This window comes from Massilia sp. BHUDP2 (assembly GCF_046236355.1).
GTDB classification, from domain to species: domain Bacteria; phylum Pseudomonadota; class Gammaproteobacteria; order Burkholderiales; family Burkholderiaceae_D; genus Telluria; species Telluria varians.
In genome coordinates, this window is sequence record NZ_JBJUVW010000003.1 from 679693 (window position 1) to 791233 (window position 111541).

A 111541-nucleotide genomic window follows, 5' to 3' on the forward strand; every position below is an offset into this window, starting at 1 on the left:
ATGATGATCAGGCTGCGCGTTGAATCCACATCGGTTTCGGTTTCGTTCACAGCCAGGAAGCCGCCCGCACGCGGGATGGCTTCCGGCCTGCCATCGAAACGGAAGATACCCGCGACATCATTACCGCTTTCCGTCCCGCCGACGTAAATGGAATACGTCGTGTCACTTGCAACGATCGGCGCCGCACTGGCCGGTGCCGCCAGGCCTGCCAAAAACATGAGCATAAAAGCAAGAATCTGCCGATAGTTTTTCATTGCCCTCTCCCGTTGTTAGCTTTGCAGTATGCAGAGCAAAAAACATGCCTGCCGAGAAAAGCGCGATGAATCAATAGGCTTCCTGCTCTTCCATCCATACGTTACCTGTTTTGTAAAAAACTCCGACATTTATTGCAAATTAAACATAATTATAAATGTATAAACATAACTTCAAATTTGTGTCAACCTGCTGAGCCCAAACTAATGTTTCCCAATGTATCGAAACTGTTTGTCAGCTTTACAGCAAGGCCAGAAGGCATGCGTTCCAACTATAGCAATCAAATTTGCCAAAAAACACGCAAGATGCCAGCAAATTGCAGCATGATCGCAACACATTTGTAGGCAATGGAAATTCCTGTGAGAACAAATTTTCCTAGGAAAATATTGTTTTCGGAGGATTTTTCTTACAATTGGTTACGTATTTTCCCGCTCGCATCATATACTCTGGAACAAATGTGTCGCTGAGAAATTTCCTACAGACACAAATGTTAGACAAAAGACTAGAGGATTTTATGCGTCAACTCCGCCTTACCTTCACCCGAACCGCACTCGCGCTGGCATGCGCTGCCGCCGTGGCGCCGGTGTCGGCTGCCACCCTTTCCGTCGGCGCAGGGAAAACATATGCTCGCCCTTGCCAGGCGTTTGCTGCCGCTAAAAGCGGCGATATCGTCGAAATCACAGGCAATGCAACCTATAGCGGCGACGTGTGCGGTATCAGCGTCAGCAACTTGACCATCCGCGGCGTCAACGGCCGTCCAAAAATCGATGCTGCGGGCAAGAATGCCATGGGCAAAGGCATCTGGGTCGTCAGCGGCAGCAACGTCGTGATCGAGAACGTCGAAATGTACGGCGCCAAGGTGCCCGACCACAATGGCGCTGCATTGCGTCTCGAAGGCACTAACTTCACGCTGCGCAATTCCTATCTGCACGACAACGAGAACGGCATCCTGACCGGCGCGAATACCAGCAGCAACATCCTTGTCGAGTATTCGGAATTTGCGCGCAATGGCTATGGCACCGGCTATACCCACAACCTGTACATCGGCAACGTCGGCAGTCTGACCTTCCGCTACAACTACTCGCATGATGCGCATGGCGGCCATAACCTGAAATCGCGCGCCCGCGTCAACACGATCACCTATAACCGTTTCTCGAGCACGCCCGCTGGCCAGGAAGGCGCGCGCAAGCCGAGCTATGAGATCGACATTCCGAACGCCGGCACCGCCTATGTCATCGGCAACGTCATCCAGCAACCGGCGAGCCACAACAATCCGAACCTGCTGGCCTTCGGCATGGAAGGTGCTTCCAATCCGACTCAGGACCTGTACGTCGTCAACAATACCTTCCTGAATGAAGACAGCTCGCGCGGCACCTTCGTCCTGGTCGGCAGCGCCGTGACCAAACCAGTCCTGATCCAGAACAATATCTTCGGTGGGGTTGGCACGATGTCGTCCCAGGCCAGCGCCATCAAGAAGTCCAACTACGCTGCCCTCGCACCGGCATTCGTCAACCGCGCAGCCTACGACTTGCGTCCGACATTGGCCGGGCTGGTCATCGATGCAGGCTCGGATCCGGGCAACAGTGCTGCCGGCGTGTCCCTGAAGCCAGCCGCGCAGTACCACCATGTGGCAGCTTCCGAAACCCGTCCGGCAGGTAGCCTGGATATCGGCGCCTACGAAGCCGGGACGGCGGTGACGACGGCTCCGGCTCCGGCACCGGCACCGGCCCCGGCGCCGGAACCAGAACCGGCACCGACGCCGTCGGCCGATGGCTGGACCCACTGTGCCAACGAAGGCGGCACCTGCTCCTTCACCGGCACGCGCCAGGTCCGCTACGGGGCTCCGGGCTATTACAACTACAAGACGGTCACCGCTTCGACCCCATGCACCAATGCGGTGTTCGGCGATCCGAAGAAGTCGACTGCCAAGACCTGCAGCTATTCGAACACGACCAGCGGAACGACGCCGACCACGACCACCCCGACCACGACCACCGTAACCTGGACGTTCTGTGCGAATGAAGGCGGCGTATGCTCGTTCAGCGGCACCCGTGAAGTACGCTATGGCGCCCCTGGCTACTACTTCACCAAGGTCATCACTGGCTCGACCCCGTGCACCAATGCGGTGTTCGGCGACCCGAAAAAGTCGACCGCCAAGACCTGCAGCTACTCCAGCGTGACGAAGTAATCCCGGCGGCGCCCGCAGGCGCCGCGCCAACGAAAAATGCCGCCCGGTTCACACCGGACGGCATTTTTTTATGGCGCCGCGACGCGGCGCCCATGTGCCAGCCTGCGCTTACCAGATGATCACGCGGTCCTTCGGCGCCAGGTACATCTTGTCGCCTTCCTTCACGCCGAAGGCTTCGTAGAAGCCCGGCTGGTTCTTCAGCGTGCCGTTGGCGCGGAACTGCGCCGGCGAGTGCGGGTCGGTCTTGACCTGGTTGATCTGGGCCGGCTCGCGCATCTTCGCGCGCCACACCTGGCCCCAGCCCATGTAGAAGCGCTGGTCGCCCGACAGGCCGTTGATGACCGGGGCCTTCTTGCCCTTCAGGGACAGCTTGTAGGCCTTGTGGGCGATCGCCAGGCCCGAGTTGTCGCCGATGTTCTCGCCCAGGGTCAGTTCGCCGTTCACGTGGTAGCCCGGCAGCGGGCTGTAGGAGGCGTACTGCTGCACCAGCACCTTGGTCTTCTCGGCGAAGCGCTTGCCGTCTTCCTCGGTCCACCAGTTGCGCATGTTGCCGTCGCCGTCGTACTGCGAACCCTGGTCGTCGAAGCCGTGGCTGATCTCGTGGCCGATCACGGCGCCGATGGCGCCGTAGTTCACCGCGTCGTCGGCGGCCATGTCGAAGAACGGCGGCTGCAGGATCGCGGCCGGGAACACGATCTCGTTCAGTTCCGGGTTGTAGTAGGCGTTGACGGTCTGCGGCGTCATCATCCATTCGTCGCGATCGATCGGCTTGCCCAGCTTGTTCAGCTCGCGGTTGTACTCCACTTCGCGCGAACGCATCACGTTGCCGACCAGGTCGTCGCGCTTGACGCTGAGCGCCGCGTACTCCTTCCACTTGTTCGGATAGCCGATCTTCGGGTTGAACTTGGCCAGCTTGGCCTGGGCTTCCTTCTTGGTGGCGGGGCTCATCCAGTCAAGGGTGTCGATCGACTGACGGTAGGCTTCCAGCAGGTTCTTCACCAGGGCTTCCATGCGCACCTTGCGCTCGGCCGGGAAGTGCTCCTTCACGTACAGCTTTCCCACCGCGTCGCCCAGCGCGCCTTCGACGGTCGACACGCCGCGCTTCCAGCGCGGCTCCAGCTTCGGCGCGCCCGACAGGACCGTGCCGTGGAAGGCGAAGCGCTGGTCCACGAAGGCCTTCGACAGGTAGCTGGCGTAGCCGTTGACCAGGTGCTGCTGCAGGTAGACCTTCCAGGTCTCGAGCGGCACGCGGTTCACGATCTCGGCCATGCCCTTCAGGTAGCTCGGCTGGCTGACGATGACGTAGTCGGTCTTGCCCGCGATGCCGGCGGCGCCCAGCCAGGCGTTCCAGTCGTAGCCCGGCGCGATGTCGGCCAGCTTGGCCAGCTCGACCTTGTTGTAGGTCTTGATCGGATCGCGGTTCTCGACCTTGGTCCACTGTACGCGCGCCAGCTCGGTTTCCAGGTCGACGATGGCCTTGGCGTTCGCGGCGGCGTTCTTGTCGCCCGACAGCGCCAGCATCTTCTCGACGTGCTGCTGGTACTTGGCGCGGGTGTCGGCCAGCTTGGCATCGTCCGCCTTCAGGTAGTAGTCGCGGTCCGGCATGCCCAGGCCGCCCTGGTACAGGTCGGCCACGTATTTGGTCGAATCCTTGGCATCCTGGTGGATGTAGAAGCTGAAGGGCACATTGACGCCGAGGCGGCCCAGGCGCGCGAAGATGGCCGGCAATTCGGCCTTGTCCTTGATCGCGGCGATGTTGGCCAGCTCGCCCTTGAGCGGGGCGATGCCCAGCTGCTCCAGGCGCGCTTCGTCCATGTAGCTGGCGAAGAAGTCGCCGATCAGCTGCACTTCCGAGCCCGCTGGCGCGCCCTTGCTTGCGGCCGACTTCTCGATGATGGCGCGCAGCTGCGGCTGGGTGTCGTCGTGCAGCTTGTAGAAGGCGCCCCAGCTCGACTTGTCGGCCGGGATCTCGACGGTTTTCAGCCACTTGCCGTTCAGGTGCTGGAAGAAGTCGTCCTGCGCGCGCACGGTCGGCTCGACGTATTCGAGCGCGATGCCGGCCGACAGGGTCTTGGCCTTGGTATTGCCGGCAGCGCTCTTGGCTGATTCTGCCTGCGCCATCGAAGCCACTAAAACGAGCGCCGCGGCGCTCAGGATGTGTCGTTTCATTCTTTCTCTCCGTGTCTGTTTTGTTGTCGTTGTCGTGGATGGACAAACGGGCCGGCTTGCGCCGACCCGTCCTGTGTTACTCCCTGCCGCTTACCAGATGATCACGCGGTCCTGCGGCGCCAGGTACATCTTGTCGCCCGGTTTGACGTTGAAGGCCTCGTAGAACTCAGGCATGTTCATCACGGTGCCGTTGGCGCGGAACTGGCCCGGCGAGTGCGGGTCGGTCTTGACCTGGTTGATCTGCTGCGCTTCGCGCATCTTCGAACGCCACACCTGGCCGAAGCCCATGAAGAAGCGCTGGTCGCCGGTCAGGCCATCGATGACCGGGGCCGGCTTGCCGTTCAGCGACAGCTTGTAGGCCTTGTAGGCGATCGACAGGCCGGCGTTGTCGCCGATGTTCTCGCCCAGGGTCAGTTCGCCGTTGACGTTATAGCCCGGCAGCGGCGAGAAACCGTTGAACTGCTTGACCAGCTTGTCGGTGCGGGCCTTGAAGGCGGCGCGGTCCGACTCGGTCCACCAGTTGCGCAGGTTGCCGTCGCCGTCCGACTGGCTGCCCTTGTCGTCGAAGCCGTGGCCGATCTCGTGGCCGATCACGGCGCCGATCGCGCCGTAGTTGACCGCGTCGTCTGCGCGCATGTCGAAGAACGGCGGCTGCAGGATCGCGGCCGGGAACACGATCTCGTTGGTCGTGCTGCGGTAGTAGGCGTTCACGGTCTGCGGCGTCATGCCCCACTCGGTGCGGTCAACCGGCTTGCCCAGCTTGTTCAGCTGGTAGTTGTAGCGGAAGGTCGCGGTGCGCATCGCGTTGCCGACCAGGTCGTCACGCTTGATGCTCAGCTTCGAGTAGTCGCGCCACTTGTCCGGATAGCCGATCTTCGGGGTGAACTTGGCCAGCTTGGCACGGGCTTCCTTCTTGGTGTCCGGGCTCATCCACTCGAGGTTGTCGATCGACTGGCCGTAGGCGACGATCAGGTTCTTCACCAGTTCTTCCATGCGCGCCTTGCGCTCGGCCGGGAAGTGCTCCTTCACGTACAGCTTGCCGACCGCTTCGCCCAGCGCGCTTTCCACCGCGCCCACGCCGCGCTTCCACAGCGGCGCCTGTTCCGACACGCCGCTCAGCGCGGTGCCGTAGAAGGAGAAGCTCTGCTCCACGAAGGCTTTCGACAGCAGCGGCGAGAATTCACGCAGCAGCTGCCATTCGAAGTAGGACTTCAGGGTCGACAGCTCGGTCTTGGCCAGCACCTCGTTCAGGCCCTGGAAGTAGCTCGGCTGGTTGACGATGATGGTGTCGACCTTGTTGCCGATGCCCGCCGCGCCCAGCGCCGCCTTCCAGTCGTAGCCCGGGGCAAGCTTGCCCAGCTCGGCCACGCTCATCTTGTTGTAGCGCTTGACCGGGTCGCGGTTCTCGACGCGGGTCCACTGCACCTTGGCCAGCTCGGTCTCGAAGTCGACGATCGCCTTGGCCTGGGCCGCGGCATCCTTTTCACCGGCCAGCGCCAGGGTCTTCTCGACATGCGCCAGGTACTTGGTACGCACTTCCGCCAGCTTGGCGTCGTCCTGCTTCAGGTAGTAGTCGCGGTCCGGCATACCCAGGCCGCTCTGCGAGATGTACACGACGTGTTCGGTCGAGTTGCGCATGTCCTGGCTGACGTAGATGCCGTACGGGGTCGACACGCCGATCTTCGACAGGTGGGCGACCAGGTTCGGCAGGCCCTTCTTGTCCTTGAGGGTGCGGATTTTCTGCAGCTCGCTGCCCAGGGGCTTGACGCCCAGGGCTTCGCGGCGCGCTTCATCCATGTAGCTAGCGTACAGGTCGCCGATCTTCTGGGTTTCGGAGCCGGCCTTGGCCGACTTGTCGGCCTGTGCGGCCTCGATGATGGCCCGGATCTGCGGATTGGTGTCGTCACGCAGCTTCATGAAGGTGCCCCAGCTTGCCTTGTCGCTCGGGATCTCGGTTTCTTTCAGCCACTTGCCGTTCAGGTAGGTGAAGAAGTCGTCCTGCGGGCGCACGCTGGTGTCGATGTATTGGGTGTCGACGCCCGAGATCGGCGCGGCGGCGGCCTTGGCGTTTGCTGCGGTAGCGGCGGCTGGGGCGCCGGCCGGCTTGTCCGCCGCGTTGGCAAAGGCTGCCGCCAGGGACAGCGTCAGGGTGCTCAGAAGGATACGCTTCACGGAATGGTCCTCGATTGCTGGGATTGCTGGGTTGGGAAAAAGCGGCCGGCTTGTGGCCGGTCTGTCGTTGTATGCCGTCAGTGTTCGACTGTCGGCCGTCTCAGCCGCCGTCCTCGACGGTACAGGCTTCAGGCATTCTAGCGGCTGCGCAAGGGGCAATAGGGGCCTGCAAGGCTTTTTTACTTTTCGATACATGCAGACCGGGGCATATCGTATATGCATGTGTTGGTACGTCACAACAACATGCGCTGCCTGCGGGGAGGCTTACTCTCGGGAATGTACAATTCCGGCAGCGAGGTGGGCAAGGGGGCATAAAAAAGCCCGCGGAGGGGGCCGCGGGCAAAGACCACTTCAAAAAGTGGAGAGAGAGAAAAACTGAGATTGACTATAGGTCCGCTCCCTCGCGTCCGCTTCGACTCTTACAATTACTTACCAAGCTGGACATTCCGTAACAGGGCTTAATATTGCCCTAAGTTTTCAGCTTGCTTGCTCAGGGTTTGGCCTGCTTCGCAGCGCCCCCTGGCGTTCAGGTTTATACTGGACTTGCGCTAACTCATGTGCAATCCCGGCCGCAGCGCTCACATTGGGTGAACCATGGGCTCCACTTTCAAGAATTCCTGTCTCGTCGGCCTGGGCGCCATTGCCGGGGTCGCGGTGACGATGCAGTTTTCCGCGCTGGCCCAGAAGCCGGTCGACGCCGGCATGCCCCTGGCCGAGCTGCGCCAGCTGGCCGACGTCTACGGCGTCATCAAATCCACCTATGTCGAACCGGTCGAGGACAAGGCCCTGCTGTCGCAAGCGATTTCCGGCATGGTGGCCTCGCTCGACCCGCACTCGGCCTACCTCGACCCGCGCGCCTACCGCGAGCTGCGCGAAGGCACCGAGGGCCGCTTCGTCGGCCTGGGGATCGAGATTTCCGAGAGCGAGGACGGTTTCGTGGAAATCGTCGCTCCGATCGAGGACTCCCCCGCCTGGCACGCCGGCATCAAGGAGGGCGACCTGATCACCCAGATCGACGGCCACCCGGTGCAGGGCCTGCCGATCGACGAGGCGATCAAGCGCATGCGCGGCGAGCCCGGCACCCGGGTCACGCTGACCATCGCGCGCAAGGATAGCCCGGCGCCGCTGCGCTTTACCATCGCGCGCGGCGAAATCGTCCAGAAGAGCGTCAAGGCGAAAATGGTCGAGCCGGGCTACGCCTGGCTGCGCATCGCCCAGTTCCAGGAGCCCACCGTGGACGACATGGCGGCCAGGCTGCAGGCCCTGTACCGCGACAACCCCGACATGAAGGGCCTGGTGCTCGACCTGCGCAACGACCCGGGTGGCCTGCTGCAGGGCGCAATTGGCGTCGCCGCGGCCTTCCTGCCCAAGGATGCAGAAATCGTCTCGACCAACGGCCAGCTGGCGGACTCGCGCCAGCGCTTCTACGGCCGCCCCGAGTTCTACATGCTGCGCAGCGGTGCCGATCCGCTGTCCAGCCTGCCGCCGGCCTTCAAGAAGCTGCCGATGGTGGTGCTGGTCAATACCGGCTCGGCCTCGGCCTCCGAGATCGTGGCCGGCGCCCTGCAGGACTACAAGCGCGCCACCATCCTGGGCAGCCAGACCTTCGGCAAGGGCTCGGTGCAGACCATCCGCCCGATCGGCCGCGACGCCGCCGTCAAGCTGACCACGGCGCGCTACTACACCCCGGCCGGACGCTCGATCCAGGCGCGCGGCATCGTGCCCGACTTCCCGGTCGACGAAACGCCCGACGGCGACGGCCTGAATGCGCTGCGCATGCGCGAGGCCGACCTCGAACGGCACCTGTCCAACGACCGCGACAAGGAAGCCGCCACCCGCCAGGAAGACATCGAGGAACAGATGCGCCTGTGGGCCGAGGCGCGCGAGCGCAAGCCGCTCGACTACGGCAGCGCCGACGACTTCCAGCTGGCCCAGGCCCTGCGCCATCTCAAGGGCGAGAAGGTGCAACTGTCCAAACGTGCGGGGTCAAGCGGCACGACGCTGGCGCAGCATGCGCGCTGAGCTAGGTTTTCCCTTCTAAACTGCCGGTTTCGACAATTCCCAGCCCCGGTATGAGGGTGTAGAATCGGCGCATCTCCCGGGAAACTCCGGTTATTTCCTTTGAAAGTCCCCCACATGAAACCTGTCGTGATCAGCGGCACCGGCCTGTTTACGCCGCCCTACTCCATCTCCAACGATGAGCTGGTGACGGCCTACAACGCCTACGTCGAGCTGTACAACCAGGAACACGCCGCCGCCATCGCCGCCGGCGAAACCACCGCGCTCGAGCCCTCGAGCAGCGCCTTCATCGAAAAAGCCTCGGGCATCAAGTCGCGCTACGTGATGGAGAAGGAAGGCATCCTCGACCCGGCCCACATGACCGCCCGCATCCCGGAACGCGCCGACGAACAGGTATCGCTGCAGGCCGAGATGTGCGTGGCCGCCGCGCGCGAGGCGCTGGAGCGCGCCGGCAAACAGGCATCCGATATCGACATGGTGCTGGTGGCCTGCTCGAACATGCAGCGTCCCTACCCGGCCATGGCGGTCGAAGTGCAGGACGCGCTGGGCATCGAGGGCTTCGGCTTCGACATGAACGTGGCCTGCTCCTCGGCCACCTTCGGCATCCAGACCGCGGTGGACGCCGTGCGCAGCGGCCGCGCGCGCGCCGTCCTGATGCTGAACCCGGAAATCACCAGCGGCCACCTGAACTTCCGCGACCGCGACAGCCACTTCATCTTCGGCGACGCCTGCACCGCGGTGATCGTCGAAGCCGCGGACACCGCGACCGGCGCCCACCAGTGGGAAATCCTGGACAGCAAGCTCAAGACCAAGTTCTCGAACAACATCCGCAACAACTTCGGCTTCATGAACCGCTTCGACGAAGCCGGCATCGGCGCGCCGGACAAGCTGTTCCGCCAGCAGGGCCGCAAGGTGTTCAAGGAAGTGTGCCCGATGGCGGCCGAGATGATCGCCGACACCGTCACGAATGCGGGCCTGAAGATCGAGGACGTGTCGCGCTACTGGCTGCACCAGGCCAACCTGAACATGAACCTCCTGATCACCCGTACCCTGCTGGGCCGCGATGCCGAGCCGAACGAAGCGCCGGTGATCCTCGACACCTATGCGAATACCTCGTCGGCGGGGTCGATCATTGCGTTCCACAAGTACCAGGATGACCTGCCGAGCGGCGCGAATGGGGTGATCTGCTCGTTCGGGGCGGGTTACTCGATCGGTTGCGTGGTGGTCCGCAAGAAGTAAGCGGAGAAGAAAAACGCCGGGCACATGCCCGGCGTGGTTTAACCGAAGGCCCGGTGTATCCGGGCCTTCGTCCATGCGTTTCCTACGCTGCGACGGGCATTGCCGGCAACGCATCCCCCAGTTGGGGTGCCAGACTGGTGCCGCGGCGCCCCACGGCCGCAGCCTGGCTGGCGCCGAGCATGTCGAGAACGGTCGGGTAGACATCGAGGATCGAGACTTCGGTGGCGTGGCGGCGGCCGTTGCCGCCGGCGACCCAGAGCGCTCCCTGCGGATGATGGCAGCCGCTCTTGAGCGCATCGATCACGTACAGCATCTCGCCCAGTTTCACCTGCTTGCCGCCGGCATGCTTGACAAGCGTGTCGCGCGCCAGCGTTCCGTGCAGGCCGCATCCGAAGTACAGGCCGCCGTCGGCCGCATCCCAGTGGTCGATCACGCGCTGGCCGCTTTCGAGATGGAAACCGGCCAGCTGCTCGCGTGCGAACTCCCGCTGGGCTTCATTTTCGAACAGCACCATGTACTGGTTCGTCATGGTCGGACTGACGTCGGTGTACGCAATGTTCCACTGCTGCAGGAAGCGCTCGACGTCGTGCAGGCGGTAAAACTTCTGGCCGCCCTTGGCTTCATGTTTCAGGAAAGGCTGCTGGCTCAGCGCCGTCATGAAGATCAGGCGCGCGCCGGTCTCTTGCGCCAGGTCGAGGAAATCGCCGACCAGCTTGTCCATCGCCTCGTAGCCGAAGCGCACCGCGTCGCCGTACACGGCCATTTCGTCGGCGTTCGGCTTGACCTCGAACGCGTCCGGATCATGGTGGCGCCAGTAGGCGTGCTGCAGGTGGGCCGTACTATTGATGAAGAAGGTCGCCAGGGCCGGACGATTACGGCGGTAGTACCAGCGGAACACGTCGAACTGCATCAGGTCGAGCAGGGCGGCGCGGCGATACGACAGGCGGCGGTCGGTGGTGCGCTCCTTGATCAGCTGGCCACCCAGACGTTTGACGGTCGACAGGCGCAGGCCGCGCGCGAACATGAAACGCAGGAACTTTGCGTAGTCGGCGGCGCCCAGGCGCGCGTTCGTGTTCGAGTACTCGCGCACGTTGCGGCTGATGAAGCCATTGTAGGTTTCCAGCTCGGCCGGATAAGCGTCGCCGTTTTCCGACCACGGATCTCCCACGAACAGCGAACCCTGCTCGGCGAAGCCACGCACGTTCATGCCGGCAAAGCACATGACCTTGCGGCCGGTCTTCAGCAAGCTGCGGTAAATGTCCTCATGCTCCGCACGCGCACCCTCGGTCAGGTGAAACACGCGATGCTGGTCATAGGCAAGGCCGGTGTGCGTCGAATACCACTGGATCCAGGGCTCCAGCTGAGCCGGATCCTTGACGTCCGCATTGGTGATGAAGACATCGCTCTGGCGCTGCAGGCGCACGAAGTTCGGCAGGCGTCCCTCGCCCATCCAGCGCTCGAGGAGCGATGGACAGAGTTCATTGAACTCCATCATGATGACAGGACGGGCTGGCGAATTGGAGGATTGTTGGGTGGCTTGAGCGGGGCTGATGATCGCCTCCATCTGGTTGGTATGAACAAACCACGAGCCGAGCTCTGCTGTGGACCAACCAAGAGTAACACAGCCCAAGTGCAAAATCTACAATAAAAGTTGCAAATAATACAGCAAAATGACGCGTACTGACAACACCATCACAGCCGCGCCGCCAGCTCCGCTCCTTCCCTGATCGCCCGCTTCGCATCCAGCTCCGCCGCCAGCGCCGCCCCACCGATCTTGTGGAAGCGCGGCCCGCCTTGAACAGGCTCTGCCGGCATCAGCTCCGCCAGGCTCTCCTGCCCGGCGCACACCACCACGTTGTCCACTTCCAGCAGGCGCCGTTCGCCGCCGACCGTGATGTGCAGACCCGCGTCGTCGATCCGTTCGTACTGCACCCCCGCCAGCATCTGCACGCCGTTGCGCACCAGGGTCGCGCGGTGCACCCAGCCCGAGGTCTTGCCCAGCCCTGCACCCGGACGCGTGCTCTTGCGCTGCAGGAGCCAGACTTCGCGCGGCGGATGCGGCTTCGCGGGCGCCTTCAGGCCACCCGGCGTGGAAGACGACGGATCGACGCCCCATTCCCCCATCCAGTGCACCTTCGGCACCGGCAGCGGCACTTCGGGATCGTGCACCAGGAACTCGCCCATGTCGAAGCCGATCCCGCCCGCGCCGATGATGGCCACGCGCCGTCCCACCGGCCGGCCCTCGCGCAGCACGTCGAGGTAGCTCAGCACCTTCGGGTGGTCGATCCCGTCGATGGCCGGCTTGCGCGTGGTGATGCCGGTGGCGACGACGACGTCGTCGTAGCCTTGCGCCAGCAGCTCCTCGCGGCTGACGCGCCGGCCCAGGCGCAGGTCGACGCCAAGGAGTTCGATCCTGCGCCCGAAATAGCGGATGGTCTCCGCGAATTCTTCCTTGCCCGGCACGCGCATGGCGACGTTGAACTGGCCGCCGATGCGGTCCAGCGCATCGAACAGCGTCACCCGGTGCCCACGTTCGGCCGCCACGGTGGCCGCGGACAGTCCGGCCGGCCCGGCGCCGACCACGGCGACATGGCGCGGCCTGGCGGTCTTGCGGAACACCAGTTCGGTCTCGTGGCAGGCGCGCGGGTTGACCAGGCAGCTGGCGCGCCGGTTCGAGAAGGTGTGGTCGAGGCAGGCCTGGTTGCAGGCGATGCAGGTGTTGATCTCGTCGGCGCGGCCGCCGGCCGCCTTCGCCACCCAGTCCGGGTCGGCCAGGAAAGGCCGCGCCATCGACACCAGGTCGGCCTCGCCCTGCGCCAGCAGCGCCTCGGCGTCACCCGGCATGTTGATGCGGTTCGATGCCACCACGGGGATGCTGACTTCCCGGCGGAGGCGCCCTGCCACCTCGGCAAAGGCCGCGCGCGGCACCGAGGTGACGATGGTCGGCACGCGCGCCTCGTGCCAGCCGTAGCCGGTGTTCAGGATCGTGACGCCCGCCTCTTCCAGGGCCTTGGCCACCGCCACCACCTCGTCCCAGGTATTGCCGCCTTCGACCAGGTCGAGCACCGAGTGGCGATACATCAGGATGAAGTCCGGGCCGCTTGCTGCGCGGATGCGGCGCACCACCTCGACGGCCAGGCGCATGCGGTTCTCGATCGGGCCGCCCCACTCGTCCGTGCGCTTGTTGGTGCGCGCGCACAGGAACTGGTTGAGCAGATAGCCTTCGCTGCCCATCACCTCGACGCCGTCGTAGCCGGCCAGCTTCGCCAGCTTCGCGCAGCGCGCATAGGCGGCGATGGTGGACTCGATGCCGGCGGCGTCGAGCGCTTTTGGTTTGAACTTCGAAATCGGCGACTTCAGGCTGGAAGCGGACACCACGAAGGGCTGGTAGCCGTAGCGGCCCGCGTGCAGGATCTGCAGCACGATCTTGCCGCCCTCTTCGTGCACGGCACGCGTCACGCGCCGGTGGTTGGGCACGTCGCCGAGGAAATTGAGGGTGCCGCCGAAGGGCAGCAGCCAGCCCTGGCGGTTCGGCGAGATGCCGCCGGTGACGATCAGGCCGACGCCGCCGCGCGCGCGTTCGCGGTAGAACGCGGCCAGCTTGCCGTAGTTGTAGAAGCGGTCTTCGAGCCCGGTGTGCATGGAACCCATGATCACGCGGTTCTTGAGGCTGGTGAAACCGAGGTCGAGCGGAGCGAGGAGCTGCGGATAAAGTGAATGCGTCATCACGGCATTACACCGTGATTTCGTGGAGACGTGGCTCTAAACGGGTCCTGGTCAGTTCAGGCCAGGTGGCTTTCGCGGTCGCGCAGCTCGGCGAAGCCTTCGATGCTGCCGATGTTCACCGTAACCGGCCGCAGGACCGCGCTTGGGGACATCGAGCGCCAGGCGAACTGCCATTCCTGTTCCAGCGCCTGGCCGGCGCTCTTGGTGAAGGCCGCGCCCAGGCGCGAGCGCGCGCCGTACTCGACCGGCCCGTCGATGCCGGCCCAGTCGGGCAAGGTACGCTGCACCGCGCGGTGCAGGCGTTCGCCGAACAGCTCGGTGTTGTGGATCACCAGGCAGCTGTCGGCCGGGCCAAGCACGTCGAACAGGCGCTTGTCCCACACGGTCGAGAACGACACGGTCAGGAAGAAACCGCTGGGAACCAGGCGGAACTGGCCGCGCAGCGCGGCTTCGAGTTCGGTGCGCGTCGCGTAGCGGTGCAGGGTTGGGGGGCGTTCGTAGTCGTGCATGTTCGGTTCAATCTGTGAAAGTGGCGCGCTGGCGCGGCTGCCGGAGCGAGTGCAGGTGCTGCATGCGCATGAAGCGCGAAGCGATCAGGACTTCGCGCAGGAAATAGACGAAGCTGCTGATCAGGCCGATCATGGCGAACACGAACAGGCCGGCGATGTACTGGTCCAGCGGGATGTTCATGGTATCGCCGAGGAACAGCGTCGCAATGACCAGGCAGATCAAGAGGCCGCAGGCGGTGCTGGAGCCGATCGCCGTGTTGACCAGGTGCGAGCGGACGTAGAGGATCTCGAGTTCGGCCGAGTATTCGGCGTCCGGGCCATCGCGCAGGCGGTCTTCGAGCACGCGGGTGCGGTCGATGATGCGCGCCAGCCGGTTGGTCAGCACGGTCAGCTTGGTCGCCACGCCAGTCAGCAGGAATACCGGGGCGATCGCCAACTGGATGACGTGGCCGATGTCGCTAAGCTGGAGATTCATGAGAGTGCTTCGTCTTCGTTATTCTAGGTTTTCTTCACAGTGTAACAGCCCTCAATCAAAGCGGCCGTGGCGCTTGAACTGTTCGGTGGCGTTCACCAGCGCCCGCGCGATGCCGGTCTCGAGGGCGCCGTGGCCGCCGTCGGGAATCATGTGCAGCTTCGCGCCCGGCCAGGCCTGGTGCAGGCGCCAGGCCGACAGCGGCGGGCAGATCACGTCGTAGCGGCCCTGTACGATGGTGGCCGGCAGGTGGGCGATGCGGCCGATGTCGCGCACCAGCTGATCTTCGTCCAGGAAGGCGCCGTGCAGCATGTAATGCGACTCCAGGCGGCCGACGCCGAGGTCGAGCGCGTCCGACGAAGGTTCGTCCGGCTGCGGCAGCAGGAACACGCGCCGGCCTTCGAAGCGGCTCCAGGCGCGCGCGGCCGGCCAGTACACGTCGGGATCGTTGCACAGCAGGCGCTCGCAATAGGCCTTGAGCAGGTCACCGCGCTCGGCCTGCGGGATCGGCGCCACGAATTCCTCGTACAGCTCGGGATAGAACCACTTGACGCCGTTGATGAACCAGTCGACTTCGGCCTTCGTGCACAGGAAAATCCCGCGCAGCACGAAGCCGAGGCAGCGCTCGGGGTGGGCCTGGCCGTAGGCCAGCGCCAGGGTCGAGCCCCAGGAGCCGCCGAACACCAGCCACTGCCTGATACCGAACATCTGCCGCAGGCGCTCGATGTCGTCGATCAGCAGCTGGGTCGTGTTGTTGCGCCATTCGCCCAGCGGCGTCGACTTACCGGCCCCGCGCTGGTCGAACAGGATCACGCGGTAGGCGCTCGGGTCGAAGAAGCGCCGGTGCTGCGGCGACAGTCCGGCACCCGGCCCGCCGTGCAGGAACAGTACCGGGATGCCGTTGGGGTTGCCGACTTCTTCCCAGTAGATCGTGTGCAGCTCGTCGACGGCGAGCATGCCGTGGCGGATGGGCTGGATCGGCGGGAAAAGGGACGGCGGTGTGGCAGGCATGGGACTCTACTCTCTCGGCGGGCTGGAAGCCGATTGTAGCTTAGAGCCTATCCTTTCAGAAGAAGGTATTCAGCGCCTGCGTCACGTTGTAAGCGTCGTCCACGGCCAGCAGCAGCTGCCACTTGTCGAAGGTGGTGCACGGATGCGAAATGCCGCAGCCGACCAGGTCGCCCACGCGCAGGCTGTCCCGGATGTCGCCTTGCGGCAGCGATAGGTAGGCGTGCTGGTCGTTCATCTTGAAAATCTCGCAGCCGGCCGGCAGCGCCGTGGGCTGGCCTGCCTCGCTGCCAGGGCAGTGCATGAACAGCGGCGTCGGCAGCGCTTCGTCGTAACCCGCGTCGCGCTTGCCCATCGTGAGGATGGCCAGGCCCGGCTCGGGGCGCGACTGCACCATACTCCACACTTCCAGCGCCGGACGCAGACCTTCGCCATAAGCTTCGCGCGCGTCGAGCTGGGCCAGCAGGCGTCGATAGGAACCATGGTCGCTGGTCAGGTAGCAGCCGCTGCGCAGTACAGGGCGCACCGGCCGCGACAAGCCTTCCATGCCCGCGAAACCGCGCGCCACCAAGTCGAAATACGAGGAGCCGCCGGCGGAAATCAGGATCTCGGCAGCGCCGAACAGGGCTTCGCCGTCGGCCGTTTCCACCAGGTCCACCAGCTCGGCCAGGAAGGCCTTGACGGCGCGGATGTCGGCCTCGCGGTCCTGGGTCACCAGCAGGCCCTCGTAGCCTTCGAAACCGGCCAGCACCAGGCCTTCTGCGCCTGCGACCACGCGTGCCACCGCCAGCGCCTCTTCCGGCGTGCGGCAGCCCGCACGCTTGCCGGCCAGGCCGAGTTCGACCAGCACCGGCAGCGGGCGGAGCAGACTGCGCGTGGTGACAGCTTGCGACAAGCGTGCTACGCCATCCAGCGAGTCGGCCAGCACGAAGCATTCGAAATCCGGATCGTCATGCAGCAGCGCCAGCACGGCCTCGATATCGGCGCGTGCCACCAGCTGGTTGGCCAGCAGCACGCGGCGCACGTTGAAGCGGTGCGCCACCTGCACCTGCGTCGCGCTGGCCAGCGTGATGCCCCAGGCGCCGTTGGCCAGCTGGGCCGCGAACAGCTGCGGGCTCATCGTGGTCTTGCCGTGTGGGGCCAGGGTGGCGCCGTGGCGCGCGCAGAAGTCGCGCATCCAGGACAGGTTGTGCTGGAGCGCCGAGGCCTTCAGCACAGCGACCGGGAAGGAGGTGTCGCCGCGCAGGACGTTCCAGCCCTGCACGCCGACCGCGCCCTGGCGCAGCGGCTCGGTCAGCGGCAGGCCCTTGGTGCCGGGCAGCAGGAGTTGTTCGTCGAGGCTGGACAGGGCGAGGCCGTCGCGGGGCAAGGTGTGCATGGCGTAAGGAATCAGTTCGTCGATATCGACACTATTGTAGCGGCGCTCGGACGCCAGCACGCGGCCAAAAAAAAGCACCGCCGCAGCGGTGCTCTTCGCGTGCCATGGGGCAGCAATTACTGCATGTGCTGCCCGCCGTTGATGGCGATGTTGGCGCCAGTGACAAAGGCTGCCTCTTCCGACGACAGGTAAGCCACCAGGCCGGCGACTTCTTCCGGCTTGCCCAGGCGGCCCATCGGAATCTGCGGAATGATCTTGCTTTCCAGCACTTCGCTCGGGATATCCATCACCATCTTGGTGCCGATGTAGCCCGGCGAGATGGTGTTGACGGTGACGCCCTTGCGCGCCACTTCCAGAGCCAGGGCCTTGGTGAAGCCGTGCATGCCGGCCTTGGCCGCCGAATAGTTGGTCTGGCCGAAGGCGCCCTTCTGGCCGTTCACCGACGAGATGTTGATGATCCGGCCCCAGCCGCGTTCGACCATGCCGTCGCAGACCGGCTTGGTCATGTTGAACACGGAATCCAGGTTGGTCTTCATGACCGCGTCCCAGTTCGGCTTGTCCATCTTCTTGAAGGTCATGTCGCGCGTGATGCCGGCGTTGTTCACCAGTACATCGACCGGGCCGACTTCCTGCTCGACCTGGCGCACGCAGGCCTGGGCCGAATCGTAATCGGCCACGTCGCAGGGATAGGCCCGGAAGTCGTAGCCCTGCTCTTTCATCTGGCTCAGCCAGCTTTCTGCCTTCTTGTTACCCGGCGAATACGTAGTGACGACCTTGTAACCCAAAGCGGCCAGCTTGATGCACACCGCTTCGCCCAGACCGCCCATGCCGCCCGTCACCAATGCTACTCGTGCCATTGTCTTCTCCAGTTTTGTTGTCAGTCACTGCTGTTCGAGGGACGGCCCCGGGCCGTCCCGGGTATCGCTTCAGTCGCGCTCGACCGCCAGCGCCACGCCCATGCCGCCGCCGATGCACAGGCTGGCCAGTCCGCGCTTGGCGTCGCGGCGCACCATCTCGTGCAGCAGGGTCACCAGCACGCGGCAGCCGGAGGCGCCGATCGGGTGGCCCAGCGCGATCGCGCCGCCGTTCACGTTGATCTTCGACGTATCCCAGCCCATTTCCTTGTTGACTGCGATGGCCTGGGCGGCAAACGCCTCGTTGATTTCCATCAGGTCGATGTCTTCATGGGTCCAGCCGGCCTTCTTGAGGCACAGCTGGGTGGCCGAGACCGGGCCCATGCCCATGATCGACGGGTCCAGGCCGGCCGATGCGTAGGCCTTGATGCGCGCCAGCGGGGTCAGGCCCAGCTCTTTCGCCTTCGAGGCGCTCATCATGATGACGGCTGCGGCGCCGTCGTTGATGCCGGAGGCGTTGCCGGCGGTGACGCTGCCTTCCTTGTTGAAGGCCGGACGCAGGCCGCTCAGCGCTTCCAGGGTCGAGCCGTGCTTCGGGTATTCGTCGGTGTCGAAGATGGTCGTGCCCTTCTTGGACGGGATCTCGACGGGGATGATCTCGTCCTTGAACTTGCCGGCCTTCTGGGCGGCTTCGGCCTTGAGCTGCGACTGCAGCGCGAACTCATCCTGCTCGGCGCGCGACACGTCATACTTGCGCGCCACGTTCTCGGCGGTCACGCCCATGTGGTACTGGTTGTACACGTCCCACAGGCCGTCGACGATCATGGTGTCGACCAGCTTGGCGTCGCCCATGCGGAAACCGTCGCGCGAGCCGTTCAGCACGTGCGGCGAGGCGCTCATGTTTTCCTGGCCGCCGGCGATGACGATCTGGGCGTCGCCGCACTTGATGGCCTGGGCCGCCAGGTGGGTGGCCTTCAGGCCGCTGCCGCAGACCATGTTGATGGTCTGGGCCGGCACCATGTCGGGCAGCCCGCCCTTGATGACGGCCTGGCGGGCCGGGTTCTGGCCGGCGCCGGCGGTGAGGACCTGGCCCATGATCACCTCGCTGACCGAGGCGGGATCGATGCCGGTCTTGGCCAGCAGTTGGCGAATCACGTGCGCGCCGAGCTCGGCGGCAGGTATCTTGGCCAGCGTGCCGCCGAATTTACCGACAGGCGTGCGGCCGGCGGCCACGATGACGACATCTTCCATATTGCTCTCCCTAGGTCCCGGTCTGGCCGGGGAATGTTAAAAACTGAAGACGGCTGGGCCGAAAAGCATGCATCTTACGGTTTGCGCAAAGCCCATGTTTAATCGAAATCAATCTTATCAGCTTATTCACCGATTACAACCGCGCCATAACAGGCTGTCACCATCTTGCGCGCATATTTTTGAACGTGCATCACTCAGTCGTGGCAACACTCATTTCTACTAGGAATCATGCGTACGTAAATGTCCTTTCGGTCAAATTTCACAGTAGAATGCACGAGCGCAACGCCAACCAGACTGTTTTATGCTGAAGACCCCATCCTCACTGCCCATCGAAATCAAGATTTCCACGGTCGTCGCCATTTCGACGATCCTGCATTCGGCCGACCCGGCCACGATCGACGCGGCACTGAACCAGATGACCGGCGGGGTCTCGGACTTCTTCGAGGACGAGTTCGCGGTGATCGACATCGCCGCCATCGCCCACGAGGCACCAAGCATCGACTGGCCGGCCCTGGTGGCGCTGCTGAAGAAATACCGGCTCAATGCGGTGGCCGTGCGCGGCGCCGGTCCGGAAATGGCGGACGCGATCCGCGCCCATGGCCTGTCGCTGGACGACGGCTCGAGCGGCGTGCGCGCCCCTGAAACGAAAGAAGTGCCGGCCGCGGCGGCGCCGACCCCGGCACCCATGCCTGAGCCCACCCCGGCGCCCACGCCGGCGCCTGAACCTGCCCCGGCGCCTGCGCCGGTGGCGGCCATGATCATCGACACCCCGGTGCGTGCCGGCCAGCGCGTCTACGCGCGCGGCACCGACCTGATCATCACCGCGGTCGTCAACAATGGCGCGGAAATCATCGCCGACGGCAGCATCCACGTGTACGCGCCCCTGAACGGCCGGGCACTGGCGGGCGCATCCGGGAATCCGGAAGCGCGCATCTTCGCCCTGTCGATGCAGCCGGAACTGGTGTCGATCGCGGGCGTGTACCGCACCTTCGACGACGGCTTCCCGAATGACCTGACGCGCCAGCCGGCGCAGATCAAGCTGGTCGGCGACCGGCTGGCGATCTCGTCGCTGGCGCCGGCATCCCGCGCATAAACCTTCGACCGCAGATACTGCTAGAACTGTAAAGGACCTTTTTGTGGCAAGAATTATTGTTGTGACGTCCGGCAAGGGCGGTGTGGGCAAAACCACTTCGAGCGCAAGCTTTTCCAGCGGCCTGGCCCTGCGCGGCCACAAGACCGCGGTCATCGACTTCGACGTCGGCCTGCGCAACCTCGACCTGATCATGGGTTGCGAACGCCGCGTGGTCTATGACCTGATCAACGTGATCAACGGCGAGGCGACCCTGAACCAGGCGCTGATCAAGGACAAGCACACCGACAACCTGTTCATCCTGCCGGCCTCGCAGACGCGCGACAAGGAAGCGCTGAGCGAAGACGGCGTCGAGCGCGTGCTGAACGAGCTGGTCAAGATGGGCTTCGAGTTCATCATCTGCGACTCGCCGGCCGGCATCGAGCACGGCGCGCTGATGGCGCTGACCTTCGCGGACGAGGCGATCATCGTCACCAACCCGGAAGTGTCCTCGGTGCGCGACTCGGACCGCATCCTCGGCATCCTGCAAGCCAAGTCGCGCCGCGCCCAGAGCGGTTCGGAGCCGGTCAAGGAACACCTCCTGATCACCCGCTACTCGCCGAAGCGCGTGGAAGCCGACGAAATGCTGTCCTACCAGGACGTGCAGGAAATCCTGCGCATCCCGCTGATCGGCATCATCCCGGAATCGGAATCGGTGCTGCATGCCTCGAACCAGGGCAACCCGGCGATCCATTTCAAGGGCACCGACGTGGCCGAGGCCTACGAGGACGTGATCGCCCGCTTCCTGGGCGAAGAGCGTCCGCTGCGTTTCACCAACTACGAAAAGCCGGGCCTGTTCCAGCGTATCTTTGGAGCCAAGTGATATGGCACTTCTCAACTTTCTGTTTCCGGAGAAAAAGAAGAGCGCTTCAGCCGCCAAGGAGCGCCTGCAGATCATCATCGCCCGCGAGCGCAGCAGTGTGACCGGTCCGGATTTCCTGCCGGCCCTGCACCGCGAGCTGATCGAGGTCATCTCGAAATACACCAAGGTCAGCGCGGACGACATCAAGATCTCGCTCGACCGCCAGGGCAACCTGGAAGTGCTGGACGTGAACGTGGTGCTGCCGGACGCCTGAGCGATCCTTCTCTGATAAACAAATGTCCGCTTAAGCGGACATTTGTTTATCCGCCTGCGCCGTCCCCGCATCGATCACTTGCAGCTTCTGCAGCTCGCGCGCCACCTTGGCGCAGGCCTCCACGTGCTGGTAGCCCATCTTGCGGAACAAGGCGAAGCCGATCGCCGCCGAGGCCACCTGCCCCGCGACCGGCACCACCTTGGCCACCGTCTTGGCCGCGATCTTCACGCCGGCGCGCTTGAACAGCACCAGCACCAGCCGCTTGGTCACCAGTTTCCCCACCAGCATGCCGCCGACCGAGGCTGCCGCCTGGTAGGCCAGTACCCGCAGGCGCGGATGCAGGCGCTCGATCTGTTTCTGGCTCAGGCCGAACTCCTTGTTCACCTCTTCCACCAGCAGCGTGAAGGTGCTCAGGTCCGACAGCACGTCCAGGCCCGGCAGCGGTACCGCCGCCACCCCGGCCGACACCAGCGCCCGCTTTCGCACCATCTCGCGACAGCGCTCGCGCACCGCCTCGATCTCGGCCCCGCTCACCGGCGTCGCCGGCGGTTCGGCCGCGACGACGTCTTTATTTTTGCGTCGAAACAACATATCGCCTCCCGGTTACTTCGTACCGACAAGTGTAGCGCGCGGCCCGGGTTCGCCTGAACACAACAGAACCGCATTTCCTGACGAAAATTCGTCAATTTGCTGTAGCGCCATTTTGTGAAAGTCTGCTATATTCGGTTTAACCCTTGTAGGAGCCTTCCTACAAGGCTAACCTGACCAGTAGATGTCCCATGAAGATTGCCGTTCTCGAACAAGACCGCAGCCAGGCTGAACTCATTTGCCAGGTGCTGAGTGCCGCGGGCCACAGCTGCCAGCCGTATGACAGCGCCAAGGAATGCCTTGCGCAACTGCGCAAGGAAAATGCCGACATGCTGGTCATGGACTGGAACGTCCCCGACATGGAAGGCGTCGAAGTGCTGCGCCGCGCCAAGGAAAAGATGGCGGCCAACGCGCCTGTCATTTTCCTGGTCGGTAACAATGCCGAAGACGACATCATCGCCGGCGTCACCGCGGGCGCCGACGATTACCTGGTCAAGCCGCTGCGCCGCGGCGAGCTGGTAGCCCGTGTCTCGGCCCTGCTGCGCCGCGCCTATCCGTCGCAGAACAGCGCCGAGCAGCTGCAGTTCGGTCCGTTCACCTTCGAGACCCGCCCGGGCCGCCTGCTCAAGGACGGTTCGATCATCGACGTCACCCAGAAGGAATTCTCGCTGGCGCTGCTGTTCTTCCGCAACATCGGCCGTCCGCTGTCGCGCGCCTACATCCATGAATCCGTGTGGGTACGCGATACCGACGTGCCTTCGCGCACCATGGACACCCACGTCTCGCGCGTGCGCAACAAGCTCAGCCTGCGTCCGGAAAACGGCTTCCGCCTGGTGCCGGTCTACAGCTACGGCTACCGCCTGGAAAAGCTGGGCGCCTGATCATTGCGTCAACACGGGCGGCCGGCCCCGGCCGTCCGCTGAAACCCTTCTCGCACAAGGGTATAATGGGTGCATACCTGTCGACCCCGTCCCACCATGCAACTGCTTGCCGTTGGCCTGAACCACACGACCGCACCGGTCTCGCTGCGCGAGCAGCTGGCGCTCGCGCCTGACCAGCTCGGCAAGGCGGTACAGGCGGCGCGCAGCTGGTTCGCACGCCAGGGCGCGCATGGCGCTTCCGGCAACGAGGCGGCCATCCTCTCGACCTGCAACCGCACCGAGATGTATGCGGCCAGCGACATCGCCAATCCGCTCGACGCCTCGGCCCAGTTCCTGGCCCACTACCACGCGCTCAATTTCGCCGAACTGCGCCCGCACCTCTACATGCTGCCGCAGGACAGTGCGGTGCGCCACGCCTTCCGCGTCGCCTCCGGGCTCGACTCCATGGTGCTGGGCGAGCCGCAGATCCTGGGCCAGATGAAGGACGCGGTGCGCACCGCCGAGGAAGCCGGCGGCCTGGGCACCTACCTGCACCAGCTGTTCCAGCGCAGCTTTGCCGTGGCCAAGGAAGTGCGCAGCACCACCGAGATCGGCGCCCACAGCGTCTCGATGGCGGCCGCCGCCGTGCGTCTGTCGCAGCGCATCTTCGACCGCATCGCCGACCAGCACGTGCTGTTCATCGGCGCCGGCGAAATGATCGAACTGTGCGCCGCCCACTTCGCGGCCCAGAACCCGAAATCCGTCACCATCGCCAACCGCACCATGGAGCGCGGCCAGCAGCTCGCCACGCGCTACAACGGCGAGGCGATCCGCCTGGCCGACCTGCCCGAACGCCTGCAGCATTTCGACATCGTGATCTCCTGCACCGCCTCGTCGCTGCCCCTGATCGGCCTCGGCATGGTCGAGCGCGCGATCAAGGCGCGCCGCCACCGACCGGTGTTCATGGTCGACCTGGCCGTGCCGCGCGACATCGAACCCGAAGTCGCGCGCCTGGACGACGTGTTCCTGTATACCGTGGACGACCTGGCCCAGGTGGTCCAGACCGGCATCGAAAGCCGCCAGGCCGCCGTGGCCCAGGCCGAAGCCATCATCGAGACGCGTGTGCAGTCCTTCATGCACTGGGTCGGCGACCGCGCCATGGTGCCGGTCATCCGCGACCTGCACGAGTCGAGCGAAGCGCTGCGCCTGGCCGAACTCGAACGCGCACGCAAGCTGCTGGCGCGCGGCGACGACCCGGAGGCCGTGTTAGAGGCGCTGTCGAAGGGCCTGGCCGCCAAGTTCCTGCACGGCCCCCAGCAGGCGCTGCACCACGCCCAGGGCGACGAGCGCGCTCGCCTCGCCAGCCTGCTGCCCCAGCTGTTCCGCGGCCGCCGTTAGCGGCCCTCTTCCTTTCGTCGTGCGCTTCCCGCGAGGCGCGTTCCGGCCGCCCCGCGGCTATCTAGACTCTACCGAGCACCCATGAAACCATCCATGCTGGCCAAGCTGGACCAACTGGCCAACCGACTCGTCGAACTGGACGAACTCCTGATGTCCGAAGGCGCCACCGCCAACATGGACAGCTACCGCAAGATGACCCGCGAGCACGCCGAGCTCTCGCCCCTGGTCGCCCTGTACCGCCAGTACGGCGCGGCGCAGGAAGACATCGTGGCTGCCCAGGAGATGGCGCAGGACCCGGAGATGAAGGACTTCGCCCAGGAAGAAATCGAAGCCGCGAAAGCGCGCCTGGCCGAGCTCGACCTCGAGCTGCAGAAGATGCTGCTGCCGAAGGACGCCAACGACGAGCGCAACATCTTCCTCGAGATCCGCGCCGGCACCGGCGGCGACGAGTCGGCCCTGTTCGCCGGCGACCTGCTGCGCATGTACACCCGCTTCGCGGAGCGCAACCGCTGGCAGGTCGAACTGGTGTCGGAGTCGCCCTCGGACCTGGGCGGCTACCGCGAAGTCATCGTGCGCATCATCGGCAACGACGTGTACTCGAAACTGAAATTCGAATCGGGCGGCCACCGCGTGCAGCGTGTTCCCGCCACCGAGACTCAGGGCCGCATCCACACCTCGGCCTGTACCGTGGCCGTGATGCCGGAAGCCGACGAGGTCGAGGACGTGAACATCAACCCGGCCGACCTGCGCATCGACACCTACCGGGCCTCGGGCGCCGGCGGCCAGCACATCAACAAGACCGATTCGGCGGTGCGCATCACCCACCTGCCGACCGGCATCGTGGTCGAGTGCCAGGACGACCGCAGCCAGCACAAGAACAAGGCGCAGGCGCTCAAGGTGCTGGCGGCGCGCATCAAGGACGTGCAGCTGCGCGAGCAGCAATCGAAGGAGGCGGCCACCCGCAAGAGCCTGATCGGCTCGGGCGACCGCAGCGAACGGATCCGCACCTACAACTTCCCGCAGGGCCGCCTGACCGACCACCGCATCAACCTGACCTTGTACAAGCTGGACTTCATCATGGATGGCGACCTGAGTGAACTGACCAATGCGCTGGCGGCGGAGCACCAGGCGGAACTGCTGGCCGCGCTGGGCGATTGATGGGTTAAGCAAAGATTAAGTAGCCATCGGGGCTTCATGCGAGAATGCCTCGTCTCGAACGAACTACACTACAAGAACCATGATGCTGCCTTCCAACCGCCAGATCCTGTTCGCCATCTCCTCGATCTGCTTTGCCCTGATCGGCGTCGCCCTCTACCTGCAGCATGCCCACGACATGCTGCCCTGCCCGCTGTGCGTGATCCAGCGCTACATGTTCCTGGCGATCGGCGTGGCCAGCCTGGTGGCGGCCATCAGCGGCAAGGTGCGCGAAGGCACGGTGCTGGCCCTGCTGGCGGCGCTGGGCGGCCTGTATACGGTCGGCAAGCACCTGTACGTGATCGCCAACCCGGGCTTCAGCTGCGGCATCGACCCGATGGAGACCTTCCTCAACAAGATCCCCACCGCCGAATACCTGCCCTGGCTGTTCCGCGCCGACGGCCTGTGCGAAGGCGCCACCGACGGCATCATGGGCCTGGCGATCCCGCAGTGGTCGGCGATCTGGTTCGTGGTATTGACCGTGCTGCTGGCCTTCGTCCTGCTGCGCAAGAAACGCACATGACGCAAGCGATCCAGGCCGGGGCGACGATCCGGCAGCTGCTGGCCGCCTTGCCGCTCGAGCCGCTGGAAAACCGCATCCTGCTGTGCCACGCGCTGGGAGTGTCGCGCGTGGGCCTGATCACCCAGTCCGAACGTGCCCTGAACAGCGCGGAAGCCGCGCACCTGGACGCGCTGGTGCAGCGCCGCCTCGCGGGCGAACCGATCGCCTACATCGTCGGCGAACGCGAATTCTTCGGCCTGCCCTTCCGGGTCGGCCCGGGCGTCCTGATTCCGCGCCCCGACACCGAACTGATCGTCGAACTGAGCCTGGAGCGCCTGCCGCCGCGCGGCCGCCTGCTCGACATGGGCACCGGCAGCGGCGCCATCGCCGTGGCCTGCGCCCACTCGCGCCGCGATGCCAGCGTGACGGCGCTCGACCTCAGCGAAGAAGCGCTGGCCATCGCGCGCGCCAACGCCGCGGCCAACGGCGCGCAAGTGCGCTTCCTGCGCAGCGACTGGTTCGCCGCCATTGGCGAAGAACGCTTCGAACTGATCGCGTCCAACCCACCCTATATCGCCGCCGGCGACGCGCACCTGTCGCAGGGCGACCTGCGCTTCGAGCCGGTCGGCGCCCTCACCGACCATGCCGACGGCCTGACTGCGCTCCGTAGCATCGTCGGCGGGGCCCCCGATCACCTGGTGCCGGGCGGCTGGCTGCTGCTCGAGCATGGCTACGACCAGGCCGAGGCCGTGCGCGCCCTGCTGGCGGCGCGTGGTTTCCTTGAGGTACAAAGCTGGCGCGACCTGGCCGGCATCGAGCGTGTCAGCGGCGGCCGCCTATCCTGACGGGCGCGCCGCCGGGATCAGTCTTGCTAAAATGACCAGACCATTCCTTGGGTCCGGCATGCGCAAACTGTTCGCCTCGATCGTCCTGCTTGTTCCCTTCGTCTGCGGCGCCGCCGATACGACGACGGATGCCGCACGCCGGCTGTTCGAGCGCGAATGGCAGTGGCAGCTGCGCCAGCAGCCCGAGTATGCGACCACCATCGGCGAACACCGCTTCGACGCCAGCCTGAGCGACACCAGCCTGGCCGCCCGCGCCGCCGCCGCCGAGCACGCGCGCCAGGTCCTCGCCGAAATACGCCAGCTCGAGCGCGCGGAACTCGAGGGCCAGGACCGGATTTCCTACGACCTGTTCATCGCCCAGCGCGAACGCCTGCTGGCGGCCGACGCCTTCACGCCCTTCGATCCTCAGCCGCTGAGCAGCGTCGACGGCCTGCAGGTGCGCCTGCCGCGGCTGGTCGCCGCGATGCCCTTCACCAGCGAGCTGGATTACCGCAATTACCTGGGACGCCTGGCCGCCCTGCCCGCGCACGTGGACGGCCTGGTCGAGCAGCTGCGCGCCGGCATGGCCGCAGGCTGGACCCAGCCGAAAACCGTAATGGCGCCGGTCCCGGCGGCCCTGCACGCGCTGCACGAGGAGATCGCCACGGGCCCGCTGTTCGCGCCCTTCCTGCGCATCCCCGCCACGATCGAGCCGGAGACAAGGGAAAAGCTGCTGGTGGACGGCATCTCGGCGCTGGCGAATGGCGCCCAGGCCCTGCACCGGCTGGAGGAATTCGTGCGCACCGAATACCTGCCGGCGGCGCGCGAGACCATCGGCGCTTCCAGCCTGCCCGGCGGCGCGGACTGGTATGCCTTCCTGGTGCGCCATGCCACCACCACGCGCCTGACTCCGGGCCAAGTGCACGAGATCGGCGTGCGCGAAGTCACCCGCCTGCGCGCCGAGATGGGCGCGCTGGTGCCGCGCACCGGTTTTCGCGGCAACCTGGCGCAGTTCCTGAGCTTCGCGCGCACCGACCGGCGCCTGTTCTTCCCGGACCAGGAGGCCCTGCTGGCCCGCTACCGCAAGGCCGTGGCGCGCGCCAGCGCGAAGCTGCCCCGGGTCGTGGCGACAGTGCCGGAAGCCGGCATCGCGGTCAAGCCGATGTCCGCGGAGGGCGCCGGCCAGCCGCTCGCCTATTACGAAGGCGGCAGCGAAGGCCGCAGCGCGGCGCTGGTGGTGAACGTGTCGCACCCGGGCCTGCGGCCGGCCTGGCAGGTCGACAGCGTGGCCCTGCACGAAGCCCTGCCGGGCCACCACCTGCAGGTGGCGCGCGCCCAGGAGCTCGCGCTGCCGGCCTTCCGCCGCCACGCCTGGTACCAGGCCTTCGGCGAAGGCTGGGCCACCTATGCCGAAGGCCTCGGCCCGGAACTGGGCTTCTTCGGCGACCCGTTCTCGCGTTTCGGCCACCTGAACGAAGAGATGCTGCGCGCGGCGCGGCTGGTGGTGGACACCGGCATCCACACCCTGGGCTGGTCGCGCAAGGCGGCGATCGACTACCTGAACACCCACACCGCCAATCCGCCGCCCGATAACGAAGCGGAAGTCGACCGCATCATCGCCCAGCCGGCGCAGGCGCTCGGCTACAAGATCGGCCAGCTGCGCATCGCCGCGCTGCGCGAGCGCGCCGCCACCGTGCTGGGCCGGCGTTTCGACCTGCGCCGCTTCCACGACGTGGTGCTGGGGAACGGCGCCCTGCCGCTGGACGAGCTCCAGCGCCAGGTCGAGCGCTGGATCACGGCCGAACAGGCGCCCCCCACCCCTGCCGCAAGCTCCTCGAAAGAATGAGGCGGTCGCCGACGCACTCCGCATTTTTCGGTTACTCTCTGCTCCAATCGAATTGGCAGTAAAAGAAAGGAAACACCCGTGGGTATGCAACCAGAGTCGAACCAACTACAGCGCCGCCTGGCCCTGCTCGACGACGATGAGCACCGCGCCCTGCTCGGCCAGGGCCTGCGCGGCATCGAACGCGAAACCCTGCGCGTCAACCACAGCGGCCACCTGGCGCGCACCCCGCATCCGGTCGAGCTCGGTTCTGCACTGACCCATCCGCAGATCACCACCGACTATGCCGAAGCCCTGCTGGAATTCATCACGCCGGCCGAGCACGACATCTCCGTGGTGCTGAACCACCTGGACGCCATCCACCGTTTCGCGCATGCGCGCCTGAAGGACGAGATGCTGTGGAGCGTCTCGATGCCGGGCGAACTGCCGCTTGAAGAAGACATCGAGATCGCCTGGTACGGCAAGTCGAACATCGGCATGCTCAAGCACGTCTACCGCCGCGGCCTGGCGCTGCGCTACGGGAAGGCGATGCAGTGCATCGCGGGCATCCACTACAACTACTCGCTGCCGGAAAAACTGTGGCAGCTGGTGGCCGCCAGCGAAGGCATCACGGAAGAACGCCGCCATGCGCTGCGCGACTTCCAGTCCGAAAGCTACATCGCGATGATCCGCAACTTCCGTCGCTACAGCTGGCTCCTGATGTACCTGTTCGGCGCCACCCCGGCCCTGACCACCAGCTTCCTGCGCGGCCGCCCGCACAAGCTGGAAACGCTGTCCGACGACACGCTCTACCTGCCCTACGCGACCAGCCTGCGCATGAGCGACCTCGGCTACCAGAACGACGCCCAGTCCGGCCTGCGCCCGCACGAGAACAGCCTGGAGAGCTACGTCACCAGCCTGATGGCCGCCGTGAACACGCCCTACGAACCGTATGCGGCGCTCGGCACCAAGCGCGACGGCGAGTGGATCCAGCTCTCGACCAACGTGCTGCAGATCGAGAACGAGTACTACTCGACGATCCGTCCGAAGCGCGTGATCCGCACCGGCGAGCGTCCGGTGCAGGCGCTGTGCAACCGCGGGGTGCAGTACATCGAGGTGCGCTGCCTCGACGTCGATCCGTTCGAGCCGGTCGGCATCAGCCTGGAAACCGGCCGCTTCCTCGATGCCTTCCTGCTGTTCTGCGCCTTCGAGGAAAGCCCCCTGATCAGCGCCCACGAAGGCCAGGTCCATGCGCGCAACTTTGCCCGCACCGTCAAGGAAGGCCGCGACCCGGCCCTGCTGCTTACCCGCGACGGCACCGACGTGCCGCTCAAGGACTGGGCGCTGGAACTGATCGAACGCATCCGCCCGGTGGCGCAGCTGCTCGACGACCAGCACAACGAGGGCAATGTGCACGAGTCCTCGCTCAACCTGCAGAAGGCCAAGATCATCAATCCGGCGCTGACCCCGTCGGCGCGGGTGCTGGAAGAGATCCGCAGCCTCGGCTCGGCCACCGCCTTCGGCCTGCGCCAGAGCGAGCTGCATGCGGCGAGCTTCCGCGACAGCCCCTTGATGCCGGCCGAGGAAGCCCTGTTCGACGAACTGGCCCGCAAGTCGCTGGACGAGCAGGCCGCGATCGAAGGCCAGGACAGCGGCAGCTTCGACGATTTCGTCGCCGCCTACAACTGCAGCAAACTGTGTAGCAACCAATAAGCATCCTCTTGCCCGCGCATGCTCACGTTCTACAACGAACACCACGCCCAGCAAGCCGCCAGCGGCGAGACGGCACCGTGGGACGAGCAGCCTGACGCGGTCGCGCTGACGCTGGCGGAATTCGAGCGGCGCGGCCTGGGGCGCATCGTCACCCCGCACGGCGTGCCGCTGGTCTCGCTCGAGCGCGTGCACACGCCGCGCTACCTGCACTTCCTGCGCACGGCCTGGGGCATGTGGAACGCGCTGGATGCATCGAACGCCGACAAGCCGCTGCTGCCGGTCCTGTGGCCGCCGCGCGGCGCAGCGGGCGAGCCCGAACCGGAGGACTTCTTCGCCCGTCTCGGCCTGTTCGCGTCCGACAGCCGCACGCCCATCGCGGGCGGCACCTGGACCGCGGCCAGGCTGGGGGCCGACTGCGCCATCAATGCGGCGCACGCGCTGCGCGTGGGCGAGCGCGCCAGCTTCGCGCTGACCCGGCCCGCGGGCCAGCATGCGCGCGCCGAGGGCTACGGCGGCGGCTGCTTCCTGAACAATGCCGCACTGGCGGCCCAGCACCTGCTGGACGACGGTTTGGCGCGAGTGGCGATCCTCGACATCGCGCGCCACCACGGCCACGGCACCCAGGACATCTTCTACGCGCGCAGCGAAGTGCTGTTCGTGTCGATCCACCTCGACCCGCGCCAGGCCTACCCTTTCTATGCCGGCCATGCCGGCGAACAGGGCGTGGGTGCGGGGCTGGGCGCCAACATGAACCTGCCCTTGTTGCCGGATTGCGGCCGCGGCCCCTGGTTCGCGGCGCTGGAAACGGCCTGCGTCAAGCTGGCCATGTTCCGGCCCGAGGCCCTGGTGGTCTCGCTGGGCGGCCTCGCCCCGGGCTTCGGCCTGCAGGGCGGCGACTTCCTGCGCATCGGCGAGCGCATTGCCCATCTCGGCCTGCCCACCACTTTCGTGTTCGAGGGTGGCGGCACGGGCGCCATCAGCATCCTCGAAGGTTTCGAAACCGCCGCGTGAGCATCCCGCCGCGCGGCCCCACCATCCCGACTTATCCCATGATCGACTGGCAGTTCTCCCATTTCAACGACCTCACTCCCGCCGAGCTGTACGCCGTGCTGGCCCAGCGCCAGGACGTGTTCATCCTCGAGCAGACCTGCCTCTACCCCGACATCGACGGACTCGACCCGGTGGCGCACCACCTGCTGGGCTGGCGCACGGTCGACGGCGAGCGCCGGCTGGCCGCCTACCTGCGCGTGCTGGGCCCGGGCGTGAAATACCAGGAGATGTCGCTCGGCCGCGTCATCACGACCAGGGCCGCGCGCGGCAGCGGCGCCGGGCGCGCCCTGCTGGTAGAAGGCATCGCGCGCGCCGAAGCGCTCTATCCGGGCCACCGCATCCGCATCGGCGCCCAGCAATACCTGGAAAAGTTTTACCAGGGCTTCGGCTTCGAGACCGTCTCCGCGCCGTATGACGAAGACGGCATCATGCACATCGATATGCTGCGCTAGTTGGTGCCCGGCTCGAGCAGCACCGCGCGGCATTCGCCGTATAAGGTGCAGGCATAGGCGGCGATCTGCTGGGCGTCGTTGATGCCGACCGCATCGAGCACCGTCCAGATGCCGTGCTTGGCGACCAGGTCGTTCAGGTCATGCATCACGCCGTCGCGGTACAGGAAGGCGTGCGAAAAACTCGCCCCGGGCACGTGGTTCGCCTGGGTCGAATAACCGACCACCATCCCGGCATTGTTCAGGGCCCGCGCGTCGGTGTAGGGGCCGCCTAGCGAGCCGATGTCGGCCATCGCGCCGCCGCGGTACAGGAAGGCGTGCTGGACGTCGTCGTTCACGAAGCTCATGCCGGCCACCTCGCCGCGCTCGTTGATGGCCGCGGCCGTGCTGGTGGGGCCACCGAGCGTGCCGAGGTCCTTCATCACGCCGTTCGCGTACGTAAAAGCGTGCTGGGCCGTGAAGCCGCGCAGGAAGGACATGCCGGCCACGTTGCCGGCGCCATTGATCCCGGTGGCGCGCGCGACGCCGCTGCCGAGGCTGCCAATCGCGCTCATCTTGCCGCCGGAAACCACGAAGGCGCGGTCGTTGCCGTTGCGGTCCAGTGCGTACCCGGCCACCTGGCCGCGCGCGTTGATGGCCGTGCCGAAGCTCGGCCGGCCGTTCAGCATGCCGAGGTCGCGCAGCACGCCGCCCTGGTACATGAAGGCGTGGGACACCCCGTTCTTCGCCTCCGACGCACCGGCAACCTGGGCGTTCGCGCCGATGGCCGCGGCCGCGCTCCCGTTGCCGCCGAGCGTGCCCAGGCGCGTGATCACGCCGCGCGCCCACAGGAAGCCGCGGCCGTTGGCGCCGACGCCCACGATGCGCCCGCTGGCGTCGATGGCGTGGGGCGTGGTGTCAGGCGGGAGAAAAGTCATTTTGTAGAGAGTCTGGCTGTGCGCGGTCAGCGGAGCGGCAAACGAGGAGGACAGGACGAGGGCGAGCAGGGAATGACGCATGACTTTCCTTTGATGCTTGAGTGAAGAGGACTTTCAGCATCTCGAATAGCCGAGCCAGCAGGTTTGAGATAAATCAATGTCTAAAATCTCATTTCTTCAACGCGTAATCGGGTTCTGGCTGAGTAGCGGAATAGCGACTCATCAGTTCCGCCGCGCCGCCAGCCGCCCGGCCATGCACACGACCAGCCCCGCCAGCAGCAACCAGCCGTCCGGCTCGCCCTGCACGGCAGGCGGTGGCATGCATGCCGGGGGCGCCGTGGGCGGCGCCGCGCCGGCGGACGATGAACACAAGAAGAAGATAGGGAGGAAAAGAAGGGTTCACATGGCGCACGGGAGCTTTGTCGGGATCAGCAGATTCAGGCATGAAGCGGACCCGGCCTGTGCGCCAGCGCAGGCGTGCGCGCAAAAAAAAACCGGGGCAGCGCCCCGGTCCTGGCCAGCAAGACGTTTACTCGATCTTGGTCAGGGTGATTTCGAAGATCAGGCCGTTGCCGCCCGGAATACCGTTCGAGCCTTTGTCGCCATAGCCCAGGCTTGCCGGCACTTCGATGGTGCGCTTGCCGCCTACCTTCATGCCGAGCACGCCCTGCTGGAAGCCGGGGATGACGCTCGTCGAGCCGAGCAGGAAGGAGAAGCTGTTCGACTCGAGCTGGGTGCCCTTGTGGTCGGCGAGCGCAGCGTTGTACAGCCACAGGGTATAGGTGACGGTGGCGGTCTTGCCGTTGACGGCTTCGGCGCCAGTGCCCAGGACGTTGTCGGTCTTGACCAGTGCGGTCGGGTTGTTCGGGTTGACGACAGGCGCATTGGAATCGCCGCCGCCGCCGCCGCAGGCGGTCAGGCTCAGGAGGGCAACAAAGGCGGCAATCAGGGGGAACTTCAGTTTCATGGGCGGGTCCTTGGGTACGCAGGTGCGGAAAGTTTATGCAGCGAAACTTCAAACCTTACCCGAGCCCTCGACGGGCGTCTATCCCTGGACTGTCCGCCTTTTGTATTTTTCTGTAATTAATATTAGATTTCCACTTGCGTGCCGAGCTCGATGACCCGGTTGGGCGGGATCTGGTAATAATCGGCCGCGGCGCGTGCATTGCGCGACAACATCACGAACAGGTGCTCGCGCCATGGCGCCATGCCGCCGCCCGGGGCCGAGATCACGGTCTGGCGCGCGATGAAGAAGGAAGTCTCCATCATCTCGAAGGTCAAGCCCAGTCCGCCGCACTGGCGCAGGATGCCGGGAATGTCCGGCTCGTCCTTGAAGCCGTACTGGACGTCGAGCTGGAAGCAGTTGTGGCCGAGCTCCGCCACCGCGACCTGCTCTTCCGCCGGCACCCAGGGCACTTCGCGCATGTGCACGGTGAGGAAGACGACGCGCTCGTGCAGGACCTTGTTGTGCGACAGGTTGTGCAGCAGCGCATGCGGCACGCCGTCGCTCTCGCCGCGCAGGAACAGCGCGGTGCCCGGCACGCGCGCCGGCGGCGCCACGAACAGCGACTCCATGAAGGCGTCCAGCGGGATCGCATGCTTTTCCAGGTTCTCGAACACCAGCTCGCGGCCGCGCTTCCAGGTCAGCATCAGGGTCAGCAGGATGGTGCCGAGCAGCAGCGGGAACCAGCCGCCGTGCAAGAGCTTGAGCGTGGTCGACGAGAACAGCAGCACGTCGATCACCAGGAAGAAACCGGTGGCGCCCACGCACACCACCAGCGGCAGGTGCCAGCGGTAGCGGGTGACGAAGAAGGTCAGGATGGTGGTCGCCATCATGGTCGCGGTCACGGCGATGCCGTAGGCGCCGGCCAGCCCGTCCGAGGAACCGAAGCCGATCACGGCGATCAGCACGATGGCCAGCTGCAGCCAGTTGACTGCCGGGATGTAGATCTGGCCGATCTCGCTTTCCGAGGTGTGCAGGATGCGCATGCGCGGCAGCAGGCCCAGCGCGATCGCCTGCTTGGTCATCGAATAGGTGCCGGAGATGGTCGCCTGCGAGGCGATCACGGCCGCCATGGTCGACAGGATCACCAGCGGGATCACGCTCCAGGTGCCGAGCTGGTGGAAGAAGGGATTCTCGACCGCGCTCGGGTCATTGATCAGGAGGCCGCCCTGGCCGAGGTAGTTCAGCACCAGGGCCGGGTAGGCGATCGCGAACCAGGCCAGGCGGATCGGCTTGCGCCCGAAATGGCCCATGTCGGCGTACAGGGCCTCGGCCCCGGTGATCGCCAGCACCACCGCGCCCAGCGCCACGAACGCGAGCAGCTTGTTCTCGAGCATGAAGTGCAGCGCATGGTAGGGATTGAGCGCGTTCAGGATCACCGGCGTGGCGATGATGTTGATGACGCCCATGGTCGCCAGCGTGATGAACCAGACCAGCATGACCGGCCCGAAGAAGCGGCCGATGCCGGCGGTGCCGTGGCGCTGCACGCTGTAGAGAAGCACCAGCACCACCACCGCCAGCGGCACCACGTAGTGCGACATGCCGGGCGCCGCCACTTCCAGGCCCTCGATCGCGCCCAGCACCGAGATCGCCGGCGTGATCACGCTGTCGCCGTAGAACATGGTGGCGCCCAGCACGCCGATGACCAGCAGCGGGAAATGCCAGCGCGAGGCCTTGGTGACCGAATTGGTGGCCAGGGCCATCAAGGCCATGATGCCGCCTTCGCCGCGGTTGTCGGCGCGCAGCACCAGCGTGACGTACTTGAGCGAGACGATGATCGTCAGGCTCCAGAAGATCAGGGAAATGATGCCGAGGATGTTGGGGGTGTTGAGGGGGAGGCCGTGCTCGTGGTGGAAGATCGCGCGCAGGGTGTAGAGCGGGCTGGTGCCGATATCGCCGTAGACGATGCCGATGGCGGCCAGCGTCAGCGCCGCGACGCTGCTCTTCTTGTTTTCGGTACTCAAGTTTGCACCATTGTTCTGTTCTTGGTGCAGCGCACCATAAAATAACAGCAAGAAAATTGCAAGAAGATTTCGTATTGATAGTACACCCTCTCAACACCGCTTGCGCCAGCAGAGAAATTGCGCATCAGGGATAATGTCACCTCAGCAATCGCCCTCCCTTTTTCCCCATGCGCTCCGGTATCCTGTCCGCCGCCCTCGCCTTCCTGTGCTGGGGCCTGTTCCCTATTTATTTCCATGCGCTGGGCGACGTGCCGCCAGTGCAGATCCTGGCGCATCGGGTGCTGTGGTCGCTCGGTTTCCTGCTGGTCGTGCTGGCCTTGCGGCGCCAGTGGAAATGGCTGTCTCAGGTACGCCAGCCGCGCGTGTTCTGGAGCTTCGCCGCCTCGGCCCTGCTGTTGTCGGCCAACTGGCTGGTGTATATCTGGGCGGTCAAGAACGGCCACGTGATCGAAGCCAGCCTCGGCTACTTCATCAATCCGCTGGTGAACATCATGTTCGGCTATCTGCTGCTGAAGGAACGCATGCGTCCGGCGCAATGGGGGGCGATCGCGATCGCCGCGCTGGGCGTGGGCTGGCTGACCTGGCAGTCGGGCTCGGTGCCCTGGATCGCGCTGGTGCTGGCCGCCACCTTCGGCGCCTACGGCCTGCTGCGCAAGACCGCGGCGCTCGGCGCCCTCGAAGGCCTGTCCTTCGAGACCATGGTGCTGTTTCCGTTCGCGGCCGCCTACGTCGGCTGGCTGAGCGTGACCGGCGAGAATGCCTTCGTCAATGCGCCGCTGGACGCGACCCGCATCCTCCTGGTCCTGGCCGGCCCGATCACGGCGATCCCGCTGCTGCTGTTCGCCACCGGCGCGCGCAAGATCCCCCTGTCGATCCTGGGCCTGCTGCAGTACCTGTCGCCGACCATCCAGTTCCTGCTGGGCGTCTGGCTGTTCCACGAAGCCTTCAGCAGCGACCGCCTGGTCGGCTTCCTGATGATCTGGGCTGCGCTGGCGCTGTTCGCGGGCGAAGGCTTGCTGCGTAGCCGCAGCAAACCGACCTGATCCCCTGCCGGACGCAAGAAACACTGTGTCCGGCGCGGGTTCTGTCGTATCCTGTGCACCTTAAACAACACCAGAGTTAAAGCATGGCCAATTACGTCTATACCATGAATCGCGTGGGCAAAATCGTCCCGCCAAAACGTCAAATCCTGAAAGATATTTCCCTGTCCTTCTTCCCGGGTGCGAAGATCGGCGTGCTGGGCCTGAATGGCTCGGGCAAGTCGACCCTGCTGAAGATCATGGCCGGCATCGACACCGACATCCAGGGCGAAGCGCGCCCGATGCCGGGCCTGAACATCGGCTACCTGCCGCAGGAACCGCAGCTCGATCCGGAAAAGACCGTGCGCCAGGAAGTGGAAAGCGGCCTGGGCGAAGCCTTCGAAGCGCAAGCCAAGCTGGAAGCCGTGTACGCCGCCTATGCGGAAGAAGACGCGGACTTCGACGCCCTCGCCAAGGAGCAGGAGCGTCTGGAAGCCATCATTTCCGCCGCCGACGGCGGCAACCTGAACCTGCAGATGGAAATGGCCGCCGATGCGCTGCGCCTGCCGCCGTGGGACCAGAAGATCGGCGTGCTGTCGGGTGGCGAGAAGCGCCGGGTGGCGCTGTGCAAGCTGCTGCTGAGTAAACCGGACATGCTGCTGCTGGACGAACCGACCAACCACCTGGACGCCGAGTCGGTCGAGTGGCTGGAGCAGTTCCTGCTGCGCTTCCCGGGCACCGTGGTCGGCATCACCCACGACCGCTACTTCCTCGACAACGCCGCCGAATGGATCCTGGAACTGGACCGCGGCTCGGGCATCCCCTGGAAGGGCAATTACTCGTCCTGGCTGGACCAGAAACAGGCACGCCTGAAGCAGGAAGAAGCGACCGAATCGGCACGCCAGAAGGCGCTGGCCAAGGAACTGGAATGGGCGCGCCAGAATCCGAAGGCACGCCAGGCCAAGTCCAAGGCCCGCCTGGCCCGCTTCAACGAGCTGAGCGAATTCGAATACCAGAAGCGCAACGAGACCCAGGAGATCTTCATCCCCGTGGCCGAGCGCCTGGGCAACGAAGTCATCGAGTTCAAGAACGTCTCGAAGGCTTTCGGCGACCGCCTGCTGATCGACAACCTGTCCTTCACCGTGCCGCCGGGCGCGATCGTCGGCATCATCGGCCCGAACGGCGCCGGTAAGTCGACCCTGTTCAAGATGATCGCGGGCAAAGAGCAGCCGGACAGCGGCGAAGTCGTGATCGGCAAGACCGCCAAGGTCTCGCTGGTCGACCAGAGCCGCGACGAGCTGGCCAACAACAAGACCGTGTTCGAAGACGTCACCGGCGGCGCCGACTTGCTGAGCGTGGGCCGCTTCGAGATGCCGTCGCGCGCCTATCTCGGCCGCTTCAACTTCAAGGGTTCCGACCAGCAGAAGGTGGTCGGCAACCTGTCGGGCGGCGAACGCGGCCGCCTGCACCTGGCCAAGACCCTGCTGCAAGGCGGCAACGTGCTGCTGCTGGACGAACCGTCGAACGACCTCGACGTGGAAACCCTGCGCGCGCTGGAAGACGCCCTGCTCGAGTTCGCCGGCAGCGTGATGGTGATCTCGCACGACCGCTGGTTCCTGGACCGGATCGCGACCCACATCCTGGCCTTCGAAGGCAACTCGCAAGTCACCTTCTTCGACGGTAACTATCAGGAATACGAAGCCGACAAGAAAAAGCGCCTGGGCGAAGAAGGCGCCAAGCCGAAGCGTATCCGCTACAAGCCGCTGACGACCTGAGCTCATCTTAAGTGCTTGTTTCGTAAAGGAAAGCCCCGCTTCTGCGGGGCTTTTTACTAGCGGAAACGAACGCGGCGAACAAACCGCCGTGTGTAAAATCCTTGGCGATTAGGCCCTATGGCCTGCGATGTCCGCTGCCTTTGCAAGGCGTGGACTGACGACGCCTATGATTGATTACCGCAACAACCGCGTCCCGGGCGGGACCTTCTTTTTCACGGTGCGCTTGCTCGAACGCGGCAGCACCTTGTTGACAGACCATATCTCCGCCTTTGGCGAAGCGATGCGCCTGGCGCGCGTGCGCAAGCCCTTCCATGTCGATGCCTGGGTGGTCCTGCCGGACCATGCGCATGCGATGTGGACGCTGCCGCCGGGCGACCACGACTGCTCGAGCCGCTGGCGCGCGGTCAAGATCGCCTTTTCCAAAGCCTTGCGCAAGTCCACCATGCCGGAGGCGGCCGACGGCACGATCTGGGAACGCCACTACCAGCACTACCGGGTCGGCGACGACGACGAGTACGCGGCGCTGGTCGACTACACCCACCTCGATGCGGTACGCCACGGCTTCTGCAGCCATCCGCGCGAGTGGCCGTGGTCCTCGCTGCACCGCTTCCTGAGTAGCGGCCACGCGATGCCGGCGCCGGAACTGGTCGTGCCGCCCTGGGTACACCGCCCGCAGCCGCACGGTTACGCGCGCTTGTAGGAAAAACAAAAGGCCCCGCAGGGCCTTTTGTCCTTAAAGCGATGGGCGTTTAGAAAGCGTACTTGGCGCCGATGGTCCAGACGTCGGCCTTCGCACCGAAGTCCTTGCTCTTGCCATAGCGCTCGTATTCGCCGATCAGCGACACGTTCTGGTTCAGCTTGTACTCCGCGCCGAGCGCGCCATAAGCCTCGGTCTTGCTGCGGCTCATGTTTTGCGAGGCATTGATCAGTTCCAGCTCGCTCTTGGTACGCGCCGCGCCGAGCTTGCCGTAGACCGAGAACTGTTCGTTGACCGGCAGGGTGGCCTTGGCCGCCAGGTAGAAGGCGTGGCCATCGGTCTCGCCGCGGTTGTTCACGCCGCCGATCGAATAATTGACGTCCGACTTGCGGAAGTCGGTATAGCCCGCTTCGACACCCCAGTTCTGGTCGAACTCATAGCCGCCGAAGATCTTGCCGGAGGCCTTGTAGCCTTCGGTATCGACATTGGTCGCGCCGGACATCTTGAAGTCATGATCGGCGCTTGCCACACCGGCGCCGACATAGGCGCGTGGCGCGGTGGTCTGGGCCTGGGCCGCCGACATGGCGGCCGCGGATGCGATCAGTGCAACGATGAGCTTTTTCATGCGAATCCTTTTACTTTGGCTGGTTCGCGATTCCCATTGAATCGCGATACTGCCAAGGTAGCATCGGTTCCGCTTTATTAAAGTCCCAGGGCCGTAAAAACTGTAAGCAGTTGTAAATTACTGACTCAAGCGTTAGATAATTCTCCGAAAAGATACGGAAAGTAGCATGCTGATTAGGCGATGTTGCGGAAAGTTAGGTTCAGGCGCGCGCCGACGGGCTTGGCCGTTTTGTTGATCCCGTGCATCCAGTTGGCCTGCATCGGGCCGGCCATGAACAGCAGGCTGCCATCCGTCAGCGGCAGTTTCAGGGTCTCTTTCGTGCGTTTGTGGCGCAGGACGAAGGGCCTGGTCGCGCCGAAACTGACCGAGGCGATGGCCGGCTGCGGGCCCAGCTCCGGTTCATCGTCGCTGTGCATGCCCATGCTGTCCCGGCCGTCGCGGTAATAGTTCAGGAGTACGCTGTTGTAGCGCCGGCCGGTGGCGGCCTCGGCTGCGCGGCGGATGGTGTCGAGCAGCGGCGTGAACGGCAGCGGCGCCAGGCTCAGGCCCGAATAGCGGTAGCCCTTCTCGCCATGCCAGGCGCTCAGGCGCGGCTGCAGGTGGCGTTTGCCGTAGACGACGACGGTTTCCTCGCGCCAGGCGGTTTCTTCGATCAGGCGCGCCAGCACCACCTGGTTCGGCCAGGGCAGCGGCAACTGGGGCAGGAAGGCCAGTTCCCCATCGCGGATGGGAATCGGGGCAAGCGTGCTGGCTGAGGTAAACAAGTCCATTGTGCAATATCTGTGGCTATGATGACGGTTTTCCGCCATCACCTTATTTTCGCATGGACAAACGTCACTTCCTGGGCGCGGCACTTGCCTCCGGCGCCCTGCCCGCCATTGCCGCGCCGGCCACGGCGCCGGCCGGCGGACCTGCCCTGCTCACCATCACGGGGGATATCAAGCGCAGCAACCGCGCTGCCCTCGACCCGGTCCGCGACCAGATGATGTTCAAGCAGAAGCTGGCATTCACGCGCGCCTTCGCGCTGGATTTCGCGGCGATCGCGGCCTTGCCTGTCCAGACGATCCGGCCGACGCTGGAATACGACGGCAAGCCGCATACCCTGCGCGGACCGCTGCTGCTTGAGGTACTGGCCCTGGCCGGTGTGCGTGCCGGCGACACCGGCAAGGTCCTCCTGCGTGCGGTGGACGGCTATGCCGCCGCCGTCCCGATGGGCCAGCTGCGTGCCTGGAAATTCATCCTCGCGACCCATCTCGACGGGCAGCCGATGGCACTGGGCGGATTGGGGCCCTTGTGGGCGGTGTACGACGCGGACCGCGTGCCGGAGATGGCGGCGCGGCCGGTCAGGGAGCGCTTCGGGGCTTGCCCCTGGGCGCTGTATCACATCGAGGTATCAGCGGATCAGGCGTAGGCTTCCGCCAAACTCATGACGCGCGGCGTGACGGTCACGCCGACATTGCCGAACAGGGCTTCGATCGCCGCCAGGTTGACCTTGCATTCCTCGGCTTTCCAGCCGTTGAACAGGTCGGTGCCGTCCTTCTGGAAGTGCAGGTCTAGCACCTTGCCCTTGTCCTTGTGAACATAGCTCTGCTGGTGGGTGTTCTTGAAGCCGAGTTCGGCCAGGCCCGCCAGCACGGTTTGCGGCGGATTGTCCGGATCGGTCGCCAGGAAGACACCGAAGGTCTTGCCCGGCGGTTTGGCGGCAACGTCGACTTCATAAATGCCAGGGGCCTTGGTGACGCTGGTGCTCTTCAGGAACAGCATAGGTTCTCCTTCTCCTCTTGCCCGCGCGGCCATGCTGGCGGGCGGACCGGTTATTGGTATCAGCGTCCTAGCTTATTGCTCTACGGGAACTTTGTCGATGACTGTATGCACTTTTTTGGCGTTAGCGCAGTAACAGGCCCGATACGGTGCCGCCAATTAACAACGCGCAAGCCAGCATCCCCGTAATAAAGCCCAGTTCGCGCTTCGCCGGATCGCGGTAGTAGCCGAGCGCGTAGGCGATGCGGCCCAGGCACCACAGCAGGCCGCCGGCCGCCGCCCACAGGTCGCCCAGGTAGAAGGCGCACAGCCACAGCGGCACCAGCACCAGGGGCAACTGTTCGAGGGTATTGGCCTGTACGCGCTGGCAGCGCAGGAACTCTTCCGGCCCTTCCATCATCGGCGCCGGCACATCGTGGCGGATGCGGGCACGGCCGGCATTCACGCCGGTCCAGAAATAGACGCCGAGCGCGGCCAGGGTGGCCCAGGCGGTGAAGAACATCGGAACTCCTGTGGATAAAGCTTTGGATAAGAACATGGAAAGGCCTTGGAAAAACCGGGGAAAAGCGCGTGGATAAACCTTGGATAAGGGCCTGGACAAGCGCTGGATAAGGGGTGGGATATCCCGTGGAAAAGCGCTGGACAAGCCCTGGATAAGTTCAGGATTCGCCGTGCTTGCGGCGCGCCAGCTCGGCGGTCGGCGGCACCAGCGCTTCGTACAGGCGGCCGGTGGCGGCATCCCAGCGCGTGACTGCCTCCTGCTGGCGCGCCACGGTGGCGAAGTCGCCGCGCGCCACCGGTCCGCTGAGCGCCGCTTCCGGGCCCAGGCGGAACACGTTGGCCAGGGCTTCGGTGGCGAGCGGCCGCGCCAGTTCGCGCGCCACCTCCGCCGGCACGCCGGACGCCTCATAGGCGCGCAGGGCGGCGTCGACCACCGTCACCAGGTAATTCGACGCGAACACCGCGGCCGCGTGGTAGACCGTCTTGGCGGCCGGGTCGATGCGCACCAGGCGCGCACCGATCGCCGCAAAGGCCGGCTCCAGCAGCGCCAGCGCTTCCTGGTCGCCCTCGATGCCGCAGAAGGTACCGGCGAAATCCGCGGCCACGGCTTGCGGGTCGGCGAAGCTGCGCACCGGATGCACGCTGGCGACGTGGGCGCCGGCCGCGCGCGCCGCCTGCAATTCGCCGGAGGCCTTGGCGCCGCTGCAGTGGAACACGACCGCTCCCGCCAGCTGCCCGCGCGCCGCCAGCGCCTCGCAGGCGGGCACGATGGCGTCGTCGCCCACGGCCAGCATCCACACCCGGGCCGGGCGCATCTGCGCCAGCGTGGTGCAGGCCTGGCCGGCGCCGATGAAATCGACCGCCTCGCGGGCGCTGGCGGCGTTGCGGGTCAGGACGTCCTGCACGGTGAAGGCGCCGCCGGCCGCGAACAGGCGCCCAAGCGCGCGGCCGACGTGGCCGGCGCCCACCAGGTTCAGCGTCGCCACCTCAGAAGCCGGAGCCGGGAAGCGCGAGGTAGGCCAGCTCTTCCGGCGAGGAGGCGCGGCCGAGGATGGTGTTACGGTGCGGGAAGCGGCCGAAGCGGGCGATCACGCCGCGGTGGCGGTGCGCGTAATCCAGCGCCTCGGCGAAACCTTCGTGCTGGCCGGCCAGCTCGGTGAACAGGGTCACGGCCTGCTCCTGCATGCGCGCGTCCTCCGCATGCTCGAAGGGCATGTAGACGAACTGGCGCTCGACCGGAGAGAGCATCAAGTGCTCGCCCGAATCCACCAGCTGCTGCGCGCTGGCCAGCGCCAGCGTGTCACCGGCGAAGGATTCCGGCTTGCCGCGGAAGGCGTTGCGGGTGAACTGGTCGAGCACGAGGATGCGCGCCAGCGCGCCGCGCGGCCCGAGCTCGTCCCATTCGCGCAGCCCGCCCGCCAGCGCCTGGTGGATGAGGGCGCCGAAGCGCTCGCGCAGCGCCGCGTCGAAGGCCTCGTCCTTCCGGAACCATTCGATGCGCTGTTTGCCATGGCCTTCGCTGCCTTCCGGCAGGAACCAGAAATCGAGAACGTCTTGTGCTTGCATTGATGACCCCAGTTCTGAATAAACTGACTTATTGTTGTTGGATTTTTCTTAATTACGGGCGTGCGACAGCTGGAAGGCTTCCAGTCCCTCGAAGGCGGCCAGCTCCTGTGCCAGTTCCGACAAGGGCGCGCCGCTGCGGTTCGACAGCGCCAGCGCCACGAAGCGCCATTCCTGGCGGCCTTCGTCGCTGCTGATGGTGAGGGAGCTGCCCGCGATCTCGTAGCCGCGCTCCAGCGCGGCCTGGCGCAGGATCTCTTCGCGCGGCATCACCTGCGGCTTGAAGCGCATGCGCACCGCCACCGCATGGCGCGAAGGCAGGATGGTTTCCAGGCGGTTCAGGTAGATCATGATCATGCCCGAGAAGAAGGCCAGGCCCATGGCCGCCAGGTAGAAGCCGACGCCGACCAGGATGCCGATCGCGGACGAGGCCCAGATCGAGGCGGCCGTGGTCAGGCCGCTGATGTTGAAGCCCTCGCGCATGATGACGCCGGCGCCGAGGAAGCCGATGCCGGTCACTACGCCCTGGATGATGCGGGTCGGGTCGACCGGCGCCAGCACGCCGCCATGGCCGCCGTACCAGAAGTCCGGGTAGCCGGCCAGGATGGTCAGCGCGGCCGAGGCCATGCACACCAGGCCATAGGTGCGCATGCCGGCGGCGCGGCCGTGGTAGGCGCGTTCATAGCCGACCAGCAGGCCGAGCGCCAGCGCGCCGGCCAGGTGCAGCAGGATCAGGCCATTGGTGATGATGCTGGATTCGGACCAGTAGGCAGCTAGCAGGGCATTCGAGGGCATGGCGGGTCGTCACGCTCCCGGCTTCTTGCGCACCAGCTGCTTCTCGAATGCCTCGTCGTGCTTGCTGATCCGCTTGACCTCCTGCGGGCCGAGGCCGTTCACGAAGGCGACGAAGTCGTCCAGCTCGAGCGGCGCATTGAGCGCGGGCGCGCCCGGGGCTTCGGACAGGTAGAACAGCCCGTCGCCGGTGCGCGCCATCGAATACGCGGCATTCCCGGTGCGCTTCTTGAGGCGCTCGACCGCCGCGCTGGCGCGGGTGGAACGGGAGCTCGCCATCAGATCGCCTCCGTGCGTGTCAAGAGCCAGTCGCGCGCCGTGCCGGTCACGTGCTGCTCGAGGCGTGCACGCACCGTGGCGTGGTAGGCGTTCAGCCACGCGATTTCGTCTTCGCGCAGAAGCGAGCGATCCAGCGGACGGGTGTCGATCGGGCACAGGGTGAGCGTCTCGAAGCCCAGGTATTCGCCGAACTCGGTATTGTCCACCACCCGGTTCAGCACCAGGTTCTCGATGCGGATGCCCCAGCGGCCCGGGCGGTAGATGCCCGGCTCGATCGAGGTGATCATGCCCGGCTCCATCGCGGTGTGCGGGTCCGGCGGCACTGCTGGCGAAATGGTCTGCGGACCTTCGTGCACATTCAGGAAGTAGCCGACGCCGTGGCCGGTGCCGTGGCCGTAGTCGATGCCGGCGGCCCAGATCGGCGCGCGCGCGATCGCGTCCAGCATCGGCGAACGGGTGCCGCGCGGGAAGCGCGTCGCGGACAGGTTGATCAGGCCCTTCAGCACCAGCGTGTAGTCGCGCTTCTGCGCTTCGCTCGGGGTGCCGACCGGGATCACGCGCGTGATGTCGGTGGTACCGCCCAGGTACTGGCCGCCCGAATCGATCAGCAGCAGGCCGTCGCCCTCGATCGTCGCGCAAGTCTCTTGCGCGGCGCGGTAGTGCATGATCGCGCCGTTGCTGTTGAAGCCGGCGATGGTCGAGAAGCTCGGGCTGATGAAGTTGGGACGGCGCGCACGGCTTGCCGTGATGTGGGTGTCGATCGCGACTTCGTCCAGCGGCGCACGGCCCGGGTTGGCCAGTTCGGCTTCCAGCCAGGAGAAGAACTCGCACAGCGCCGCGCCGTCCTGCTCCATGGCGGCGCGCACGTTGACGGCTTCGCTATCGAGCTTGCGCGACTTGGCGAAGGTGGTCGGGTTGATCGCTTCCACCACGTTCACGCCCTGCGCAACCGCGGCGCGCATGCCGGCGGTCACCCGGCGCGGGTCGAGCAGCAGGGTGGCGCCGTCCGGCAGCGCCGCCAGCGCGGTGGCGGCATTCGCATACGGCGCCAGGTGTACGCCGTCGGACTCGAGACGCGCACGCACCTCAGCCGGCACCTTGCCTTCGCCCACGAACAGGGTCGCATCGGCGCGGCCGATCAGCGCATGCGCCAGGAACACCGGATTGAAGCTGACGTCGGCGCCGCGCAGGTTGAACAGGTAGGCGATGTCGTCCAGCGTCGAGATGACATGGAAGCCGGCGCCGTGCTGCTCCATCGCGGCGCGGGTCGCGGCCAGCTTGTCGGCACGGCTCATCGTCGCGTAGGGCGGCAGGTGCTCGAACACCGGGTCGGCCGGCAATGCCGGGCGGTCCTGCCACACCTCGTCGAGCAGGTCGATATCGGTACGCAGCGCGATGCCCTTGGCCGACAGTGCGTCCGACAAGAGGCGCGCGCCGGCCAGGCCGAGCACGCGCGCATCCACCGCGACGGTCTGGCCGGTGCTCAGGTTGGCCGCCAGCCAGTCCACGTGCATCTGGCTTGCCGCACCCGGAATCTTCATCAGGGCGATCTCGCTGCCGGCCAGCTCGGTCTCGGCCTGGGTCCAGTAGCGGCCATCGGTCCAGACGCCGGCAAAGTTGGCGGTGGCGATGAAGGTGCCGACCGAGCCGGTGAAGCCCGACAGCCACTCCCTGCCCTTCCAGTGCCCGGGCAGGTATTCCGACAGGTGCGGGTCGCTCGAAGGCACGACATAGGCGTCGATGCCGGCACGCGCCATTGCGCTGCGCAGCTGGGCCAGGCGCTTGCTGCGGACTTGTTCAAATTCAGTGGACATGGCTTGGGTCTTGGGTTGTTATCCTAGCCACGTATGATACGCCGAACGGCGCGTTACAATGTTGTCCGAGACGAACAAACGACCGGCGCACACGCCGGCACAGGAGACAGAATGGATTTTGAAGCGGCAAAGGCACTCTGCCGCAGCTTCCCCGGCTGCACTGAAGACACCAAGTGGGACCACGACACCGTCTTTTCGGTCGGCGCCAAGATGTTTGCCGTCACCAACAAGGACGGCCCCTCGACCGGCTTCAGCCTGAAGGCCGACGACGAGCGCTTTCTCGAACTGACCGACCGCCCCGGCATCCTCCCTGCTCCCTACCTGGCGCGCGCCAAGTGGGTGTTCGTGACGCCGGAGGCCCGGCTCGACGACGAGGAGTTCGCCGCCCTGCTGCGCCGCTCGTACGAGCTCGTTTTCGCCAAGCTCACCCGCAAGCTGCAGCGTGAGATCCAGGGCGCCTGATTCCAACAGGAACGCGCCCGCCTACCTGATTGGCGCATAATCGCAGCGCCATCCCGACACCAGAGACAGAACGACCATGCAAGACTACCACCATGACCGCGCCCGCGCGCTGCTCGCCAACGCCACCCAGATCGTCACGCCCGAGGAAGTCCAGGCCGCGGTGGCGCGTGTCGCCACTGAGCTGAACAAGCGCTTCGGCAATCCCGACGAGAAGTCCTTCCCGCTGGTGCTGGGCGTGATGGGCGGCGCCGTCGTGTTCACCGGCCACCTGCTGCCGCAACTCGACTTCCCGCTCGAATTCGACTACATCCACGTGAGCCGCTACGGCGACGCCGACCGCGGCGGTCAGATCGTGTGGAAGGTCATCCCGCGCCAGGACGTGGCGGGCCGCACCATCGTCGTGGTCGACGACATCCTCGACGAAGGCGAGACCCTCGCCCACGTGAAGCAGCGCCTGCTCGACATGGGCGCGGCCGAAGTGGTCGTCGCGGTGTTCGCCGACAAGGATTTGAAACGCGCCAAGCCGATCAAGGCCGACCTGGTCGGCCTGACGCTGCCGAACGAGTTCGTGGTCGGCTTCGGCATGGACGTGTACAACTACTGGCGCAACCTGCCGGGGCTGTGGTCGATCAACCAGGACGACCTGAGCGCGGCGAACGAACCGGCCCCGCCGTTCCCTACCCCCGACGCGAAGCGCCTCGACTGATTTCGTAGGGTGGTCGGCTTCGCCGACCGCGCGTTCAACCAGCTAAAGAATAGCCGCAGTATCTGCTCAAGCCGGATTTGAACGCGCGGACGGCAGAGCCGTCCACCCTACGACAAACCGAGGCGCGCACGCGCCGCCGCGTATTCGGCCTTCAGGCGCTCGACCATCTCGGCCACGCTCGGCACGTCATCCATCAGGCCCACGCCCTGGCCGGCGCCCCAGATGTCGCGCCAGGCCTTGGCGCTGCCGGCGCCAAAGCTCATCTTGCTCTTGTCCGATTCCGGCAGGTTGTCCGGATCGAGCCCGGCGGCCACGATCGATTTCTTCAGGTAGTTGCCGTGCACGCCAGTGAACAGGTTGGTGTACACCACGTCGGCCGCCGCCGATTCCACGATCGCGTCGCGGTAGGCGTCGCTGACGTTCGATTCCTTCGTCGCCAGCCAGCGCGAGCCGATGTAGGCGAAGTCGGCGCCCATGGCCTGGGCCGCGAGGATCGCGTCGCCGGTAGCGATCGAGCCGGACAGCGCGATCGGACCCTTGAAGAACTTGCGCACCTCGCCCACCAGCGCGAAGGGCGACAGCGCGCCCGCATGGCCACCGGCGCCGGCCGCCACCAGGATCAGGCCGTCCACGCCGGCTTCCAGCGCCTTTTCCGCGTGGCGGATCGAGACCACGTCGTGCATCACGATGCCGCCGTAGGCGTGCACCGCATCGAGCATCTCCTTCGGCGGCGCGCGCAGCGAGGAGATGATGATCGGCACCTGGTGCTTCACGCAGACCTCGACGTCGTGCGCCAGGCGGTCGTTCGAGGCATGCACGATCTGGTTCACCGCGATCGGGCCGACCTTCACGCCCGGATTCGCATCCTGGTAGGCGGCCAGTTCGCGCTGCAGGTCCGTCAGCCAGGTGTCCAGCAGCTCGGCCGGGCGCGCGTTCAGGGCGGGGAAGGAGCCGACGATGCCGGCCTTGCACTGGGCCGCCACCAGCGCGGGACCGCTGGCGATGAACATCGGCGAAGCGATGACAGGGAGGGACAGGTCTTGCAGCACGGGTGGCAGCGTCATGGATGGCTCTCGATGGTCGGTTAACTGATCGGTTGATCAAACGTAGTCAAGGCATTATGCCGTGAAAAAAGAACGATCGTGCTAGATTTTTGTCTCTAAACGTCAGTCAAGGCGCCGCCATCGGTGCGGGCGGCGCCGGCGCGCACCAGTGCCGCGCAGGCCCAGTGCGCCAGTTCGTCCTTGGCCATCGCCAGCACCCCGGTGCGCACCCGCTCCACCAGCGGGATCGATGCCAGCAGGCCAGGGAGCGCGTCTAGCGCCAGCGTGCGCCGCTCCAGCAGCAGGAATTTCAGCAGCACCTTGACCGCGTTCTGCGCATTGCGCACCGGGTCGGCGCTCAGGTAGTCCAGGCGCGTTCTGGCCCGCGCCAGCGCCCCCGGCACGTCGCCGAACACCGCGCCATGGCCGGGAATGACCACGCGCGCATCCAGGGTGGCGATCAGGTCGAGGGTCGCGCCGACCTCGTCGAAGCCCGGCTCGCCCGCCAGTTCCGGGAACACCACGCCGAAGCCGTTTTCCCACAGCGCGTCGCCGGAAATGAGGATGCCTTCGCTTTCGCAGAAGAACACCAGCGCATGCGGGTCGTGCCCGGGGGCCGCCGCTACCACCCAGTGCAGGTCGCCCAGCACCAGCGTGTCGCCCGGCGCCAGGGTGGCGTCGAAACCGAAGCGCGCGCACTGCTGGCCGGTGGCGCGGTAGCTGAGCGCCTCTTCGTCCCATGCCGCTACCTTGGGGGCGTCCAGCGCCGGGATCGCGACCCGGCAGCCATAGGTATGCGCCAGCAGGGCGTTGCCGCCGCAGTGGTCCGAGTGCAGGTGGGTGTTGAGCAGGCGGTCGAGCGGGCGCGAACCGAGCACCTGGCGCACCAGCGCCAGGGTCTGCGCCGCATGCGTCAGGTAGCCGCTGTCGACCAGCGCCGTGTCATCGGCGCCGGTGAACAGGATGTTGTTGGACGAGAGCCAGCCGCGCTCGAAGACGTGGATCGACGGGGGCAGGCGCAGTTCCACCTCAGCCCCAGTCGATCTCGGCTTCGCGGCGCCGGATCTCGGCCCACACGGCGCGCTTGTCCTCGTCGCTGGCGCTGCCCCAGGCGACGATTTCATCGATCGTGCGCAGGCAGCCCCGGCACAGGCCGGTGGCGGGCTCCATCTGGCACACGTTGATGCAGGGAGAGGGGACGGGGCTTTGCAGTTCCGGCTTCATTGCAGCAGCGCCGAGACGTCGATGAAGTGGGCGCAGATGGCGACCAGCACCATCAGGCCCACGACCAGCCGGCTGCCCCGGTCCTTCAGCGCATACAGCACCGGGTCGTCGTCCATCTCGCCGCGCGCGGTCTTGATCCACAGGCGGCCCAGCCAGTAGATCATCAGTCCCGCCAGGCCCCACAGCAGCATCGGGCTGGCGTAGCGCTGTTCGGTCTCGGGCGCATTGATGAACAGGCCCAGCACCACCACCGCCGCCAGCGCCGAGGCCAGTCCCATCGGCCACAGCACGGCCAGGTCGACCACGCGGTAGTCGCGTCCGTGCGCGCTGGCGTGGCCGCGCTGCTGCAGCGACTGCAGCTCGGAGCAGCGCTTGACCAGCGCCAGGCTGAGGAACACGAACAGCGAAAAGGCCAGCAGCCAGGACGTCGTGTGGATACCGACCGCCACCGAGCCGGTGACGATGCGCATCGTGTACAGCAGCGACAGCATCAGGACGTCGAGCAGCACGCGCTCCTTGAGCCACCAGCTGTAGGCCGTGGTCAGGATGACGTAGGCCAGCAGCATGGCCACGAAACCGGTATTGATCGTGAACGCGAGCCCGAAGGCGCCGCACAGCAGCAGCAGGGATGCGGCCACGCCCGAGGTGATCGGCAGGGCGCCGCTGGCGAAGGGGCGCAGCCGCTTGCGCGGATGGACGCGGTCGCTGCCGAGGTCCCACAGGTCGTTCGCGATGTAGGTGGCCGATGCCGCCGTGGAGAAGCACAGGAAGGCGAGCAGCATGGTGGCGAGGTCGCCCGGCAGGAAAGAGAAGGCGGTCAGCAGCGGGACGAACAGCAGCAGGTTCTTGGCCCACTGGTGCATGCGCAAGGCCTTGCGCCAGGTACCCAGGCCGGCCGCGGGCTGCTCGAATTCCTTTTCGATCGGATGCCTGCTGCGCACGGTGCGCGCCAGGCTGTCCGATGCGCCCACCAGCACGGCGGCCTGCGCGCCTTCCCACACCGCCAGGTCGGCCGTGCTGTCGCCGGCATAGGCGAAGGCCGGTCCCACTTGCTCGCGGATGGCGGCCAGCTTGTTGGCCCCTTTCAGGTTGCGGCTGCCGTCGGTGGCCAGCACGCGGTCGAACAGACCGAGGTGCTGCGCCACCCGGTCGGCGATCGAATGGTGCGCGGCCGTGGCCAGCACCAGTTCGCGCCCCGCGGCCTTCTCGGCGCGCAGGTAGTCGAGCAGTTCTTCGCGGTAGGGCAGTTGTTCCGGCGCCACAGTCACGCGGCGGGCGATTTCGGACTTCATGGTCTCCCGGCCGCGCGCCAGCCACAGGGGAAGCCTGAACAGGTCGAGCGGGGACTGCTTGGCCAGCAGGAGCAGGGACTCGACCAGGGTATCGGTCCGGGTCAGGGTGCCGTCGAGGTCGACCACCAGGGGGATGGGCGCCTGCCGGGAATCCAGCATGGAAGTTTCAGCCGAGGTCATGGAGAGCCAAAAATATCAATCATTGCAATGTGACCGCGCATTATCGCTCATCACGTGAACGCAGGCATCGCGCCACGTCAGGCCTGCTGCTTGCCGCGCCACTGCGCGTGCTTGCGTGCCAGCTTGTCCCTGAAGCGCGCCGGGTCGATCAGGTGACGCTCGTGGATGCCTTCACAGACTTTTTCCACCTCGTCCCAGGCATCGACCCGGAAACGCACCCGGCGCCCCTCCACTTCCAGCACTTCGCCCTCGATCCGCAGGCGCATACCGGGCGGCGTCGGCGCCAGGTGGCGGAAGTTCACCATGGTCCCCAGGCTCTGCTCGTGCGGCCAGTCGACGTAGGGCATCATTCCGTGCAAACAGGCAAGTTCCATCATGCCAACGAGATAACCGGTGGCCAGCACATCCGGCATATCGCGGCAAAACAAGGTATCGTGGTAAAGCTGGGGCACGCAGGCGCGCTCCGGGACGGTGTAGTGCCATTCGAAGCGAAGGCCGGGCTGGAAAGTAGGATGCATGGGTGCAGCTTAGCGCATGCGGCGCTGCCTGGCTTGCTGCACGGACATGGGGGCAAGGCTGCCGTAAGCCTGGGCAGGGAGATTGCAAGCAATGGCACGAACAGGAGGGCCAATGAAGCTGAACAAGAAACTGATGGCACAGATGCGTGCCGCCACCCGCTCGACGGTGCGCTCTTTCCTGCACACGGGACCGGCGGCGGCAGACACCATGATCCAGGAAACGCTGAAGAACGCCACTGCCCTGCAGCGCGAAGCCCAGCGCCGGATGCGCAGCGTCGGCGTGGGAGCCGCCGCGGCGGCAAGCGATCCTTTCGAAGCGGAACTCGGCGCCAGCCTGCCCGGCAAGTTCATCGACGGCAGCCACACCAACCCGGCCGGCACCCGCGACTACAAGCTGTACGTCCCCGGCAGCCATGGCGGCAAGCCGCTGCCGCTGCTGGTGATGCTGCATGGCTGCACCCAGGATCCGGAGGATTTCGCCAACGGCACCGGCATGAACGAACTGGCCGAGGAAGCGCCCTGCCTGGTGCTGTATCCCGCGCAGAGCAAGGCGGCCAACCCCTCGCGCTGCTGGAACTGGTTCAACGCGGTCGACCAGCAGCGCGACCAGGGCGAACCCGCGATCATCGCCGGCATGACGCGTGCGATCATGGAACAGTACCCGGTCGATCCGGAACAGGTGTACGTGGCGGGCCTGTCGGCCGGCGGCGCGATGGCGACCATCATGGGCACGCTCTACCCGGACCTGTACGCGGCCGTGGGCGTGCATTCGGGCCTGCCGTTCGCATCGGCGCACGACCTGCCCTCGGCGCTGGCGGCCATGAAGGGCGAGTTCCGGCGCGCGCAAGCGCAAGCGCAGCTGCCCGGACGACAGCTCCCGATCATCGTCTTCCATGGCGACCAGGACACCACCGTGCATCCGGTGAATGCCGACGAACTGATCGCCCAGGGCGCGCGTCAGGCGGCACGCCGCGCCGCGGAGCCGGGACGGGTGCCCGACGGCCATGCCTACACGCGCACCCTGCACCACCGCGAAGACGGGGCGGTGCATGCCGAACACTGGCTGATCCACGGGGCAGGCCATGCCTGGTCGGGCGGACGCGCACGCGGCAGCTATACCGACGGGCGTGGGCCGGATGCAAGCCGCGAAATGCTGCGCTTTTTCCGCACCCGCCGTTGAACCTCAGCCGGCGCGGCGCTTCGCCTCCTCGGCCTCGATGTGGGCACGCAGGCAGGCCGGGCACCAGCAGCCGACGGCTTCCTGCGGCACCGGCACGGCGGGCGGCAGAGCCGTGCACCAGCACGGTTCAGGACTGCCGCTTACCATGGCACAGCCGAATTCGGCGCCACAGCGGCTGCATGTACTCGGGGTGGAAACGCTACTCATGGTTCTTTACGGTGGGGATCGAGCCCATAAAATACAACAAGACGCCATATAATCAGCACAAGTACTACCCTGTTGCCTTAAAATCTTGCGACATTTATTTTGGACCCTCCATGAACGCTACTCTGACCAGCCTGAACACCGACGACCAGCCCAATGATCTGACGAAAGTATCGCCGCAGATCAAGGCGCAGATCCTGGCGGAGGCGCTTCCCTACATCCGTAATTTCCACGGCAAGACCATCGTCATCAAATACGGCGGCAACGCCATGACCGACGAACGCCTGAAGCACGGCTTCGCACGCGACGTCATCCTGCTCAAGCTGGTGGGCATGAATCCGGTCGTGGTGCACGGCGGCGGTCCGCAGATCGACAACGCGCTGAAAAAGATCGGCAAGCAGGGCACCTTCGTGCAGGGCATGCGCATCACCGACGAAGAAACCATGGAAGTGGTCGAGTGGGTGCTGGGCGGTGAAGTCCAGCAGGACATCGTCATGCTGATCAACCACTACGGCGGCCAGGCCGTGGGCCTGACCGGCAAGGACGGTGGCCTGATCCGCGCACGCCGCATGAGCATGCCGGACAAGGAAAAGCCGGGCGAATTCCTGGACATCGGTTTCGTCGGCGAGATCGAGGCGATCAACCCCGCCGTCGTCAAGGCGCTGCAGGACGACGCCTTCATCCCGATCATCTCGCCGATCGGCTTCGGCCAGGACGGCCAGGCCTACAACATCAATGCCGACGTCGTCGCCGGCAAGATCGCCGAGATCCTGAAGGCCGAAAAGCTCATCATGATGACCAATATCGCCGGCGTGCAGGACAAGGCAGGCAACCTGGTCACCGACCTGTCGGCGCGCGAGATCGACGAGATGTTCGAAGACGGCACGATTTCGGGCGGCATGCTGCCGAAGATTTCGTCGGCACTGGACGCCGCCAAGTCGGGCGTCAATACCGTGCACATCATCGACGGACGCATCGAGCACAGTTTGTTGCTGGAAGTCTTGACCGAGCAGGCATTTGGCACTATGATCCGGTCTCACTGATTTTTTGTGGCGGGAAATTCCACCACATTAAATGACAAGATGCCCTTGTAGCTCAGTGGTAGAGCACTCCCTTGGTAAGGGAGAGGCCACGTGTTCAATCCACGTCAAGGGCACCACCTCCCCCCTGCAATACCTCCCCCTTAGTAGATCCGCTCCACCTTGATGCCGCGCTTGCGCAGCAGTTCGGGCAGTCCGCCTTGTCCCAGCAGGTGCAGCAGGCCCACCGCCACCACCGCATTGTTTTCGCGCGCCAGCAGCGCCGCCACCTTGTCCGCCATCGGTCCGTTGCGCTCGTCGAGCAGGATGTCGCGCATGAACTTCCCGGTCAGGCTGTCGTCGCTTTCCACCCGCCGCATCAGGTCTTCCTGGGCGCGGCGGTCGGCGCGCTCGTAGGCATCGAGCATCTCGCGCGTTTCGCGCAGCTGGCGGCCCGAGGCCATGTCTTCCAGCGTTTCTTCCAGCAGGCGCCACTGGTCTTCGTCCGACAGGCGGTTCAGCAGCCCGGCCTGGTAGTGCATGGTCTCGAGCTCGGCGATGCGGGTCTTGCCCTGGCGCGCCAGCGTGGCGAGGTGGTCGTCGACGCCGAGGGCCGGGTCGTAGCCCAGCTTGGCGGTCTCGAACACGGCAAGCATGGTCACCAGCATCCAGGGTTTCAGCTGCGCCACGGCGGCCGGCTCCAGGCCGTGCTTGCGCAGCGCGGCTTCGATGCGCGCGCGGCGCTCGGGCGCCAGGCCCGCGTAGCCGGGGCTACCGGGCGGGAACATGCCGTGCTGCCGGACGGCGGCCGCGATCGCGGCCGGATCGCCCTTCATGTCGATTTCCAGCGCCAGCGTGGGAGCAGCCGCGATCGCCGCCCGGATGCGCGGTTCGAGGGGATAGAAGTCGGCGCGGCCGACGTGCATGGTGCCGTACAGGTACAAGGTATTGCCCTTGTCCGTGGCCTTGAACAGCGCACCCCGCGCTATGCCCACGTCGGCTGCCAGCGCCTGGAAGGCCAGCAAGAACAAGCTGAGGAACACCACTATAATCGGACGTCGTCGCATTCATTTCTCCTTGTTGTATTCGCGCTGTTAATCTGAAATTGTGGCAAATCATACCCTCCCCTCCCCCGTCTGGCTCTTCGACCTCGACAATACCCTGCACGATGCCTCGCATGCCATCTTCCCGGCCATCAGCGCCAACATGAACACCTACATCGGACGCGTGCTGGGCGACGGCCTCACTCCCGCCACCCAGGCGCAGGTCGATGCGGCGCGCCTGGGCTACTGGAAGCGCTACGGCGCCACCCTGCTCGGCATGATCCGCCACCACGGGGTGTCGGCGGCCGACTTCCTGCACGTCACGCACGATCTCGGCGCCCTCGACAAGCTGGTGCGCGCCGAAAAGGGCCTGGGTACGCTGCTGCGCCGCCTGCCGGGCCGCAAGATCCTGCTCACCAATGCGCCGACGCGCTACTCGACCGACGTGATGCGCCACCTGGGCCTGAGCCGCCACTTCGCCCACCACGTGGCGATCGAACACATGCATGTGCACCGCCAGCTGCGCCCCAAGCCTTCGAGCCTGATGCTGCGCCGCCTGCTGCGCAAGCACGGCGTGGCGGCGCGCCGCTGCATCCTGGTCGAGGACACGCTGGCCAACCTGAAAAGCGCCAGCCGCCTCGGCCTGCGCACCGTCTGGGTGACGCAGTACCTGCGCATGAGCGATCCGATCGGAAAAGCGCCACTGCCAAGGACCCTGAAACGCCCCGGTTACGTCGATGTCAAAGTAAAATCCGTGCGGCAGCTTCCGGCGCGTTTGCACCGGCTGCGCTAATACCAACAACAACACGAAACTAGGGATCACATGGCAACCAAGCCAGGTCAGCGCAAGCTGCAAATCCTCCAGGCCCTGGCCTCGATGCTCGAGCAGCCGAAGGGCGAAAAGATCACCACGGCGGCGCTGGCGGCGCGCCTGTCGGTATCGGAGGCGGCGCTGTACCGCCACTTCGCCAGCAAGGCGCAGATGTACGAAGGCCTGATCGAGTTCATCGAGTCGAGCGTCTTCGGCCTGATCAACCAGATCGCCGAACGCGAGGAAGACGGCGTGCACCAGGCGCACGCGATCCTGCAGATGCTGCTGTCCTTTGCCGCCAACAACCCGGGCATGACCCGGGTGCTGATCGGCGACGCGCTGGTGGGCGAGGACGAGCGCCTGCAGCTGCGCATGAACGGGTTCTACGATCGCGTCGAAATGGCCTTCAAGGGCGCACTGCGGATCGCCGTCACCCAGGGCCACGGCCTCGAGACCGACGTCGCGGCGCGCGCCAGCCTCCTGGTGAGCTACGTGACCGGACGCTGGCACCGCTTCGCCAAGAGCGGCTTCAGGCAGAACCCGGCCGAAGGCACGGCCCTGCAGCTGTCGCTGCTGCTGGCGGCATAAGGACAAGCGCCAGGCGATCATGGACACCCAGGAAGTATTCGCGCTGCTGGACGACGCCGGGGCAGCCGGCGAGGCCCGTTCGCGCCTCTACAGCCGCCACGCCGGCACGCTGCATTGCCTTGATGCCGCCGGCTGGCCGCAGCTGCTGCGCGAACTGCAGGAGGCGCTGGGACGCGGCCTGTACGCGGTGCCGCTGTTCAGCTACGAACTGGGCGCGCACCTCCAGGGAGTGCCGGCGCAGCCGGTGCAAGGCGCGCTGGCGCAGGTGCTGCTGTTCGAACAGTGCGAGCACCTGGACGCAAGCCAGGTCGAGGCCTGGATCGCCACCCGCGCACCCGCCGACGAACTGGCGGGCGTGGCCGGCATCACGCCCAATGTGGACGAAGCGGCCTTCACCGATGCGATCCGGCGCATCCGCGACTACATCGCCGCCGGCGACACCTACCAGGTGAACTACACCTACCGCCTGCGTTTCGACACCTACGGTTCTCTGGTCAAGCTGTATGCGCGGCTGCGGGCGCGCCAGCGCGTGCCCTACGGCGCCCTGGTGGCCCTGCCGGACGGCGGCGCCGTCTTGTCCTTCTCGCCCGAGCTGTTCGTGCGCCACGAGGCCGGCAGGCTGCTGGCGCGGCCGATGAAGGGCACCGCGCCGGCCAGCGGCGACGATGCGGTGGATGAGGAGCGCTCCCGGGCGCTCTCTTCGGACACCAAGAACCGCGCCGAGAACCTGATGATCGTCGACCTGCTGCGCAACGACCTGGGACGGGTCGCCGTCACCGGCAGCGTCGAGGTGCCGGCGCTGTTCGAGGTGCGCCGCTATGGCGCCGTGCTGCAGATGACCTCGACCGTGCAGGCGCGCCTGCGCGAGGATGCGAGTCTGGAGGAGGTATTCGCCGCGCTCTACCCCTGCGGCTCGATCACGGGCGCGCCGAAGCGCCGCAGCATGGAGATCATCCACGAACTCGAACCGAGCGCGCGCGGCATCTATACCGGCGCGATCGGCTGGTTCGATCCACCCGCGCCAGGCAGCGCCAAGGGCTTCGGTGACTTCTGCCTGTCGGTCCCGATCCGCACCCTGGCGCTGGGTGCGCCGGAGGGCGGCACCCGCAAGGGAGAGCTGGGGGTCGGCGCCGGCATCGTGTACGACAGCGATGCCGCCTCCGAATACGCCGAATGCCAGCTCAAGGCGCGCTTCCTGACCGGCCTGCCCAACGAGTTCGAGATCTTCGAAACCCTGCGCGCTTCCTGGGACGACGGCTGCCGCCACGTCGAGCAGCACCTCGACCGCCTGGCCGCGTCCTGCCGCTACTTCGGCTATCCGTTCGACTATGGCGCCGCCCGCGCGGCATTGAACGAGGCCTGCCTGGCCCTGCCCCATGGCCAGCTGCACCGGCTGCGCCTGGCGGTGGCTCCCGGCGGCGCGCTGACCGTGCAGGCGGCGCCGATCACGCCCTTGAGCGAACCGGTGGCGCTGTTGCTGGCGCAGGAAAGCACCCATTCGGGCGACGTCTTCCTGCGCCACAAGACGAGCGTGCGCAGCCGCTACGACGCGGCCTGGCGCGCCGCCGAGGCGCAAGGGGCGTTTGACGCCTTGTTCTTCAACGAGCGCGGGGAACTGACCGAGGGAGGACGCAGCAACGTGTTCCTGCGTTTCGGCAGCGAGTGGATCACGCCGCCCTTGTCGAGCGGCCTGCTGCCGGGCGTGATGCGCGGCGTGCTGCTGCAGGCGCCGGCCTGGCGCGCCAGCGAACAGCTCATCACGCGCGAGATGCTGGCGGAGGCGGACGACATCGTCGTCTGCAATGCGCTGCGCGGGCCGCTGCGGGCGGTCCTGCTGGACGACCCGCAGGGCTAAGCTCTTCAGAAGCGGTAACCGAACCCCAGGCCGAACAGCACCGGATCCACCTTGACGGCGCTTGCCTTGGCGCCGCCGACCATCACGTCGCTGCGGATGTTCACTTTTTTCACATCGAGGTTCAGCGACCAGCGCGCATCGAGCCGGATGTCCACGCCGGCCTGCAGTGCCAGGCCCCAGCTGTCGTTCTCGAGATCGGCCGCGCCGTCCAGCAGCTTCACGCGCGAGATGCGCGTGTAGTTCAGGCCTGCGCCCACGTAAGGATTCACTGTCGACTGCGGTGCGAAGTGGTATTGGGCCGTCAGGGTCGGCGGCAGGTGGCGGAAGCTGCCGATGCGGGCGCCGTCCAGGGTGACGTCGTGCTTCTGTGGATAAGTCAGGATCAGCTCGGCCGCCAGGTGCGGCGTGAAGAAGTAGGAGATGTCGACTTCGGGGATAGTCTTGCCGGCCACGTGGATGCGGTCCGCGGCGCCGCTGCCGGCCACGGGCGCCGATTCATTCGCCGGGTCGATATGGACGGCGCGCGCACGCACCATCCAGTTGCTGTCCTGTGCCAGGGCCTGGCTGCCGGCAAGTGCGAGAGACATGGCCAGCACAGGCTTCAACAAGGTTTTCATTTCTTTTTCCTTTCGTCATAGTAACGAGAGGAAGAATATTGATGCAGCGCAAAAAAATCGTTGATGTGGATCAAATAACCATAACGCTAGAAAGGTTATTCGATCCCTGCCTTACATGGCGAGCGCCTGCTCGATCTTGCCGACCAGGGCCGGGTCTTCCGGCGTCACCTTGCTCGGGAAGTGTTCAAGCACCTTGCCATCGCGGCCGATCAGGTACTTGGTGAAGTTCCACTTCGGCGCCTGGCCGGTCGCCCTGGTGAGGCTGGCGTGCAGCGGGTTGGCTTCCGGCCCCGTCACCGAGCTCTTGGCGAACATCGGGAACTTGACCCCATAGGTGTTGAAGCAGAAGTCCGCGATTTCTTTCGCATTGCCCGGCTCCTGCTTGCCGAAGTCGTTCGAGGGGAAGCCCAGCACCACCAGACCGCGCCCGCCGTACTTCGCGTACAGCTTCTCGAGTCCTTCGTACTGCTTGGTGAAGCCGCAGTAGCTGGCCGTGTTCACGACCAGCACCACCTTGCCGGCGTACTGGCACAGGTCCTGCGGCGCGTCGTCCTGCAGGCGCTTGAAATTCTGCTTGAGGATGGCGGGGCAGCTCATCGGCATGCGGGCGGCAGCCGGAGCGCCCGGCGCGGACGTGGCCTGTGCGGCGGCAGGAAGAGCAGCGCTGGCCGCGGCAAGGGCAGCGAACAGCAGGGCGGTGGTCTTGATCATGGCGGGAAGTTCCCTGGTTGGTGATGCCACGATTGTAACGCAGCCGCCGCCTGTAAAGATGGCCGGATGGCCGCGGCGCCCGGACGATTTCCGTTCAGCCGGCGTTCAGGCTGCGGTGCTCGATCTTGATGCAGTGGTTCATGACGACGTCGAGGCCGGCGGCGCGCGCCAGGTCGGCGGCGGCCTGGTTCTCGATGTCCAGCTGCATCCACAGGCAGCCGGCGCGCACGGCGATCGCGTCGCGTGCGATCGGCGGGATGTCTTCGGACTTGCGGAAGCAGTCGACGATGTCGATCCGCTGGCCGTTGCTTGCCAGGGCGTCGGCTGCTTCCTGCAGCGTGGCGTACACCTGTTCGCCCAGGACGGTCTCGCCGGCGTAGCTCGGGTTCACCGGCACGATGCGGTAGCCGTTTTGCTGCAAGTAAGCGGCCACTTCATTGCTGGCGCGGTCGGGCTTGTTCGACAGGCCGACAATGGCGATGGTCTTGCTGTCGTTGAGGATCTGGGCAATGCTTCTCATGGTGGTTTGGCTCGATGTGGATTCGGTATCTAGCTTATCAGATGTGCATCATCGCTGGCGTCGCGGGCGCAAACGTGAAAAGATGCGGGCAGATCCGATTTCCATTCCAAGCATGCGCCCTACCGCCCTCTCCTTTCTCACCGCCCTGGCCCTCTCGCTGCCTCTTCACGCGGCCGAACCGCTGGCCGCGGTCGAACGCGCCATCGTGCCCGTCGCCAGCTGGGGCGGCACCCCGGCCGACGCTTCGAAAGCGCGCCGCCACACCATCAGCCAGATCACCCTGCACCACCAGGGCGAGCCCTTCAAGCCCGGCACCGATCCGCAGGGCTACCTGCGGCGCCTGCAGTCGTGGTCGCGCGCCAGCAAGGGCTGGCTCGACATCCCCTACCACTACGTCATCGACCTCGACGGCCGCATCTACGAGGCGCGCAACATCGACTTCGCGGGCGACACCAATACCGAATACGATCCGAGCGGCCACGCCCTGATCGAAGTGGTCGGCAATTTCGAGGAAGTGGAGCCGAACCAGCAGCAGCTGGAGGCCGTGGTCGACCTGATGGCGCTGCTGGCGGCCAAGTACAAGGTCTCGCTGGACGACATCAAGAGCCATCGGGATCACTCCGACAAGACCGTATGCCCGGGTGCGAACCTGTACCGCTACGTGAAGGAAGACTGGTTCCGCCACAAGGTGGCGCTGCGCCTGGCGGGTGAACAGGCCAGGCGCTGAACCCTTACAACTTGCGCGCCGGGATGCTGCGCCCGCCCTGCTTCAGCACGAAGCCCTGGCCGGCCGCCGGCTCGAAGCTGATCTCGGCATCGACGTCGTTCGAGAAGAACACGGTTTCGCTCATCGCGAAGATCTCCAGCTTGGGCTGCCCGGTGGGCTGGGCAAAATAGCGCTCGCCCTCGCGGCTCAGCTCGATCGCGAAGCCGGGATGCAATTCGTAGCGGCCGACGCGGGTATCGAAGGCCGCGTTCGCGATCTTCACCGCCTGGCGGCCGGCCGGCGCGTCGCCGATACGCGGATTGACCAGCGCATTGCCATCCTGGTGCAGCGTCACCGCCGTCACCTTGCCCCCCGCGTCACGCTGGAATTCGAACCAGTCCAGGCCTCCCGGCACGAAGAAGGTATTGTTCGACGCGGCCTTCAGTGCTACCTGCGGCCGGCCGCTGCGCTGCATCACCAGGCCATCGGCGCTGCGGCGGAATACGCGCTGCACGTCCTTCTCGACCTCGTAGGTGCCGGTGACCGCGTCGAGCGCCGCGCCATCCAGCGCCACCTCCTTGAACTCGCGATAGGGCTTGCCGATGGCGATGCCGGCCGCCTTGCGCGCCACCAGGCCCGGATTGACCGGCCCGCTGTCGCTGTTGGTCAGCACCGCGACATACACCTTCTGCTCCGGGAAGCGCAGCGCGTGCGTCGAGAAGCCGTTGATGCCGCCGCCGTGGCCCATGCTGGTCGCGCCCTGCACCTTGCTGACGTCCCAGCCATAGCCGTAGCCGGTGGCCTTGCCGTCGCTCAGGCGATATGAAGTGAACGCTCGCTCCCAGCTGGAAGGCTTGAGCAGGCGGCCCGCGGCGATCGCCGCATCCCAGCGCGCCAGGTCGTCCACCGTCGACACCAGCGAGCCGGCGGCATAGGGCTGGGTCATGCTGAGCGGAGCGGCGGCGGCATAGCCCTTCTCGGCGCGGCGATGACCGGCCGCCACCGGCGCCTTGCTGTGCCCAAAGCCTTCGTAATAGGTGTCGTGCATGCCGAGCGGCTTGAAGATGCGCTGCTCAAGGAATGCCGCATAGGTCTGGCCCGAGATTTTCTCGATGATGGCGCCGAGCAGGAAGTAACCCGAGTTGTTGTAGCGGTACTGGCTACCGGGTTCGAACTCGAGCGGATCGTTCTTGAAGGTGTCGATCATCTGCGCCACGCTCATGTCCTGGGCCATGTTGACGATGTAGCCCGGCTTGCCCGTATAGCTGGGGATGCCCGAGGTATGCGTCAGCAGGTGCTCGATCGTGATCTTCTTTCCCTTGGCCGGGTAGTCCGGCAGGTGCTTCGTGATGTCGTCGTCCAGCGACAGCTTGCCTTCGTCCGCCAGCATCAGGATGGCGGTCGACGTGAACTGCTTGGTGATGGAACCGAGGCGCAGCGCCATCTCCGGGCTCATTTTCACGCCCTTCGCGGTATCGGCCATGCCGTAGGCACGACGCAATACGGGCTTGCCGTCCTTGACCACGATGACCGTGGCGCCGGGCGCGTCGGCCTTGAAATACGGCGCAATGGAGGCGTCGATGCGGCTGGCCAGGTCCTGCTCCGCCGTCGCGGATTTGACGGCATCCTGGGCGAACGCAGCCTGTGGATGGCACAGCAGCAGCACGGCGGCACAAATGGCGGTACGAAGCAGCATGGTCGGTCCTTTTCCTTGTTGTAGGGGCCCGAAAAGAATAGGCCCGGCTTGCCTGGACGGCAAACGCCGGGCGACGAACGGCCGTTTAACCGGCCCAGGAGGTCAAATCCGGCGACCGGTGAAGTTGCGGCTGCCCTGCTTGAAGCTCAAGGCCTGGCCTTCGAAACTGAGCTCGGCATCGACGTCGCGCGAAAAGAAGCGGGTTTCGCTCAGCGGGAAGATCTCGACCCGGCGCTGGCCGGTCGGCTGTACGAAATAGCGGCTGCCCTCGCGCGTCACCTCGAACACCATGCCCGGCTGGATCTCGTAGCGGCCGGCATGCGCGTCAAAAGCGGCGTCCGCGATCTTCGCCACGATCCGCGGCGCCGGCGCCTCGCCGCTGCGCACGTGGTTCAGCGCCCTGCCGTCCTGGTAGTAGGTCACGCCCGTGACCTTGCCGACAGTGCCACCACCCTCGCGCTGGAACACGAACCAGTCCGCCGTATCCGGCACGAAGAACTCGTTGGCCGACATGGGCTTCAAGACCAGGGGCCCGCGGCCGGCGCGCAGCAAGGACAGGAACTCGCCGTCGCGGCGGAAGACCCGTTGCGTATCCTTGTCGAGGCTGTACACGCCCGCCACCGCGTCCAGGGCCGCGGCATCGAGCGCCACCTCGCGGAATTCCGGCAATGGCTTGCCGATGGCGACGGCGGCCGCCCTGCGCGCCACCACGTCCGGCACCACGGTGCCGGCGTCGCCGTTGGTCAGCACCGCCACGTACACGCCCTTAGCTGGCAGGCGCAGGCCATACGAGCGGAAGCCCCGGGTCGACCCGCTATGGCCGATGGTCGGCTCGCCCTGGATCAGGGTCAGCTCCCAGCCATAGCCGTAGTGGCTGTCCTTGCCGTCGCTCAGGCGGTAAGAGGTGAAGGCGCGCTGCCAGGTGGCCGGCTTGAGCAGCTTCCTGCCCACGGCCGCATCCCATTTCGCCAGGTCGTCCACGGTCGACACCAGTTCGCCGGCGGCATAGGACTGGTTCTTGCCGAGCGGCCGGGCCGGACCAAACCCTTTCTCGAGCGGAGAATGGCCGGCGGCGCTCGGCCACGCGCTGCGCTCGTGGCCTTCGTAGGCGGTGTGGTCCATCCCGAGGGGTACGAAGATGCGCTGCGCCAGGAACTGGTGATAGGGCAGGCCGGAGACCTTCTCGATAATGGCCCCAAGCAGGTAGTAGCCCGAATTGTTGTAGCGCCAGGTGCTGCCCGGCTCGAATTGCAGCGGGTCGTTCTTGAAGGAGGCGATCTGGGCCGCCACCGTGATGTCCTGCGGCGCTCGCTGGGGGAAGCCCGGCTTGCCGGTATAGCTGACGATGCCCGAGGTATGGGTCAGCAGGTGTTCGATGGTAATCTTCTTGCCCTGGGTCGGATAGTCCGGCAGGTATTTGGTGATCTCGTCGTCCAGCGACAGCTTGCCCTCATCCGCCAGCAGCAGGATGCCGGTGGCGGTGAACTGCTTGGTCATCGAACCGATGCGCATGGCCATCTCGGGCGCCATTTTCACGCCCTTGGTCGTGTCGGCCATGCCGTAGGCGCGGCGCAGGACGGTCTGGCCATTCTTGACCACGAGGACGATGCCGCCCGGCGCCTCGGCGGGGAAATAGGGAGCGACGGTCGCGTGCATGCGGAAGGACAGGTCGTCGAGTGCGCGCTTGCTGAGCGGCTTGTCGGGGGTGGAGTCGGCGGCGAAAGCGGCGTGCGGCACGCACAGGAGCAGCGCGGCGGCGCAGATGGCGGTACGGATAAACATGGTCGACATTCCTTTCTTGTTATGGACTGCCGTGACTGTACGTACGGGGCCCACCCTGCCGCAATCAGGAGCCGATCAGTGGTCGTTCGGATGGGTCAAGTGGTGGCTATGCGGGGGCGAACGGGGCCGCCCCGGCAGGCGTCAAGGCAGGCGGGCGGCGAGGAACAGCCAGATCACGGTCATCACAAGGATGCCGGTGATGGTCACGCAGGTACCGGTGAAGAACAGGGCCGACAGCATGGTGGCGGACAGGACGCGCTCGAACAGGAAGCCGAGCGCGAAGTCGAAGGTGGCCAGCACCGACCAGCGCCGCATGTAAACTGGAAGGTACCGGCTCATGCGGCGGTTGTGCTCGCGTGCGGCGTGACGCTCATACAAATTGCGCGCCCTGCTGACGTCGCGGAACAGCCAGTCGAAGAAGAGGAAGCGGTACAGGGTCTGGCCGAAGCGGTCGTCCGCCGGCAAGGTTTGCTGCTGTTCGCGATGGTCTGGAGGGCTTGCCATGGTCGGCTCGAGCTGTCTCAACACACAGGAGGCCATACTAAGCCCAAAACACCCATGCACTCGTGCGCCAGCTAACCGTGCCCCGCAATCTTCATCCCTAGCTCTTGCGCAAACCGGGGTCAGGTCTGACATTTGGACACGACCTCGACCGTGCACGCAGTCCAGAGTAGCGACAATGCAATAAACAAGTAGGCGCCAAGGCAGAGCCTGTGTCCAAATGTCAGACCTGACCCCCATAAGAAAAAAGGCAGCCCGAAGGCTGCCTCTTTGTGCCGCAAACGCGGATGCTGCTTAGCGTCCTTTCGAACGCAGCTTCTGGATCGCCGCCAGCTGCGCGATTGCCGCGGCCATTTCGGCCTGGGCTTTCGCGTAGTCGATCTTCGATTCCTTGTTCAGCATCAGCTCTTCGGCCTGCTTCTTTGCTTCCAGTGCCTTCGCTTCGTCCAGGTCGCCACCGCGGATTGCGGTGTCGGCCAGCACGGTCACGCCGTTCGGCTGCACTTCGAGGATACCGCCTGCGACGAAGACGAACTCTTCGCCGCCGGCAGCCGTCTGGATCCGGACGGCACCTGGCCTGATGCGCGTGATCAGCGGGGTGTGGCGTGGGTAGATACCCAGCTCACCCGCTTCACCCGGCAGCGCGACGAAGGTAGCCAGGCCGGAGAAGATCTGCTCTTCGGCCGAGACCACGTCCACTTGAATGGTGTTTGCCATGTCTGTCCTTCGGGTTAAGAATCTGGCTTAGGCAGCCAGCTTCTTGGCCTTTTCGATTGCTTCCTCGATGGTGCCGACCATGTAGAAGGCCTGCTCCGGCAGGTGGTCCAGTTCGCCCGATGCGATCATCTTGAAGCCCTTGATCGTGTCCTTCAGCGAAACGTACTTGCCCGGCGAGCCGGTGAACACTTCAGCGACGTGGAACGGCTGCGACAGGAAACGCTGCATCTTGCGAGCGCGTGCGACGACCAGCTTGTCTTCCGGCGCCAGTTCGTCCATGCCCAGAATCGCGATGATGTCGCGCAGTTCCTTGTAGCGCTGCAGGGTGCCCTGCACTGCGCGCGCGGTGGCGTAGTGCTCTTCACCGACGACCAGCGGGTCCAGCTGGCGCGAGGTCGAGTCCAGCGGGTCCACTGCCGGGTAGATACCCAGCGAAGCGATGTCACGCGACAGAACGACGGTCGAGTCCAGGTGGGCGAAGGTGGTTGCCGGCGACGGGTCGGTCAAGTCATCCGCAGGGACGTACACGGCCTGGATCGAGGTGATCGAACCGGTCTTGGTCGAGGTAATACGCTCTTGCAGGCGGCCCATTTCTTCGGCCAGGGTCGGCTGGTAGCCCACCGCGGACGGCATACGGCCCAGCAGTGCCGACACTTCGGTACCGGCCAGGGTGTAACGGTAGATGTTGTCGACGAAGAACAGAACGTCCTTGCCTTCGTCACGGAAGGCTTCCGCCATGGTCAGGCCGGTCAGCGCGACGCGCAGACGGTTGCCCGGCGGTTCGTTCATCTGGCCGTAGACCATCGCCACTTTCGAGTTGGTCGGGTTTTCCAGGTCGACGACCTTGGCGTCCGCCATCTCGTGGTAGAAGTCGTTACCTTCACGGGTACGCTCACCCACGCCGGCGAACACGGACAGACCCGAGTGCGCTTTTGCGATGTTGTTGATCAGTTCCATCATGTTGACGGTCTTGCCGACGCCGGCGCCGCCGAACAGGCCGACCTTACCGCCCTTGGCGAACGGGCAGACCAGGTCGATCACCTTGATGCCGGTTTCCAGCAGGTCGGTCGACGGCGACAGCTCGTCGTAGGCCGGCGCATCGCGGTGGATCGATGCCATGCGCTCGTGGCTGACCGGACCGCATTCGTCGATCGGGTTGCCCAGCACGTCCATGATGCGGCCCAGGGTCGGGGTGCCGACCGGAACCATGATCGGGTTGCCGGTGTTCTGGATAATCATGCCGCGACGCAGGCCTTCCGAGCTGCCCAGTGCAATGGTACGGACCACGCCGTCGCCCAGCTGCTGCTGGACTTCCAGGGTCAGTTCCGAACCTTCCATTTTCAGTGCGTCGTACACTTTCGGCATGGCGTTACGCGGGAATTCCACGTCGACCACTGCGCCGATACACTGAACGATTTTGCCATCAGCCATGTTCGTTCCTTCAGATATATAGTTAAATTCTTGTGCTTTGATCGCTTAGACGGCTGCTGCGCCGGAAACGATCTCGGAGAGTTCTTTGGTAATCGCTGCCTGGCGGGTCTTGTTGTAGACCAGCTTCAGGTCGCTGATGACACTACCGGCGTTGTCGCTCGCTGCCTTCATCGCCACCATGCGCGCCGACTGCTCGGACGCCAGGTTCTCGGCGACGGCCTGGTACACCAGCGCTTCCACATAACGCACCAGCAGTTCGTCGATGACGACGGCCGCTTCCGGTTCGTAGATGTAGTCCCAGCTGATACCGCCCTTGTCCGCTTCCATGTGCTTGGCCGGCAGCGGGAGCAGCTGCTCGACCATCGGTTCCTGTTTCATCGTGTTGATGAACTTGGTGTAGCACAGGTAGACAGCGTCGAGCTTGCCTTCCTGGTACGCGTCCAGCATCACCTTGACCGGGCCGATCAGCTTGTCCAGGTGCGGCGTATCGCCGAGCTGGGTCGCTTGCGAAACAACTTTCATGCCCATGCGGTTCAGGAAGCCCAGGCCCTTGTTGCCGATGGCAACTGCCTCGACGGTGTTACCTGCCTGCTCCATCTCGCGCGCCTTCAGCGTCACCTGGCGCAGCACGTTGGTGTTCATGCCGCCGCACAGACCCTTGTCGGTCGTGACGACGATGAAACCCACGGCCTTCGCCTGCACGTGCTTGGCTTGCGCCATGAACGGGTGCGTGTATTCCGGGTTTGCGCCGGCCAGATTGGCGGTGATGGTACGAACCTTGTCACTGTAGGGACGGGCGGCGCGCATACGGTCCTGCGCCTTGCGCATTTTCGATGCGGCGACCATTTCCATCGCCTTGGTGATCTTCTTCGTATTCTCTACGCTCTTGATCTTGCCACGAATCTCTTTGCCTACTGCCATGAGTCCTTACTCCTTCCGCGCACCGGCGCCGCTCTACAGCAGCGCCGGCTTGACGATTAATATGCGCCGGATTTCTTGAAATCAGCAATGGCGGCCGACAGCGCAGCTTCGCCGTCCTTGTCCAGTTGCTTGGTTTCGTCGATCTTCGACAGCAGCGCAGCGTGGCTCGACTTCAGGAAGTTGTGCAGGCCCTGCTCGAACGGCAGGACTTTCTTGACTTCGATGTCGTCCAGGTAGCCCTTGTTGACGGCGAACAGCGATGCGGCCATCAGCGAGGTCGACAGCGGCGAGAACTGCGGCTGCTTCAGCAGTTCGGTCACGCGTGCACCGCGGTCCAGCTGCTTGCGGGTCGATTCGTCCAGGTCCGATGCGAACTGCGCGAACGCAGCCAGTTCACGGTACTGCGCCAGGTCGGTACGGATACCGCCCGACAGGCCCTTGATGACCTTGGTCTGGGCTGCGCCACCGACGCGGGAGACCGAGATACCGGCGTTGATCGCAGGACGGATACCGGCGTTGAACAGCGAGGTCTCCAGGAAGATCTGGCCGTCGGTAATCGAAATCACGTTGGTCGGCACGAATGCCGAGACGTCGCCTGCTTGGGTTTCGATGATCGGCAGTGCGGTCAGCGAACCGGTCTTGCCGGTGACGGCGCCGTTGGTGAACTTCTCGACGTAGTCGGCGTTCACGCGTGCTGCGCGCTCCAGCAGACGGCTGTGCAGGTAGAACACGTCGCCCGGGTAGGCTTCGCGGCCCGGCGGACGGCGCAGCAGCAGCGAGATCTGGCGGTAGGCGACTGCCTGCTTCGACAGGTCGTCGTACACGATCAGCGCGTCTTCGCCGCGGTCGCGGAAGTATTCGCCCATGGCGCAGCCCGAGTAGGCCGAGATGTACTGCATCGCAGCCGATTCCGAAGCGGAAGCGGCGACAACGATGGTGTACTCCATCGCGCCGTGCTGTTCCAGCGAGCGGACGATGTTCTTGATGGTCGAAGCCTTCTGGCCGATTGCGACGTACACGCAGGTGACGCCCTGGCCCTTCTGGTTGATGATCGCGTCGACTGCGACAGCGGACTTACCAGTTTGGCGGTCGCCGATGATCAGCTCACGCTGGCCACGGCCGATCGGCACCATCGCGTCGATCGACTTGATGCCGGTCTGCATCGGCTGCGAGACGGATTCACGGGCGATGACGCCCGGAGCGATCTTTTCGATCGGTGCGGTCAGGGTGGTGGCGATCGGACCCTTGCCGTCGATCGGCTGGCCCAGTGCGTTGACCACGCGGCCACGCAGTTCCGGACCGATCGGCACTTCCAGGATGCGGCCGGTGGTCTTGACGGTGTCGCCTTCCGAGATGTGCTCGTAGGCGCCCAGGATGACGGCGCCGACGGAGTCGCGCTCGAGGTTCATCGCCAGGCCGAAGGTGTTGCCAGGGAATTCCAGCATCTCGCCCTGCATCACGTCCGACAGACCATGGATGCGGCAGATACCGTCGGCGACGGAGATCACCGTGCCTTGATTGCGAACTTCAGCCGAACCTTCCAGACCCTGGATGCGGCTCTTGATCAGTTCGCTGATTTCAGAAGAATTAAGTTGCATGAGTGCTAACTCCAAATGTTTTTGATGCGTAGGGCAAGGGCACTAGCGCCGGCGCGTGCTGCTAGATATCGATCGATTAGGACACCAGCGCAACATGCATCTGTTGCAGCTTGGCGCGTACCGAGGTATCGAGCACTTCGTCGCCGACGACCACGCGCACACCACCGATCAGCGAAGGATCCACTGTTACCGTTGGGTTCAGCTTGCGGCCAAATTTCTTTTCCAGCGTTGCGACCAACTGGGCCAGCTGGTCACCCGAGATCTCGAAGGCGCTGACGATCTCCGCATCGGCGGCACCTTCGTTGGCGTTCTTCAGTACCGCGAACTGGGCGGCGATTTCGGGCAGCAGGGTGATGCGGCCGTTTTCGGCCAGCATCGCGATAAAGTTCTTCGCTTCAGCATTCAGCGGCGACTTGACCAGGGACGCAATCGTGTCGGCCAGCTGGGCGTGCGTGACGTTCGGGTTGCCGGCAAAAGCCTGCACTTCCGGGTTGGCGCCGATCTGGCCCAGCTCGGCAGTGACGGCCGACCAGGCGGCCATGTCGCCCGACTGGGCGACACGGAACAGCGCTTCGGCGTAAGGGCGGGCGACGGTTGCGAGTTCAGCCATGATCAGAGCTCGGTCGACAGTTTCGACAGCAGATCGGCGTGGACCGCTGGGTTCACTTCACGCTTCAGGATCTGCTCGGCGCCTTGCACTGCCAGCGAGGCGACCTGTGCGCGCAGTTCTTCGCGGGCGCGGGTCACTTGCTGCTCGGCGTCGGCCTGGGCGGCAGCGACGATACGGGCGGCTTCTTCGGCAGCGGTTGCCTTGGCTGCGTCGATGATCTGGGCAGCGCGCTTTTCAGCGTCGGCGATGCGCTTCTGGACTTCGTCACGGGCGCCGGCCATTTCGGCCTGCACACGCTTTTCTGCGGCGGCCAGGTCGGCCTTGCCACGGTCAGCGGCGGCCAGGCCATTCGCGATCCTCTCGGCGCGCTCGTCGAGCGCTTTCATCAGTGGCGGCCACACGAATTTCATCGTGAAGCCCGCCAGGATGAAGAAGACCACGAACTGGACAAACAAAGTTGCGTTCAAGTTCACGGTAAATTCCTTCTCACAAAAACGGATGCCGAACCAGGGACGGTTCGGCTCTTCAGATCAAGTCGTGCTTGATTAGCTGAACGGACGTGCGAAGACGAACAGCATGGCGATACCGACGCCGATCAGGAATGCCGCGTCGATCAGACCAGCCAGCAGGAACATCTTGGTCTGCAGGGTGTTCATCAGTTCTGGCTGACGTGCAGAAGCTTCCAGGTATTTACCGCCCATGATTGCGATACCGATGCAAGCACCGATAGCGCCGAGGCCGATGATCAAACCGCAAGCCAGTGCAACAAAAGAAAGGTCAGTCATGTGTAACTCCAAAAGTTAATTTAAAAACTAGATTAAAAACTACAACTTCTTTACAACCACTATCTGTTCGATGCTTGCGGCGCCGATCAGTGGCCTTCATGGGCCTGACCGATATACACCAGCGTCAGCATCATGAAGATGAATGCCTGCAGGAACACGATCAGGATGTGGAAGATCGCCCAGATCGAACCCGCGATGATGTGACCGATCACACCAAATGCGGTGGCCATGGAGCCGAGCAGAGCAATCAAGAGGAACAGCAGCTCACCGGCGTACATGTTGCCGAACAGTCGCATACCGAGCGACACGGTTTTTGCTGCATATTCGATGATGTTCAGGAGCAGGTTGAACGGCGCCATCCAGATGCCGAACGGTGCTGCGAACAGTTCGTGGATCCAGCCGCCCAGGCCCTTGATCTTGACGCTGTAGTACAGCATCAGTGCCAGCACGCCGAGGGAGATACCCAGGGTGCCGTTCAGGTCGGCGGTCGGAACGACGCGGTGGTACGGGAAAATGTTCTCGACACCCAGCAGGCCGAACAGGCCAGCGAACATGTCGACCGGCAGGAAGTCCAGCGAGTTCATGATGGCGACCCACACGAACACGGTCAGGGCCAGCGGCGCGATGAAGCTGCGGTCGCCGTGCACGATCGACTTCGACTGGTCTTCGACCATCTCGACCAGCATCTCGACGGCAGCCTGGAAGCGGCCCGGGACGCCCGAGGTGGCCTTGCGTGCGGCCATCCACATGAACAGGCAGCCGACGACGCCGGCGAAGATCGACCAGAAGATGGTGTCGTAGTTGAAGACACTGAAGTCAACCACGAAGTCCTGGTGCTTGTTCGACAGGTGACCCAGGTGGTGGGTGATGTATTCTGATGGGGTGGGCGCGTGTGCTGCGCCTTCTACGGTTGGAGTCGCCATTGTCAGTGCCTAAATAATAAGATGATGTAACTCTTCAGCGCCACGATGAAGCCGCCGATCAGGGCGAACCAGTTCAGATCGTGGTACAGCTTCGCGACCGCGAACAGAAGCGCGACCGTCAGTGCAATCTTTACAAATTCCCAGATGAAGAATGCTGCAGGACTGGCGCCACCGGCCCGATGGGCGTTGGCGAACAGCCGTACTGCCATGATCCCGTTGGGCACAACACAACACAAACCGCCCAGTACTGCCGAAAACATCGCAGACCATCCCCCCAGTAGAGCGGCGATGACGCCTGCGACTACTGTTGCAATTAATTGCAGGGAGACGATGCGCAACATTTTTGTTCTGGTTTCTCGCCGCGCAATCGGACAGTTACGATGTGGTAATTACATGAATCAGCGGGATTATAAGTGGTTATACGGACGCGAGTCAAACGATTCCGCGCTTATAACTGCTGCGTAAAGATGTGATGGGAGCAACATTGGCATTTCTGTTTTTCCCATATTTTCAGTCACTTAACTGATGAGCCAGTACTGACTTGCGCAGCGCGGCCAGGTCTCCTGCCCACGCGTGCAAACAGTCTCCGCGGTGAGCGAACGTGGCATGCATACGTCAGTTCCGGCGCGGGCTTGACAAGATCGGCGGGCCCGCGCCAAGACACATTTCAGGCCCGCAGGCGGGCCAGCACGCCGTCCAGGATGTCGAGGTCGGCAAAGTCGATGATCAGCTGCCCCTTGCCCTTCGCGCCCATCTTGAACATCACCGGGGTGGCAAGCTTGTCCGACAGCTCCTCTTCCAGGCGCACGATGTCGCCGGGCTTGTCCTTGGCGCGCGCCGGGGTTGCCGGGCTCGACTGCTCCTCGAGCGCACGGGCCACCAGCTTCTCGGTCTCGCGCACCGACAGGCGCTTGGCGATCACCTGGTTGGCCAGGGTGATCTGGTTCGCGCTCTCCACCGCCAGCAGGGCACGGGCATGGCCCATGTCGATGTCGCCGGCCATCAGCATGGTCTGCACCGGCTGGGCCAGGTTGATTAGGCGTAGCAGGTTCGACACCGCGCTGCGCGAACGACCGACGCTGGCTGCCGCCTGCTCATGGGTGAAGTTGAAGTCGTTGATCAAGCGCTGGATGCCCTGCGCTTCTTCGAGCGGGTTCAGGTCTTCGCGCTGGATGTTCTCGATCAGCGCCATGGCCGCGGCCGACTGGTCGTCGACCTCGCGCACCAGCACCGGGATCTCGTCCAGGCCGGCCATCTGGGCGGCGCGGAAGCGGCGCTCGCCGGCGATGATCTCGTACGGAACCGGGGCGCCCTCCTCAAGCGGACGCACCAGCACCGGCTGCATGATGCCCTGGGTCTTGATCGAGGCCGCCAGCTCGCTCAGCGAGGTTTCGTCCATGCGGGTACGCGGCTGGTACTTGCCGGCCTGGATCTGGGTGATCGGCAGCGACGAGGGGGCTTTACTAGGCGCGGGCTGGCTGTCGCCGCCGAGCAGTGCGTCGAGGCCGCGCCCCAAACCTTTGAGTTTTTTGGTTGCCATAGTTATGTCAGCTAGTTTTGTAATCACATGGTCTTGATGCGCTCGACCATCTCAGCGCCGAAGGCGATGTACGCCTGCGCGCCTTTCGAGGACGGGTCGAACACCACGCCCGGCATGCCATACGACGGGGCCTCGGCCAGGCGCACGTTGCGCGGGATGATGGTCTTGAACACCTTGTCGCCGAAGTGCTGCTCGAGCTGGCTCGACACCTGCTGCGACAGCGTCATGCGCGGATCGAACATCACCCGCAGCAGGCCGATGATGCGCAGGTCGGTGTTCAGGTTGGCGTGCACCTTCTTGATCGTGTTGACCAGGTCGGACAGGCCCTCCAGCGCGTAGTACTCGCACTGCATCGGGATGATCACGCCGTGCGCCGCACACAGGCCATTGAGCGTGAGAAGCGACAGCGCCGGCGGGCAGTCGACCAGGATGAAGTCGTAGTCCTTGTCCACCGCCGCCAGCGCCTCCTTCAGGCGGCGCTCGCGGTTCTCGAGCGCCACCATTTCGACTTCGGCGCCGGCCAGCTCGCGGTTGGCCGGCAGCACGTCGAAGCGCCCCGACTCGGAACGCAGGCGCGCCGTGGGCACATCGAGCTCACCCAGCAGCACCTGGTAGATCGAACCTTCGAGCGAGGCCTTGTTGATGCCCGCGCCCATGGTGGCATTGCCCTGCGGGTCGAGGTCGACCAGCAGCACGCGCTGGTCCAGCTTGGCCAGGCCTGCCGCCAGGTTCACACTGGTGGTGGTCTTGCCGACCCCGCCCTTCTGGTTCGCTACGCAAAAAATCTTCGCCATCTATTCTTGTCCGTGGAAGCCAAGGTGGTATATCGTTCATATCGTACAAACAATTTAAACGGTTTGTACTTTATAAACGATATAAACTGTTTATACGGTTTATTTTGTTTACGCCGATCTCTCGACAAATATGAGGTGGCGCTCCGCGCCCAGCCTTGGAACCTGCAATGGCTGTAAACCGCTTATTTTCCATTCCGCCGGTATGCGCTCCTGCTCTTCCGCCGGCGCCGTGCCTTTCAAGGCGATGAATTTCCCGCCCTCGGCCAGCAGATGCCCCGACCAGTTCAGGAAATCCGTGAGGTCGGCAAACGCGCGGGAAGTAATCACGTCGAATTTGTCGCTCACGTCGAGTTCCTGCACCTTCATGGTGTGCACGGTGACGTTGGCCAGCTCGAGTTCCGCTTTCACCTGCTTGAGGAAGGCGGTTTTCTTGTGGACCGTGTCGATCATCGACAATTTCATGCCTGGCCTGCAGATTGCGAGCACCACGCCCGGTAATCCGCCCCCTGCCCCGACGTCCAGCACATTGCGGGCGTCCGTAAAGGCCGGCACCGCCGCGAGCGAATCGAGCAGGTGGTGAGTCACCATCTGCATCGGGTCGCGCAGCGAGGTCAGGTTGTAGACGCTGTTCCACTTGTTCATCAGCGCCAGGTAATCGAGCAGCTTGTCCTGCTGTGCTGCCGATACGTCGAGATGCATGTCCTTGATGCCGTCAGCCAGCACCTGCGCCAGTGCGGCGCGGTCGAAATATTTCATTCAGCCTGCTCCGCCGGCGCGTTGGTAAAGCCCTTGGCGCCGCGCTTTTTCAGGTGCACCAGCAGCAGCGAGATCGCCGCCGGGGTGACGCCCGAGATGCGCGAAGCCTGGCCCAGGGTTTCCGGACGCTGCTTGTCGAGCTTCTGGCGCACCTCGAAGGACAGGGCCTGGATGTCCAGGTAGTTCAGGTTTTCCGGCAGCTTCAGGTTCTCGTAGTGGTCGTGACGCTCGACTTCGCGCGCCTGGCGGTCGATGTAGCCGGCGTACTTCAGCTGGATCTCGATCTGTTCCTTCACCGCCGGGTCTTCCACGCCAGGGCCGGCCAGCGCCTGGCCTTCGACCCCGGTCATGCTCATCAGGATGTCGTACTGCACGCCCGGGCGGCGCAGTAGGTCGGCCAGGTTGTACTCGCGTTCGATCGCCTGTCCCACCACGCGCTCGGATTCGGCCGCGGCCAGGATGCGCGGGTTGACCCAGGTCGAGCGCAGGCGCTCGAGCTCGCGGGCCACCGATTCGCGCTTGTTCTCGAAGGCGGCCCATTGGGCATCGCCGACGATGCCGAGCTTGCGGCCGATCTCGGTCAGGCGCATGTCGGCATTGTCCTCGCGCAGGGACAGGCGGTATTCGGCGCGGCTGGTGAACATGCGGTAAGGCTCGGCCACGCCCTGGGTGGTGAGGTCGTCGACCAGCACGCCGAGGTAGGCTTCCGAGCGGCCCGGCGTCCAGGCATCCTTGCCCTGGGTCTGCAGCGCGGCGTTCAAGCCGGCCAGCAGGCCTTGCGCGGCCGCTTCTTCATAGCCAGTGGTGCCGTTGATCTGGCCGGCAAAGAACAGGCCCTTGATCGCCCTGGTTTCCAGCGAGGCCTTCAGGCCGCGCGGATCGTAGTAGTCGTACTCGATCGCATAGCCGGGGCGCAGGATGAAAGCGTTCTCCATGCCGCGCATCGAGCGCACCAGTTCCAGCTGCACGTCGAACGGCAGGCTGGTCGAGATCCCGTTCGGGTAGAACTCGTTGGTCGTCAAGCCTTCCGGTTCCAGGAAGATCTGGTGCGACTCTTTCGAAGCAAAACGGTGGATCTTGTCTTCGATCGAGGGGCAGTAGCGCGGGCCCACGCCCTCGATCACGCCGGTGTACATCGGGCTGCGATCCAGGCCGTTGCGGATGATCTCGTGGGTCTTCTCGTTGGTATGGGTCACCCAGCACGGCACCTGGCGCGGGTGCATGGCGGCATTGCCCATGACCGAGAACACCGGCACCGGATCGAGGTCGCCCGGCTGTTCCGACAAGACCGAGAAGTCGATGCTGCGGCCGTCGATGCGCGGTGGCGTGCCGGTTTTCAGGCGGCCCTGCGGCAGCTTGAGTTCTTTCAGGCGGCTCGACAGCGAGACGGCGGGGGGATCGCCAGCGCGGCCGCCCGAGTAGTTCTGCAGGCCGACGTGGATCTTCCCGTCCAGGAAAGTACCGGCGGTGAGGACCACGGCGCGGGCACGGAACTTCAGTCCGACCTGGGTGACGGCGCCGACCACGCGGTCGCCTTCCAGCATCAGGTCTTCCACGGCTTGCTGGAACAGCCACAGGTTCGGCTGGTTTTCCAGGCGCGAGCGGATCGCCTGCTTATACAACATGCGGTCGGCCTGGGCACGGGTGGCGCGCACGGCCGGGCCCTTGGACGAGTTCAGGATGCGGAACTGGATGCCCGACTCGTCGGTGGCGATCGCCATGGCGCCGCCGAGGGCGTCGACTTCCTTGACGAGGTGGCCCTTGCCGATGCCGCCAATCGATGGGTTGCACGACATGGCGCCGAGGGTTTCGATGTTGTGGGTCAGCAGCAGGGTCTTCTGACCCGTGCGCGCGGACGCAAGTGCGGCCTCGGTACCGGCATGGCCGCCGCCGACGACGATGACGTCGAATTCAGTAGGAAATAGCATGATGGAGAGTGAGGCGAGGAGTCTAATGCGCGATTATAGATTCTTTTTTCTTGCGGAAGCTTTTAGGGGGCTGAAAACGACAGATTTTGTTTCACGTGGAACATTTAGCCGGGCCATCGCCCGAGTGTTTCACGTGGAACAAAAAACAAAAAAGCCGGGCGAACCCGGCTTTGCTGTTTCACGTGGAACAATCACCAACCGATCTTGATGAAGGCATCGTAAGCGGTTTTCAGGATCAGTCCCGACACGACAACCAGGAACAGCTTGCGCACAAACCCGCTGCCATGCTTCAGCGCCAGCCTGGTGCCGATCAGCGAACCGGCGACCTGGCACGCCGCCATCATCAAGCCGAGCTGCCACAGCAAATGGCCGCTGTAGCCGAACCACAGCAGGGCCGAGAAGTTACAGGCGACGTTAACGATCTTCGCCGCTGCGGACGCGCTCAGGAAATCGAAGCCGAAGAAGCGCACGAACAGGAAGATCAGGAAGCTGCCGGTGCCTGGACCGAAGAAACCGTCATAGAAGCCGATCGCGGCGCCGATGCCGATGGCCCAGTAGCGCTCCGCGAGTCCGCTGTGCACCGGTGCATGCACCGAACCGAGGTCCTTCTTCTTGAAGGTGTAGACGGCCACCGCCACCAGGATGATCGGCAGCAGCGTACGTACAAAATCCGCCGGCACCCGCGTCACGGTCCAGGCGCCGGCGAAGGACAGCGCGAAGGCCGCCAGCGCAGCCGGCGCGGCGGTGCTCCACGCCACTCTCACCCGCCGCGCGTAATTCACGGCGGCGGCACTGGTGCCGAAGATGCTGGCGAACTTGTTGGTTCCCAGCAGCGTCGCGGGAACCTCTTTCGGCAGGACGGAGAAAATTGCGGGAATCTGGATCAGGCCGCCGCCGCCGACGACGGCATCGACCAGCCCGGCGGTGAAGGCAGCAACGCCGAGCCAAGCAAAATCAATCATGGGGAAAACGTGGAGGAATGCAGAGGCTGCATTGTACGGCAGTGGAATGGGAATGGATGGGGTAAGCTTGTCCGATAAAAACACAGGAGACACGCCATGACCGCCTTCGCCTTCAGCACCGTCCCCAGCATCCTGTCCGAACCGGGCCTGACGCACCGTCTCGGCGCGATCATCGCGGAGCGCTTCCCGCAGGTCCGCTGCCCCTTCATCGTCACCGATGCCGGCTTCCTGCGCACCGGCCTGCTCGCACTGCCAATGCTCAGCCTGGAGCAGGAAAGCATGAGGCCCGCGGTCTTCTCCGCCGTGGTCGCGGACCCGCCCGAGGCAGTGGTTCTGGACGCGGTCGAAGCGGCACGCCGCCATGAAGCAGACCTTGTCATCGGTTTCGGCGGCGGCAGTTCGATGGATGTGGCCAAGCTCGTTGCGGTCCTGGCCGGCTCGCGGCAGCCAATCGGCGAGATCTATGGCATCGGCAAAGTCAGCGCTCATCGCCTGCCCCTGGTGCAGGTGCCGACCACGGCCGGCACCGGATCGGAGGTGACCAATATCGCCATCGTCACCACCGGCGCCACCACCAAGAGCGGGATCGTCGCGCCCCAGCTGTACGCCGACCTCGCCATCCTCGATGCGGCCTTGACCCTGGGGCTGCCGCCGACGGTCACGGCCACGACCGGCATCGATGCGATGGTGCATGCCATCGAGGCCTACACGAGCAGGCACAAGAAGAATCCGCTGTCCGATGCGCTGGCCCGCGAAGCGTTGTCGCTGCTGTCGCGCAACCTGCTGCGCGCCTGCGAGCAGGGCAGCGACATCGGCGCGCGACAGGCCATGCTGCTCGGCGCCTGCCTGGCAGGCCAGGCCTTTTCGAACGCACCAGTCGCCGCCGTACATGCGCTGGCTTACCCGATCGGAGGCATTTTCCACGTGCCGCATGGCCTGTCGAATTCGCTCGTCCTTCCGCACGTGCTGCGCTTTAACCTGCCTCAGGCGAGCCGGCTGTATGCCGAACTGGCGGGCATCGTCGTGCCCCATGCGAGCGGCAGTGAGGAAGCCCGAGCGGAAGCACTCATTGTTGCGACGCAACAAATAGCTAAGATGACGGGGATCGAAACGAGCTTGCGCCAGGTCGGCATTACGGAAGCCGACCTCGAGTGTCTGGCCGACGAGGCCATGCTGCAAACCAGACTGCTCGGCAACAACCCACGGGAAGTCACGCGCGCCGATGCGCGTGCCATCTACGCCGCTGCTTTATGAACTCCGCAGGAAGTCGAGCAGCAGGGCGTTGAGGCGCTCCGTCGCCGACAGTTGCATCCAGTGCCCCGCCCCGCTCAGGCGCTCGTAGCGAAATCCCGCGCGGCAGTGGTGAACCGAATCCAACATCTGCTTCTCTCCCAGCGCCGGGTCGCGGTCGCTCCAGACGCCCATCACCGGCACTTCGACCGGACGCCAGTGGTGCGGCCTGCCCAGCTTGAGGTTGGCGCGGTAGTAGTTCAGCGCCGCCGTCAGGCGCCCTTCCGGCTCCAGCGCGGCCCGCCAGATTGCGACCTGTTCCGGACGGCGCGTCATCTGGCGCAGGAAGAACCAGTCGTTGGCGCGGATCGCGTGTTCGGCCACCACCGGCATCAGAAAGCCCAGGATGTACCAGAAGCGCATCTGCTGGGTGACGCCGGCATTGGCGATCGCCGCCGGGTGTCCGGTGGACAGGGCGACGAAACGCTCGAAGCGCTGCGGCGCATTCATGCACAGCTGCCAGCCGACCAGCCCGCCCCAGTCGTGGCCCACGAGCGAGGCTTTGTCCAGGCCGAGCTGGTCCATCAGGCCGAGGATGTCGGCGCACAGGAATTCGATGGCGTAGGCGCCGGTAGCGGGCGGCGCGTCGGTCTTGCCGTAGCCGCGCATGTCGGGCGCGATGACCCGGAAACCTTTGGCAGCCAGCGCCGGGACCTGGAGCCGCCAGATCGCATGGGTGTCCGGAAAGCCGTGCATCAGGATCACGGCCGGGCCTTCGCCCGCGCTGACGTAATGCATGCGCAGGCCGTGTACGTCGACGTAATGGGATTCCAGCTTCATGTCCGCTCCGCGTGCAATGGGCAGCCGCCCTTCCCTACGTGGCGACCTTGCGGCCACGCTCGAGCAGCGCACCCAGTTCCCCAACGATACCACGACGGAACAATAGAACACAGACAATGAAGATCAGGCCCGTCACCATGCCCACCGACTCGCCGAGCGTCCCGAACCACGCCACGCCCGACTGTTCCGCCAGCCAGCTGCCGACGTCGCCCAGCTTGTTCTCCAGCGCGATGACGAGGAAGGCGCCGAGGATGGGCCCGGCCAGGGTTCCCATGCCGCCCACGAGCGTCATCAGGACCACCAGCCCCGACATGGTCCAGTGCACGTCGGTCAGCGTCTCGAAGCCCAGCACCACCGTCTTGGTGGCGCCCGCAAGCCCTGCCAAGCTTGCCGAGAGCACGAAGGCCAGCAGCTTGTAGCGGTCCACCTCGTAGCCCAGCGACACGGCGCGTGCCTCGTTTTCCTTGATCGCCTTGAGCACCTGGCCGAAGGGCGACCGGACGATACGAACGATGAGCAGGAAGCCGGCCACGGCGATCGCCAGCACCAGGTAGTACATCGCCAGGTCGTTCGACAGGTCCAGCAGGCCGAACAAGCGCCCGCGCGGCACGCCCTGCAACCCATCCTCGCCGTGGGTAAAGGGGGAACGCAGGGCCGCGAAATAGACCATCTGGGCCAGCGCCAGCGTGATCATCGAAAAGTAGATGCCTTGCCGGCGGATCGCCAGCGCGCCGATCACCAGGCCCAGTAGGCTCGAGGCAGCCACGCCCAGCACGATGCCGAGCTCGGTCGGCAGCCCCACCACCGCCAGCAGGTGTCCGGTGACGTAGCCGGCGCTGCCGAAAAAAGCGGCATGGCCGAAGGAGAGCAGCCCGGTAAATCCGATCAGGAGGTTGAAGGCGCAGGCGAACAGGGCGAAGCACAGCAGCTTCATCAGGAACACCGGATAGGCCAGGAAGGGCGCGGCCAGGAACAGCGCCAGCGCGAGGAGGTAAGCGATCTTCTTGTTCATCTCATCGTTCCTTGCCAAACAGTCCGGCCGGACGCAGCAGCAGGACGATCACCATCACGACGAACACCACCACTTCCGAGCCTTCCGGATAGAACACGCGGGTCAGGCCTTCGATCACGCCGAGGGCCAGGCCGGTCAGGATCGCGCCGAGGATCGAGCCCATGCCCCCGATGACGACCACCGCGAAGACGACGATGATCAGGTTCGAGCCCATCAGCGGCGTGACGTTGATGACCGGCGCCGCCAGCACGCCCGCGAAGCCGGCCAGCGCCACGCCGAAGCCATAGGTGAGCGTGACCATCAGCGCCACGTTGATGCCGAAGGCCTCGACCAGCTTCGGGTTCTCGGTACCGGCGCGCAGGTAGGCCCCCAGACGGGTCTTTTCGATCACGAACCAGGTGGACAGGCACACGCACAGCGAGGCGGCGACGACCCAGGCGCGGTAGTTCGGCAGGACCATGAAGCCGAGGTCGGTGGCCCCGGCCAGCTGTTCCGGCACGTCCAGGGTCTGGCCCGACACCCCGAAGAAGGAGCGGAACACGCCTTCCAGCAGCAGCGTAATGCCGAAGGTCAGCAGCAGGCCGTAGAGGTGGTCGAGCCGGTACAGCCAGCGCAGCATCGTGCGCTCGACCAGGATGCCGAACAGGCCGACCAGCAGCGGGGCGACCAGCAGCATCACCCAGTAGTTCAGGCCGAAACTGGTGACGCCGATGTAGGCGGCGAAGGCGCCCATCATGTACAGCGCACCATGCGAGAAGTTGATGACGTTCAGCAGGCCGAAGATGACGGCCAGGCCCAGCGAGAGCATGGCGTAGAAGGAGCCGTTGACCAGGCCGAGCAGGAGCTGGCTCAGCAGGGCCTGGAGGGGGATGCCCAGGATCTCCATGCGCTAGCGGCTCACTTCCACAGTGCGCACTTGGTCTCGGCCTTCTTCGTATAAGCCTGGTCCCCCGGAATGGTGGCGACTACCTTGTAGTAGTCCCACGCGCCCTTCGATTCCTGCGGCGTCTTCACCTGCATCAGGTACATGTCGTGCACCATGCGCCCATCCGGGCGGATCGTGCCGTTCCTGGCGAACATGTCGTTGATCGGGGTGGCCTTCAGGTGCGCCATCACCTTCTCGGCATTGTCGGTACCCAGGGCTTTCACCGCATTCAAGTACTGCATGGTGGCCGAGTAGTCGCCGGCCTGCAGCATCGAGGGCTGCTTCTTCATCTTGGCAAAATAGCGCTTGGCCCAGGCGCGGGACTCCGGGGTGCGGTCCCAGTACCAGCCATCGGTCAGGTACATGCCCTGCGTCGTGTTCAGACCCAGGGTGTGCACGTCGTTGATGAACACCAGCAGGCCGGCCACCTTCATCTTCTTCGTCAGGCCGAACTCGTTGGCCGCCTTCACCGCATTGATCAGGTCACCGCCGGCATTGGCCATGCCCAGAACCTGCGCCTTGGAAGCCTGCGCCTGCAGCAGGAAGGACGAGAAGTCCGAGGCCGACAGCGGGTGCTTGACGCTGCCCACCACCGTGCCGCCGCCCGCCTTGACGACGTCGGCCGTGTCCTTCTCGAGCGACTGGCCGAAGGCGTAGTCGGCGGTCAGGAAGTACCAGGACTTGCCGCCCTGCTTGAGCATGGCCGTGCCGGTGCCGCGCGCCAGCGCCACGGTGTCGTAGGCGTAGTGGACGGTGTAGGGCGTGCATTGTTCGTTGGTCAGCTGCGCGGTGCCGGAACCGATCGCGATGAACAGCTTTTTCTTTTCCGCGGCCACCTTGGCCATCGCCAGGCTGGCGCCGGAATTGGTGCCGCCGATGAGCAGGTCGACGCCCTGCTGGTCGAACCATTCGCGCGCCTTGGAGGCGGCGATGTCCGGCTTGTTCTGGTGGTCCGCCACCACCAGCTGGATCTTCTTGCCGTTGATGGCGCCTTTCACGTCGGCGATCGCCATGCGGATCGCTTCCGCCCCGCCGTTGCCGTCGACGTCCGAATACACGCCGGACAGGTCGGTGATGAAGCCGATCTTGACGACGTCGCCCGAGATCTGGGCCTGGGCGGACATGGTGACAAAAGCGGCAGCGAGGGCAAGGGCGGTGCGTTTCATGTTGTCTCCGTTTGGTGTGTGCGGGTTGTTCACATGTTCAGACGCCGAGCAGCTCGTTCAGCAGCGGCATCTTCTTGTCCAGTTCGGCGGCGCCGAAGGTCTCGACCACCTGGCCGTGCTCGACCACGTAGAAGCGGTCCGCGAGCGGCGCGGCGAAACGAAAATTCTGTTCGACCATGACGATCGTGTAGCCCTTCTCTTTCAGGGTCCTGATGGTGCGCGCCAGGCTCTGCACGATGACCGGCGCCAGCCCTTCGGATATCTCGTCGAGCAGCAGCAGGCGCGCGCCGGTGCGCAGGATGCGGGCGACGGCCAGCATCTGCTGCTCGCCACCCGACAGGCGCGTGCCCTGGCTGTGGCGGCGCTCGTACAGGTTGGGGAACATCCGGTAGATCTCGTCGACGCCTAAGCCCGGCCCTGCCCCCTTCAGCTGCGGCGGCAGCAGCAGGTTTTCCTCCGCCGACAGCGAGGAAAAAATGCCGCGCTCCTCGGGGCAGTAGCCGATGCCGAGATGGGCGATAAGGTGGGTAGGCAGGCCGATCGATTCGACCCCGTTCACCCGGATCGCGCCGCTGCGCCGGCCGGTCAAGCCCATGATGGCGCGCAGCAGCGTGGTGCGCCCGGCGCCGTTACGGCCCAACAAGGTCACCACTTCGCCCTGCGCCACGTCGAGGCTGATCCCGTGCAGGATGTGCGATTCGCCGTACCAGGCGTGCAGGTCGCGGATCTCGAGGGCGGCGCTCAATGCTGCGCTCCCGCCAGACTGCCGTCGCCCGTGCCCATGTAGGCTTCCATGACCTGTGGATTGCGCGACACCTCGGCATAGCTGCCTTCGGCCAGCACCGCGCCGCGCTGCAGGACCGAGATGCGGTCGCAGATGCCGGCCACCACGTTCATGTTGTGCTCGACCATCAGGATGGTGCGGCCCGCCGACACCTTCTTGATGAGCTCGGTCACCCTGTGGACATCTTCATGGCCCATGCCCTGGGTCGGCTCGTCCAGCAGCATCAGTTCCGGCTCCATGGCCAGTGTGGTGGCGATTTCCAGGGCGCGCTTGCGGCCGTATGGCAGGTCGGCGGTCATGGTGTCGGCAAAACTGTCCAGGCCGACGTCGGCCAGCAGGGCGAGTGCGCGCGCGTTCAGGCGATCCAGCGAGCGGCTGCTGCGCCAGAAGTGAAAGCTGGTGCCGAGCTGGCGCTGCAGGCCGATGCGCACGTTCTCGAGCACCGTCATGTGCGGAAAGACGGCGGAAATCTGGAAGGAACGGATGATGCCCATGCGCGCGATCCGCGCAGGCCGTGCGCCCGTGATATCGCGCCCGTTGAAGAGGATCTGGCCGGACGTCGGCGCCAGGAAACGGGTGAGCAGGTTGAAGCAGGTGGTCTTGCCGGCGCCGTTCGGGCCGATCAGGGCGTGGATGTGGCCGCGTTCTACTTGCAGGCTGACCTCGCTGACTGCCGTGAATCCCTTGAACACCTTGGTGAGCTTGTTCGTCTCCAGGATGACATCCGCCATTGGGTCTCCAACACGCGATGCTGCAGATTGATAAAACTGCGGACCGGACTGCGAGGACTGCTTGCCTGATGATACATACAAGCCCCGGCCCTCACAATACGGCCGGGCTGGCGTGCGTGGTGCGGATGCGCCATATCAGCGCAAGCCGGGTGTGCGTTTTTGCACGAGCCTGCTTCAAGCCTGGTCGCCGAGGATGTCCTGGGCGGCCTTTTCCGCAATCATGATGGTCGGGGAATTGGTGTTCCCGGAGGTGATGAAGGGCATGATCGAGGCGTCGACGACGCGCAGTTTCCCCACGCCGCGCACCCGCAGGCGGCTGTCGACCACTGCCAGCGGATCGTTCTCCTTGCCCATGCGGCAGGTGCCGACCGGATGGAAAATCGTGGTGCCGACCAGCCCTGCCGCGTGGGCCAGTTCTTTCTCGCTCTGGTATTGCGGGCCGGGCATGAACTCTTCGGGGCGGTATTTCGCCAGGGCCGGCGCAGCCACGATGCGGCGCGTCAGCGCCAGCGCCGCGGCGGCGGTTGTGCGGTCGGCCTCGGTACTCAGGTAGTTCGGCGTGATCCTGGGCGGCGCGTAGCTGTCGCTGGAAGCGATGCGGACATGCCCGCGTGAAGTGGGCTGCAAGTTGCACACGCTGGCCGTGAACGCCGGGAAGCGGTGCAGCGGATCGCCGAACTTGTCCAGCGACAGGGGCTGGACGTGGTACTGCAGATTCGGCGCCGCCAGGTCCGGCGACGACCTGGCGAAGGCGCCCAGTTGCGAGGGCGCCATCGACATCGGCCCGCTTCGAAAGAACGCATACTCCAGTCCAATGAGCGTCTTGCCGAACCAGTTGGTGGCGCGCGTGTTCAGGGTGCTCACGCCCTGGACCTTGAAGATCATGCGCAGTTGCAGGTGGTCCTGCAGGTTAGCGCCGACGCCGGGCAGGTCCGCGACCGGCGCGATACCGTGGCGCTGAAGTTCTTCCGCTGCCCCGATGCCGGACAGCTGCAGGATCTGCGGCGAACCCACCGCGCCCGCCGCCAGCAGGGTCTCGCGGCGTGCCGTCGCCGTGTAGGCTTGGCCTCCACCGGTGAAGCGGATGCCGGTGCAGACTTTGGCTTGCTCGGTGTCCTCGAACAGCAGGCGCTCGACGTGGCAGCCAGTCATGATGGTCAGGTTGGGCCGTTTCGCCGCCGGTTTCAGGAAGGCCTTCGCGGTATTCAGGCGAATGCCGCGCCGCTGGTTGACCTCGAAATAAGCCGAACCTTCGCCGCGGCCGGCGTTCAGATCATCGATCTTCGGAATGCCGGTCTCGGCTGCCGCTTCACGAAACGCGTCGAGGATCTGCCATGACAGCCGCTGCTTTTCGACACGCCATTCGCCGCCCGCGCCATGCAGTTCGCTCGCCCCCAGGTAGTGGTCTTCGCTGCGCTTGAACAGCGGCAGCACCCTCTCCCAGCGCCAGGAATCGTCGCCGGTCACCGTCGCCCAGCGCGCGTAATCCGCCGGTTGGCCACGCATGTAGATCATGCCGTTGATCGACGAACTGCCACCCAGCACCTTGCCGCGCGGGTAGATCAGCGCCCGTCCGTGCAGGCCGGGATCGGCCTCGGTGCGCAGCAGCCAGTCCGTGCGCGGATTGCCGATGCAATGCAGGTAGCCGACCGGGATGTGGATCCACATGTAATCGTCACGGCCGCCCGCCTCCACCAGCAGGACCTCGATCTTCGGGTTACTGCTCAGCCGGTTGGCCAGCACACAGCCGGACGTGCCGCCGCCGACGATGATGTAGTCGTACTCGCCGGCCGATTCCAAGGCTAGCGTTCCCGCACACCGCTGCCATTGCCGCGCTCGCCACGCTCCTCATGGCGGAGCGAACGCGAACCGCCGCACTTCGGCTCACGTGGCAAGAGCTTACGAGACAGCGCGTCGAGATCCACCAAGGCCTCCGTTCGTCATTCGTTGAGGCAAGCTTACCAGATCGTAAACGGAAGTCTAGGGCCCCTCTGTGGATAAGCCTCTTGATATCCACAGGTCTGATTTGTGCAGAACCAAAAGGTTTAGGGGGTGCTCAAAAACTTGTCCAGTTTTCAGGCCGCCTTCACGCGCCAGTGATGCACTGCCTTATGCGCTCGCTAAACCAATGATTTTCCGGGCGTTAACCGTGTTGTCCACAAGCTGGGGTCGCCGTTAACCACTACTACTACCGTTGTATACAAACTTTGGTTGTAAACCTGTAGAAATTTTTTCGAAATTTTTTTTAGCCTGCGTCGCAGTCTGCCGACAACCCCGAAACACAGCGACGAACATAGGCATACGCCAGCTGAAGCCCTGGATGCAAAGTCTGGTCGCAAGCTTCAACTCCGAACTTGGTTCAGCGCGCGACCACATCCCGGATGCCACCTGCCGATCCTGCTGGCAGGTTCACGCGCACCGCCAGCCTGAAAGCACGCCAGACCACCCGGTTCGTCCTTCTGGCCTGCAAAACTCCCACTTTCGAACTCATCTGTGGAAAACAGCTGGGATATCCACAGGATCGAATGTGCAGAACAGCCGGTTAACCCGGTCAGCCAAAATTCTGTCCAAGTTTCCTCCAGTTCAAACACAAGCCTTGTTCAGCAGGTTAACGCGACCGTAAACCATTGACGCTGTGGAGAAAACCCTTGTTATCCACAATGGATTGCGCGTTTACTATTACTACCAGTTTGTATACAAACTTGTTTACTACAACAACAAAACCAGCAGCGCGAATCCAGCAGCGACAGCGTCGAGCCCGGAAACCTGTCGACCGCCAGCACGGTTTGCCAATAACTGGCCAACACCGTCCGTCAGGATCGATCCTGGACCACCGCTTGCCTGCAAATCGCCTGCCAAACCGCTTCTCAACGCAATGTTGACGACGCGACTGTGGAAAAGTCGATGTATATCCACAGGATCGGATGTGCAGAACGCTGCAATTCCTGCTTCGCCCAAAAACTGTCCACGTTTCGTTCAAACTCCACACAGCCTTTGTTCAGCCGGTAAACGCGTCTGCAAGTCATTGATGCTGTGGAGTAAACCTGAGTTATCAACAGAAGAGGCCGCGTTTACTATCTACTACCAGTTTGTATACAAACTTTAGTTAACTAATACCGTGAAGTGCTGCGCGTCCGGAAAAGCCGGTAAAACCAGGTTTTCACTGGCCTCACGCTCGTAAGACAAGCAAAATGGACACTCAAGCGTAAGAATTGGCAGCCTCATGAGCTCGATCAAACCGTGTACAAGCCCTGAACAAGCCGGCTGGCTGCAGCTGCGCATGGCCTTATGGCCTGCGGATCGCGCCGAACATCTGCAGGAAATGCAGGAGCTGTGTGCACAACCCGAGCGTTATGCACAGTTCGTCGCGTATTCCAGCCTTGGAGAGCCTCAGGGATTGGTCGAAGTGACGCTGCGCAGCGATTACGTCAACGGCACCGACTCGTCTCCTGTCGGCTTCCTGGAAGGCTTGTACGTCGCTCCAAGCTTCCGCCGGCAGGGCATCGCTGCCATGCTGGTGAACACTGCGCAGCGATGGGTCAAGCAACAGGGCTGCACCGAGATGGCGTCGGATGCCTTACTCGACAATACGAGCAGCCATGCGATGCACCGTGCGCTTGGATTCGAGGAAACCGAGCGGGTGGTCTACTTCCGCAAGCTGCTTTCATAACAAAAACGCAAGAAAAACAAGGGAAAACATGCGACTGGGGATCATCAGCGCGCTGTACGAAGAACAGCTGGGGCTCGTAGAAGCCATGCAAGGGCCCGCCAAGCTCATCCATGGCATGCGTGACTACTGGGCAGGGACGCTGTGGGAAATCGACGCTGTGTGCGTTCTATCGCGAATTGGCAAGGTTGCGGCTGCGATGACAGCCACAAGCCTTGTGGAAAAGTTCGGAGTTACCCACATCCTCTTCACCGGCGTGGCCGGCGCCGGGGATAAAACGGTGCAAGTCGGCGATATCGTGGTCGCGGAAGCCCTGGTCCAGCACGACATGGATGCGAGCCCGCTGTTTCCCCGTTTCGAGGTGCCGCTCACCGGCCTGACGCACTTCCAGCCGGACCTGCAGCTGTCGCTGCGCCTGTCGCGCGCCGCCCATGACTTCCTCGAGCAGGATCTGAACAGCGCGATCAGCGAGGGCGAGCGGCGGGAATTCCGCCTGGCGCAGCCGCGCGTGCACCGTGGCCTGGTGGCAAGCGGCGACCAGTTCATGAGCGAGCGCCTGCGCCTGAATGCGCTCAACGAGGCCTTGCCCGGCCTGGTGGCGGTCGAAATGGAAGGCGCCGCGGTGGCGCAGGTGTGCTACGAGCTGGGCGTGCCCTGTGCCGTGATCCGCACCGTGTCCGACAACGCCAATGAAAACGCGGCCACCGATTTCATGCGATTCGTGAAATCGGTGGCCGCGCAGTACGCTTTCCACATCACCCGGCGGGTATGCCGGGACCTGGCGAGCAGGCCGCTCTAGCCCAGCAGCGATTCGGCCGGCACGTAGTCGTATTGCAGGTCCCGGGCTACGGCTTCGTAGGTGACCTTGCCCTGGCAGACATTCAGGCCGTTGCGCAGGTGGACGTCGTTCGATAAGGCCTGGCGCCAGCCCTTGGTGGCCAGCGCCACCGCGTGGCCGATGGTTGCGTTGTTGAGCGCGAAGGTGGAGGTGCGCGCCACCGCGCCCGGCATGTTCGCCACGCAGTAGTGGATCACGCCGTCGACGACAAAGGTCGGGTCGGCATGGGTGGTCGGGTGCGAGGTCTCGAAGCAGCCGCCCTGGTCGATCGCCACGTCCACCACCACCGCGCCCTTCTTCATGCGCGCGATCATGTCGCGGGTGACCAGCTTGGGCGCCGCGGCGCCCGGCACCAGCACGCCGCCGATCACCAGGTCGGCGTCCAGCACCGCTTCTTCGATCGCATGCGCGTTGGAATAGAGCGTGGAAATGCGGTTGCCGTAGACCAGGTCCAGCTGGCGCAGGCGGTCGACGTTCTTGTCGAGCACCGTCACGCGCGCGCCGGTGCCGACCGCCATCTGCAGCGCATTGGTGCCGACCACGCCGGCGCCGATGATCACCACATGGCCCGCCGCCACACCCGGCACGCCGCCCAGCAGCAGGCCCATGCCGCCTTTGGATTTCTCCAGGTGCGCGGCGCCGGCCTGGATCGCCATGCGGCCGGCCACTTCGCTCATCGGCGCCAGCAGCGGCAGGCCGCCGCCCGGGCCGGTGATGGTTTCATACGCGATGCAGACCGCGCCCGATTTCACCAGGGCGGCGGTCTGTTCGGGATCCGGCGCCAGGTGCAGGTAGGTGTAGAGCACCTGCCCTTCGCGCAGCATCGCGCATTCGGCAGGCTGCGGCTCCTTGACCTTGACGATCATGTCGGCACGCGCGAAGACTTCGCCGGCGCTGGCCACCATGCTGGCGCCGGCCGCCATGTACTGCTCGTCCAGGAGCCCGATCTGCTCGCCGGCGCCCTGTTGCACGATGACGTCGATGCCGCGTGACGTCAGTTCGCGCACCGAGGGTGGGGTCATCCCGACACGGTATTCGTGATTCTTGATCTCCTTAGGTACGCCAACAAGCATGTCTACCTCCAAGATTTATAAGAATGTGAAGCTACGGCTACTACGCTACTCCTGCTGCAAAAAAAAGGGAGCTTGCGCTCCCTTGATGATTACACTCCCAGCGTCATCAGGCTTGCGTTGCCGCCAGCCGCGGTGGTGTTGACGCACACCGCCCTTTCCGCCACCAGCCGCCACAGGGCGACCGGCTCGCTGGCGCCCGTGTCGACAATGCCGACGATGGCCCCGGGCCGCGCCGCCAGCTTGCTGCGCAGCGAACCGGCCAGGCCGGCTTCCAGCAGCGCGATCTGGAACTCGCTGGCGTCGATTTCATCGTCTCCGATGAAGCGCACGCGCTCCTTGACCAGGGCCGGCAGATTGGCCGGGATCAAATCCGGCGCGGCCAGCACCAGCGCGCGGTTACCGTTGGCGAGGCTGGCGGCCAGCTGGTTGAGCAGGCCACTCGCCGTCTTCGGCGCGCACAGCACGGTGCCGCGCGGCGTGAAGGCCAGGGTATTGCGCTCGCCGGTCGGACCCGGCAGGGCAATCTCGACACCGTTGAGCGCAGTGCGGCCGTAGCCCTGCGCCAGCGTTGCGACATCCGCATGGCCGTTGTTGCGCAGCCAGCCGAGCAAGGCATCCAGGCCCGCATCGAAGACACGGCTGTGTTCCATGAGCGGCGCCGCCCGGCGCTGCAGGCGCTTCAGGTAGAGCGGACCGCCGGCCTTCGGGCCGGTGCCCGATTTGCCTTCGCCGCCGAAGGGCTGCACGCCCACGACCGCACCGACGATGTTGCGGTTCACGTAGATGTTGCCGACATGGGCGCGCGAGACGATGAAGTCGATGGTCTCGTCGATGCGCGAATGCACGCCGAGGGTCAGGCCGTAGCCGGTGGCGTTGATGGTGTCGACCACCTTCCCTAGGTCCGCACGGCGGTAGCGCACGATGTGCAGCACCGGGCCGAAAACTTCATGCTTGAGTTCGGCCATCGAGCCGATTTCCAGCACGGTCGGGGGCACGAAAGTGCCGGCATTGTTCACGCTGTCCGGCAGCGCGAGCGCGAAATGGCTGCGCGCGGTGGCGCGCATGCGTTCGATGTGGGCCAGCAGGTTGCGCTGGGCTTCGCTGTCGATCACCGGGCCGATGTCGGTGGCCAGGCGGTCCGGCGAGCCGACGCGCAGTTCCAGCATCGCGCCCTTGAGCATGGTGACGGTCTTGTCGGCGATGTCTTCCTGCAGGAACAGCACGCGCAGCGCCGAGCAGCGCTGGCCGGCCGAGTCGAAGGCCGAGGACAGCACGTCCTGCACCACCTGCTCCGGCAGCGCCGAGGAATCCACGATCAGCGCGTTCTGGCCGCCGGTTTCGGCCACCAGCGGGATGTCGATGCCTTCCTGTTCGGCGCGCTTGGCGAGGGTACGGTTGATCAGCTGCGCCACTTCGGTGGAGCCGGTGAAGATCACGCCTTTCACACGCGAGTCCGAGGTCAGGGCGGCGCCGACCACTTCGCCGCGGCCCGGCAGCAGCTGCAGCGCGGCGCGCGGGCAGCCGGCTTCCAGGAACAGCTCGACCGCGCGGTGAGCGATCAGCGGGGTCTGTTCGGCCGGCTTGGCCAGCACCACGTTGCCGGCCGCCAGCGCGGCGGCCACCTGGCCGGTGAAGATCGCCAGCGGGAAGTTCCAGGGGCTGATGCAGGTCACCGGTCCCAGTGCGCCTTCCGCTTTGGCTGCGCGGATCTCGACCGCGTAGTAGCGCAGGAAATCGACCGCTTCGCGCAGTTCGGCGATCGCGTTCGGCAGCGATTTACCGGCTTCGCGCACGGCCAGCGCCATCAGTTCGGTGCCGTTCTGTTCGAACAGGTCGGCAGTACGCTCGAGGATCGCGGCGCGGGTCTCGACACCTGTGGCTTCCCATTCGCCGGCGAAGGCGGCAGCCGCGGCCAGCGCGGTGTCGACATCGGCGCGCGTGGCTTCCTGCACCTGGCCGACGACGTCGCTCGACATGGCCGGGTTGACGACCCTGGCGGTTTCACTCGCTTCCACCGGGCCGGCGATCAGCGGCATCGCGTTGTGCTGGCGCTGCTTGGCCAGGCCTTCGGCGGTCGCGGTCAGCATGTGTTCGTTGACCAGGTCCAGGCCGCTCGAGTTCTTGCGCTCGGCGCCGAACAGCTGCAGCGGCAGGGCGATGGCCGGGTGCGGCTTGCCGCCGGCGGCGCGCGCCTGCTCGAACGGATCGGCCAGCAGGGTGTCGATGGCCACCTTCTCGTCCACGATCTGGTTCACGAAGGACGAGTTGGCGCCGTTTTCCAGCAGGCGGCGCACCAGATAGGCCAGCAGGGTTTCGTGCGAGCCGACCGGCGCATAGATGCGGCAGGCCTTGTCCAGCTTGTCCGAGCCGACGACCTGGTCGTACAGGGTCTCGCCCATGCCGTGCAGGCACTGGAATTCGTAGTTCTTGACACCGTCGGCCTTGGCCCAGGTGTAGATCACCGACAGCGAATGCGCGTTGTGGGTGGCGAACTGCGGGTAGATGATGTCGCTCGCCGCCAGCAGCTTGCGCGCGCAGGTCAGGTAGGAGACGTCGGTGTAGACCTTGCGGGTATAGACCGGATAGCCCGGCATGCCGTCGACCTGGGCGCGCTTGATCTCGGCGTCCCAATAGGCGCCCTTCACCAGGCGCACCATGAACTTGCGGCCGCTGCGCTTGGCCAGGTCGACCACGAAGTCGATCACGAAGGGGCAGCGCTTCTGGTAGGCCTGCACCACCAGGCCGATACCCTCGAAGCCGGCCAGTTCAGGGTCGAAAGCGAGCGACTCAAGCATGTCGAGCGAGATCTCGAGGCGGTCGGCTTCTTCCGCGTCGATGTTGATGCCGATGTTGTACTGCTTGGCCAGCAGGACCAGGCTGCGCACGCGCGGCAGCAGCTCGCCCATCACGCGCGCATACTGCGCGCGGCTGTAGCGCGGGTGCAGGGCCGACAGCTTGATCGAGATGCCCGGGCCGTCCTTGATGCCGCGGCCGTTCGAGGCCTTGCCGATCGCGTGGATCGCGCTCTCGTAGGAGGCGTAGTAGTTCCTGGCGTCCGCTTCGGTGAGTGCGGCTTCGCCCAGCATGTCGTAGGAATAGCGGTAGCCGCGCGTTTCGTTCTCGCGGCTATTCTTGAGGGCTTCCTCGATGGTCTGGCCGGTGACGAACTGGTTGCCCAGCATGCGCATGGCCATGTCGACGCCCTTGCGGATCAGGGGTTCGCCGCCCTTGGCGATCAGGCGGGTGAGGGCCGATCCCAGGTTCTTTTCGCTATTGGTCGAGACCAGCTTGCCGGTGATGAGCAGGCCCCAGGTGGCCGCGTTGACGAACAGCGAAGGCGATTCGCCCAGGTGCTTCTTCCAGTCGCCGCGGCTGATCTTGTCGGCGATGAGGCGGTCGGCGGTTTCGCTGTCCGGGATGCGCAGCAGGGCCTCGGCCAGGCACATCAGCGCCACGCCTTCTTCCGACGACAGCGAGAACTCGTGCATCAGCGCGTCCACGCCCGAGGAACGGGTGCGCTTCTCGCGCACGCTCGAGACCAGGCGGTGCGCCAGCATGTAGGCGTCGGCATTGGCGCTTGCCCCCTGGGCCAGCAGCCACTGCACCGCCTCGGTTTCATCGCGACGGTAGGCGGCGGTGATGGCTTCGCGCAGCGGGGTCTGGTCCTGCTTGACCTCGCGTTGGAGTGCATCGAAGGGAACGAAAGCGGAGGCCAGGGCGGCGTCAATGTGCATGGTGAGTCTTCTAAAAAGGAATCAAACGTAGGCTCGGCGCAGCAAAAAACGCCGCACCGCGAGAATGGCGGCCGGCGTACTGCGCAATACTTTGGAATGATTCGATTGTAGAAGGAAATCTTCTGGATTAATTCTGTTTTTACGACAGACTAGCAAAAGATAGTTTTTGGTGCGACAATCTGACCGAATAATATTTACATGGCTGGAGAGAGACCATGCTCGACAAGATCAGTAAGAAAATTCTGGCGGAACTCCAGAACGACGGGCGAATCAGCAACGTCGAGCTGGCGGCGCGTGTCAACCTGTCTCCCGCGGCCTGCCTGGAGCGTGTGCGCAAGCTGCACGAGTCCGGCTACATCATGGGCTACACCGCCCAGCTCAACCCGCAGCTGCTGGATGTGTCGCTGCTGGTGTTCATCGAAGTGGTACTCGATCGTACCACTCCGGAGGTGTTCGATGCATTCAAACAGAGCGTCCAGATGATTCCGGAAGTGCTGGAATGCCACATGGTGGCGGGCGGCTTCGACTACCTGGTCAAGGCGCGCGTCAAGGACATGGCGGCGTACCGGGAATTCCTGGGCAAGACCTTGCTGCAGAAGGGTGTGCGCGAAACGCACACGTATGCGGTGATGGAAGAGGTCAAGAACACGACCAAGCTGCCGATCCGCTGAGCGTGCTGTTGTAGGGTGGGCGGGTTTCCCGCCCACGCGGCGATAGTCAGCGGATAAATCGCCCTATGCGATGATCTTGCCGCCGGTTGAACGCGTGGGCGGCGGAGCCGCCCACCCTACGAACAACCATCAAACGACCTTGCGGGCGCCGGTCTTCGGCGACGCACTCTCCGCCATGTTTTCCAGGTTCTTGCGCAGCCAGCGGTGCGCCGGGCTGCGGCCGTCGCGCTCGTGCCAGAGCATGTCCAGGTGCACGGCCGGCAGCTGGAAAGGCAGCTCGCGCCAGACCAGCGCATCCGTCATGCCGGTCGAGACCATCAGGTGCTTCGGCAGCACCGTGATCAGGTCCGAATTCGCCACCACCCGCCCCGCCGTGAAGAACTGGTTCACCGTCAGCAGGATGCGGCGCTCGCGGCCGATCTGGGCCAGCGCCTCGTCGACCAGGCCGTGCGCGCGTCCTGAAAAACTCACCAGGAGGTGGTTGGCCTTGCAGTAGGTATCGAGGTCCAGCTTTTCCTTGGCCAGCGGATGGTCCTTGCGCATCACGCACACGTAGACGCCCGAATACAGGCGCTCATGGCGGATCGGCGAGCCCGTCTCGTACGACAGCTGGGCCGCCACGCCCGGGAAGAAGCCCACCGCCAGGTCGATGTCGCCGCGCAGCAGCATCGGCCGCGGTTCGCGCGTGGTCAGCGGCACCATGCGGATGTTCACGCCCGGCGCTTCGCGCTCGATCGAACGCATCAGCGAGGGCAGCCACAGGGCGGCGGTCGCGTCGGCCATCGCCATCCGGAAGGTCGCCTGGGCCTTCGACACGTCGAAGGTTTCCGGCATCACGGCCGCCTCCAGCGCGGCCAGGGCCTGGCGTACCGCCGGCCACAGCGCTTCCGCACGCGGCGTCGGCTTGACGCCGTAGGCGGTGCGGATCAGGAGTTCGTCCCCGAGGCTTTCGCGCAGCCGCTTGATCGCGTTCGAGACCGCCGGCTGGGTCATGGCGAGGTGCCCGGCGGCGCGGGTGAGGTTTTGCTCGGTCATCACTGCGTCGAAGACACGCAGCAGGTTCAGGTCAAGCGTCAGGAAGCTCATGGGAACTGGTTGATGGCAATACAGGTGTTCCCAGTGTACCTCAAGTATTCACAGAATGCATAAGCGTCATCAGTGAACAGAATTAGATTTATATGTTGCATCGCACTATATTGTGCGCAACTGAACAATTTCCACATCATGTCCGCCTCACTGACCCTCATCCAGACCGCCGTTGCCGCCGTTCCCGTCGGCCAGGTCCTCCGCGCCGCCAGCGGCCTTGCGCTGCTGGGTGGCGTTGCCATGTTTTTCCGTCCGCTGCTCGTCGGTATCGGCCGTGCCGCCGTGTTGACCGTGCGCCCGCGCCCGCCGAAAGCCCATCTGGCCAAGCGCCACTGATCCTGTTTTCCTCCGTTTGAACGCGGCCTCCGATACGGACGCCGCGTTTTTTTTCGTCCGTCCTCCCCGCCTCTCCCGCTTTCCGGGCCATTCCTGCACCGTTGCCGACCATACGGCGTAGCGCGCCTGGTGACTCTTCGTCACCAGGGTTTTCTCGCACCTTTGATTTAACAAAGTTCACGAAGAGTCAACAATAGAAAGAAAGAAGATTTTTGCATGATTGAATGATAGGTGCAAGATAGAAGAAGTTAGCTTCACAATATCGAGAGAAGAAGCAAGATATCCACCAGCTCGGCATCAAGCGAAGCCCTGCATCGACACGGTCGCAAAAGAGCCACTTGGCAGAGATTAGCTGCATAAAGTCAGCATATTGATGAGCAATGCATGAGGTTCCACACAATTCAACTTCTATCATATGAAATGGATGAGTATTGGTAGTCACGCATGTGAAAGCACCCATGTCCCCGCCCTAGGGCGTTTTAGGGGCCTTGCGCAGTAAATTATTTCCGCTCGCAGTTGAGCTGCTCGGAGGACGCTTCGATGATGGACAGGACGGCTTCGGTATCGGTCGGTCTGGACAGTTCTTCGGCCTCGGGATCGGACTTGTCGCGGACGTTGGGCAGGTCGCGCCGCAGTTCTTCCAGCATGCGGATGATCTTGCTGTTCTTTTCTTCCGCCAGCAAGTTGACCTGCAGGTCGAGGTGGGAGTGTTGGCTGGCGAGGGTGGACATGCGATTCTGGCGAATCAGCACGGTGGTGGAAATCACGAAGGCATTCAGGGCAATGAGCCCCTGCAGCCAGAAGAATGGCGGCTCGTCCCACTGGTCGAAGCCCAGCTCGGGCGCCGTCAGGTTCCAGGCGATCCAGAGCACGACGAACACCAGGTTGCCGACCACATAGCCCGGGCTGCCGAGGAAGAAGCTGATTCTCTCCACAGCCCGTTGTGCCGGAGACAGGTCCTGGTTATGCCGCGCATAGAATTCCGCCACCGTGCCCAGGTGTTCCTGGAAGGCGGAAGGGAGGGCGTCCTTGCTGTGGTCTGGCGTCTCCATCAAACCAGCATAGCACCGGCGGCGCGCGCCTTGCGTGCGCACGTTACCGGGGACATACAGGAATAAAAAAAGCCGGCAGAACAGCCGGCTCGGGGATCAGGCCTCTGCCTTGGCGGCAGTCAGGCGTTCATATTTCGCGTGCAATTGCTCGCGCGTTTCACGCCACTCGGGGTTGAGGGGAATGCAGGCGACCGGGCACAGCTCCGCGCAGGTCGGCTGGTCGAAATGGCCGACGCACTCGGTGCACTTGTGCGGGTCGATCTGGTAGAACTCGGCGCCCATCGAGATGGCGTCGTTCGGGCATTCGGGTTCGCAGACGTCGCAGTTGATGCAATCGTCGGTAATCATCAGTGCCATGGTCTTGCTCGTTCCTTGCTGCGGGTTATTGCTGGGTCAGGCCGCCGGCGCCGCCTTGATGGATGCAATCTTCTTCTGCAGCCAGCGGTCCACCGATGGGAAGACGAATTTCGATACGTCGCCGCCCAACATGGCGATCTCGCGCACGATGGTGCCCGAGATAAACTGATATTGGTCGGAAGGGGTCAAAAACAAGGTTTCGACATCGGGAAGCAGGTAGCGGTTCATGCCCGCCATCTGGAACTCGTATTCGAAGTCGGACACCGCGCGCAGGCCGCGCACGATCACGCGCGCATCGTGCTGGCGCACGAAATCCTTGAGCAGGCCGGAGAAGCTTTCGACCTGCACGTTCGGATAATGGCCGAGCACTTCGTTGGCGATTTCCAGGCGCTCGTCGAGCGAGAAGAAGGGTTTCTTGTTCTTGCTGTCGGCTACACCCACTACCAGGCGGTCGAACAAACCCGATGCACGGCGCACTAAGTCTTCGTGCCCGCGCGTGAGCGGATCGAAAGTACCTGGATATACGGCTACAACCATTGCGGCTCCCTGGAGAATCAGAGGGTATGAAAATTCCGCCACGGCGGCGTTGCCTCGTCTCGCCGTACTAGCGTACTGTCTTCGACTCGGCGCCTTGCCGTGCCGGTTTTTCACACCCTCGTTGTTAGAACGCGCATTATGCCTGAAAATCCGGCAGCCGCCCCAGCCTGGGGCGGCTTTTGCCCAATCTTTGTGCAGGTTTTGTTACCGCGGGGCGCGTCAGGTAGCGGCCCCGTTCAATTTCAGCAGGTAGTAATAGACCATGCCGGCCTTGTCGGCGCGAATCGCATCCCAGCCGGCCAGCCATTCGGGCAGCTCGGCGTCCAGCGGCAAGGCTTCGCCCGTCTCCGCATAGACCAGGCCGCCTTCGTTCAGGATGGCCGGGCACAGCGGCAGGATCTGGGTGAGCAGGCCCAGCTGGTAAGGCGGATCGAGGAAGATCACGTCGAAGCGCTGGCCACGTGCGGCCAGGTCTTTCACCAGCGCCAGCGCGTCGGCGCGCAGCACGTTGACGTTGCCGGCCTTTAGCTTGTCGCGGTTAACTTCCAGCTGGCGCGTTGCCGCGCCATGGCTGTCCACCATCGTGACCGAGGCCGCGCCGCGGCTGGCCGCTTCGAAGCCGAGCGCGCCGGAGCCGGCAAACAGATCGAGGAAGCTGGCGCTGTCCCAGTCGCCGCCGAGCTGGTGGTTGATCCAGTTGAAGACGGTTTCGCGCACCCGGTCCGGGGTCGGGCGCAGGCCTTCGGCATCGAGCACCGGCAGCAGGGCGCGCTTCCAGGCGCCGCCGATGATGCGCACCTGGCGCGGCGCCAGGCGGGGAGCCCCATGGGCTGGTTTGGAGGGTTTGGAGGACTTCTTTTGCATGGGCGGCACTATAGCACCCTGCCGCCCTGCCCGGCCTTCTCGGCTGCGCTACTTGCCGGAAGCCAGCGCCTGGAAGTCATTGATCCAGCCCTGCATGCGCTCGTGTGCGTGCTTCTTCTGTGCCGGCGTGGCGATCCGGATCGCGGTGAGCATGAACTTCGTGGTCTGGTCGAGATAATTATCGTAGAAGACCTTGCGCTCGGGCGACTCGGTGCGGTTGAAGAATTCGCGCTGCATCGCCGTGATCTGGGCTGCGGCCTGCTCGCGGTTTGGCTTTTCCTGCTGGAACTTGCGCAGCAGGGAGAGAATGCGGCGCTGGCGCCAGACGCGTTCTTCCAGCCAGATGTCGCTGTCGAGCGGGCGGGCGTCGGACGCCTTGCGCAGGATGGCTTCCTGCTCGCTGCTGAAACCGCCAAACCACAGTTCGAGTTGGCTCATGGCCTTCTTGAAGCGTGCACGCTGGCGTTTTTCGGTGCTGCCCTCAATAAATTTCTTGCGATACTCTGCGTTTTTTGAAATGAATTTGCGCTCGATATCGGCGATCTGCTCCGGTTTGATGGACAGTGCGAGAGTGGTCATTTCCGGCACGGCGCGGGCCGCCAGCCGTTCGCCGCGGACACGGATTTCCTTGTAGATGCCGATCAGGTCGGCCTGGGTCGGGTTGCCGGCAAGTTCCTTCTGCATGGTACCGAGCAGCGCCGCATAGTCGCGCAGCTGGGTCTGGCGGTGCCACTGGAACAGCTTGTCGATGTCGCGCTTGGCAATGTCGGCCTGCTGTCCTTCCAGATCGGCATAGGAATCCAGCCACCAATACAGTAAGGTATCGCCCTGGTTATAGGTGAAACGCACCGAGCTGCAGCCAGTAACGAAGGCGAACAGTGCGATCAGGCAGATGGTCATGGTGCGCCGGAACAAGGTATCCGGCGTGATAAAATTTTTCATATTATCAATTATTTGAGGACGGCTTTATGAACGTTGTAATCCTCGCCGCCGGCATGGGAAAGCGCATGCAATCCGCGCTGCCGAAAGTCTTGCATCCACTGGCGGGGAAACCGCTGTTGCGGCACGTCATCGATACGGCCAGCAGCTTATCGCCGAGTAAATTATGCGTCATTTACGGGCATGGAGGCGCAGCGGTGCCCGAGATGGTGGGCAAGCTGGCCGAGCAGACCGGCACCCGGATCGACACGGCGCTGCAGCAGCCGCAGCTCGGCACCGGTCATGCGGTGATGCAGGCCGTGCCCGAGCTGGACGAGAGCGTGCCGACCCTGGTGCTGTACGGCGACGTGCCGCTGACGACGAGCGCGTCGCTCGGCCGCCTGGTCGAGGCCGCCGGTACGGACAAGCTCGCCATCCTGACGGTCGAGCAGGCCAATCCCTTCGGCCTGGGCCGCATCGTACGCGAGAACGGCAGCATCGTGCGCATCGTCGAAGAAAAGGATGCCAGCGAAGCCGAGCGTGCGATCCGCGAAATCAACAGCGGCATCATGTGCATCCCGACCGCCCACCTCAAGCGCTGGCTGGCGGCGCTGTCGAACAACAATGCCCAGGGCGAGTACTACCTGACCGATATCGTGGCCCAGGCTGTCGCCGATGGTGTCCCGGTGGTGTCGGCCCAGCCTTCCGCCGAATGGGAAGTGGCTGGTGTCAATAGCAAGGTGCAACTGGCCGAGCTCGAGCGCCGCCACCAGCTGAACATCGCCAATGCGCTGCTGGAAAAGGGTGTGACCCTGATGGATCCGGCCCGCATCGACGTGCGTGGCGAACTGGTCTGCGGCCGCGATGTCGTGATCGACGTCGGCTGCGTGTTCGAAGGCCGCGTGGAACTGGCGGACGGCGTGACGGTCGGCCCGCACTGCGTGCTGGTGAATGCGAAGATCGGCGCCGGCGCCCAGATCAAGCCCTTCTGCCACATCGAGGATGCGGTGGTCGGCGACAAGTCGCAGATCGGTCCCTACGCGCGCCTGCGCCCGGGCACCGAACTGGGCGAAGACGTCCATGTGGGTAACTTCGTCGAGATCAAGAACAGCCAGGTCGCCGCGCACAGCAAGGCCAACCATCTGGCCTACGTAGGCGATGCCACGGTGGGGTCGCGCGTCAACATCGGCGCCGGCACCATTACCTGCAACTACGACGGCGCCAACAAGTTCCGCACCGTGATCGAGGATGACGCCTTCATCGGCAGCGACAGCCAGCTGGTGGCGCCGGTCACGGTGGGCAAAGGCGCGACCCTGGGAGCGGGCACGACGCTGACCAAGGATGCGCCGGCGGGCAAGCTGACCATCTCGCGGCCGAAGCAGATGACGATCGAAGGCTGGTCGCGTCCGGTGAAAACGAAGAAGTAATCCACCGGGTATCGACAGGCTAATCACAGGAAAGGCACAGGAAAAACACAGGCTAATCACATGCTTATCCTGTGGTTCTCCCGGTGCCAATCCACAAACTTATCCACAAGCCTTACACGGCGATCCGGGTGTCGAACTTGGAGCGGTGCGTGGAAAAGTAGGCTTTTACGTTGCGCACGTTGGCGTGCGCCGTGAACAGGCGGTGCGCCAGCGCGTGGTAGGCCGGCATGTCCGCCACCTGCACGATCAACACGAAATCCGGTCCCGGACTGACCCGGTAGCACTGCAGGACCGCGGCGTCCTGCGCCACCAGGGCCTCGAACTCGTCCATGCGCTCGGCGGCCTGCACGTCGAGGGTGATCTCGACGATGGCGCTCAGGCGGGCGCCGACCTTGGCCGGATCCACGATCGCCACCTGGCGTTCGATGACGCCACTATCGGTCAGCTGTTTCACCCGGCGCAAACAAGTCGGCGGTGAGACGTGTACGAGTTCCGCCAACTCCGCATTCGTATGCGATGCATCAGCCTGCAGTGTATTCAGAATGCGACGATCTAGCTCATCAAGAAGTGGTTGATCTGACATCGAATGAAATAAAAATAAAGAAATCTGTGTTAAATGAAAGAATATTTCGACATTAAAGGACCGTGAAATAATCTATCAAATTACGCGGAATTCTGAAAGCTTATTTCAACAGTGTTGTTCTACGATTCGTTTCATTGCAAATCTTTCAGATGAGGTCCAACCATGTGCGGTATCGTCGGCGCTGTCGCCAAGCGTAATATCACCCCAGTCCTGCTCGAGGGCCTGAAGCGTCTCGAATACCGGGGCTACGATTCCTGCGGCGTGGCCGTGCACCTCGATGGCAAACTGACCCGTGCGCGCAGCACCTCGCGCGTGGCCGAACTCGAAGACCAGGTGCGCGAAGCCCATCTGGACGGCTTCACCGGCATCGCCCACACCCGCTGGGCCACCCACGGCGCGCCAGCTTCGCACAATGCGCACCCGCACTTCTCGCCGAGCGAAGACAATGCGCGCATCGCACTTGTCCACAACGGCATCATCGAAAACCACGACGAGCTGCGCAGCGAACTGAAGGGCCTGGGCTACGAGTTCACCAGCCAGACCGACACCGAAGTCATCGCTCACCTGGTCGACCACATGTACAACGGCGACCTGTTCGACACCGTCCAGCAGGCCGTCAAGCGCCTGCACGGCGCCTATGCCATCGCCGTGTTCTCGCGCGAAGAGCCGCACCGCGTGGTCGCCGCCCGCCAGGGCTCGCCGCTGATCGTCGGCGTGGGCGAGAACGAGAACTTCGTGGCCTCGGACGCGATGGCGCTGGCCGGCACCACCAACCAGATCATCTACCTCGAAGAAGGCGACGTGGTCGACCTGCAGCTGGCGCGCTACTGGATCGTCGACGTCGACGGCCGTCCAGTCGAGCGTGAAGTGAAAACCGTGCACGCCCACACCGGCGCAGCCGAGCTGGGCCCGTACCGCCACTACATGCAGAAGGAAATCTTCGAACAGCCGCGCGTCATCGGCGACACCCTCGAGGGCGTCACCGGCATCATGCCGGAACTGTTCGGCGACGGCGCCTATGGCGTGTTCAAGGAAATCGACCGCGTGCTGATCCTGGCCTGCGGCACCAGCTACTACGCCGGCCTGACCGCGAAGTACTGGATCGAATGCATCGCCAAGGTCCCGGTCAACGTCGAGATCGCCAGCGAATACCGCTACCGCGACAGCGTCCCGCACCCGCAGACCCTGGTCGTGACCATCTCGCAGAGCGGCGAGACGGCCGACACCCTGGCCGCGCTGAAGCACGCACGCAGCCTCGGCATGCCGCACACCTTGACCATCTGCAACGTCTCCACCAGCGCCATGGTGCGCGAGTGCAAGCTGGCCTACATCACCCGCGCCGGCGTCGAAGTGGGCGTGGCCTCGACCAAGGCCTTCACCACCCAACTGGCCGCGCTGTTCCTCCTGACGCTGACCCTGGCGCAAGTGAACGGCCGCCTGAGCGACGCGGAAGAAGCGGAACACCTCAAGATGATGCGCCACCTGCCGGTCGCGCTGGGTTCGGTGCTGGCGCTGGAGCCGCAGATCATGGCCTGGGCCGAAGAATTCGCGCGCAAGGAAAACGCGCTGTTCCTGGGCCGTGGCATGCACTACCCGATCGCCTTGGAAGGCGCGCTGAAGCTCAAGGAAATCTCGTACATTCACGCCGAAGCCTATCCGGCGGGTGAGCTGAAGCACGGTCCGCTGGCGCTGGTGACCGAAGAAATGCCGGTGGTCACGATCGCACCGAACGATGCGCTGCTGGAAAAGCTGAAGTCGAACATGCAGGAAGTGCGCGCCCGCGGCGGCCAGCTGTACGTGTTCGCCGACGTCGACTCGCGCATCACCTCGGGTGACGGCCTGCACGTGATCCGCCTGCCGGAGCACTATGGCGACCTGTCGCCGATCCTGCACGTGGCGGCGCTGCAGCTGCTGGCTTACCACACCGCGCTGGCGCGTGGCACGGATGTGGACAAGCCGCGTAACCTGGCGAAGTCGGTGACGGTGGAGTAAGCGAGGCCGCTTATTTTTCCGGCATCATCGCCGGCGAACGGTGGCTCGTGATGAGCCACTTCGCACCAGCAACGGCGTCGCTCAAGCCGCCGTTGCCGCCGGATCCGGGGGAGTTGGGAAGCGTTCCTGAAGAATCCGCCGATATCCTTCATCCAGCGGCACCACGTATCCCGTGCGTTGCCAGGATTGCGACGACGCTGCAAAGCCGTGTTCATACGACCATTGCGCAACACGCAGCGTGGTCGGCTCATCGCAGACGAATTGCCCCTCCAGCTCCCTTTTCAGGGTGGCGCCCTGCACGACGTTCCTGTTTCGCCATCTCTCCAGGTGCTCGGTCGCGGCCAGGAGGTCGCGCTTGTCACCGTTGCACCGTCTGTGTGCCAGCACAAAATTATGGCCGAGGTCGCGCGGGTATCGGGACCAGGCAATGAAATGGTCGACCTCGCCCATCTCGCCAAGTCGTCGCTGGCAATAGAAGCAGGTATCGCCTTGCAGGTCCTTGAGGATCGGTTTCACCAGTGCCAGCGAAGCCCGGTCCGTTCCGAACAGGACTTCTTCGAGGTCGTCGCGATCGCCAAGCAGGGCAGCGTTCTTCGGGTTGCTGCGAATATGGCTGGTCCAGGCGGCACGGATGAGCTGTTGCAGCAGGCCGTGAAAGCGCCGCAGGTTGAACATCACGCCCGGCAACAGCCTGATAAAGGGACCGGCGCCCGGAATATAGAGAAAGCGGCTTTCCTGGCGCCGCAAGATCTGCAGCCGCCAGAGCGGCATCTCTTTCAATAGCCTGACCGTTTCCCTGACTGCCACCCGCCATTCTTGAGAAGCGCGCGCCTTGGGCAAGGTCCCATGACGGCCACGGATGTCCTGCAACAGGACGATGACGGCGGCCTGCCTGCCTTTGTTCTGGATGAGTACGCCGCCCTCGTCGTTTGCCCGATAGGGAATGACTTGTCGCCAATACACTTCCAGGAACTTGTCCGCGATCTGGGAATGAAACAGATCGAGCGTATCCCCGCTATCGGTGCCGAATTCGATTGCCAGTTCGGTTATCGCATGCAGCAAGGCGTACTTGTAGGTAGCAACGAATTCCCCTTCCTCGAACAGGCGCTGGATATGGTCGAGGAAAACCAGCTGCTCCTGCGCTGACGGCGGCGGCAGCACTTAGGGCTTGCTCCAGTAGTCGGCTTTTTCCGGAATGACCCATCTGACTCCGCCACGCGGGTCCGCTACGTCGGCAGCAAAGCGCGGGACCAGGTGCATGTGCAAATGCGGAACCGTCTGCCCGGCCGCAGCGCCATCGTTGATGCCGATGTTGTAGCCCGCCGGATGGAGCTCGGCCTTCAAGCCCGATGCGGCCTTGTCCAGGAGGCTCAGCATTGCGCTTCGTTCTTCCGATGTGATCTCGAAAAACGAGGCCACGTGGCGCTTCGGAATGATTAATGTGTGCCCGGGCGAGATGGGATAAGCGTCCCTGATCGTCATCGCCAATGCGTTGCTGTCGATGATGCGCTCTTGAGGAAGTGAGCAGAAAACGCAAGACGTGAGAGTGGACATGGATGTGCAGGGACATAGGGAAGTGTTCCTATACTACCCCGCAATTTTTCTCGTTAGCAAGATGATCGTCGACGCGGCCAAACCATGAGCAAAATTGTAACAAGATGTGTATGGTTCTGCTTCTTCAGTCCTGCCACCGTGCTTCACGAAGATACGCGTGAGCGGACGAAGAATGCCCTGCGTTACTCCTCATCTGCCTGTCCCCATCCTGACTGCAGAGTGAAACAACGGCCAGACCCTCGCCCAGAAAGTTGCACTAAAGATTGTTAATAGTCTGCAAAATGTGTTCTTTTTTGGTTTATCTGTACGCTTCTTGCAGGCGCACGCAAGCGGGAATTCGGTTGACTTCCCAATTGAACAAACTTATCGTAATTTCATCGATGAGCGTCCGGAACTGGTGCTCATTTGATAATTTTCAATTCGTGCGGTGACGCAGAGAGGCATTGTGACTTCTCTTCGGAAGCGTTTGCGCGACGTTCCATACGGTTGCCGCCTTGATGAACCCGATGACCGGGCCGCCGCCTCTGGCGGAACCCGGCACTGACGCTCGCCGCGTCGTGCCGTCCGGCCGGTCGAATGGAGGACGCATGAATGTGTTAATGGTAGGTGCAGGCAATGCGGGATGCGCGCTCGGCGCGATCCTCGCACAGGACGGGCACCGGGTCGCCTTGCTGAAAACCTCGCACTCGCTGCACGACCAGAATTTCGATACCGTGCGCGAGACCCGCACGATCAAGCTCATCAGCAATCCCAAAGGCGGCGAAACCAGCACGGCGTCGATTGCCCTGGCTACGCGCGATGTCGGCGAAGCATTTGCCGAGACGCCGGACGCGATCATCATCACCACCCAGACCCAATGCCATGCCGAGATCGCCGAGCTGATCGGCCCCTACCTGAAGGCGCACCAGCTGGTGCTGCTGGCGCCGGGCTACATGGGATCCTGCTACTTCCTGCCCTACCAGCAGAAGGAAGGCTTCCTGCTGGCGGAAGGCGAAAGCCTGCCCTACGACGCGCGCATCGTCGAGCCGGGCGTCGTCAACGTCCTGTTCCGCAACACGCGCAATGCCCTGGCCTTCCTGCCGCGCGAACGCGCCGCCGAAGGACTCGAACGAGCCGCCCGCCTGTTCCCGACCTATGTCGCGACCCGCACCAATGTGGTCGAGTCCGCAATGCATAATCCGAACCTGATCGTGCACACCATCGGCACCCTGCTGTCTGCCAGCCGCATCGAGCATTCGGAAGGCGAATTCTGGATGTACCGCGAGGCGTTCACGCCCTCGGTGCTGAACCTGCTGTACAAGCTCGACGCCGAGAAGAACGCGGTCATCGCGGCCACCGGCGGCAAGCCCTCGCCCTATTTTGACGAGTGCAAGTTCCGTAACGAAGAAGACCTGTCGCAGCCCTCGATCTCCGTGTTCCGCCGCTATGCGCGCGAAGGCGGGCCGAAGGGCCCGGCCACCCTGCAGACGCGTTTCATCACCGAAGACGTGCCGATGGGCCTGGCGCTGCTGTCCTCGATCGGCCGCCTGATGAAGGTGCCGACGCCGACCGCCGACGCCCTGACCGTCATCGCCAGCGGCCTGCTGGACCGCGACTTCGCCGCCGAGGCGCGGACCCTGGACAAGCTGGGGCTGGGCGACAAGTCGCCGGAAGAATTCAAGCGCGTACTCAACGGGTGAGGCCATGAGCATCCACGACCTGCTCGCCAAACCCTACTACGCTTGGCGCCGCTACATTCCGAGCCGCGTGCTGTACCACCCGGACTTCTTCAGCGTGCTCGACATGCTGTCCCGGGACCAGGCCAGCATCGCCGATCTGGCCCGGCAGCGCCTGCGCAAGATCCTCGTCCACGCCCTCGAGCACGTGCCTTATTACCAGCGCACCGTCAAACTGAGCATCGAGGAGGCGAAGAACGAACCGGTGCAGGACGTGCTGGCGGCATTCCCCTTCCTGGCCAAGGAAGAGGTGATGGCGCAGCAGCGCGAATTCCTCGACCGCCGGCTCGATCCGCAAAAGCTGATGTATGCGACCAGCGGCGGTTCGTCCGGACAGGGCATCGGCCTGTGGCGCACCAAGCGCCTGGCCGACATTGAGAAAGCCTTCTTTACCCATGAATGGGGCAAGCTCGGCTTTTCCTTCGACAAGTCGCGCATCCTGCGCATCGGCGCCGATGCGCGCCGCCTGGCGCACGAAGAACCGGCGCGCGTGGTCGGCAACCGCCTGATGCTGTCGCCCTACCACGTGCATGAACAGCACAAGGCCGCCATCGTGGAGGCCATCAGGCACTTCCGGCCCGAATACGTGCACGGTTATCCGAGTTCGGTGACGGCGCTGGCCGAACTGGTCGACTCCCGCGAACTCGATGTGCAGGTGAAGGCGGTGCTGCTGGCTTCCGAACCGGCGACGCCGGCGCAGCTCGCGTCGATTCGTCGGCTGTTCCGTGCACCGGTGTCGCTGAACTACGGGTTGTCCGAACGAACCAACTTGGCCTTCCTGCAGGTGGATGATCGCGGCACCTCGGATTACCAGTTCCAGCCGCTGTATGGCTGGAACGAGAACCGCATGGACGGCGATCGTCCCGAGATCGTCGGGACCTCGCTGTGGAACGACGTCATGCCGCTGATCCGCTACCGGACCAATGATTACGGCCTGATCGATGCGGACGGCCGCTGCCCGGGCATCGACGGCCGCGGCCACGAATACCTGGTCGACCGGTCGGGCAAGCGCATTCCCGGGCTGTCGATTGTCATCGACGAAGTCACCTGGGACTTCGTGCGTTTGTACCAGGTGCGGCAGAAGAAGGCGGGCGAGATCACGCTGGCGGTGGTGCCGCGCCATGGCAGCCTGAACGACGAACAGCGCGCCTTCGTGCTGGACGCCCAGCAGCGCCGCTGGGGTGGCTTCTTCGATATCTCGCTGCAGGAAGAAAGCGATATTCCGCTGGCGCCGAACGGCAAGCGCAAGCTGGTGGTGAATTCGCTCACGACCTGATGCGCGACCCCGGCGGCTTAGGCCGGGGGACGCACCAGGGCCGCACTGCGCAGGTAAGGATCCTCGTTGCCGATGCAGAGGATCGGCGCGCTGCGCTCCAGCGCATAGTACCGTGCCAGTGCCAGTACCGTCACGAAGGGCACGGCCCCGCAGCTTCCACTGCCCAGACCAACGCGAATGATGTCGTCCGCGGCATCGACTTGCGGGATCGCCAGCGCGCTCAGGCCCATCAGCTCGAGGACGCGGTTGGGACGGTGCGCAGTATCGGCCACGACCATCGTGATCTGGGAGATATCCACAGCCGCCGCCTTGCTTGCCTGCTCGACCAGCTCCAGCAGCAGGCTTGCATCGACGCGTTTGGTGTCGTCGGCCGAGGTGTCGCGGCGGCGCTCGCTGACTGGGTCGAGCAATGTGAACTCGGCGCCGCAGGCATGGGCCAGTTCCAGGTCGGTCAACAGCAAGCCAGCAGCACCTTCGCCCGGAATCTGGCCACGGGCTTGCGAGGAGGTGAACAGGGACGACTGCGCAGCCAGGCGGTCGATGCTTTCCTGTCCGATCAGCGAAGCGCAGGCGATGACGAGGGCTAGCGTTGGGGCCTTGCTCGATGAGGTGCCCGGCATGAGCTGCGTGATGATGGTTGTCGGTGAGACGTGCTCCTGTTCAGGGATGTCCGGGATGACGATGCTGGCTTCCGGCCAGCCGTATTGGCTCACCGTATGCTTGAGCCACGTCGTCGCCGCGCGCCGGATGTCGATGGGCCAGTCCCTGGGGAGCATCAGCCTGAGCTGGAGCGTTGGCGGACTTTCCTCGTAGGGCAACAGGTCGCTGGCGGCGATGCTGGCGAGTTCGGCTGCGACGCCGCTGGCCATGGTGAGCGCACGCCATTGTTCTTCAGAGAGATGGATCTGCAGTTCCTGGCTGGACAGCCAGTCGGCGATCTCGTCCTGCAGCGCTTCGTCGTGCGCATCGTCGCTGCGTGCGGTCATGACGGGGAACCCGTTGTCGTCGACCAGTTCCTTGTCCAGGTCGGCGCGCGCTTCGTTGTCGGCGATGGCGCAGGCGAGTTCTTCAGCAGAGCTGCCGTGTGGGGAGCGCAGTGCCGTGGCGACGATTGCCAGCACAGGTGTGCCAGGTACCGCATCGGCTCGCGATGTGGCAGAAGCCGGCTTGGCGGTGCTGGCAGGAATGGATGCGGCACGGGCCACGATGGCTTTCTGGCTACCCCATAAGGCGAACAGGACGCCCAAGGGGAAAACGAGCAGGGCCAGTGTCAGTTCGCCAGTTCCAGGATTCTGATCCGTCTGATGCCAATACCAGAGCGCGATTGCCCAGCAGACGATAAAGGTGGTGATAACGATGGCGCCTAGTTTGAACCACTCGGCAGTCAAGCGTGCCGGTGTTGTTGTAGTTGTTGTCATGTTCGTCGCTCAGATGTTGTCGATCGTTGCTTGTTGGCCGGCGATCAGGGTGGCGCCGCAGGCTGTTTTGTCTCCGTGACGGGCTGCGGGTTTGCCGTCGATGATCAGGGTTGAGTCGCCGCTGATGATCGGGTTGGATCCGTGCTTGGGACAGCTAGTCTTGTCGCCCATCCGAGCGATACCGACGCCACCGGTATCGCTATGCGGGGATGCTTCGACCACTACTCCTCCATGCGACGTTTTGTCACCGAGCTTGATCAGTGGACCTGCCATAGTTCCTCCTTAAGAAAGCTTGGCTACTTAAAATGTTCCTGCCAATACCTAGTCCTGTTTCTCATCCCTCTGCCATATCGTATTCCCGTAGGCTGAATCCATTTTCGGAAAGATATCTCCCTGGCTAAAAAATCGACGTGAGCCTAAAGATGCTGGGCTGAAATAAAAGCCACTCAACTCGCAGTGCTTTCCTGCTTCAACAGCTCGTACTTTAAGTTCTACCTGCTCGTCCTCGGTACCAATTTTCTCAAATTCCCCTTTCAGAAGTTCTACGTAAAACCACCTTGAAGGCGCAGATGTGAAAGCATTATTTGCGATCAGACTCGGTGCAAGATCCGGAGTAAAAGATTCAGAATAAAACGGATCTTCTTTCAATTCTGGGGCGTCCGCGTTTTCCTGAACAAACTCAAGCATTGCTTCTTCATCAAGCCATAATTTAGATCTACCAACGGCAGCTAGAGCTTTTTGACCTAGTTCGTTAAAAATAGAACACTCTAGGAGTTCACCATACTTGTCGCCATTCCACGCAAATTGTAAGGCACCATGAGGATAGTCAGCAGATATATATACGCCAGTTTTAGGAGGAATATCCCCTGTTTTACAGCTAATGTCTTCGCGAATTATAAATTTGGGCAAATGGGAAAAATTTGATGCATGTTCTTGCCATGCTAAAGCAAAACAGAAATCGTCCCACCTGCTGTCGATTTGGCCTTTTTCCATTGTGTCATCAATGTATCCAGCGTATCGCGTAACAGATGCAAACATCGCATCAAATTGTTCTTCCTCGGCAGGCAAAGCCCACTGCATTGAAAACTCTGCCATTCCTCGACCACATTGATAAGCTCCAGTTACATGATAAATTTCTGAAGCGCGATCTGCCATGTGTCTCGCAACTGACATTCCAAAGTCGGCTAAAAAAGACCAGGCGTGATTGGACCAATTCTCACTTGTGTCGCGATCACCCCACTGTGAACTCTTCAGGAAACGATCCCTGCCTTCGTCTCGGCTCTTGTCTAATAATCCGTCGACAAAGATCTGAAGTTCACGAACGCGCTCATGAAGGCCCTTCAAGTACTCGTCAGATGCAAAAAAGTAGAGCAGCGCTGCTTGCTTCTTTTGCCACGTGGTCAAGGTTTTTTTCGATGTCATATTGTATTCCCCTCTCAATTTCGAGAACATAAGTTACGGCTTGAATGAAGTCACTTGCCCAGGTAAGGCAGGCAAACCAATTTTGTCCGGAAACCCAGTGCCTTCAAAATCTGTGTAACCCCATCCGGTTTCAAACGGGCCACTTATGTTCGGATGCG

Annotated in this window: 110 protein-coding genes and 1 tRNA gene (2 of these 111 running past the window's edge); 37 read left to right on the forward strand and 74 right to left on the reverse strand. The window is 64.2% G+C overall.

Annotated features, from left to right (window positions below):
- Positions 1 to 254 carry the 5' end (the start) of a PEP-CTERM sorting domain-containing protein gene (locus ACK6C6_RS19775; protein WP_409268889.1) on the reverse strand. Its footprint begins 385 nt before the window's first position, so only the first 254 of its 639 coding nucleotides appear in the window; it begins with the start codon at positions 252 to 254; its stop codon lies beyond the left edge, outside the window.
- A gap of 485 nt (positions 255 to 739) precedes the next feature.
- Here ACK6C6_RS19775 and ACK6C6_RS19780 point away from each other — a divergent pair, with 485 nt between their 5' ends.
- The gene (locus ACK6C6_RS19780; RefSeq protein WP_409268890.1) at positions 740 to 2440 is read left to right on the forward strand and encodes a right-handed parallel beta-helix repeat-containing protein; all 1701 of its coding nucleotides are present in this window, start codon (positions 740 to 742) and stop codon (positions 2438 to 2440) included.
- A gap of 108 nt (positions 2441 to 2548) precedes the next feature.
- Here ACK6C6_RS19780 and ACK6C6_RS19785 read toward each other — a convergent pair whose 3' ends face one another.
- Entirely contained in the window at positions 2549 to 4609 is a 2061-nt protein-coding gene (locus ACK6C6_RS19785; RefSeq protein WP_409268891.1) for a M13 family metallopeptidase, read from the reverse strand.
- 90 nt (positions 4610 to 4699) lie between these two features.
- Positions 4700 to 6781 (reverse strand): M13 family metallopeptidase, encoded by a 2082-nt coding sequence (locus ACK6C6_RS19790; RefSeq protein ID WP_409268892.1) that lies wholly within the window; start codon positions 6779 to 6781, stop codon positions 4700 to 4702.
- Positions 6782 to 7375: 594 nt separating this feature from the next.
- Between ACK6C6_RS19790 and ACK6C6_RS19795 the strand changes: the two genes are divergently transcribed.
- Together ACK6C6_RS19795 and ACK6C6_RS19800 are read left to right on the forward strand one after the other, a co-directional pair.
- Positions 7376 to 8803, forward strand: coding sequence for a S41 family peptidase (locus ACK6C6_RS19795; RefSeq protein WP_409268894.1), 1428 nt, complete (start codon positions 7376 to 7378; stop codon positions 8801 to 8803).
- Positions 8804 to 8917: 114 nt separating this feature from the next.
- Positions 8918 to 10039 (forward strand): beta-ketoacyl-ACP synthase III, encoded by a 1122-nt coding sequence (locus ACK6C6_RS19800; protein WP_036214053.1) that lies wholly within the window; start codon positions 8918 to 8920, stop codon positions 10037 to 10039.
- An 82-nt stretch (positions 10040 to 10121) separates the two neighbouring features.
- Here the strand turns inward: ACK6C6_RS19800 and ACK6C6_RS19805 are convergent, their stop codons facing one another.
- The 8 genes from ACK6C6_RS19805 to ACK6C6_RS19840 form a co-directional block, all read right to left on the reverse strand.
- Entirely contained in the window at positions 10122 to 11534 is a 1413-nt protein-coding gene (locus tag ACK6C6_RS19805; RefSeq protein WP_209589445.1) for a hypothetical protein, read from the reverse strand.
- A 197-nt stretch (positions 11535 to 11731) separates the two neighbouring features.
- A complete protein-coding gene (locus ACK6C6_RS19810) occupies positions 11732 to 13765 on the reverse strand; it encodes an FAD-dependent oxidoreductase (protein WP_409268896.1) in 2034 nt (677 codons plus the stop codon).
- Positions 13766 to 13821: 56 nt separating this feature from the next.
- Positions 13822 to 14274, reverse strand: a complete 453-nt coding sequence (locus tag ACK6C6_RS19815) for a hypothetical protein (protein ID WP_409268897.1) — start codon at positions 14272 to 14274, stop codon at positions 13822 to 13824.
- A 7-nt stretch (positions 14275 to 14281) separates the two neighbouring features.
- Positions 14282 to 14749: a DUF2721 domain-containing protein gene (locus ACK6C6_RS19820; protein ID WP_027864585.1), complete on the reverse strand. Its 468-nt coding sequence runs from the start codon at positions 14747 to 14749 to the stop codon at positions 14282 to 14284.
- 51 nt (positions 14750 to 14800) lie between these two features.
- Entirely contained in the window at positions 14801 to 15757 is a 957-nt protein-coding gene (gene pip / locus ACK6C6_RS19825; RefSeq protein ID WP_292044109.1) for a prolyl aminopeptidase, read from the reverse strand.
- 55 nt (positions 15758 to 15812) lie between these two features.
- Positions 15813 to 17132 (reverse strand): amino acid deaminase, encoded by a 1320-nt coding sequence (locus tag ACK6C6_RS19830; RefSeq protein WP_409268898.1) that lies wholly within the window; start codon positions 17130 to 17132, stop codon positions 15813 to 15815.
- A gap of 116 nt (positions 17133 to 17248) precedes the next feature.
- Positions 17249 to 17989 carry a beta-ketoacyl-ACP reductase gene (locus tag ACK6C6_RS19835; RefSeq protein ID WP_209589437.1) on the reverse strand — a complete coding sequence of 247 codons (741 nt, stop codon included), beginning with the start codon at positions 17987 to 17989 and terminating at the stop codon, positions 17249 to 17251.
- 69 nt (positions 17990 to 18058) lie between these two features.
- On the reverse strand, positions 18059 to 19237 hold the full coding sequence (locus ACK6C6_RS19840; protein WP_409268900.1) for an acetyl-CoA C-acetyltransferase: 1179 nt from the start codon (positions 19235 to 19237) through the stop codon (positions 18059 to 18061).
- Positions 19238 to 19538: 301 nt separating this feature from the next.
- Between ACK6C6_RS19840 and minC the strand changes: the two genes are divergently transcribed.
- From minC to minE, 3 genes are read left to right on the forward strand one after another with little or no spacing between them, the layout of a single operon-like run.
- Positions 19539 to 20330 (forward strand): septum site-determining protein MinC, encoded by a 792-nt coding sequence (gene minC, locus ACK6C6_RS19845; RefSeq protein WP_409268902.1) that lies wholly within the window; start codon positions 19539 to 19541, stop codon positions 20328 to 20330.
- 43 nt (positions 20331 to 20373) lie between these two features.
- The gene (gene minD, locus ACK6C6_RS19850; protein ID WP_281911735.1) at positions 20374 to 21189 is read left to right on the forward strand and encodes a septum site-determining protein MinD; all 816 of its coding nucleotides are present in this window, start codon (positions 20374 to 20376) and stop codon (positions 21187 to 21189) included.
- Position 21190: 1 nt separating this feature from the next.
- A complete protein-coding gene (gene minE / locus ACK6C6_RS19855; protein WP_027864594.1) occupies positions 21191 to 21442 on the forward strand; it encodes a cell division topological specificity factor MinE in 252 nt (83 codons plus the stop codon).
- A 30-nt stretch (positions 21443 to 21472) separates the two neighbouring features.
- On the opposite strand, the gene ACK6C6_RS19860 is transcribed toward minE, so the two are convergent.
- Entirely contained in the window at positions 21473 to 22033 is a 561-nt protein-coding gene (locus ACK6C6_RS19860) for a hypothetical protein (RefSeq protein WP_409268903.1), read from the reverse strand.
- A 188-nt stretch (positions 22034 to 22221) separates the two neighbouring features.
- Here ACK6C6_RS19860 and ACK6C6_RS19865 point away from each other — a divergent pair, with 188 nt between their 5' ends.
- The 9 genes from ACK6C6_RS19865 to ACK6C6_RS19905 all read left to right on the forward strand — a co-directional run bounded on the left by ACK6C6_RS19865 (position 22222) and on the right by ACK6C6_RS19905 (position 31845).
- Complete coding sequence (locus ACK6C6_RS19865) at positions 22222 to 22911, forward strand: response regulator transcription factor (protein ID WP_409268904.1); 690 nt, start codon at positions 22222 to 22224, stop codon at positions 22909 to 22911.
- Between the two features lie 96 nt (positions 22912 to 23007).
- On the forward strand, positions 23008 to 24288 hold the full coding sequence (hemA, locus tag ACK6C6_RS19870; protein ID WP_209589432.1) for a glutamyl-tRNA reductase: 1281 nt from the start codon (positions 23008 to 23010) through the stop codon (positions 24286 to 24288).
- 81 nt (positions 24289 to 24369) lie between these two features.
- Positions 24370 to 25446, forward strand: coding sequence for a peptide chain release factor 1 (gene prfA / locus ACK6C6_RS19875; RefSeq protein ID WP_409268906.1), 1077 nt, complete (start codon positions 24370 to 24372; stop codon positions 25444 to 25446).
- Positions 25447 to 25531: 85 nt separating this feature from the next.
- Positions 25532 to 26005 (forward strand): disulfide bond formation protein B, encoded by a 474-nt coding sequence (locus ACK6C6_RS19880; protein WP_027864598.1) that lies wholly within the window; start codon positions 25532 to 25534, stop codon positions 26003 to 26005.
- Entirely contained in the window at positions 26002 to 26829 is an 828-nt protein-coding gene (prmC, locus tag ACK6C6_RS19885) for a peptide chain release factor N(5)-glutamine methyltransferase (RefSeq protein WP_409268907.1), read from the forward strand. Before ACK6C6_RS19880 ends, prmC begins: the two co-directional genes overlap by 4 nt.
- A 58-nt stretch (positions 26830 to 26887) precedes the next feature.
- Positions 26888 to 28654, forward strand: coding sequence for a DUF885 domain-containing protein (locus ACK6C6_RS19890; protein WP_409268908.1), 1767 nt, complete (start codon positions 26888 to 26890; stop codon positions 28652 to 28654).
- A gap of 84 nt (positions 28655 to 28738) precedes the next feature.
- Positions 28739 to 30343, forward strand: a complete 1605-nt coding sequence (gshA, locus tag ACK6C6_RS19895) for a glutamate--cysteine ligase (protein ID WP_409269205.1) — start codon at positions 28739 to 28741, stop codon at positions 30341 to 30343.
- An 18-nt stretch (positions 30344 to 30361) separates the two neighbouring features.
- Positions 30362 to 31354 (forward strand): histone deacetylase family protein, encoded by a 993-nt coding sequence (locus ACK6C6_RS19900; protein ID WP_409268910.1) that lies wholly within the window; start codon positions 30362 to 30364, stop codon positions 31352 to 31354.
- A gap of 38 nt (positions 31355 to 31392) precedes the next feature.
- On the forward strand, positions 31393 to 31845 hold the full coding sequence (locus tag ACK6C6_RS19905) for a GNAT family N-acetyltransferase (protein ID WP_409269207.1): 453 nt from the start codon (positions 31393 to 31395) through the stop codon (positions 31843 to 31845).
- Here ACK6C6_RS19905 and ACK6C6_RS19910 read toward each other — a convergent pair.
- The 3 genes from ACK6C6_RS19910 to ACK6C6_RS19920 form a co-directional block, all read right to left on the reverse strand.
- Entirely contained in the window at positions 31842 to 32840 is a 999-nt protein-coding gene (locus ACK6C6_RS19910) for a hypothetical protein (RefSeq protein ID WP_409268911.1), read from the reverse strand. The two genes, ACK6C6_RS19905 and ACK6C6_RS19910, sit on opposite strands and share 4 nt — an antisense overlap.
- A 448-nt stretch (positions 32841 to 33288) precedes the next feature.
- Positions 33289 to 33726 carry an FKBP-type peptidyl-prolyl cis-trans isomerase gene (locus ACK6C6_RS19915; protein ID WP_409268913.1) on the reverse strand — a complete coding sequence of 146 codons (438 nt, stop codon included), beginning with the start codon at positions 33724 to 33726 and terminating at the stop codon, positions 33289 to 33291.
- Between the two features lie 122 nt (positions 33727 to 33848).
- Positions 33849 to 35726, reverse strand: a complete 1878-nt coding sequence (locus ACK6C6_RS19920) for a potassium transporter Kup (RefSeq protein WP_209589425.1) — start codon at positions 35724 to 35726, stop codon at positions 33849 to 33851.
- Positions 35727 to 35893: 167 nt separating this feature from the next.
- On the opposite strand from ACK6C6_RS19920, the gene rarD reads away from it, so the two are divergent.
- From rarD to ACK6C6_RS19935, 3 genes are all read left to right on the forward strand, one after another.
- Positions 35894 to 36769 carry an EamA family transporter RarD gene (gene rarD, locus ACK6C6_RS19925; RefSeq protein WP_409268914.1) on the forward strand — a complete coding sequence of 292 codons (876 nt, stop codon included), beginning with the start codon at positions 35894 to 35896 and terminating at the stop codon, positions 36767 to 36769.
- 83 nt (positions 36770 to 36852) lie between these two features.
- Positions 36853 to 38520: an energy-dependent translational throttle protein EttA gene (ettA, locus tag ACK6C6_RS19930; protein WP_036216780.1), complete on the forward strand. Its 1668-nt coding sequence runs from the start codon at positions 36853 to 36855 to the stop codon at positions 38518 to 38520.
- 166 nt (positions 38521 to 38686) lie between these two features.
- Positions 38687 to 39220, forward strand: a complete 534-nt coding sequence (locus ACK6C6_RS19935; protein WP_036216782.1) for an REP-associated tyrosine transposase — start codon at positions 38687 to 38689, stop codon at positions 39218 to 39220.
- Between the two features lie 49 nt (positions 39221 to 39269).
- Here ACK6C6_RS19935 and ACK6C6_RS19940 read toward each other — a convergent pair whose 3' ends face one another.
- Positions 39270 to 39842, reverse strand: coding sequence for a porin family protein (locus ACK6C6_RS19940; RefSeq protein ID WP_027864610.1), 573 nt, complete (start codon positions 39840 to 39842; stop codon positions 39270 to 39272).
- A gap of 173 nt (positions 39843 to 40015) precedes the next feature.
- A complete protein-coding gene (locus ACK6C6_RS19945; protein ID WP_409268915.1) occupies positions 40016 to 40612 on the reverse strand; it encodes an alpha-ketoglutarate-dependent dioxygenase AlkB family protein in 597 nt (198 codons plus the stop codon).
- A 53-nt stretch (positions 40613 to 40665) separates the two neighbouring features.
- Here ACK6C6_RS19945 and ACK6C6_RS19950 point away from each other — a divergent pair, with 53 nt between their 5' ends.
- Positions 40666 to 41253 carry a molybdopterin-dependent oxidoreductase gene (locus ACK6C6_RS19950; RefSeq protein WP_409268916.1) on the forward strand — a complete coding sequence of 196 codons (588 nt, stop codon included), beginning with the start codon at positions 40666 to 40668 and terminating at the stop codon, positions 41251 to 41253.
- Here the strand turns inward: ACK6C6_RS19950 and ACK6C6_RS19955 are convergent.
- From ACK6C6_RS19955 to ACK6C6_RS19985, 7 genes are all read right to left on the reverse strand, one after another.
- Positions 41244 to 41606, reverse strand: coding sequence for a hypothetical protein (locus tag ACK6C6_RS19955; protein ID WP_409268918.1), 363 nt, complete (start codon positions 41604 to 41606; stop codon positions 41244 to 41246). The two genes, ACK6C6_RS19950 and ACK6C6_RS19955, sit on opposite strands and share 10 nt — an antisense overlap.
- Positions 41607 to 41727: 121 nt before the next feature.
- The gene (locus tag ACK6C6_RS19960; RefSeq protein WP_409268919.1) at positions 41728 to 42105 is read right to left on the reverse strand and encodes an MAPEG family protein; all 378 of its coding nucleotides are present in this window, start codon (positions 42103 to 42105) and stop codon (positions 41728 to 41730) included.
- A gap of 157 nt (positions 42106 to 42262) precedes the next feature.
- Positions 42263 to 43090, reverse strand: coding sequence for a Rossmann-like and DUF2520 domain-containing protein (locus tag ACK6C6_RS19965; RefSeq protein ID WP_409268920.1), 828 nt, complete (start codon positions 43088 to 43090; stop codon positions 42263 to 42265).
- 1 nt (position 43091) lies between these two features.
- The gene (locus ACK6C6_RS19970) at positions 43092 to 43670 is read right to left on the reverse strand and encodes a DUF924 family protein (protein ID WP_409268922.1); all 579 of its coding nucleotides are present in this window, start codon (positions 43668 to 43670) and stop codon (positions 43092 to 43094) included.
- Positions 43671 to 43718: 48 nt separating this feature from the next.
- Complete coding sequence (locus ACK6C6_RS19975) at positions 43719 to 44462, reverse strand: MgtC/SapB family protein (RefSeq protein WP_292044131.1); 744 nt, start codon at positions 44460 to 44462, stop codon at positions 43719 to 43721.
- A 9-nt stretch (positions 44463 to 44471) separates the two neighbouring features.
- Positions 44472 to 44738, reverse strand: a complete 267-nt coding sequence (locus ACK6C6_RS19980) for a hypothetical protein (protein ID WP_036216788.1) — start codon at positions 44736 to 44738, stop codon at positions 44472 to 44474.
- Positions 44738 to 46552: an aminopeptidase P family protein gene (locus ACK6C6_RS19985; RefSeq protein ID WP_409268924.1), complete on the reverse strand. Its 1815-nt coding sequence runs from the start codon at positions 46550 to 46552 to the stop codon at positions 44738 to 44740. The genes ACK6C6_RS19980 and ACK6C6_RS19985 overlap by 1 nt, the downstream gene beginning before the upstream one ends.
- Positions 46553 to 46663: 111 nt before the next feature.
- Here ACK6C6_RS19985 and ACK6C6_RS19990 point away from each other — a divergent pair, with 111 nt between their 5' ends.
- Positions 46664 to 47014, forward strand: a complete 351-nt coding sequence (locus ACK6C6_RS19990; protein WP_209589417.1) for an MmcQ/YjbR family DNA-binding protein — start codon at positions 46664 to 46666, stop codon at positions 47012 to 47014.
- A gap of 76 nt (positions 47015 to 47090) precedes the next feature.
- A complete protein-coding gene (locus ACK6C6_RS19995; protein WP_409268925.1) occupies positions 47091 to 47720 on the forward strand; it encodes a hypoxanthine-guanine phosphoribosyltransferase in 630 nt (209 codons plus the stop codon).
- A gap of 107 nt (positions 47721 to 47827) precedes the next feature.
- Here ACK6C6_RS19995 and ACK6C6_RS20000 read toward each other — a convergent pair whose 3' ends face one another.
- The 5 genes from ACK6C6_RS20000 to ACK6C6_RS20020 all read right to left on the reverse strand — a co-directional run bounded on the left by ACK6C6_RS20000 (position 47828) and on the right by ACK6C6_RS20020 (position 51977).
- A complete protein-coding gene (locus tag ACK6C6_RS20000) occupies positions 47828 to 48784 on the reverse strand; it encodes an NAD(P)H-dependent flavin oxidoreductase (RefSeq protein ID WP_409268926.1) in 957 nt (318 codons plus the stop codon).
- A 95-nt stretch (positions 48785 to 48879) separates the two neighbouring features.
- Positions 48880 to 49791, reverse strand: coding sequence for an MBL fold metallo-hydrolase (locus tag ACK6C6_RS20005; protein ID WP_409268927.1), 912 nt, complete (start codon positions 49789 to 49791; stop codon positions 48880 to 48882).
- Between the two features lies 1 nt (position 49792).
- On the reverse strand, positions 49793 to 49987 hold the full coding sequence (locus tag ACK6C6_RS20010; RefSeq protein ID WP_409268928.1) for a DUF1289 domain-containing protein: 195 nt from the start codon (positions 49985 to 49987) through the stop codon (positions 49793 to 49795).
- Positions 49984 to 51438 (reverse strand): UbiA family prenyltransferase, encoded by a 1455-nt coding sequence (locus ACK6C6_RS20015; protein WP_409268929.1) that lies wholly within the window; start codon positions 51436 to 51438, stop codon positions 49984 to 49986. The genes ACK6C6_RS20010 and ACK6C6_RS20015 overlap by 4 nt, the downstream gene beginning before the upstream one ends.
- 98 nt (positions 51439 to 51536) lie before the next feature.
- Positions 51537 to 51977, reverse strand: coding sequence for a thioesterase family protein (locus ACK6C6_RS20020; RefSeq protein ID WP_409268931.1), 441 nt, complete (start codon positions 51975 to 51977; stop codon positions 51537 to 51539).
- A 112-nt stretch (positions 51978 to 52089) separates the two neighbouring features.
- Between ACK6C6_RS20020 and ACK6C6_RS20025 the strand changes: the two genes are divergently transcribed.
- The gene (locus ACK6C6_RS20025; protein WP_209589411.1) at positions 52090 to 53157 is read left to right on the forward strand and encodes a PHB depolymerase family esterase; all 1068 of its coding nucleotides are present in this window, start codon (positions 52090 to 52092) and stop codon (positions 53155 to 53157) included.
- Positions 53158 to 53160: 3 nt separating this feature from the next.
- Here ACK6C6_RS20025 and ACK6C6_RS20030 read toward each other — a convergent pair whose 3' ends face one another.
- The gene (locus ACK6C6_RS20030) at positions 53161 to 53364 is read right to left on the reverse strand and encodes a cysteine-rich CWC family protein (protein WP_409268932.1); all 204 of its coding nucleotides are present in this window, start codon (positions 53362 to 53364) and stop codon (positions 53161 to 53163) included.
- Between the two features lie 110 nt (positions 53365 to 53474).
- On the opposite strand from ACK6C6_RS20030, the gene argB reads away from it, so the two are divergent.
- Positions 53475 to 54404 carry an acetylglutamate kinase gene (gene argB / locus ACK6C6_RS20035; RefSeq protein ID WP_051306276.1) on the forward strand — a complete coding sequence of 310 codons (930 nt, stop codon included), beginning with the start codon at positions 53475 to 53477 and terminating at the stop codon, positions 54402 to 54404.
- Between the two features lie 41 nt (positions 54405 to 54445).
- A tRNA-Thr gene (locus ACK6C6_RS20040) sits at positions 54446 to 54520 on the forward strand.
- A gap of 24 nt (positions 54521 to 54544) precedes the next feature.
- Here the strand turns inward: ACK6C6_RS20040 and ACK6C6_RS20045 are convergent.
- Entirely contained in the window at positions 54545 to 55447 is a 903-nt protein-coding gene (locus ACK6C6_RS20045; protein WP_409268933.1) for a TraB/GumN family protein, read from the reverse strand.
- Positions 55448 to 55487: 40 nt separating this feature from the next.
- On the opposite strand from ACK6C6_RS20045, the gene ACK6C6_RS20050 reads away from it, so the two are divergent.
- From ACK6C6_RS20050 to pabB, 3 genes are read left to right on the forward strand one after another with little or no spacing between them, the layout of a single operon-like run.
- Positions 55488 to 56216, forward strand: a complete 729-nt coding sequence (locus ACK6C6_RS20050; RefSeq protein ID WP_036216806.1) for an HAD-IA family hydrolase — start codon at positions 55488 to 55490, stop codon at positions 56214 to 56216.
- Positions 56217 to 56246: 30 nt separating this feature from the next.
- Positions 56247 to 56822, forward strand: coding sequence for a nucleoid occlusion factor SlmA (slmA, locus tag ACK6C6_RS20055; RefSeq protein ID WP_036216808.1), 576 nt, complete (start codon positions 56247 to 56249; stop codon positions 56820 to 56822).
- Positions 56823 to 56841: 19 nt separating this feature from the next.
- A complete protein-coding gene (pabB, locus tag ACK6C6_RS20060; RefSeq protein WP_409268934.1) occupies positions 56842 to 58677 on the forward strand; it encodes an aminodeoxychorismate synthase component I in 1836 nt (611 codons plus the stop codon).
- 5 nt (positions 58678 to 58682) lie between these two features.
- Here pabB and ACK6C6_RS20065 read toward each other — a convergent pair whose 3' ends face one another.
- From ACK6C6_RS20065 to ACK6C6_RS20075, 3 genes are all read right to left on the reverse strand, one after another.
- Entirely contained in the window at positions 58683 to 59294 is a 612-nt protein-coding gene (locus tag ACK6C6_RS20065) for an OmpW family outer membrane protein (RefSeq protein WP_209589407.1), read from the reverse strand.
- 111 nt (positions 59295 to 59405) lie between these two features.
- A complete protein-coding gene (locus tag ACK6C6_RS20070) occupies positions 59406 to 60005 on the reverse strand; it encodes a glutathione peroxidase (protein WP_209589406.1) in 600 nt (199 codons plus the stop codon).
- A 94-nt stretch (positions 60006 to 60099) separates the two neighbouring features.
- Positions 60100 to 60525 carry a CoA-binding protein gene (locus ACK6C6_RS20075; RefSeq protein ID WP_209589405.1) on the reverse strand — a complete coding sequence of 142 codons (426 nt, stop codon included), beginning with the start codon at positions 60523 to 60525 and terminating at the stop codon, positions 60100 to 60102.
- 112 nt (positions 60526 to 60637) lie between these two features.
- On the opposite strand from ACK6C6_RS20075, the gene ACK6C6_RS20080 reads away from it, so the two are divergent.
- A complete protein-coding gene (locus tag ACK6C6_RS20080; RefSeq protein ID WP_209589404.1) occupies positions 60638 to 61252 on the forward strand; it encodes a peptidoglycan recognition family protein in 615 nt (204 codons plus the stop codon).
- 4 nt (positions 61253 to 61256) lie between these two features.
- Here ACK6C6_RS20080 and ACK6C6_RS20085 read toward each other — a convergent pair whose 3' ends face one another.
- The 16 genes from ACK6C6_RS20085 to mnmG form a co-directional block, all read right to left on the reverse strand.
- Positions 61257 to 62927 carry a serine hydrolase gene (locus tag ACK6C6_RS20085; RefSeq protein ID WP_409268935.1) on the reverse strand — a complete coding sequence of 557 codons (1671 nt, stop codon included), beginning with the start codon at positions 62925 to 62927 and terminating at the stop codon, positions 61257 to 61259.
- Positions 62928 to 63029: 102 nt separating this feature from the next.
- Positions 63030 to 64709 (reverse strand): serine hydrolase, encoded by a 1680-nt coding sequence (locus tag ACK6C6_RS20090; RefSeq protein ID WP_409268936.1) that lies wholly within the window; start codon positions 64707 to 64709, stop codon positions 63030 to 63032.
- A 141-nt stretch (positions 64710 to 64850) separates the two neighbouring features.
- Positions 64851 to 65213 carry a hypothetical protein gene (locus ACK6C6_RS20095; RefSeq protein ID WP_051997044.1) on the reverse strand — a complete coding sequence of 121 codons (363 nt, stop codon included), beginning with the start codon at positions 65211 to 65213 and terminating at the stop codon, positions 64851 to 64853.
- 291 nt (positions 65214 to 65504) lie between these two features.
- Positions 65505 to 65927: a F0F1 ATP synthase subunit epsilon gene (locus ACK6C6_RS20100; RefSeq protein ID WP_036216819.1), complete on the reverse strand. Its 423-nt coding sequence runs from the start codon at positions 65925 to 65927 to the stop codon at positions 65505 to 65507.
- Between the two features lie 27 nt (positions 65928 to 65954).
- A complete protein-coding gene (gene atpD, locus ACK6C6_RS20105) occupies positions 65955 to 67358 on the reverse strand; it encodes a F0F1 ATP synthase subunit beta (protein ID WP_027864640.1) in 1404 nt (467 codons plus the stop codon).
- Positions 67359 to 67403: 45 nt separating this feature from the next.
- Positions 67404 to 68279 carry a F0F1 ATP synthase subunit gamma gene (gene atpG / locus ACK6C6_RS20110; protein WP_027864641.1) on the reverse strand — a complete coding sequence of 292 codons (876 nt, stop codon included), beginning with the start codon at positions 68277 to 68279 and terminating at the stop codon, positions 67404 to 67406.
- A gap of 56 nt (positions 68280 to 68335) precedes the next feature.
- Positions 68336 to 69877 (reverse strand): F0F1 ATP synthase subunit alpha, encoded by a 1542-nt coding sequence (atpA, locus tag ACK6C6_RS20115; protein WP_036216821.1) that lies wholly within the window; start codon positions 69875 to 69877, stop codon positions 68336 to 68338.
- Positions 69878 to 69953: 76 nt separating this feature from the next.
- Positions 69954 to 70487 carry a F0F1 ATP synthase subunit delta gene (locus tag ACK6C6_RS20120; RefSeq protein ID WP_409268938.1) on the reverse strand — a complete coding sequence of 178 codons (534 nt, stop codon included), beginning with the start codon at positions 70485 to 70487 and terminating at the stop codon, positions 69954 to 69956.
- Between the two features lie 2 nt (positions 70488 to 70489).
- On the reverse strand, positions 70490 to 70960 hold the full coding sequence (locus tag ACK6C6_RS20125) for a F0F1 ATP synthase subunit B (protein WP_209589399.1): 471 nt from the start codon (positions 70958 to 70960) through the stop codon (positions 70490 to 70492).
- Between the two features lie 72 nt (positions 70961 to 71032).
- The gene (gene atpE / locus ACK6C6_RS20130; RefSeq protein WP_056340707.1) at positions 71033 to 71272 is read right to left on the reverse strand and encodes a F0F1 ATP synthase subunit C; all 240 of its coding nucleotides are present in this window, start codon (positions 71270 to 71272) and stop codon (positions 71033 to 71035) included.
- An 86-nt stretch (positions 71273 to 71358) separates the two neighbouring features.
- Positions 71359 to 72195, reverse strand: coding sequence for a F0F1 ATP synthase subunit A (atpB, locus tag ACK6C6_RS20135; protein WP_209589397.1), 837 nt, complete (start codon positions 72193 to 72195; stop codon positions 71359 to 71361).
- A gap of 2 nt (positions 72196 to 72197) precedes the next feature.
- Positions 72198 to 72536, reverse strand: a complete 339-nt coding sequence (locus tag ACK6C6_RS20140) for an ATP synthase subunit I (RefSeq protein ID WP_209589396.1) — start codon at positions 72534 to 72536, stop codon at positions 72198 to 72200.
- Positions 72537 to 72862: 326 nt separating this feature from the next.
- Positions 72863 to 73735, reverse strand: a complete 873-nt coding sequence (locus ACK6C6_RS20145) for a ParB/RepB/Spo0J family partition protein (RefSeq protein ID WP_209589395.1) — start codon at positions 73733 to 73735, stop codon at positions 72863 to 72865.
- 23 nt (positions 73736 to 73758) lie between these two features.
- Positions 73759 to 74529: a ParA family protein gene (locus ACK6C6_RS20150; RefSeq protein WP_027864649.1), complete on the reverse strand. Its 771-nt coding sequence runs from the start codon at positions 74527 to 74529 to the stop codon at positions 73759 to 73761.
- A gap of 108 nt (positions 74530 to 74637) precedes the next feature.
- Entirely contained in the window at positions 74638 to 75285 is a 648-nt protein-coding gene (gene rsmG, locus ACK6C6_RS20155) for a 16S rRNA (guanine(527)-N(7))-methyltransferase RsmG (protein ID WP_409268942.1), read from the reverse strand.
- Positions 75282 to 77213 carry a tRNA uridine-5-carboxymethylaminomethyl(34) synthesis enzyme MnmG gene (gene mnmG / locus ACK6C6_RS20160; RefSeq protein WP_409268944.1) on the reverse strand — a complete coding sequence of 644 codons (1932 nt, stop codon included), beginning with the start codon at positions 77211 to 77213 and terminating at the stop codon, positions 75282 to 75284. Before mnmG ends, rsmG begins: the two co-directional genes overlap by 4 nt.
- On the opposite strand from mnmG, the gene ACK6C6_RS20165 reads away from it, so the two are divergent.
- Positions 77212 to 77421 carry a hypothetical protein gene (locus tag ACK6C6_RS20165; RefSeq protein ID WP_409268946.1) on the forward strand — a complete coding sequence of 70 codons (210 nt, stop codon included), beginning with the start codon at positions 77212 to 77214 and terminating at the stop codon, positions 77419 to 77421. The two genes, mnmG and ACK6C6_RS20165, sit on opposite strands and share 2 nt — an antisense overlap.
- Here the strand turns inward: ACK6C6_RS20165 and ACK6C6_RS20170 are convergent.
- Entirely contained in the window at positions 77405 to 78175 is a 771-nt protein-coding gene (locus ACK6C6_RS20170; RefSeq protein WP_409268947.1) for a sulfite exporter TauE/SafE family protein, read from the reverse strand. The genes ACK6C6_RS20165 and ACK6C6_RS20170 overlap by 17 nt on opposite strands.
- A gap of 96 nt (positions 78176 to 78271) precedes the next feature.
- Between ACK6C6_RS20170 and ACK6C6_RS20175 the strand changes: the two genes are divergently transcribed.
- Entirely contained in the window at positions 78272 to 79429 is a 1158-nt protein-coding gene (locus tag ACK6C6_RS20175; protein WP_409268949.1) for an iron-containing alcohol dehydrogenase, read from the forward strand.
- Here the strand turns inward: ACK6C6_RS20175 and ACK6C6_RS20180 are convergent.
- The 7 genes from ACK6C6_RS20180 to ACK6C6_RS20210 form a co-directional block, all read right to left on the reverse strand.
- On the reverse strand, positions 79424 to 80245 hold the full coding sequence (locus ACK6C6_RS20180) for an alpha/beta fold hydrolase (protein WP_409268950.1): 822 nt from the start codon (positions 80243 to 80245) through the stop codon (positions 79424 to 79426). The genes ACK6C6_RS20175 and ACK6C6_RS20180 overlap by 6 nt on opposite strands.
- Before the next feature lie 34 nt (positions 80246 to 80279).
- Complete coding sequence (locus tag ACK6C6_RS20185; protein ID WP_409268952.1) at positions 80280 to 81257, reverse strand: branched-chain amino acid ABC transporter permease; 978 nt, start codon at positions 81255 to 81257, stop codon at positions 80280 to 80282.
- Between the two features lies 1 nt (position 81258).
- Entirely contained in the window at positions 81259 to 82143 is an 885-nt protein-coding gene (locus ACK6C6_RS20190; protein WP_409268953.1) for a branched-chain amino acid ABC transporter permease, read from the reverse strand.
- Between the two features lie 11 nt (positions 82144 to 82154).
- Positions 82155 to 83348: an ABC transporter substrate-binding protein gene (locus ACK6C6_RS20195; protein WP_409268955.1), complete on the reverse strand. Its 1194-nt coding sequence runs from the start codon at positions 83346 to 83348 to the stop codon at positions 82155 to 82157.
- Between the two features lie 37 nt (positions 83349 to 83385).
- A complete protein-coding gene (locus tag ACK6C6_RS20200) occupies positions 83386 to 84093 on the reverse strand; it encodes an ABC transporter ATP-binding protein (RefSeq protein ID WP_409268956.1) in 708 nt (235 codons plus the stop codon).
- Positions 84090 to 84863 (reverse strand): ABC transporter ATP-binding protein, encoded by a 774-nt coding sequence (locus ACK6C6_RS20205; protein ID WP_409268957.1) that lies wholly within the window; start codon positions 84861 to 84863, stop codon positions 84090 to 84092. Before ACK6C6_RS20205 ends, ACK6C6_RS20200 begins: the two co-directional genes overlap by 4 nt.
- 174 nt (positions 84864 to 85037) lie before the next feature.
- Complete coding sequence (locus tag ACK6C6_RS20210; RefSeq protein ID WP_409268958.1) at positions 85038 to 86663, reverse strand: GMC family oxidoreductase; 1626 nt, start codon at positions 86661 to 86663, stop codon at positions 85038 to 85040.
- A gap of 1423 nt (positions 86664 to 88086) precedes the next feature.
- Here ACK6C6_RS20210 and aac(6') point away from each other — a divergent pair.
- Together aac(6') and ACK6C6_RS20220 are read left to right on the forward strand one after the other, a co-directional pair.
- Positions 88087 to 88533: an aminoglycoside 6'-N-acetyltransferase gene (gene aac(6') / locus ACK6C6_RS20215; protein WP_409268959.1), complete on the forward strand. Its 447-nt coding sequence runs from the start codon at positions 88087 to 88089 to the stop codon at positions 88531 to 88533.
- 28 nt (positions 88534 to 88561) lie between these two features.
- A complete protein-coding gene (locus tag ACK6C6_RS20220; protein WP_409268960.1) occupies positions 88562 to 89329 on the forward strand; it encodes a 5'-methylthioadenosine/adenosylhomocysteine nucleosidase in 768 nt (255 codons plus the stop codon).
- On the opposite strand, the gene ald is transcribed toward ACK6C6_RS20220, so the two are convergent.
- Positions 89326 to 90441 carry an alanine dehydrogenase gene (ald, locus tag ACK6C6_RS20225; protein WP_209589387.1) on the reverse strand — a complete coding sequence of 372 codons (1116 nt, stop codon included), beginning with the start codon at positions 90439 to 90441 and terminating at the stop codon, positions 89326 to 89328. The two genes, ACK6C6_RS20220 and ald, sit on opposite strands and share 4 nt — an antisense overlap.
- 89 nt (positions 90442 to 90530) lie before the next feature.
- A complete protein-coding gene (gene putA, locus ACK6C6_RS20230; protein WP_409268962.1) occupies positions 90531 to 94175 on the reverse strand; it encodes a trifunctional transcriptional regulator/proline dehydrogenase/L-glutamate gamma-semialdehyde dehydrogenase in 3645 nt (1214 codons plus the stop codon).
- A 215-nt stretch (positions 94176 to 94390) separates the two neighbouring features.
- Here putA and ACK6C6_RS20235 point away from each other — a divergent pair, with 215 nt between their 5' ends.
- The gene (locus tag ACK6C6_RS20235; protein ID WP_005664065.1) at positions 94391 to 94846 is read left to right on the forward strand and encodes an Lrp/AsnC ligand binding domain-containing protein; all 456 of its coding nucleotides are present in this window, start codon (positions 94391 to 94393) and stop codon (positions 94844 to 94846) included.
- Positions 94847 to 94975: 129 nt separating this feature from the next.
- Here ACK6C6_RS20235 and ACK6C6_RS20240 read toward each other — a convergent pair whose 3' ends face one another.
- From ACK6C6_RS20240 to ACK6C6_RS20270, 7 genes are all read right to left on the reverse strand, one after another.
- Positions 94976 to 95932 carry a LysR family transcriptional regulator gene (locus ACK6C6_RS20240; protein ID WP_409268964.1) on the reverse strand — a complete coding sequence of 319 codons (957 nt, stop codon included), beginning with the start codon at positions 95930 to 95932 and terminating at the stop codon, positions 94976 to 94978.
- A gap of 147 nt (positions 95933 to 96079) precedes the next feature.
- The gene (locus ACK6C6_RS20245) at positions 96080 to 96412 is read right to left on the reverse strand and encodes a hypothetical protein (protein WP_409268966.1); all 333 of its coding nucleotides are present in this window, start codon (positions 96410 to 96412) and stop codon (positions 96080 to 96082) included.
- Positions 96413 to 96768: 356 nt separating this feature from the next.
- A complete protein-coding gene (locus tag ACK6C6_RS20250; RefSeq protein ID WP_209589384.1) occupies positions 96769 to 97320 on the reverse strand; it encodes a DUF1003 domain-containing protein in 552 nt (183 codons plus the stop codon).
- A 96-nt stretch (positions 97321 to 97416) separates the two neighbouring features.
- Entirely contained in the window at positions 97417 to 97677 is a 261-nt protein-coding gene (locus ACK6C6_RS20255; protein ID WP_209589383.1) for a YfhL family 4Fe-4S dicluster ferredoxin, read from the reverse strand.
- A 36-nt stretch (positions 97678 to 97713) separates the two neighbouring features.
- On the reverse strand, positions 97714 to 98214 hold the full coding sequence (gene coaD / locus ACK6C6_RS20260; RefSeq protein WP_036216852.1) for a pantetheine-phosphate adenylyltransferase: 501 nt from the start codon (positions 98212 to 98214) through the stop codon (positions 97714 to 97716).
- Positions 98215 to 98433: 219 nt separating this feature from the next.
- Positions 98434 to 99078 carry a 16S rRNA (guanine(966)-N(2))-methyltransferase RsmD gene (rsmD, locus tag ACK6C6_RS20265; RefSeq protein WP_209589382.1) on the reverse strand — a complete coding sequence of 215 codons (645 nt, stop codon included), beginning with the start codon at positions 99076 to 99078 and terminating at the stop codon, positions 98434 to 98436.
- 48 nt (positions 99079 to 99126) lie between these two features.
- Entirely contained in the window at positions 99127 to 100020 is an 894-nt protein-coding gene (locus ACK6C6_RS20270; protein WP_409268968.1) for a DUF6279 family lipoprotein, read from the reverse strand.
- A 26-nt stretch (positions 100021 to 100046) separates the two neighbouring features.
- Here ACK6C6_RS20270 and glmU point away from each other — a divergent pair, with 26 nt between their 5' ends.
- On the forward strand, positions 100047 to 101423 hold the full coding sequence (gene glmU / locus ACK6C6_RS20275) for a bifunctional UDP-N-acetylglucosamine diphosphorylase/glucosamine-1-phosphate N-acetyltransferase GlmU (protein WP_409268969.1): 1377 nt from the start codon (positions 100047 to 100049) through the stop codon (positions 101421 to 101423).
- 112 nt (positions 101424 to 101535) lie between these two features.
- Here the strand turns inward: glmU and ACK6C6_RS20280 are convergent, their stop codons facing one another.
- A complete protein-coding gene (locus tag ACK6C6_RS20280) occupies positions 101536 to 102006 on the reverse strand; it encodes an Lrp/AsnC family transcriptional regulator (protein ID WP_027864671.1) in 471 nt (156 codons plus the stop codon).
- A 162-nt stretch (positions 102007 to 102168) separates the two neighbouring features.
- On the opposite strand from ACK6C6_RS20280, the gene glmS reads away from it, so the two are divergent.
- Positions 102169 to 103998: a glutamine--fructose-6-phosphate transaminase (isomerizing) gene (gene glmS / locus ACK6C6_RS20285; protein ID WP_036216858.1), complete on the forward strand. Its 1830-nt coding sequence runs from the start codon at positions 102169 to 102171 to the stop codon at positions 103996 to 103998.
- Between the two features lie 81 nt (positions 103999 to 104079).
- Here glmS and ACK6C6_RS20290 read toward each other — a convergent pair whose 3' ends face one another.
- The gene (locus ACK6C6_RS20290) at positions 104080 to 105159 is read right to left on the reverse strand and encodes an HNH endonuclease (protein ID WP_409268971.1); all 1080 of its coding nucleotides are present in this window, start codon (positions 105157 to 105159) and stop codon (positions 104080 to 104082) included.
- Entirely contained in the window at positions 105160 to 105552 is a 393-nt protein-coding gene (locus tag ACK6C6_RS20295) for an HIT family protein (RefSeq protein ID WP_409268972.1), read from the reverse strand.
- Positions 105553 to 106139: 587 nt separating this feature from the next.
- On the opposite strand from ACK6C6_RS20295, the gene ACK6C6_RS20300 reads away from it, so the two are divergent.
- Together ACK6C6_RS20300 and ACK6C6_RS20305 are read left to right on the forward strand one after the other, a co-directional pair.
- Positions 106140 to 107231, forward strand: coding sequence for an NAD/NADP-dependent octopine/nopaline dehydrogenase family protein (locus ACK6C6_RS20300; protein WP_027864674.1), 1092 nt, complete (start codon positions 106140 to 106142; stop codon positions 107229 to 107231).
- Between the two features lie 4 nt (positions 107232 to 107235).
- Complete coding sequence (locus ACK6C6_RS20305) at positions 107236 to 108543, forward strand: hypothetical protein (RefSeq protein ID WP_409268974.1); 1308 nt, start codon at positions 107236 to 107238, stop codon at positions 108541 to 108543.
- A 17-nt stretch (positions 108544 to 108560) separates the two neighbouring features.
- Here the strand turns inward: ACK6C6_RS20305 and ACK6C6_RS20310 are convergent, their stop codons facing one another.
- The 4 genes in view from ACK6C6_RS20310 to ACK6C6_RS20325 are tightly spaced (at most 48 nt apart) and all read right to left on the reverse strand, a layout consistent with a single transcriptional unit that may run on beyond the window.
- Positions 108561 to 109961: a hypothetical protein gene (locus tag ACK6C6_RS20310; RefSeq protein ID WP_409268976.1), complete on the reverse strand. Its 1401-nt coding sequence runs from the start codon at positions 109959 to 109961 to the stop codon at positions 108561 to 108563.
- Positions 109962 to 109970: 9 nt separating this feature from the next.
- Positions 109971 to 110234: a PAAR domain-containing protein gene (locus ACK6C6_RS20315; protein WP_409268977.1), complete on the reverse strand. Its 264-nt coding sequence runs from the start codon at positions 110232 to 110234 to the stop codon at positions 109971 to 109973.
- Positions 110235 to 110282: 48 nt separating this feature from the next.
- The gene (locus ACK6C6_RS20320) at positions 110283 to 111383 is read right to left on the reverse strand and encodes a hypothetical protein (protein ID WP_409268978.1); all 1101 of its coding nucleotides are present in this window, start codon (positions 111381 to 111383) and stop codon (positions 110283 to 110285) included.
- Between the two features lie 33 nt (positions 111384 to 111416).
- A protein-coding gene (locus ACK6C6_RS20325) for a hypothetical protein (RefSeq protein WP_409268979.1) crosses the window boundary here: on the reverse strand, positions 111417 to 111541 show its 3' end. It continues 1432 nt past the right edge of the window; only the last 125 of its 1557 coding nucleotides appear in the window; the start codon falls outside the window, past its right edge — the gene reads right to left on this strand; it ends in the stop codon at positions 111417 to 111419.

Excerpts from the sequence above, each read along its gene's own strand:
- ACK6C6_RS19780 (WP_409268890.1), top strand. The coding sequence starts at position 740 with ATGTTAGACAAAAGACTAGAGGATTTTATGCGTCAACTCCGCCTTACC.
- ACK6C6_RS19785 (WP_409268891.1), bottom strand. The coding sequence starts at position 4,609 with ATGAAACGACACATCCTGAGCGCCGCGGCGCTCGTTTTAGTGGCTTCG.
- ACK6C6_RS19795 (WP_409268894.1), top strand. The coding sequence starts at position 7,376 with ATGGGCTCCACTTTCAAGAATTCCTGTCTCGTCGGCCTGGGCGCCATT.
- ACK6C6_RS19800 (WP_036214053.1), top strand. The coding sequence starts at position 8,918 with ATGAAACCTGTCGTGATCAGCGGCACCGGCCTGTTTACGCCGCCCTAC.
- ACK6C6_RS19805 (WP_209589445.1), bottom strand. The coding sequence starts at position 11,534 with ATGATGGAGTTCAATGAACTCTGTCCATCGCTCCTCGAGCGCTGGATG.
- ACK6C6_RS19810 (WP_409268896.1), bottom strand. The coding sequence starts at position 13,765 with ATGACGCATTCACTTTATCCGCAGCTCCTCGCTCCGCTCGACCTCGGT.
- ACK6C6_RS19815 (WP_409268897.1), bottom strand. The coding sequence starts at position 14,274 with ATGCACGACTACGAACGCCCCCCAACCCTGCACCGCTACGCGACGCGC.
- ACK6C6_RS19820 (WP_027864585.1), bottom strand. The coding sequence starts at position 14,749 with ATGAATCTCCAGCTTAGCGACATCGGCCACGTCATCCAGTTGGCGATC.
- pip (WP_292044109.1), bottom strand. The coding sequence starts at position 15,757 with ATGCCTGCCACACCGCCGTCCCTTTTCCCGCCGATCCAGCCCATCCGC.
- ACK6C6_RS19830 (WP_409268898.1), bottom strand. The coding sequence starts at position 17,132 with ATGCACACCTTGCCCCGCGACGGCCTCGCCCTGTCCAGCCTCGACGAA.
- ACK6C6_RS19835 (WP_209589437.1), bottom strand. The coding sequence starts at position 17,989 with ATGGCACGAGTAGCATTGGTGACGGGCGGCATGGGCGGTCTGGGCGAA.
- ACK6C6_RS19840 (WP_409268900.1), bottom strand. The coding sequence starts at position 19,237 with ATGGAAGATGTCGTCATCGTGGCCGCCGGCCGCACGCCTGTCGGTAAA.
- minC (WP_409268902.1), top strand. The coding sequence starts at position 19,539 with ATGCTGAAGACCCCATCCTCACTGCCCATCGAAATCAAGATTTCCACG.
- minE (WP_027864594.1), top strand. The coding sequence starts at position 21,191 with ATGGCACTTCTCAACTTTCTGTTTCCGGAGAAAAAGAAGAGCGCTTCA.
- ACK6C6_RS19860 (WP_409268903.1), bottom strand. The coding sequence starts at position 22,033 with ATGTTGTTTCGACGCAAAAATAAAGACGTCGTCGCGGCCGAACCGCCG.
- ACK6C6_RS19865 (WP_409268904.1), top strand. The coding sequence starts at position 22,222 with ATGAAGATTGCCGTTCTCGAACAAGACCGCAGCCAGGCTGAACTCATT.
- hemA (WP_209589432.1), top strand. The coding sequence starts at position 23,008 with ATGCAACTGCTTGCCGTTGGCCTGAACCACACGACCGCACCGGTCTCG.
- prfA (WP_409268906.1), top strand. The coding sequence starts at position 24,370 with ATGAAACCATCCATGCTGGCCAAGCTGGACCAACTGGCCAACCGACTC.
- prmC (WP_409268907.1), top strand. The coding sequence starts at position 26,002 with ATGACGCAAGCGATCCAGGCCGGGGCGACGATCCGGCAGCTGCTGGCC.
- ACK6C6_RS19890 (WP_409268908.1), top strand. The coding sequence starts at position 26,888 with ATGCGCAAACTGTTCGCCTCGATCGTCCTGCTTGTTCCCTTCGTCTGC.
- gshA (WP_409269205.1), top strand. The coding sequence starts at position 28,739 with ATGCAACCAGAGTCGAACCAACTACAGCGCCGCCTGGCCCTGCTCGAC.
- ACK6C6_RS19900 (WP_409268910.1), top strand. The coding sequence starts at position 30,362 with ATGCTCACGTTCTACAACGAACACCACGCCCAGCAAGCCGCCAGCGGC.
- ACK6C6_RS19905 (WP_409269207.1), top strand. The coding sequence starts at position 31,393 with ATGATCGACTGGCAGTTCTCCCATTTCAACGACCTCACTCCCGCCGAG.
- ACK6C6_RS19910 (WP_409268911.1), bottom strand. The coding sequence starts at position 32,840 with ATGCGTCATTCCCTGCTCGCCCTCGTCCTGTCCTCCTCGTTTGCCGCT.
- ACK6C6_RS19915 (WP_409268913.1), bottom strand. The coding sequence starts at position 33,726 with ATGAAACTGAAGTTCCCCCTGATTGCCGCCTTTGTTGCCCTCCTGAGC.
- rarD (WP_409268914.1), top strand. The coding sequence starts at position 35,894 with ATGCGCTCCGGTATCCTGTCCGCCGCCCTCGCCTTCCTGTGCTGGGGC.
- ettA (WP_036216780.1), top strand. The coding sequence starts at position 36,853 with ATGGCCAATTACGTCTATACCATGAATCGCGTGGGCAAAATCGTCCCG.
- ACK6C6_RS19935 (WP_036216782.1), top strand. The coding sequence starts at position 38,687 with ATGATTGATTACCGCAACAACCGCGTCCCGGGCGGGACCTTCTTTTTC.
- ACK6C6_RS19940 (WP_027864610.1), bottom strand. The coding sequence starts at position 39,842 with ATGAAAAAGCTCATCGTTGCACTGATCGCATCCGCGGCCGCCATGTCG.
- ACK6C6_RS19945 (WP_409268915.1), bottom strand. The coding sequence starts at position 40,612 with ATGGACTTGTTTACCTCAGCCAGCACGCTTGCCCCGATTCCCATCCGC.
- ACK6C6_RS19950 (WP_409268916.1), top strand. The coding sequence starts at position 40,666 with ATGGACAAACGTCACTTCCTGGGCGCGGCACTTGCCTCCGGCGCCCTG.
- ACK6C6_RS19955 (WP_409268918.1), bottom strand. The coding sequence starts at position 41,606 with ATGCTGTTCCTGAAGAGCACCAGCGTCACCAAGGCCCCTGGCATTTAT.
- ACK6C6_RS19960 (WP_409268919.1), bottom strand. The coding sequence starts at position 42,105 with ATGTTCTTCACCGCCTGGGCCACCCTGGCCGCGCTCGGCGTCTATTTC.
- ACK6C6_RS19970 (WP_409268922.1), bottom strand. The coding sequence starts at position 43,670 with ATGCAAGCACAAGACGTTCTCGATTTCTGGTTCCTGCCGGAAGGCAGC.
- ACK6C6_RS19975 (WP_292044131.1), bottom strand. The coding sequence starts at position 44,462 with ATGCCCTCGAATGCCCTGCTAGCTGCCTACTGGTCCGAATCCAGCATC.
- ACK6C6_RS19980 (WP_036216788.1), bottom strand. The coding sequence starts at position 44,738 with ATGGCGAGCTCCCGTTCCACCCGCGCCAGCGCGGCGGTCGAGCGCCTC.
- ACK6C6_RS19985 (WP_409268924.1), bottom strand. The coding sequence starts at position 46,552 with ATGTCCACTGAATTTGAACAAGTCCGCAGCAAGCGCCTGGCCCAGCTG.
- ACK6C6_RS19990 (WP_209589417.1), top strand. The coding sequence starts at position 46,664 with ATGGATTTTGAAGCGGCAAAGGCACTCTGCCGCAGCTTCCCCGGCTGC.
- ACK6C6_RS19995 (WP_409268925.1), top strand. The coding sequence starts at position 47,091 with ATGCAAGACTACCACCATGACCGCGCCCGCGCGCTGCTCGCCAACGCC.
- ACK6C6_RS20000 (WP_409268926.1), bottom strand. The coding sequence starts at position 48,784 with ATGACGCTGCCACCCGTGCTGCAAGACCTGTCCCTCCCTGTCATCGCT.
- ACK6C6_RS20010 (WP_409268928.1), bottom strand. The coding sequence starts at position 49,987 with ATGAAGCCGGAACTGCAAAGCCCCGTCCCCTCTCCCTGCATCAACGTG.
- ACK6C6_RS20015 (WP_409268929.1), bottom strand. The coding sequence starts at position 51,438 with ATGCTGGATTCCCGGCAGGCGCCCATCCCCCTGGTGGTCGACCTCGAC.
- ACK6C6_RS20020 (WP_409268931.1), bottom strand. The coding sequence starts at position 51,977 with ATGCATCCTACTTTCCAGCCCGGCCTTCGCTTCGAATGGCACTACACC.
- ACK6C6_RS20025 (WP_209589411.1), top strand. The coding sequence starts at position 52,090 with ATGAAGCTGAACAAGAAACTGATGGCACAGATGCGTGCCGCCACCCGC.
- ACK6C6_RS20030 (WP_409268932.1), bottom strand. The coding sequence starts at position 53,364 with ATGAGTAGCGTTTCCACCCCGAGTACATGCAGCCGCTGTGGCGCCGAA.
- argB (WP_051306276.1), top strand. The coding sequence starts at position 53,475 with ATGAACGCTACTCTGACCAGCCTGAACACCGACGACCAGCCCAATGAT.
- ACK6C6_RS20045 (WP_409268933.1), bottom strand. The coding sequence starts at position 55,447 with ATGCGACGACGTCCGATTATAGTGGTGTTCCTCAGCTTGTTCTTGCTG.
- slmA (WP_036216808.1), top strand. The coding sequence starts at position 56,247 with ATGGCAACCAAGCCAGGTCAGCGCAAGCTGCAAATCCTCCAGGCCCTG.
- pabB (WP_409268934.1), top strand. The coding sequence starts at position 56,842 with ATGGACACCCAGGAAGTATTCGCGCTGCTGGACGACGCCGGGGCAGCC.
- ACK6C6_RS20065 (WP_209589407.1), bottom strand. The coding sequence starts at position 59,294 with ATGAAAACCTTGTTGAAGCCTGTGCTGGCCATGTCTCTCGCACTTGCC.
- ACK6C6_RS20070 (WP_209589406.1), bottom strand. The coding sequence starts at position 60,005 with ATGATCAAGACCACCGCCCTGCTGTTCGCTGCCCTTGCCGCGGCCAGC.
- ACK6C6_RS20075 (WP_209589405.1), bottom strand. The coding sequence starts at position 60,525 with ATGAGAAGCATTGCCCAGATCCTCAACGACAGCAAGACCATCGCCATT.
- ACK6C6_RS20080 (WP_209589404.1), top strand. The coding sequence starts at position 60,638 with ATGCGCCCTACCGCCCTCTCCTTTCTCACCGCCCTGGCCCTCTCGCTG.
- ACK6C6_RS20085 (WP_409268935.1), bottom strand. The coding sequence starts at position 62,927 with ATGCTGCTTCGTACCGCCATTTGTGCCGCCGTGCTGCTGCTGTGCCAT.
- ACK6C6_RS20090 (WP_409268936.1), bottom strand. The coding sequence starts at position 64,709 with ATGTTTATCCGTACCGCCATCTGCGCCGCCGCGCTGCTCCTGTGCGTG.
- ACK6C6_RS20095 (WP_051997044.1), bottom strand. The coding sequence starts at position 65,213 with ATGGCAAGCCCTCCAGACCATCGCGAACAGCAGCAAACCTTGCCGGCG.
- ACK6C6_RS20100 (WP_036216819.1), bottom strand. The coding sequence starts at position 65,927 with ATGGCAAACACCATTCAAGTGGACGTGGTCTCGGCCGAAGAGCAGATC.
- atpD (WP_027864640.1), bottom strand. The coding sequence starts at position 67,358 with ATGGCTGATGGCAAAATCGTTCAGTGTATCGGCGCAGTGGTCGACGTG.
- atpG (WP_027864641.1), bottom strand. The coding sequence starts at position 68,279 with ATGGCAGTAGGCAAAGAGATTCGTGGCAAGATCAAGAGCGTAGAGAAT.
- atpA (WP_036216821.1), bottom strand. The coding sequence starts at position 69,877 with ATGCAACTTAATTCTTCTGAAATCAGCGAACTGATCAAGAGCCGCATC.
- ACK6C6_RS20120 (WP_409268938.1), bottom strand. The coding sequence starts at position 70,487 with ATGGCTGAACTCGCAACCGTCGCCCGCCCTTACGCCGAAGCGCTGTTC.
- atpE (WP_056340707.1), bottom strand. The coding sequence starts at position 71,272 with ATGACTGACCTTTCTTTTGTTGCACTGGCTTGCGGTTTGATCATCGGC.
- atpB (WP_209589397.1), bottom strand. The coding sequence starts at position 72,195 with ATGGCGACTCCAACCGTAGAAGGCGCAGCACACGCGCCCACCCCATCA.
- ACK6C6_RS20140 (WP_209589396.1), bottom strand. The coding sequence starts at position 72,536 with ATGTTGCGCATCGTCTCCCTGCAATTAATTGCAACAGTAGTCGCAGGC.
- ACK6C6_RS20145 (WP_209589395.1), bottom strand. The coding sequence starts at position 73,735 with ATGGCAACCAAAAAACTCAAAGGTTTGGGGCGCGGCCTCGACGCACTG.
- ACK6C6_RS20150 (WP_027864649.1), bottom strand. The coding sequence starts at position 74,529 with ATGGCGAAGATTTTTTGCGTAGCGAACCAGAAGGGCGGGGTCGGCAAG.
- rsmG (WP_409268942.1), bottom strand. The coding sequence starts at position 75,285 with ATGAAATATTTCGACCGCGCCGCACTGGCGCAGGTGCTGGCTGACGGC.
- ACK6C6_RS20165 (WP_409268946.1), top strand. The coding sequence starts at position 77,212 with ATGATGGAGAGTGAGGCGAGGAGTCTAATGCGCGATTATAGATTCTTT.
- mnmG (WP_409268944.1), bottom strand. The coding sequence starts at position 77,213 with ATGCTATTTCCTACTGAATTCGACGTCATCGTCGTCGGCGGCGGCCAT.
- ACK6C6_RS20170 (WP_409268947.1), bottom strand. The coding sequence starts at position 78,175 with ATGATTGATTTTGCTTGGCTCGGCGTTGCTGCCTTCACCGCCGGGCTG.
- ACK6C6_RS20175 (WP_409268949.1), top strand. The coding sequence starts at position 78,272 with ATGACCGCCTTCGCCTTCAGCACCGTCCCCAGCATCCTGTCCGAACCG.
- ACK6C6_RS20180 (WP_409268950.1), bottom strand. The coding sequence starts at position 80,245 with ATGAAGCTGGAATCCCATTACGTCGACGTACACGGCCTGCGCATGCAT.
- ACK6C6_RS20185 (WP_409268952.1), bottom strand. The coding sequence starts at position 81,257 with ATGAACAAGAAGATCGCTTACCTCCTCGCGCTGGCGCTGTTCCTGGCC.
- ACK6C6_RS20190 (WP_409268953.1), bottom strand. The coding sequence starts at position 82,143 with ATGGAGATCCTGGGCATCCCCCTCCAGGCCCTGCTGAGCCAGCTCCTG.
- ACK6C6_RS20195 (WP_409268955.1), bottom strand. The coding sequence starts at position 83,348 with ATGAAACGCACCGCCCTTGCCCTCGCTGCCGCTTTTGTCACCATGTCC.
- ACK6C6_RS20205 (WP_409268957.1), bottom strand. The coding sequence starts at position 84,863 with ATGGCGGATGTCATCCTGGAGACGAACAAGCTCACCAAGGTGTTCAAG.
- ACK6C6_RS20220 (WP_409268960.1), top strand. The coding sequence starts at position 88,562 with ATGCGACTGGGGATCATCAGCGCGCTGTACGAAGAACAGCTGGGGCTC.
- ald (WP_209589387.1), bottom strand. The coding sequence starts at position 90,441 with ATGCTTGTTGGCGTACCTAAGGAGATCAAGAATCACGAATACCGTGTC.
- putA (WP_409268962.1), bottom strand. The coding sequence starts at position 94,175 with ATGCACATTGACGCCGCCCTGGCCTCCGCTTTCGTTCCCTTCGATGCA.
- ACK6C6_RS20235 (WP_005664065.1), top strand. The coding sequence starts at position 94,391 with ATGCTCGACAAGATCAGTAAGAAAATTCTGGCGGAACTCCAGAACGAC.
- ACK6C6_RS20240 (WP_409268964.1), bottom strand. The coding sequence starts at position 95,932 with ATGAGCTTCCTGACGCTTGACCTGAACCTGCTGCGTGTCTTCGACGCA.
- ACK6C6_RS20250 (WP_209589384.1), bottom strand. The coding sequence starts at position 97,320 with ATGGAGACGCCAGACCACAGCAAGGACGCCCTCCCTTCCGCCTTCCAG.
- ACK6C6_RS20255 (WP_209589383.1), bottom strand. The coding sequence starts at position 97,677 with ATGGCACTGATGATTACCGACGATTGCATCAACTGCGACGTCTGCGAA.
- coaD (WP_036216852.1), bottom strand. The coding sequence starts at position 98,214 with ATGGTTGTAGCCGTATATCCAGGTACTTTCGATCCGCTCACGCGCGGG.
- rsmD (WP_209589382.1), bottom strand. The coding sequence starts at position 99,078 with ATGCAAAAGAAGTCCTCCAAACCCTCCAAACCAGCCCATGGGGCTCCC.
- ACK6C6_RS20270 (WP_409268968.1), bottom strand. The coding sequence starts at position 100,020 with ATGAAAAATTTTATCACGCCGGATACCTTGTTCCGGCGCACCATGACC.
- glmU (WP_409268969.1), top strand. The coding sequence starts at position 100,047 with ATGAACGTTGTAATCCTCGCCGCCGGCATGGGAAAGCGCATGCAATCC.
- ACK6C6_RS20280 (WP_027864671.1), bottom strand. The coding sequence starts at position 102,006 with ATGTCAGATCAACCACTTCTTGATGAGCTAGATCGTCGCATTCTGAAT.
- glmS (WP_036216858.1), top strand. The coding sequence starts at position 102,169 with ATGTGCGGTATCGTCGGCGCTGTCGCCAAGCGTAATATCACCCCAGTC.
- ACK6C6_RS20295 (WP_409268972.1), bottom strand. The coding sequence starts at position 105,552 with ATGTCCACTCTCACGTCTTGCGTTTTCTGCTCACTTCCTCAAGAGCGC.
- ACK6C6_RS20300 (WP_027864674.1), top strand. The coding sequence starts at position 106,140 with ATGAATGTGTTAATGGTAGGTGCAGGCAATGCGGGATGCGCGCTCGGC.
- ACK6C6_RS20305 (WP_409268974.1), top strand. The coding sequence starts at position 107,236 with ATGAGCATCCACGACCTGCTCGCCAAACCCTACTACGCTTGGCGCCGC.
- ACK6C6_RS20310 (WP_409268976.1), bottom strand. The coding sequence starts at position 109,961 with ATGACAACAACTACAACAACACCGGCACGCTTGACTGCCGAGTGGTTC.
- ACK6C6_RS20315 (WP_409268977.1), bottom strand. The coding sequence starts at position 110,234 with ATGGCAGGTCCACTGATCAAGCTCGGTGACAAAACGTCGCATGGAGGA.
- ACK6C6_RS20320 (WP_409268978.1), bottom strand. The coding sequence starts at position 111,383 with ATGACATCGAAAAAAACCTTGACCACGTGGCAAAAGAAGCAAGCAGCG.